At 67.2% G+C, this 114,845-nt stretch carries 97 protein-coding genes and 3 pseudogenes (1 of these 100 running past the window's edge); 30 read left to right on the top strand and 70 right to left on the bottom strand.

The genetic code is table 11. The annotated features are described in order from the left end of the window. On the top strand, window positions 1-961 hold the 3' portion of the coding sequence (locus M1D55_RS01980; RefSeq protein ID WP_456280950.1) for a TauD/TfdA family dioxygenase. 32 nt of this gene lie to the left of the window's left edge; 961 of the gene's 993 nt are visible here — the last part of the coding sequence; the start codon falls outside the window, past its left edge; its stop codon occupies window positions 959-961. A 115-nt stretch (window positions 962-1,076) separates the two neighbouring features. On the opposite strand, the gene M1D55_RS01975 is transcribed toward M1D55_RS01980, so the two are convergent. The 5 genes from M1D55_RS01975 to M1D55_RS01955 all read right to left on the bottom strand — a co-directional run bounded on the left by M1D55_RS01975 (window position 1,077) and on the right by M1D55_RS01955 (window position 8,352). Further along, the gene (locus tag M1D55_RS01975; protein WP_456280949.1) at window positions 1,077-3,158 is read right to left on the bottom strand and encodes a 3-hydroxyacyl-CoA dehydrogenase NAD-binding domain-containing protein; all 2,082 of its coding nucleotides are present in this window, start codon (window positions 3,156-3,158) and stop codon (window positions 1,077-1,079) included. A gap of 109 nt (window positions 3,159-3,267) precedes the next feature. After that, a complete protein-coding gene (locus M1D55_RS01970; RefSeq protein WP_456280948.1) occupies window positions 3,268-5,025 on the bottom strand; it encodes a long-chain-fatty-acid--CoA ligase in 1,758 nt (585 codons plus the stop codon). A 317-nt stretch (window positions 5,026-5,342) separates the two neighbouring features. Next, complete coding sequence (locus M1D55_RS01965) at window positions 5,343-6,692, bottom strand: MFS transporter (protein WP_006577145.1); 1,350 nt, start codon at window positions 6,690-6,692, stop codon at window positions 5,343-5,345. Continuing rightward, window positions 6,689-7,420, bottom strand: a complete 732-nt coding sequence (locus M1D55_RS01960) for an alpha/beta fold hydrolase (protein WP_456280947.1) — start codon at window positions 7,418-7,420, stop codon at window positions 6,689-6,691. Before M1D55_RS01960 ends, M1D55_RS01965 begins: the two co-directional genes overlap by 4 nt. Continuing rightward, window positions 7,417-8,352: an alpha/beta fold hydrolase gene (locus M1D55_RS01955; RefSeq protein WP_456280946.1), complete on the bottom strand. Its 936-nt coding sequence runs from the start codon at window positions 8,350-8,352 to the stop codon at window positions 7,417-7,419. Before M1D55_RS01955 ends, M1D55_RS01960 begins: the two co-directional genes overlap by 4 nt. Window positions 8,353-8,668: 316 nt before the next feature. On the opposite strand from M1D55_RS01955, the gene M1D55_RS01950 reads away from it, so the two are divergent. From M1D55_RS01950 to M1D55_RS01920, 7 genes are all read left to right on the top strand, one after another. Next, window positions 8,669-9,853 (top strand): acyl-CoA dehydrogenase family protein, encoded by a 1,185-nt coding sequence (locus M1D55_RS01950; protein ID WP_151022808.1) that lies wholly within the window; start codon window positions 8,669-8,671, stop codon window positions 9,851-9,853. A 74-nt stretch (window positions 9,854-9,927) separates the two neighbouring features. After that, window positions 9,928-11,082 carry an acyl-CoA dehydrogenase family protein gene (locus tag M1D55_RS01945; protein ID WP_456280945.1) on the top strand — a complete coding sequence of 385 codons (1,155 nt, stop codon included), beginning with the start codon at window positions 9,928-9,930 and terminating at the stop codon, window positions 11,080-11,082. Window positions 11,083-11,394: 312 nt separating this feature from the next. Beyond that, window positions 11,395-12,351 carry an ABC transporter permease gene (locus tag M1D55_RS01940; protein WP_456280944.1) on the top strand — a complete coding sequence of 319 codons (957 nt, stop codon included), beginning with the start codon at window positions 11,395-11,397 and terminating at the stop codon, window positions 12,349-12,351. Next, window positions 12,351-13,304, top strand: coding sequence for an ABC transporter permease (locus M1D55_RS01935; protein WP_456280943.1), 954 nt, complete (start codon window positions 12,351-12,353; stop codon window positions 13,302-13,304). The genes M1D55_RS01940 and M1D55_RS01935 overlap by 1 nt, the downstream gene beginning before the upstream one ends. A gap of 107 nt (window positions 13,305-13,411) precedes the next feature. After that, a complete protein-coding gene (locus M1D55_RS01930; protein ID WP_456280942.1) occupies window positions 13,412-15,130 on the top strand; it encodes an ABC transporter substrate-binding protein in 1,719 nt (572 codons plus the stop codon). 368 nt (window positions 15,131-15,498) lie between these two features. Beyond that, window positions 15,499-16,491 carry an ABC transporter ATP-binding protein gene (locus M1D55_RS01925; RefSeq protein WP_006577154.1) on the top strand — a complete coding sequence of 331 codons (993 nt, stop codon included), beginning with the start codon at window positions 15,499-15,501 and terminating at the stop codon, window positions 16,489-16,491. Window positions 16,492-16,550: 59 nt separating this feature from the next. Continuing rightward, entirely contained in the window at window positions 16,551-17,573 is a 1,023-nt protein-coding gene (locus M1D55_RS01920) for an ABC transporter ATP-binding protein (RefSeq protein ID WP_156526458.1), read from the top strand. A 98-nt stretch (window positions 17,574-17,671) separates the two neighbouring features. Here the strand turns inward: M1D55_RS01920 and M1D55_RS01915 are convergent, their stop codons facing one another. From M1D55_RS01915 to M1D55_RS01905, 3 genes are all read right to left on the bottom strand, one after another. Beyond that, on the bottom strand, window positions 17,672-18,910 hold the full coding sequence (locus tag M1D55_RS01915; RefSeq protein ID WP_456280941.1) for a TetR/AcrR family transcriptional regulator: 1,239 nt from the start codon (window positions 18,908-18,910) through the stop codon (window positions 17,672-17,674). A 303-nt stretch (window positions 18,911-19,213) separates the two neighbouring features. Further along, a complete protein-coding gene (locus M1D55_RS01910; RefSeq protein WP_456280940.1) occupies window positions 19,214-20,776 on the bottom strand; it encodes a class I adenylate-forming enzyme family protein in 1,563 nt (520 codons plus the stop codon). Between the two features lie 182 nt (window positions 20,777-20,958). Further along, on the bottom strand, window positions 20,959-21,891 hold the full coding sequence (locus tag M1D55_RS01905; RefSeq protein ID WP_064574167.1) for a VOC family protein: 933 nt from the start codon (window positions 21,889-21,891) through the stop codon (window positions 20,959-20,961). 95 nt (window positions 21,892-21,986) lie between these two features. On the opposite strand from M1D55_RS01905, the gene M1D55_RS01900 reads away from it, so the two are divergent. Next, window positions 21,987-22,796, top strand: a complete 810-nt coding sequence (locus tag M1D55_RS01900; protein WP_456280939.1) for a TetR/AcrR family transcriptional regulator — start codon at window positions 21,987-21,989, stop codon at window positions 22,794-22,796. Here the strand turns inward: M1D55_RS01900 and M1D55_RS01895 are convergent. From M1D55_RS01895 to cyoA, 7 genes are all read right to left on the bottom strand, one after another. Then, window positions 22,789-23,304, bottom strand: a complete 516-nt coding sequence (locus tag M1D55_RS01895) for a response regulator transcription factor (protein WP_043440636.1) — start codon at window positions 23,302-23,304, stop codon at window positions 22,789-22,791. The genes M1D55_RS01900 and M1D55_RS01895 overlap by 8 nt on opposite strands. A gap of 67 nt (window positions 23,305-23,371) precedes the next feature. Further along, complete coding sequence (locus tag M1D55_RS01890; RefSeq protein ID WP_456280938.1) at window positions 23,372-24,748, bottom strand: ATP-binding protein; 1,377 nt, start codon at window positions 24,746-24,748, stop codon at window positions 23,372-23,374. Between the two features lie 110 nt (window positions 24,749-24,858). After that, entirely contained in the window at window positions 24,859-25,656 is a 798-nt protein-coding gene (locus M1D55_RS01885; protein ID WP_456280937.1) for an SURF1 family protein, read from the bottom strand. Beyond that, window positions 25,653-26,090 (bottom strand): cytochrome o ubiquinol oxidase subunit IV, encoded by a 438-nt coding sequence (cyoD, locus tag M1D55_RS01880; RefSeq protein WP_006577859.1) that lies wholly within the window; start codon window positions 26,088-26,090, stop codon window positions 25,653-25,655. Before cyoD ends, M1D55_RS01885 begins: the two co-directional genes overlap by 4 nt. Continuing rightward, the gene (gene cyoC / locus M1D55_RS01875) at window positions 26,087-26,743 is read right to left on the bottom strand and encodes a cytochrome o ubiquinol oxidase subunit III (protein WP_006577860.1); all 657 of its coding nucleotides are present in this window, start codon (window positions 26,741-26,743) and stop codon (window positions 26,087-26,089) included. The genes cyoD and cyoC overlap by 4 nt, the downstream gene beginning before the upstream one ends. After that, on the bottom strand, window positions 26,736-28,739 hold the full coding sequence (gene cyoB / locus M1D55_RS01870) for a cytochrome o ubiquinol oxidase subunit I (protein ID WP_232205325.1): 2,004 nt from the start codon (window positions 28,737-28,739) through the stop codon (window positions 26,736-26,738). The genes cyoC and cyoB overlap by 8 nt, the downstream gene beginning before the upstream one ends. Beyond that, window positions 28,732-29,889, bottom strand: a complete 1,158-nt coding sequence (gene cyoA, locus M1D55_RS01865) for a ubiquinol oxidase subunit II (RefSeq protein WP_456280936.1) — start codon at window positions 29,887-29,889, stop codon at window positions 28,732-28,734. Before cyoA ends, cyoB begins: the two co-directional genes overlap by 8 nt. A 202-nt stretch (window positions 29,890-30,091) precedes the next feature. Between cyoA and M1D55_RS01860 the strand changes: the two genes are divergently transcribed. Together M1D55_RS01860 and M1D55_RS01855 are read left to right on the top strand one after the other, a co-directional pair. Next, entirely contained in the window at window positions 30,092-31,417 is a 1,326-nt protein-coding gene (locus M1D55_RS01860; protein WP_006576073.1) for an MFS transporter, read from the top strand. Between the two features lie 248 nt (window positions 31,418-31,665). Further along, entirely contained in the window at window positions 31,666-34,233 is a 2,568-nt protein-coding gene (locus tag M1D55_RS01855) for a response regulator (protein WP_456280935.1), read from the top strand. Window positions 34,234-34,296: 63 nt separating this feature from the next. Here the strand turns inward: M1D55_RS01855 and M1D55_RS01850 are convergent, their stop codons facing one another. Then, a complete protein-coding gene (locus M1D55_RS01850; protein ID WP_043442297.1) occupies window positions 34,297-34,545 on the bottom strand; it encodes a hypothetical protein in 249 nt (82 codons plus the stop codon). 254 nt (window positions 34,546-34,799) lie between these two features. Between M1D55_RS01850 and aqpZ the strand changes: the two genes are divergently transcribed. Next, on the top strand, window positions 34,800-35,498 hold the full coding sequence (aqpZ, locus tag M1D55_RS01845) for an aquaporin Z (RefSeq protein WP_006576070.1): 699 nt from the start codon (window positions 34,800-34,802) through the stop codon (window positions 35,496-35,498). A 104-nt stretch (window positions 35,499-35,602) separates the two neighbouring features. Here aqpZ and M1D55_RS01840 read toward each other — a convergent pair whose 3' ends face one another. After that, a complete protein-coding gene (locus tag M1D55_RS01840) occupies window positions 35,603-36,328 on the bottom strand; it encodes a glutathione S-transferase family protein (RefSeq protein ID WP_064574179.1) in 726 nt (241 codons plus the stop codon). A gap of 136 nt (window positions 36,329-36,464) precedes the next feature. Here M1D55_RS01840 and M1D55_RS01835 point away from each other — a divergent pair, with 136 nt between their 5' ends. Next, the gene (locus M1D55_RS01835) at window positions 36,465-37,352 is read left to right on the top strand and encodes a LysR substrate-binding domain-containing protein (protein WP_456280934.1); all 888 of its coding nucleotides are present in this window, start codon (window positions 36,465-36,467) and stop codon (window positions 37,350-37,352) included. 21 nt (window positions 37,353-37,373) lie between these two features. Here the strand turns inward: M1D55_RS01835 and M1D55_RS01830 are convergent, their stop codons facing one another. Beyond that, complete coding sequence (locus M1D55_RS01830; RefSeq protein WP_198753101.1) at window positions 37,374-38,282, bottom strand: LysR family transcriptional regulator; 909 nt, start codon at window positions 38,280-38,282, stop codon at window positions 37,374-37,376. Window positions 38,283-38,403: 121 nt separating this feature from the next. Here M1D55_RS01830 and M1D55_RS01825 point away from each other — a divergent pair, with 121 nt between their 5' ends. From M1D55_RS01825 to M1D55_RS01810, 4 genes are all read left to right on the top strand, one after another. Continuing rightward, window positions 38,404-39,528, top strand: a complete 1,125-nt coding sequence (locus M1D55_RS01825) for a muconate/chloromuconate family cycloisomerase (protein WP_006576066.1) — start codon at window positions 38,404-38,406, stop codon at window positions 39,526-39,528. Window positions 39,529-39,681: 153 nt separating this feature from the next. Further along, entirely contained in the window at window positions 39,682-40,653 is a 972-nt protein-coding gene (locus tag M1D55_RS01820) for a tripartite tricarboxylate transporter substrate binding protein (RefSeq protein ID WP_456280933.1), read from the top strand. Between the two features lie 535 nt (window positions 40,654-41,188). Next, window positions 41,189-42,745, top strand: coding sequence for a methyl-accepting chemotaxis protein (locus M1D55_RS01815; protein ID WP_064574190.1), 1,557 nt, complete (start codon window positions 41,189-41,191; stop codon window positions 42,743-42,745). A 248-nt stretch (window positions 42,746-42,993) separates the two neighbouring features. Beyond that, window positions 42,994-43,506 (top strand): DUF3597 domain-containing protein, encoded by a 513-nt coding sequence (locus M1D55_RS01810; RefSeq protein ID WP_456280932.1) that lies wholly within the window; start codon window positions 42,994-42,996, stop codon window positions 43,504-43,506. Between the two features lie 151 nt (window positions 43,507-43,657). Here M1D55_RS01810 and M1D55_RS01805 read toward each other — a convergent pair whose 3' ends face one another. The 7 genes from M1D55_RS01805 to M1D55_RS01775 all read right to left on the bottom strand — a co-directional run bounded on the left by M1D55_RS01805 (window position 43,658) and on the right by M1D55_RS01775 (window position 51,370). Then, on the bottom strand, window positions 43,658-45,136 hold the full coding sequence (locus M1D55_RS01805) for a M81 family metallopeptidase (protein ID WP_456280931.1): 1,479 nt from the start codon (window positions 45,134-45,136) through the stop codon (window positions 43,658-43,660). A 72-nt stretch (window positions 45,137-45,208) separates the two neighbouring features. Beyond that, window positions 45,209-46,480, bottom strand: coding sequence for a Zn-dependent hydrolase (locus tag M1D55_RS01800; protein ID WP_456281352.1), 1,272 nt, complete (start codon window positions 46,478-46,480; stop codon window positions 45,209-45,211). Window positions 46,481-46,617: 137 nt separating this feature from the next. Continuing rightward, window positions 46,618-47,319: an ABC transporter ATP-binding protein gene (locus M1D55_RS01795; RefSeq protein WP_456281351.1), complete on the bottom strand. Its 702-nt coding sequence runs from the start codon at window positions 47,317-47,319 to the stop codon at window positions 46,618-46,620. Between the two features lie 2 nt (window positions 47,320-47,321). Next, a complete protein-coding gene (locus M1D55_RS01790) occupies window positions 47,322-48,089 on the bottom strand; it encodes an ABC transporter ATP-binding protein (RefSeq protein WP_456280930.1) in 768 nt (255 codons plus the stop codon). Then, window positions 48,086-49,111: a branched-chain amino acid ABC transporter permease gene (locus M1D55_RS01785; RefSeq protein ID WP_456281350.1), complete on the bottom strand. Its 1,026-nt coding sequence runs from the start codon at window positions 49,109-49,111 to the stop codon at window positions 48,086-48,088. Before M1D55_RS01785 ends, M1D55_RS01790 begins: the two co-directional genes overlap by 4 nt. After that, a complete protein-coding gene (locus M1D55_RS01780) occupies window positions 49,111-49,968 on the bottom strand; it encodes a branched-chain amino acid ABC transporter permease (RefSeq protein WP_006579287.1) in 858 nt (285 codons plus the stop codon). The genes M1D55_RS01785 and M1D55_RS01780 overlap by 1 nt, the downstream gene beginning before the upstream one ends. Before the next feature lie 199 nt (window positions 49,969-50,167). After that, window positions 50,168-51,370: an ABC transporter substrate-binding protein gene (locus tag M1D55_RS01775; RefSeq protein ID WP_456280929.1), complete on the bottom strand. Its 1,203-nt coding sequence runs from the start codon at window positions 51,368-51,370 to the stop codon at window positions 50,168-50,170. 343 nt (window positions 51,371-51,713) lie between these two features. Here M1D55_RS01775 and M1D55_RS01770 point away from each other — a divergent pair, with 343 nt between their 5' ends. Then, the gene (locus tag M1D55_RS01770) at window positions 51,714-52,553 is read left to right on the top strand and encodes a FadR/GntR family transcriptional regulator (protein WP_064574201.1); all 840 of its coding nucleotides are present in this window, start codon (window positions 51,714-51,716) and stop codon (window positions 52,551-52,553) included. 78 nt (window positions 52,554-52,631) lie between these two features. Here the strand turns inward: M1D55_RS01770 and M1D55_RS01765 are convergent, their stop codons facing one another. The 3 genes from M1D55_RS01765 to M1D55_RS01755 form a co-directional block, all read right to left on the bottom strand. After that, entirely contained in the window at window positions 52,632-53,201 is a 570-nt protein-coding gene (locus tag M1D55_RS01765) for a MarR family winged helix-turn-helix transcriptional regulator (protein WP_064574203.1), read from the bottom strand. 214 nt (window positions 53,202-53,415) lie between these two features. Continuing rightward, the gene (locus tag M1D55_RS01760) at window positions 53,416-53,685 is read right to left on the bottom strand and encodes an RpnC/YadD family protein (protein ID WP_064574205.1); all 270 of its coding nucleotides are present in this window, start codon (window positions 53,683-53,685) and stop codon (window positions 53,416-53,418) included. A 29-nt stretch (window positions 53,686-53,714) separates the two neighbouring features. Next, on the bottom strand, window positions 53,715-54,680 hold the full coding sequence (locus tag M1D55_RS01755) for an Rpn family recombination-promoting nuclease/putative transposase (RefSeq protein ID WP_456280928.1): 966 nt from the start codon (window positions 54,678-54,680) through the stop codon (window positions 53,715-53,717). A 266-nt stretch (window positions 54,681-54,946) separates the two neighbouring features. Between M1D55_RS01755 and M1D55_RS01750 the strand changes: the two genes are divergently transcribed. Then, the gene (locus tag M1D55_RS01750) at window positions 54,947-55,675 is read left to right on the top strand and encodes an SDR family oxidoreductase (protein ID WP_456280927.1); all 729 of its coding nucleotides are present in this window, start codon (window positions 54,947-54,949) and stop codon (window positions 55,673-55,675) included. A gap of 130 nt (window positions 55,676-55,805) precedes the next feature. Here the strand turns inward: M1D55_RS01750 and M1D55_RS01745 are convergent, their stop codons facing one another. From M1D55_RS01745 to M1D55_RS01735, 3 genes are all read right to left on the bottom strand, one after another. Next, window positions 55,806-56,789 carry an NAD(P)H-dependent flavin oxidoreductase gene (locus M1D55_RS01745; protein WP_456280926.1) on the bottom strand — a complete coding sequence of 328 codons (984 nt, stop codon included), beginning with the start codon at window positions 56,787-56,789 and terminating at the stop codon, window positions 55,806-55,808. A gap of 41 nt (window positions 56,790-56,830) precedes the next feature. Then, on the bottom strand, window positions 56,831-57,448 hold the full coding sequence (locus M1D55_RS01740) for a 2-hydroxychromene-2-carboxylate isomerase (protein WP_006576763.1): 618 nt from the start codon (window positions 57,446-57,448) through the stop codon (window positions 56,831-56,833). Between the two features lie 146 nt (window positions 57,449-57,594). Then, window positions 57,595-58,044 (bottom strand): Lrp/AsnC family transcriptional regulator, encoded by a 450-nt coding sequence (locus M1D55_RS01735; RefSeq protein ID WP_006576762.1) that lies wholly within the window; start codon window positions 58,042-58,044, stop codon window positions 57,595-57,597. Window positions 58,045-58,206: 162 nt separating this feature from the next. Here M1D55_RS01735 and M1D55_RS01730 point away from each other — a divergent pair, with 162 nt between their 5' ends. Together M1D55_RS01730 and nhaA are read left to right on the top strand one after the other, a co-directional pair. Continuing rightward, the gene (locus M1D55_RS01730; RefSeq protein ID WP_043438555.1) at window positions 58,207-59,082 is read left to right on the top strand and encodes a DMT family transporter; all 876 of its coding nucleotides are present in this window, start codon (window positions 58,207-58,209) and stop codon (window positions 59,080-59,082) included. Between the two features lie 279 nt (window positions 59,083-59,361). Next, window positions 59,362-60,600: a Na+/H+ antiporter NhaA gene (nhaA, locus tag M1D55_RS01725; RefSeq protein WP_456280925.1), complete on the top strand. Its 1,239-nt coding sequence runs from the start codon at window positions 59,362-59,364 to the stop codon at window positions 60,598-60,600. A 174-nt stretch (window positions 60,601-60,774) separates the two neighbouring features. Here nhaA and M1D55_RS01720 read toward each other — a convergent pair whose 3' ends face one another. The 3 genes from M1D55_RS01720 to M1D55_RS01710 all read right to left on the bottom strand — a co-directional run bounded on the left by M1D55_RS01720 (window position 60,775) and on the right by M1D55_RS01710 (window position 63,199). Next, window positions 60,775-61,299: a carboxymuconolactone decarboxylase family protein gene (locus tag M1D55_RS01720; protein ID WP_006576759.1), complete on the bottom strand. Its 525-nt coding sequence runs from the start codon at window positions 61,297-61,299 to the stop codon at window positions 60,775-60,777. Between the two features lie 38 nt (window positions 61,300-61,337). Then, entirely contained in the window at window positions 61,338-62,312 is a 975-nt protein-coding gene (locus M1D55_RS01715) for a Bug family tripartite tricarboxylate transporter substrate binding protein (RefSeq protein ID WP_456280924.1), read from the bottom strand. A 92-nt stretch (window positions 62,313-62,404) separates the two neighbouring features. Beyond that, complete coding sequence (locus M1D55_RS01710; protein WP_456280923.1) at window positions 62,405-63,199, bottom strand: SDR family NAD(P)-dependent oxidoreductase; 795 nt, start codon at window positions 63,197-63,199, stop codon at window positions 62,405-62,407. Between the two features lie 117 nt (window positions 63,200-63,316). Between M1D55_RS01710 and M1D55_RS01705 the strand changes: the two genes are divergently transcribed. Continuing rightward, entirely contained in the window at window positions 63,317-64,249 is a 933-nt protein-coding gene (locus M1D55_RS01705) for a LysR family transcriptional regulator (RefSeq protein WP_006576756.1), read from the top strand. Between the two features lie 21 nt (window positions 64,250-64,270). Here the strand turns inward: M1D55_RS01705 and M1D55_RS01700 are convergent, their stop codons facing one another. The 6 genes from M1D55_RS01700 to M1D55_RS01675 all read right to left on the bottom strand — a co-directional run bounded on the left by M1D55_RS01700 (window position 64,271) and on the right by M1D55_RS01675 (window position 69,310). Continuing rightward, window positions 64,271-65,317, bottom strand: coding sequence for an asparaginase (locus M1D55_RS01700; RefSeq protein WP_456280922.1), 1,047 nt, complete (start codon window positions 65,315-65,317; stop codon window positions 64,271-64,273). A 169-nt stretch (window positions 65,318-65,486) separates the two neighbouring features. Then, on the bottom strand, window positions 65,487-66,065 hold the full coding sequence (locus tag M1D55_RS01695) for a thioredoxin family protein (protein WP_456280920.1): 579 nt from the start codon (window positions 66,063-66,065) through the stop codon (window positions 65,487-65,489). Between the two features lie 99 nt (window positions 66,066-66,164). Continuing rightward, window positions 66,165-66,581: an organic hydroperoxide resistance protein gene (locus tag M1D55_RS01690; RefSeq protein ID WP_006576753.1), complete on the bottom strand. Its 417-nt coding sequence runs from the start codon at window positions 66,579-66,581 to the stop codon at window positions 66,165-66,167. A gap of 93 nt (window positions 66,582-66,674) precedes the next feature. After that, complete coding sequence (locus tag M1D55_RS01685; protein ID WP_456280919.1) at window positions 66,675-67,025, bottom strand: hydroxyquinol 1,2-dioxygenase; 351 nt, start codon at window positions 67,023-67,025, stop codon at window positions 66,675-66,677. A gap of 243 nt (window positions 67,026-67,268) precedes the next feature. Next, the gene (locus tag M1D55_RS01680) at window positions 67,269-68,570 is read right to left on the bottom strand and encodes an ATP-binding protein (RefSeq protein WP_006576751.1); all 1,302 of its coding nucleotides are present in this window, start codon (window positions 68,568-68,570) and stop codon (window positions 67,269-67,271) included. After that, window positions 68,567-69,310, bottom strand: a complete 744-nt coding sequence (locus M1D55_RS01675) for a response regulator (RefSeq protein ID WP_006576750.1) — start codon at window positions 69,308-69,310, stop codon at window positions 68,567-68,569. Before M1D55_RS01675 ends, M1D55_RS01680 begins: the two co-directional genes overlap by 4 nt. A gap of 227 nt (window positions 69,311-69,537) precedes the next feature. Between M1D55_RS01675 and M1D55_RS01670 the strand changes: the two are divergent. After that, a pseudogene (locus M1D55_RS01670) lies at window positions 69,538-70,284 on the top strand (cytochrome c biogenesis CcdA family protein); the annotation flags it as partial. 71 nt (window positions 70,285-70,355) lie between these two features. On the opposite strand, the gene M1D55_RS01665 reads toward M1D55_RS01670, so the two are convergent. The 9 genes from M1D55_RS01665 to M1D55_RS01625 all read right to left on the bottom strand — a co-directional run bounded on the left by M1D55_RS01665 (window position 70,356) and on the right by M1D55_RS01625 (window position 80,415). Continuing rightward, complete coding sequence (locus M1D55_RS01665; protein ID WP_456280918.1) at window positions 70,356-71,036, bottom strand: DUF3299 domain-containing protein; 681 nt, start codon at window positions 71,034-71,036, stop codon at window positions 70,356-70,358. A gap of 3 nt (window positions 71,037-71,039) precedes the next feature. Then, entirely contained in the window at window positions 71,040-72,323 is a 1,284-nt protein-coding gene (locus tag M1D55_RS01660; protein ID WP_456280917.1) for an ABC transporter permease, read from the bottom strand. Further along, a complete protein-coding gene (locus M1D55_RS01655) occupies window positions 72,320-73,060 on the bottom strand; it encodes an ABC transporter ATP-binding protein (protein WP_456280916.1) in 741 nt (246 codons plus the stop codon). Before M1D55_RS01655 ends, M1D55_RS01660 begins: the two co-directional genes overlap by 4 nt. A 5-nt stretch (window positions 73,061-73,065) precedes the next feature. Next, window positions 73,066-73,620 carry a DUF2796 domain-containing protein gene (locus tag M1D55_RS01650; protein ID WP_456280915.1) on the bottom strand — a complete coding sequence of 185 codons (555 nt, stop codon included), beginning with the start codon at window positions 73,618-73,620 and terminating at the stop codon, window positions 73,066-73,068. A 135-nt stretch (window positions 73,621-73,755) separates the two neighbouring features. Beyond that, a complete protein-coding gene (locus tag M1D55_RS01645) occupies window positions 73,756-74,847 on the bottom strand; it encodes an alpha-hydroxy acid oxidase (RefSeq protein ID WP_456280914.1) in 1,092 nt (363 codons plus the stop codon). Beyond that, window positions 74,844-75,530 carry a Fe2+-dependent dioxygenase gene (locus M1D55_RS01640; protein WP_006577287.1) on the bottom strand — a complete coding sequence of 229 codons (687 nt, stop codon included), beginning with the start codon at window positions 75,528-75,530 and terminating at the stop codon, window positions 74,844-74,846. Before M1D55_RS01640 ends, M1D55_RS01645 begins: the two co-directional genes overlap by 4 nt. Before the next feature lie 204 nt (window positions 75,531-75,734). Then, the gene (locus M1D55_RS01635; RefSeq protein WP_456280913.1) at window positions 75,735-78,011 is read right to left on the bottom strand and encodes a TonB-dependent receptor; all 2,277 of its coding nucleotides are present in this window, start codon (window positions 78,009-78,011) and stop codon (window positions 75,735-75,737) included. A 284-nt stretch (window positions 78,012-78,295) separates the two neighbouring features. Continuing rightward, window positions 78,296-79,681 carry an ATP-binding protein gene (locus tag M1D55_RS01630; RefSeq protein WP_456280912.1) on the bottom strand — a complete coding sequence of 462 codons (1,386 nt, stop codon included), beginning with the start codon at window positions 79,679-79,681 and terminating at the stop codon, window positions 78,296-78,298. Continuing rightward, entirely contained in the window at window positions 79,678-80,415 is a 738-nt protein-coding gene (locus M1D55_RS01625; RefSeq protein WP_006577291.1) for a response regulator, read from the bottom strand. The genes M1D55_RS01630 and M1D55_RS01625 overlap by 4 nt, the downstream gene beginning before the upstream one ends. A gap of 236 nt (window positions 80,416-80,651) precedes the next feature. Here M1D55_RS01625 and M1D55_RS01620 point away from each other — a divergent pair, with 236 nt between their 5' ends. The 4 genes from M1D55_RS01620 to M1D55_RS01605 all read left to right on the top strand — a co-directional run bounded on the left by M1D55_RS01620 (window position 80,652) and on the right by M1D55_RS01605 (window position 84,687). Beyond that, the gene (locus M1D55_RS01620) at window positions 80,652-81,248 is read left to right on the top strand and encodes a GbsR/MarR family transcriptional regulator (protein WP_023263990.1); all 597 of its coding nucleotides are present in this window, start codon (window positions 80,652-80,654) and stop codon (window positions 81,246-81,248) included. Window positions 81,249-81,254: 6 nt separating this feature from the next. Then, window positions 81,255-82,634 carry a cytochrome ubiquinol oxidase subunit I gene (locus M1D55_RS01615; RefSeq protein WP_456280911.1) on the top strand — a complete coding sequence of 460 codons (1,380 nt, stop codon included), beginning with the start codon at window positions 81,255-81,257 and terminating at the stop codon, window positions 82,632-82,634. Continuing rightward, window positions 82,631-83,653, top strand: coding sequence for a cytochrome d ubiquinol oxidase subunit II (locus tag M1D55_RS01610; RefSeq protein ID WP_064574228.1), 1,023 nt, complete (start codon window positions 82,631-82,633; stop codon window positions 83,651-83,653). Before M1D55_RS01615 ends, M1D55_RS01610 begins: the two co-directional genes overlap by 4 nt. A gap of 86 nt (window positions 83,654-83,739) precedes the next feature. Next, window positions 83,740-84,687 carry an oxygenase MpaB family protein gene (locus tag M1D55_RS01605; protein ID WP_456280910.1) on the top strand — a complete coding sequence of 316 codons (948 nt, stop codon included), beginning with the start codon at window positions 83,740-83,742 and terminating at the stop codon, window positions 84,685-84,687. A gap of 19 nt (window positions 84,688-84,706) precedes the next feature. On the opposite strand, the gene M1D55_RS01600 is transcribed toward M1D55_RS01605, so the two are convergent. The 3 genes from M1D55_RS01600 to M1D55_RS01590 all read right to left on the bottom strand — a co-directional run bounded on the left by M1D55_RS01600 (window position 84,707) and on the right by M1D55_RS01590 (window position 87,756). Further along, window positions 84,707-85,489, bottom strand: coding sequence for an SDR family NAD(P)-dependent oxidoreductase (locus tag M1D55_RS01600; RefSeq protein WP_456280909.1), 783 nt, complete (start codon window positions 85,487-85,489; stop codon window positions 84,707-84,709). 179 nt (window positions 85,490-85,668) lie between these two features. Continuing rightward, window positions 85,669-86,886, bottom strand: a complete 1,218-nt coding sequence (locus M1D55_RS01595) for a PepSY-associated TM helix domain-containing protein (protein WP_456281349.1) — start codon at window positions 86,884-86,886, stop codon at window positions 85,669-85,671. A 69-nt stretch (window positions 86,887-86,955) separates the two neighbouring features. Next, window positions 86,956-87,756: an AraC family transcriptional regulator gene (locus tag M1D55_RS01590; RefSeq protein WP_456280908.1), complete on the bottom strand. Its 801-nt coding sequence runs from the start codon at window positions 87,754-87,756 to the stop codon at window positions 86,956-86,958. 67 nt (window positions 87,757-87,823) lie between these two features. On the opposite strand from M1D55_RS01590, the gene M1D55_RS01585 reads away from it, so the two are divergent. After that, on the top strand, window positions 87,824-88,528 hold the full coding sequence (locus M1D55_RS01585; RefSeq protein ID WP_082928350.1) for a class I SAM-dependent methyltransferase: 705 nt from the start codon (window positions 87,824-87,826) through the stop codon (window positions 88,526-88,528). Between the two features lie 27 nt (window positions 88,529-88,555). Here the strand turns inward: M1D55_RS01585 and M1D55_RS01580 are convergent. From M1D55_RS01580 to M1D55_RS01515, 14 genes and pseudogenes are all read right to left on the bottom strand, one after another. Further along, a pseudogene (locus tag M1D55_RS01580) lies at window positions 88,556-89,539 on the bottom strand (Bug family tripartite tricarboxylate transporter substrate binding protein); the annotation flags it as partial. A gap of 223 nt (window positions 89,540-89,762) precedes the next feature. Further along, window positions 89,763-91,268, bottom strand: a complete 1,506-nt coding sequence (locus M1D55_RS01575; protein ID WP_456280907.1) for an aldehyde dehydrogenase — start codon at window positions 91,266-91,268, stop codon at window positions 89,763-89,765. Next, window positions 91,265-92,185 (bottom strand): DMT family transporter, encoded by a 921-nt coding sequence (locus tag M1D55_RS01570; protein ID WP_232205367.1) that lies wholly within the window; start codon window positions 92,183-92,185, stop codon window positions 91,265-91,267. Before M1D55_RS01570 ends, M1D55_RS01575 begins: the two co-directional genes overlap by 4 nt. After that, entirely contained in the window at window positions 92,182-93,438 is a 1,257-nt protein-coding gene (locus tag M1D55_RS01565; protein ID WP_064574239.1) for a Zn-dependent hydrolase, read from the bottom strand. Before M1D55_RS01565 ends, M1D55_RS01570 begins: the two co-directional genes overlap by 4 nt. A gap of 24 nt (window positions 93,439-93,462) precedes the next feature. After that, a complete protein-coding gene (locus tag M1D55_RS01560; RefSeq protein WP_064574240.1) occupies window positions 93,463-94,533 on the bottom strand; it encodes a histone deacetylase family protein in 1,071 nt (356 codons plus the stop codon). A 57-nt stretch (window positions 94,534-94,590) separates the two neighbouring features. After that, on the bottom strand, window positions 94,591-96,333 hold the full coding sequence (locus M1D55_RS01555) for a thiamine pyrophosphate-binding protein (protein ID WP_456280906.1): 1,743 nt from the start codon (window positions 96,331-96,333) through the stop codon (window positions 94,591-94,593). After that, window positions 96,330-96,668 carry a cupin domain-containing protein gene (locus M1D55_RS01550; protein ID WP_023264271.1) on the bottom strand — a complete coding sequence of 113 codons (339 nt, stop codon included), beginning with the start codon at window positions 96,666-96,668 and terminating at the stop codon, window positions 96,330-96,332. Before M1D55_RS01550 ends, M1D55_RS01555 begins: the two co-directional genes overlap by 4 nt. Before the next feature lie 73 nt (window positions 96,669-96,741). Then, a complete protein-coding gene (gene gabD / locus M1D55_RS01545) occupies window positions 96,742-98,199 on the bottom strand; it encodes an NADP-dependent succinate-semialdehyde dehydrogenase (RefSeq protein ID WP_456280905.1) in 1,458 nt (485 codons plus the stop codon). Window positions 98,200-98,233: 34 nt separating this feature from the next. Further along, on the bottom strand, window positions 98,234-99,496 hold the full coding sequence (locus tag M1D55_RS01540) for a 4-aminobutyrate--2-oxoglutarate transaminase (RefSeq protein WP_456280904.1): 1,263 nt from the start codon (window positions 99,494-99,496) through the stop codon (window positions 98,234-98,236). A gap of 79 nt (window positions 99,497-99,575) precedes the next feature. Beyond that, complete coding sequence (locus tag M1D55_RS01535) at window positions 99,576-101,240, bottom strand: ABC transporter ATP-binding protein (protein WP_456280903.1); 1,665 nt, start codon at window positions 101,238-101,240, stop codon at window positions 99,576-99,578. Between the two features lie 11 nt (window positions 101,241-101,251). Beyond that, window positions 101,252-102,091: an ABC transporter permease gene (locus M1D55_RS01530; RefSeq protein WP_006577170.1), complete on the bottom strand. Its 840-nt coding sequence runs from the start codon at window positions 102,089-102,091 to the stop codon at window positions 101,252-101,254. Then, complete coding sequence (locus M1D55_RS01525) at window positions 102,088-103,092, bottom strand: ABC transporter permease (protein WP_006577171.1); 1,005 nt, start codon at window positions 103,090-103,092, stop codon at window positions 102,088-102,090. Before M1D55_RS01525 ends, M1D55_RS01530 begins: the two co-directional genes overlap by 4 nt. Window positions 103,093-103,180: 88 nt before the next feature. After that, window positions 103,181-104,785, bottom strand: coding sequence for an ABC transporter substrate-binding protein (locus tag M1D55_RS01520; protein WP_006577172.1), 1,605 nt, complete (start codon window positions 104,783-104,785; stop codon window positions 103,181-103,183). A gap of 144 nt (window positions 104,786-104,929) precedes the next feature. Then, complete coding sequence (locus tag M1D55_RS01515) at window positions 104,930-106,249, bottom strand: ArgE/DapE family deacylase (protein WP_456280902.1); 1,320 nt, start codon at window positions 106,247-106,249, stop codon at window positions 104,930-104,932. Window positions 106,250-106,384: 135 nt separating this feature from the next. Between M1D55_RS01515 and pdxR the strand changes: the two genes are divergently transcribed. Further along, window positions 106,385-107,980, top strand: a complete 1,596-nt coding sequence (gene pdxR, locus M1D55_RS01510) for a MocR-like pyridoxine biosynthesis transcription factor PdxR (RefSeq protein WP_197498303.1) — start codon at window positions 106,385-106,387, stop codon at window positions 107,978-107,980. 61 nt (window positions 107,981-108,041) lie between these two features. Next, window positions 108,042-109,484, top strand: a complete 1,443-nt coding sequence (locus M1D55_RS01505) for an FAD-binding oxidoreductase (protein WP_456280901.1) — start codon at window positions 108,042-108,044, stop codon at window positions 109,482-109,484. 56 nt (window positions 109,485-109,540) lie between these two features. Here the strand turns inward: M1D55_RS01505 and M1D55_RS01500 are convergent, their stop codons facing one another. From M1D55_RS01500 to M1D55_RS01485, 4 genes and pseudogenes are all read right to left on the bottom strand, one after another. Further along, window positions 109,541-111,025, bottom strand: a complete 1,485-nt coding sequence (locus M1D55_RS01500; RefSeq protein WP_456280900.1) for an MDR family MFS transporter — start codon at window positions 111,023-111,025, stop codon at window positions 109,541-109,543. A gap of 281 nt (window positions 111,026-111,306) precedes the next feature. Further along, window positions 111,307-111,501 (bottom strand): annotated as a pseudogene (locus tag M1D55_RS01495) (nucleotidyl transferase AbiEii/AbiGii toxin family protein); the annotation flags it as partial. Beyond that, window positions 111,498-111,992, bottom strand: a complete 495-nt coding sequence (locus M1D55_RS01490) for a helix-turn-helix transcriptional regulator (protein ID WP_006577177.1) — start codon at window positions 111,990-111,992, stop codon at window positions 111,498-111,500. The gene M1D55_RS01490 and the pseudogene M1D55_RS01495, both read right to left, overlap by 4 nt. A gap of 113 nt (window positions 111,993-112,105) precedes the next feature. Then, the gene (locus M1D55_RS01485; protein ID WP_456280899.1) at window positions 112,106-113,947 is read right to left on the bottom strand and encodes a methyl-accepting chemotaxis protein; all 1,842 of its coding nucleotides are present in this window, start codon (window positions 113,945-113,947) and stop codon (window positions 112,106-112,108) included. Window positions 113,948-114,845 lie beyond the last annotated feature (898 nt).

The raw sequence follows: 114,845 nt of genomic DNA, 5'->3' as shown, positions 1-114,845 counted from the left end.
GCTGACCGCCGCGTCTTCGCCGCGCGCGGCGGCGTTGCCCTTCACGATCGAGGCCGCCAGCGCGGGCGAACCGCTGATCGAAGCGCTGCCCCGTCTGCGCGCGGACATCGACGCGCACCTGCGCACCACCGGCGGCGTGCTGTTCCGCTCGTTCGCCGTCGGCGGCGCCGAGGGATTTCGGGCCTTTGCCGCCGCCTTCGGCCATCCGCTGCTGAGCTACGAGTTCGGTTCCACGCCGCGCAGCAAGGTGACTGGCGGCGTCTATACCTCGACCGAATACCCGGCGCACCAATCGATTCCGTTGCACAACGAACAGGCCTATACGCGCGAATGGCCGATGAAGATCTGGTTCTATTGCGAACGCGCGGCACCGCAGGGCGGCGAAACGCCGATTGCCGACAGCCGCGCGATCTACCGCGCGGTCGATGCCGGCACACGGGAACGCTTTGCCACGCGCGGGCTTTGCTATGTACGCAACTTCGGCAACGGCATGGATGTGCCCTGGCAGCAGGTGTTCAACACCGAGGAGCGGACCGAGGTCGAGGCGTACTGCGCGCGACATGGCATCGTCTGTGAATGGAAGGACGACGGCGAACTGCGCACGCGGCAGCGGGTACAGGGCATCGCCCATCATCCGCATACCGGCGATCCGGTGTGGTTCAACCAGGCCCATCTGTTCCATCTGTCGGCGCTGGCGCCCGAGATGCGCGAGGTGCTGCTCGATACCGTCGGCGAAGAGGACCTGCCGCGCAACGTCTACTACGGCGACGGCACGCCGATTCCCGATGCCGAGCTGGACGCGGTCCGCGCGGTGCTGGACGCGCACAAGATCGTGTTCCCGTGGCGGGAGGGCGATGTGCTGATGCTGGACAATATGCTGACCGCGCACGCGCGGGAGCCGTTCAGCGGTCCGCGCAAGGTCGTGGTGGCGATGGCGGAGCCGCACGGCGCGCCGGCGTAGCAATGTCGGGGCGCACCGCCAAGTCTCGTCATTCCCGCGAATGCGGGAATCCAGCGTCGTTCTGTCGTTCAAAGCCACTGGGTCCCCGCTTTCGCGGGGACGACGAGCAAGTGCCCTACTTCAGGTCGCCGAACGTGCGCCCCTGTGCCACCAGCTCCTCCAGCAGCCTGGCTGGCTTGAAGTCGGGACCGAAGCTCTCCTCGTAGCGCCGCAGCATCTCCAGCACCTTGTCCAGCCCGATCGTGTCCGCGTAGAACATCGGACCGCCGCGGTAGACCGGCCAGCCATAGCCGTTGACCCAGATCACGTCGATGTCCGACGCGCGGATCGCCTTGCCCTCCTCCAGGATCTTCGCGCCCTCGTTGATCATCGGGTAAATGCAGCGCTCCAGGATCTCCTGCTCCGAGACCACACGGCTGGTCCGGCCCTGCTTCGCCGCGAAGTCGCGGATCACCTGTTCGACCACCGGCGACGGTTTGGCGTTGCGCTTCTCGTCGTAGTCGTAGTAACCGGCACCGGTCTTCTGGCCGCGCCGGTCCATTTCGCAGAGGATTTCGCGCAGCGTCGAGCTGCTCGATTTCTCCCGGATCCAGCCGAGGTCGAGGCCGGCCAGGTCGCTCATCGCGAACGGTCCCATCGGAAAGCCGAATTCGTACAGCGCGCGGTCGACGTCCCACGGCAGCGCGCCTTCCAGCACGAGTTTCTGCGCCTCGCGCTGGCGTTGCGCCAGCATCCGGTTGCCGACGAAGCCCGGGCAGACGCCGACCAGCGCGGCGATCTTGCCGATCTTGCGGGCCAGTTCCATCGACGTGCGGATCACCGGCTTGGCGGTCTTGGCGCCGCGCACGACTTCCAGCAGCTTCATCACATTGGCCGGCGAGAAGAAATGCAGGCCGATGACCGCCTCCGGCCGCGACGTGGCGGCGGCGATCTCGTCGACGTCCAGCGCCGAGGTATTGGTCGCGAGGATTGCGCCGGGCTTGGCGATGCGGTCGAGCCGGCCGAACACCTCCTTCTTGACGTCCATGTTCTCGAACACGGCCTCGATCACCAGATCGGCGTCGGCCAGCATTTCCATCTCCAGCGTCGGCGTCAGCAGCGCCATGCGGCGCTCGATGTCGGTGGCGGTGATGCGGCCCTTCCTGGCCGTGTTCTCATAGTTGGTCCGGATCGTGCGGACGCCGCGGTCCAGCGCCTGCTGCGAGGTCTCGACGATGGTGACCGGATAGCCGGCGTTCAGGAAGTTCATCGCGATGCCGCCGCCCATCGTGCCGGCACCGATGATGCCGACTTGCTTGACCGGCAGCAGCGGCGTATCGGCGCCGATATCGGGCAATTGCCAGACCTGGCGCGAGGCGAAGAAGTAGTAGCGCTGCGCCGCCGACTGCGTGCCGTTCAGCAGCTCGACGAACATCGCGCGTTCGCGCTTGAGTCCCTCGTCGAACGGCAGTTCGACCGCCGCTTCGATGCAGCGGATGTTGTATTCGGGCGCATCGAAGCCGCGAAAACGGCGGGCGTTGGCCCGGCGGAATTCAGCGAAGATCTCCGGCTTGCCGCGCGCCGCGGCGATCTTGTCGTCAAGGTCGCGCACCTTGCGCAGCGGCCGCCCTTCCGCCACCACCTGGCGGGCGAATGCGATGGCGTCGGCGCGCAGGCTGGCGTCATCAGTCAGCAGATCGACCAGGCCCATCTCGGCCGCGGCCGGCGCGGGTACATGGGTGCCCGAGGTGACCATCTCCAGCGCCTTCTCGACGCCGACGATGCGCGGCAGCCGCTGGGTGCCGCCAGCGCCCGGCAGCAGGCCGAGATTGACCTCGGGCAGGCCGCATTTGGCGGAACGCGCGGCGACACGATAGTGGCAGACCAGCGCGACTTCCAGCCCGCCGCCGAGCGCGGTGCCGTGAATGGCCGCGATCACCGGCTTGGGCGCATCCTCGATCGCGGCCTGCACCTCGGGCAGCGCCGGGCCGGTCGGCGGCTTGCCGAACTCGGTGATGTCGGCGCCGGCGATGAACGTCTTGCCGGCGCAGGTCAGCACGATGGCCTTGACCGCGTCGTCGGCGACGGCCTGCTGGACCCCCGCCAGGATGCCCGCGCGGACATTGGCCGACAGCGCGTTGACCGGCGGCGAGTCGATCGTCAGCACGGCGATGCCGGCGTCCACGGTAAGGTCGGTGACCGGATTGATGGTCGTCATCGATGTGTCTCCATTGGAATTGGATTGAAATCGGAATTGGATTCAGGACCGGCCTCGGGCCTCGGATCGGATTGGGCACGGGATAAATGCCGCGCGGCCCACGGCCAACTCAGCCCGCACGATCGCTGACATCGAGCGCGATCGCCAGGAAGCGGTCCAGCTCGTCGCGGATGCGCTTCTTGTTGTATTTGCCGACGCTGGTCTTCGGGATGTCCCGCGTGATCGCCACCAGCTTGGGCAGCATCCATTTGGTGATGCGGCCGGTATCGACGCCATGGGTCTTCAGGAAGTCGATCACCGCATATTCGTCGGCCTCGAAGCCGGTGCGCACGCTGACCAGCGCCATCGGCCGTTCGCCCCAGACCGGGTCGGGCACGCCGACCACCGTCGCCTCCTGCACGAAGTCGGCCATCGCGATCAGGTTCTCGAGCAGCACGGTCGGCACCATCTCGGCGCCGCTGCGGATCACGTCCTTGATGCGGTCGGCGATCGTGATATAGCCGTGCGCGTCGACCTTGGCCAGGTCGCCGGTATGCAGCCAGCCGCCCCGCCACAACTCGGCGCTTTTCTCCGGATCGCGGAAGTAGCGCTCGGTGGTCCACGGCGCGCGCACCACGATTTCGCCGACGGTCTGGTCGTCTTTGGGCACCGGCCGGCCGTCGTCGTCGACCACCTCGACATCGACGCCAAGGATCGGCAAACCGGCCTTGACGAGCAGCGCATCGGTCTGCTCCCGGTCCAGGTCGACCAGGTCCTTCTTGATGAAGGAGGCGACGATGGTCGGCGCGGTTTCCGTCATGCCGTAGCCCGAACTCATCCGGAACGACGGGATCAGCGCTTCGAGCTTCTTCTTCAGGCCCAGCGGCAGCGCGCCGCCGCCGACGTTGACGCGCACCAGGCTGCTCAGGTCGTATTTGTGCAGGTCCGGGTATTCGAGCAGCATCGCCGCAATGGTGGCGACGATGCCGACCGAGGTCACCTTCTCGCGCTCGACCAGCTCACAGAACCCCTGCACGGTGAAGGTGCCATGCAGCACGATCTTCTGCGCGCTGTAGACCGCGATGAACGGCGCGCCCCAGGCATGGATATGGAACATCGGCGTGTTCAGCAGCGGCACCGCGGACTCGCCGAGCCGCACGCCCAGGCCGTCCTCGATATCGATTGACGGCGTGTTGGCGATCGCGATCTGCGCCATCACGTGCACCGTCATCAGATACAGCTGGCGGTGCGTGAAGGTCGCGCCCTTGGGTTGCCCGGTGGTGCCGGTGGTGTAGCACAGCGTTGCGTTGACGTCCTCGTGCAGCGCCGGCCAGTCGAACTGCTCCGGCTGCCTTGCCAACAGATCCTCGTAGTGGACCAGGTTCGCGATGCGCGTGTCGGGCAGGCCGGGCTTGTCCGACAGATAGACGAAACGCTGCACCACGTCCTTGATATGGTCGTAAATGCCTTCGACCAGCGGCAGCAGCGTGTCGTCGAAGAACAGCACGCGGTCCTGCGCATGGCGGATCGTGTAGACGATGTGCTCCGGCGACAGGCGGACGTTGACCGGGTGCAGCGTCGCGCCGACGCCCGGTACGCCGAAGTACAGTTCCAGGTGGCGATGGGTGTTCAGCGCCATGGTGGCGATGCGGTCGCCGGGTTCGCCCGGTGTGCCGGCCACCACGCCCAGCTCCGACGACAGCGCGTTGGCCAGCCGGCAGACGCGCCGATACCACTGGTCCCAGGTAAAGCGGAAATACTCGCCGCTGATGTGATTGCGGTAGACGACACCGATCTGGTCGGGATACATCCGCACGGGCCGCCGCATGATCGTGGTCAACAGCAGCGGATAGTGGGTGCTGAACTCGGGATAGGTTCTCGCTTCCATCTCGTCTCCTGGATCGTGGTTCTTGTCCTTTGTCCTTCTTGTCCGGCTCCCCTCTCCCGCAAGCCGGAGAGGAAGCAACCCGCGGCGCACGCATGCTGCGGCGCGCCGATGGATCGATCGCTATCTTTCTCCCCTCTCCCGCAAGCGGGAGAGGGGTCGGGGGAGAGGGCATACGGCGTTCGCCATGGCATGCATCGGTGGCATGACAGCCGCCCTTTTCCCTCTCCCCCAGCCCCTCTCCCACAAGCGGGAGAGGGGAGCAAACACTCGCGCAAGCGTCAACGTGGGCGTCGGCGTTCTCGCATCGCAGCCGCCCGTCAAGACGTCATCGGATCGCCCTGGTTCGGCGGCAACGGGCCGGGCCGCCGTCGCGGATCTTTCATCGCCAGAGCCATCGCGAACGCCAGGCACTTGACCGCGATGGCCAGTGCGAACACCAGCCAGAAGCGGACGCCCTGGGCCAGCATGCCGCCGAGCACCGGGCCGATCGCCATCATCGCGTAGGTGCCGGTACCCGCGACGGCCAGCAGCATCGGCCGGTCCTTGCGCGCGCCGAATTCCATCACCAGGTTGTCGGCGGAAATAAAGAAGCCGCCGAAGCCCGCGCCGAGCCCGCAGAAGGCCAGCACGAACCAGCCCAGCGAGCCGCAGCCCAGCAACAGCGCGGTCGCGGCGATCCATAACGCGATGCTCGCGAGGAACACGAGCCGATAGCCATGGCGGTCGGCCAGCCGGCCCCACAGCAGATTGCTCGCGGTCTGCGCAAGCAGATAGGCCAGGCTCAGATAACCGAGCGTGGCACCGGACAGGTCGATATGCTGGCCCGCATAGATCGCATAGAACGGCATCGCCATCATGCCCAGCGCCACCAGCGCGCGGGCGACGAAGAAGCGAACGAAGTCGGGCTGCGCCCGCAGCAGCGCCGGCACTTCCCGGATGCGGCGCCGGAAGCCAACCGGCAGGCGCACATCCTGCAACGCGGGCTCGCGCATGCCGGCCAGTGCCGAAATGCCGAGGCTGGTCAGCACGAAGGCGGCCAGGAAGGTCGCGGCATAGCCGTTGCCCAGCACGTCGTGACCGACCAGATAGCGTCCGCCAAGCCAGGCCACCGCCGCCGCGGTCAGCCCGCCGAAGAAGTTGCGCAGCGCGCTGAGGCCGCCGCGGCGATGCAGCGGAATGATCTTCGAGGTCAGGTATTGAAAGGCGACGTTCTGCACGCCGTTGAGCAGGCCGAACAGCAGCAGGAAGACCGCGGCGGCCGTCAGTGCCGCCGCGCCCGACAGCCACAGCGCCGACAATGCGAGCCCCAGCACTTGCAGCCGCACCAGCCAGCCGACCCGGTACAGCATCGGCATCACCTGCTGCCGATGCTCGATCAGCGTCGCGCCCCACAGCGACGACGCGGCCATGCCGGCGTACTGGGCCGACAACACCAGCCCGACGGTCAGCTTGGAGCCGGACAGCAGATACAGATAGGCCGGCACGAAGGTCGGCGCGGTGACCAGCCGGAAGCCCGTCATGCCGAGCATGCCGTGCGCCAGGAACGCCATCGCGTTGCGGCGGTAATGCCGCGACACATGGTCCAGATAGCCACGCTCGCCGTCGTCGTCCGCATCGGCGTCGTCCACATCGGTGGACTCGCGGGCCGGCGACAGTGCGGAGCTCATGCCGACTCCGGCCCCGAACGCATGCCGGGCGCCGGCATCGCCGCGTACTGCCGCAGGGCCTGCTCCAGCGCAACCGGCTCCAGCGACAGCAGCTCCATCACCGCGGAGAGCCACGGCGGACGCTCGCAGCAGCAGACCGAGATCGGCGTGTCGAGGTCGGAATGCTGCGACGCCAGCATCGCGAAGCTCGACGCATAGCTGGGCGGACGGACGTCATTGGCGAGCTCGGCGATCGCAAAGGGATCGGGCGGCGCCAGCTGGCTCAGGTCCGGCACGGGGATATAGGGGCTGCGCGCCGCGCTGCCGCCGCCGGACAGTCCGGGCCCGTCGCGGACGATGGCGCCACGTACCTCGCCGGGACGCGCGCCTGCCAGCAGCAGCGCGACATAACCGCCGATGCCGCGTCCGGAAAGCGTGCACGGGCCCAGGTGCGCCAACGCGATGTCGGCGTCGGCCATCAGGAACTCGCAGCTGTAGCCGCCGCCGCGCGGCAGGTCCGATTCACCGTGGCCGGTGAAGTCGAGCGCATGGACGTGGCCGGGCCAGCTTGAATACTCGGCCGGCAGCGTGGCCGGCGAGCGCTCGCCCAGGCCGTGCAGCAACAGCAGCGGATGACCGTCGCCATCCTTGAGCCGATGCAGCGCGAGCCGCAGACGATGGTGACGCAGATATTGGCGCGGCGATTGGCGCGGCGATTGGCGCTGGGACGAGGTCAAGGACATGGTCATGCCCCGAAGAACTGCACGATGCGGCGCGCCGTTTCCTGCGGCCGTTCGATATGGATGAAATGGCCGACGTCCTGCATCCGATGGACTTCCGTGCTGGCGGGGAAGAACGGCATCAGGTCGTCGGCGGTCGCGTCCCAGCCCATCGGCTCCTTCTCGGAGCCGAAGATCGCCAGCATCGGAATCGGAAAGCCCGGCAGCCTGTCGGTCATCCAGCGCACACGCATCGGTCCGAAGCCGCCCACGCCGATCGCGGGGTCCAGCTTCCAGCGCCAGCCCTGTTCGTCGCGGCGTGCGCCGTGCGAGGCGATGTAGCACAGCCACTCGTGGCTCAGGCGCGGGTTCATCCTGGCGCGGCGCTGCGCCAGTTCCTCCAGCGTGCCGGGACGCCGCTCGAGCTCGCCGCTGCGCCGCCGCGCATCGAGCCAGCGGGTAATGACGGGCCCGGTCAGCGAGGACTTGCGTTCGCGTACCGCGCTGTCGGCATGCGGGCTGCGGAACGGCAGGCCGTCGATCGCGGCGAAACGGGTGAACCGGTGCGGCAGCGCCTGAATCGCCTGCACCAGCAGCGAGCCGCCCTTGCTGTGGCCGACCGCCAGGCACGGCTCCCGCGTGATCGAGTCCGCCACCGCCAGCATGTCGCGCACGTCGGCAACCCAGTTGTACAGATCGGCGTGATCGGAATCGCCATGGCCGCGATGGTCGTACGACACCACGCGGTATCCCGCATCGGCCAGCAGCGGCGCAAACGCATCGAAGGTCCGGGCGAAGTCGAGCGCGCCATGGACCAGCAGCAGCGGCGTGGCATCCGGCTCGCCCCATTCGTAGACGGCGAGCCGCAAACCGCTGGCATCGACCCAGCGCTGGCGGTCAGGCGCACGCGCGCCCGGGAAGGTCCACACCGCATCGTCCGTCGAAGGCTCGCTGGTCTGCATGTCTCCACCTTGGGCCGAGCTGGGCGTCAGCTGGCGCCGCCGGCCTGTTTCGTGATGTTGGTATGTTTCTGGCGATGCTAGCACAAGGCCGTCACTCCGCCATATTGCCTTTTTATCCGCACCGTGTGCGGCATAGCCGGTATGCGCCGTTTGCATGGCCGATACCGTTTTCGTAAATGGCGTATTGACGATGTCCGGCGCACGCTTGTATAACGGCCCTGCACGCCCTTGATCGCCGCATTCGGCATCACGCGGCGCACGGTTCGAGCAAGAGACGACGGCCCGCAGAGGCCGCCCACCGCGACAGGAGACCACCGTGGAAGACCTGGAGACGTTCCGGCAGCAGACGCACGCCTGGCTGCAGGACAATTGCCCGCCCGAGATGCGGCAGCCGGTGCAGGACGACGAGGACATCTGCTGGGGCGGACGCAAGTTCCGCTTCCGCTCCGAGGCGCAGCGCCAGTGGCTCGAACGGATGGCCGAGCGCGGCTGGACCGTGCCCGAATGGCCGCGCGAATACGGTGGCGGCGGCCTGAGCCGCGAACAGGCCAAGATCCTACGCGAGGAAATGCAGCGGCTCGGCTGCCGCGTGCCGCTGCAGAGCTTCGGCATCTCGATGCTGGGGCCGGCCCTGCTGAAGTACGGGAGCGAGGCGCAGAAGCGCGAGCACCTGCCGAAGATCGCGCGCGGCGAGATCCGCTGGTGCCAGGGCTATTCCGAGCCGAACGCCGGCTCCGATCTGGCGGCGCTGCAGACGCGCGCCGAGGACCGTGGCGACCACTTCGTCGTCAACGGCCAGAAGATCTGGACCTCGTATGCCGACAAGGCCGACTGGATCTTCTGCCTGGTGCGCACCGACTTCTCCGCGCAGAAGCACACCGGCATCAGCTTCCTGCTGTTCGACATGGAGACGCCCGGGGTGACGACACGGCCGATCGTGCTGATCTCCGGCAAGTCGCCGTTCTGCGAGACCTTCTTCGACGATGTCGTGGTGCCGCGCGACCAGTTGGTCGGTGAGCTGAACGGCGGCTGGGAGATCGCCAAGTATCTGCTGACCCATGAGCGCGACATGATTAGCGCGATCGGCAGCCGCGGCTTCCGGCAGCCGCTGGGACGCCATGCCGCCAAGGCGATCGGCACCGATGCGGCCGGCCGGCTCGACGAGCCGATGCTGCGCGCGCAACTGGCCCGCTTCGAGATCGACGAGGCCGCGTTCGGCTTCGCGGGCGAACGGGTGCGCGACCTCGCCAGGCAAGGCGAGGGGATTGCCGCGTTTTCCTCGGTGTTGAAGTACTACGGCGCCGAGCTGAACAAGCGGCGCTACGAACTGCTGATGTCGATCGGCGGCAGCGACGCGCTCGAATGGGAAAGCGAACGCAGCCAGCAGGGCGCCACCGCGCGCGCCTGGCTGCGCACCAAGGCCAACTCGATCGAAGGCGGCACCAGCGAGGTCCAGCTGAACATCGTCGCCAAGCGGATCCTCGGCCTGCCCGGGGCCTGACGGCCCTTCCCTCCCTTCACCGTGCCGGGACCGCGCGTACGCGCGGCCCGGCGGCTACCTTCGCGGACATCGACATGGCCATCGTACTGAACGACACCCAGGACATGCTGCGCGACAGCGCGCTGACCTTCCTGCGCGAGAACGCACCGATCTCGGCGCTGCGCGCGATGCGCGACAGCGGCGACCCGACCGGCTTCTCGCGCGAGCTGTGGCAACGCTTTGCCGATCTCGGCCTCGCCGGCGTGCTCGTGCCCGAGGCGTACGGCGGCAGCGGGCTCGGCGTGGTGGAAGCGGGCGTCATCATGGAGGCGATCGGCCGCACGCTGGCGCCGTCGCCCTTCCTCTCCACCTCGGTGCTCGGCGCCTCGCTGCTGACCCACTTCGGCACCGACGCACAACGCGACGCGCTGCTGCCCGCGATCGCGGCCGGCCGGCACCTGACCGCGCTGGCGCTCGACGAAGCCGGCAAGCATCGGCCGTTCCGTCTGTCCACCCGCGCAACGCCCGAAGCCGGCGGCTATCGACTCGACGGCAGCAAGCAGCTGGTCGTCGACGGCCACGTGGCGGACACGCTGATCGTGGCGGCGCGCACCGCCGATCCCCAGGCGGGACACAGCGAGGACACGCACGGCATCACGCTGCTGCTGGTACCTCGCACCAGTGCTGGCGTGCGAATCGAACGGGTGGTATTGGCCGACGCCACGCAGGCCGCGCGCATCGTCTTCGAAGGGGTGCAGGTGCCCGCCGATGCGGTACTCGGCGGCGTCGATGGCGGTGGTGCGATCCTCGAGCGCGCGCTCGACATCGGCCGCGCGGTGCTGTCGTCCGAGCTGCTGGGCACCGCGGACGAGGCCTTCGCCCGCACGCTGGCCTATCTGAAGGAGCGCCGACAGTTCGGCAAGATCATCGGCGAATTCCAGGCGCTGCAGCATCGCGCCGCCCATCTGTTCACCGAGCTCGAGCTGACGCGCGCCATCGTGCTGCGCTGCCAGCAACGGCTGGACGAGTCGGTGCCGGACGGTCCCGAGGCGCTGGTATCGGCCGCCAAGGCCAAGGCGGGCGAGACCGCGACGCTCGCGGTGCAGGAAGGCGTGCAGATGCACGGCGGCATCGGCATGACCGACGAGTTCGAGATCGGCTTCTTCATGAAGCGGGCGCGCACCGCGCAGGAGTGGCTGGGCGACGCCAACTTCCACGCCGATCGCTGGGCACGGCTGCGTGGCTACTAGCCGGTACCAGGGAGACAGCTTGGGCCGCACGGCGGCCCGCCCCCGGGAAATTCACTAGACCAACGGGCGTGCCTTCGGGTTGTCATCGCTTCGAACGATGAGTATGCTGGGATCGCGATCGGCGCAAGGCTGATCGCTGCATTGCCCCGCACAAAAACTGCATTCCGCGTGCCGAAATACCGCCACAGGCAATGACCTGTAGGCGGAAACAGGAGACAGCATGGCCGGAGCATCAGCAGAAATCGTGTTGCCGGTATCCCCGCCGGCGCTGGCGCCCGCGGCAAGCGGTGCCATCCGTCGCGCGAGGCGGCCATGAGCGCCTACCTGATGCGCCGGCTGCTGGCGCTGCTGCCCACGCTGCTGTTTGCCAGCATCATCGTGTTCTCGATCGTGCGGCTGGTGCCGGGCGACGTGGTCGACCTGATGCTGAGCCAGAACGACATCAGCGCCGATGTGCGCAGCCGCGAGGAACTGATGCAGCTGCTGGGCCTCGATCGGCCGATGTGGCAGCAATACCTGCACTGGGTCGGCAACATCGTGCTGCACGGCGACCTTGGCGTGTCGCTGTGGCAGGGCGAGCCGGTGCTGAAGATGGTAATGGCGCGCATCCCGGTGACGCTGTCGCTCGGCGTCATCGCGCTGGTGGTGGCGCTGTCGGTGGCGCTGCCGATCGGGGTGCTGTCGGCGATCCGGCAGGACAGCGCAGCCGACTACGTGGCGCGCTCGTTCTCGATCCTGATGCTGGCGGTGCCGAGCTTCTGGCTGGGCACGATGGTGATGGTGTTTCCGTCGGTCTGGTGGGGCTGGTCGCCGGAGGTCCGCTACGTGCCGTTCCACGAGAACCCGCTGCAGCACCTGCAGCAGATGCTGGTGCCGGCGATCGTGCTCGGCATGGCGCTGTCGGCGATCACGATGCGGATGACGCGCACGATGATGCTCGAGGTGCTGCGCCAGGACTATATCCGTACCGCCTGGGCCAAGGGACTGAACGAGCGGATGGTGATCCTGCGGCATGCACTGCGCAACGCGCTGATTCCGGTAGTCACGCTGGTGGGCCTGCAGGCGCCGCTGCTGATCGGCGGCGCGGTGATCATCGAGCAGATCTTCGCGCTGCCCGGCATGGGCCTGCTGCTGCTCGACGCGGTGCATCAGCGCGACTATCCGGTGATCACCGGCGTGTTCCTGGTGGTCGGCGTCGCGGTGATGCTGATCAATCTGCTGGTGGACCTGAGCTACGGATTGTTCGATCCGAAAGTGAGGCATCGCTGATGGCACGTTCCGTGACTCCCCTGCCCTCCGTCGCACCGTCCGCTGCCGACGCGGCCGTGGCAGCGGCAACGACAACGGCGGCAACGTCGAGCGCCACCCGCCACTGGCCCGGCTTCGGCCTGCTGCGCCGCCTGTTCCGCGACAAGCCGCTGGGTGCGGCGGGCGCGGTGATCTGCGCGATCTTCCTGTTCTGCGGCGTCTTCGCCGACGTGCTGGCGCCCTACGGCGTGAACGAGATCAACATGCTGCATCGGCTGCAGCCGCCGTCGTGGGCGCATCCGTTCGGCACCGACAATCTGGGCCGCGACATGCTGTCGCGCTGCCTGTACGGCGCGCAGCTGTCGGTAGTGATCGGGCTGTCGGCCGCGACGCTGGCCACCGCGGTATCGGTGCTGCTCGGCATCCTGACCGGCTATCTCGGCGGCAAGTTCGATCTGGTGGTGCAGCGCTTCGTCGATGCATGGATGAGCTTTCCCGATCTGGTGATCCTGATCGTCGTGGTGTCGGTGCTCGGCCCGGGCAGCTGGCAGATCGTGGTGACGCTGGGCCTGCTGCTCGGCATCGGCGGCTCGCGCATCGTGCGCAGTGCCGTGGTGTCGGTGCGCGAGAACATGTATGTGCACGCCGCGCAGTCGATGGGCGCGTCGACGCCGCGCATCCTGTGGCGCCACATCCTGCCGAACGTGCTGCCGCCAGTGATCGTGCTGTTCACCACGCGCGTCGGCACCGCGATCCTCGCCGAGTCCGGCCTGTCCTTCCTGGGCCTGGGCGTGCCGCCGCCGGCGCCGACCTGGGGCGGCATGCTGTCCGGCGACGGCCGCACCTTCATGTTCCAGGGCCCGTGGCTCGCGCTGGCGCCCGGCGCCTGCCTGACCGTGGTGGTCTACGCGATCAACGTCTACGGCGACGCGCTGCGCGACCTGCTCGATCCGCGCATGCGGGGCACGCGGTAGCGGCATCGCCCGGCCATGCGCCGGGCGGCAGTACAGCCTCCGGTAGTGCGGCACGCGGCAGCACGGCACGGACCCATCCCATACAAGAACAGAGACAGGAGACAGCGATGATCGACAACGACAAGGCGGTTCGCCGCCCGGCAAAACGGGGAGCGGCAATCGCCGCCGCTGTCGGGCTGGCCCTGGGGACCGGCAGCGCCCTCGCGCAGCCCGAGGCGCCGAAGTACGGCGGCACCGTGGAGATCGGCTCGGTCTATCCGACCATCTCGGCCCTGTCGTGGGATCTGGCCGACTGGAACTGGAAGCAGAACTACGACACCGGCCAGGTCTACGAGCAGCTGTTCGTCGCCGACCTGAGCAAGTCCAAGCGCAACGGCGGCAAGTACGCGTTCCAGGCCGATGCCTGGCTGCCGGAGGACGCGATCCGCGGCGAGCTGGCCGAGTCGTGGAAATGGACCGATCCGCTGACGCTCGAGGTCAAGCTGCGCAAGGGCGTCAAGTTCCCGGCCAAACCGGGCGTGATGGAAGAGCGCGAGCTGGTCGCCGAGGACGTGGTGTTCAGCTACGGCCGGCAGGAGGCCAGCGCCAAGAAGATTCCGACCTATTTCGATCACCTGAGCAAGGTCGAGGCGCTCGACAAGCACACGGTGCTGTTCCGCTTCAAGGAATTCAACGCCGAGTGGGACTACCGCTTCGGCTGGGGCTACTACTCGGGGATCATGCCCAAGGAGGTTGCTACTGCCGGCGCCGCCAACTGGAAGAACGTCAACGGCACCGGCCCGTTCACGCTGACCCAGTTCGTGCAGGGCAACGCCAGCACCTACACGAAGAACCCGCAGTACTGGGACAGCGAGCGCATCGGCAACAAGGACTACAAGCTGCCCTTCGTCGACAAGGTGGTGCTGCGCACGATCAAGGACGAAGCCACGCGCAACACGATGCTGCGCACCGGCAAGATCGACATCATGGAGGGGTTGCGCTGGACCGCGGTCGACGAGCTCAAGCGCAGCGCCCCGCAGCTGCAGTGGTCGCGCTGGCTGTCGTACACCGGCCAGTATCTGGCGATGCGCGTCGATACCAAGCCGTTCAACGACATCCGGGTCCGGCGCGCGCTGAACATGGCGGTCAACAAGCAAGAGATCGTCAAGCAGTACTACGGCGGCAATGCGGAGCTGTTCGCCTATCCGCAGCATCCCGACTACGGCGGCTACTACGAGCCCCTGAGCGCGATGCCGGACAACGTCAAGGAGCTGTTCACCTACAACCCCGACAAGGCGCGCAAGCTGCTCGCCGAGGCCGGCTATCCGAAGGGATTTACCTTCAAGGTGCAGGTCTGCGCCTGCAGCCCGGACCATATGGAGCTGCTGCCGCTGATCGCCGCCTATCTCGAACAGGTAGGCGTGCGCATCCAGATCCAGCCGATGGAGTACGGCGCCTTCCTGTCGGCGATGACGACCAAGACCAATGCGCCCGGCTACATGATGAACAACGGCCATACCAATCCGACCACGACGATCCGCAAGAGCTTCGTCAGCGGCCAAGTGTGGAACGCCTCGCAATGGAACGACCCGAAGTTCGACAAGAAGGTCGAGGAGGCCTTCGAGCTGCGCGACGTTGGCAAGCGGCAGGAGGCGCTGCGCGCGCTGACGCGCGAGATCGTCGCGCAGGCCCCGTATATCTGGCTGCCGACGCAGTACGTCTATACGGCCTGGTGGCCGTGGGTCAAGAACTACGGCGGCGAGCTGCGCGCCGGCGCGGTGAGGCCCGGACCGATCTACGCGCGGCTTTGGATCGACCAGGAGATGAAGAAGAAGATGGGCTTTTGACGGCCCATGATTGTCGCCCCCCGCGCAGGCGGGGGCCCAGCGGCTTGATGGACTCGTTGAAGTCACTGGGTCCCCGCATTCGCGGGGACGACGGGACAGAGGAGCAGAACATCCCTGTCGCCCCCGCGAAAGCGGGGGCCCAGCGGCTTGATGAGCTCGTTGAAGTCACTGGGTCCCCGCATTCGCGGGGACGACGGGACAGAGGAGCAGAACATCCCTGTCGCCCCCGCGAAAGCGGGGGCCCAGCGGCTTGATGAGCTCGTTGAAGTCACTGGGTCCCCGCATTCGCTGGGACAACGGAGTTGCGAATCGTTCCTGTGGCCTCAAGCAGACAGGAACGACATGGATGCCATACCAGGAGGAAGCCAATGACGCAGCCGATCCTGCAGGTCCGCAATCTGACCACCCGCTTTCGTACCGATCGCGGCGTGGTGACCGCGGTCGATCAGGTCTCCTTCGACGTGGCGCCCGGGGAGACGCTCGCCATCGTCGGCGAATCGGGTTCCGGCAAGAGCGTGACCGCGCTGTCGATCCTCGGCCTGATCCCGCGCCCGCCCGGTTCGATCGACGGCGGCGAGATCCTGTTCGACGGCCAGGACCTGCTGAAGCTCGATGCCGACGCGATGCGCGCCATCCGCGGCAATCGCATCGCGATGATCTTCCAGGAGCCGATGTCGTCGATGAACCCGGCGCTGACGATCGGCAAGCAGATCGCCGAGCCGATCCAGCTGCATCAGAAGCTGCCGTGGAAGACCGCGCTGGGCATGGCCGCCGAGCTGCTCGGCCAGGTGCAGATTCCCGAGCCGGCCAGCCGCCTGAACGCCTATCCGCACCAGTTCTCGGGCGGCATGCGGCAGCGCGCGATGATCGCGATGGCGCTGGCCTGCAAGCCGCAGCTGATCATCGCCGACGAGCCGACCACCGCGCTCGACGTCACGGTACAGGCGCAGATCCTCGATCTGCTGAAGGATCTGGCGCAGAGGCTGGGCACCGCGCTGATCCTGATCACGCATGACCTCGGCGTGGTGGCGCGCTACGCCGATCGCGTCGCGGTGATGTATGGCGGCCGCCTGGTCGAGATGGCCTCGGCCGACGAGCTGTACCGCGACCCGCGCCATCCCTACACGCGCGGGCTGATGGCCTGCGTGCCGCGGCTCGATGGCGACACCAGCCAGGCGCTGGTGCCGATCGAGGGCCAGCCGCCGGACCTGACCGCGCTCGGTCCCGGCTGCGCCTTTCAACCGCGCTGCGCGCTGGCCCAGGCGCAATGCCGCGTCACGCGCCCGATGCTGAAGACCACCGCCGATGGCCGCGGGCTTTCCATTCATCTGAATGCCTGCCATCTGCAGGAGACGCCATGACCGCCACCGCCGCGCTCGATACGCCCGCCATCAACGATGCCGCCTTCGCTGCCGATGGCATGCCGCTGGCCGTGCCAACCCCGGCGCCCCGCCCTCGCACCATCGGCCGCGAGATCCTGCGGGTGCAAGACCTGAAGGTGCATTTCCCCGTCATGCGCGGCGTGGTGCTCAAGCGCCAGGTCGGCTCGGTCAAGGCGGTCGACGGCGTGTCGTTCACGCTGCGACAGGGCGAGACCTTGGGCCTGGTTGGCGAGAGCGGCTGCGGCAAGTCGACCACCGGACTGGCGATCCTGAAGATGCTGGCGGCCAGCGGCGGACGCATCGACTACGACGGCACCGATCTCGCGCAGATGACGCGCGCCCAGGAGAAGCACTTCCGCCGCAGCGTGCAGATGGTCTACCAGGATCCGTTCGGTTCGTTGAACCCTCGCATGAAGGTGCGCGATATCGTGGCCGAGCCGCTGGAGATCCATGGCATGGCCGGCGATCGCGCGGCCACGCGGGCGCGTGTGGGCGAGCTGCTGGAGATGGTGGGACTGCTGCCCTATATGGCGGACCGCTATCCGCACGAGTTCTCCGGTGGGCAGCGCCAGCGCATCGGCATCGCGCGTGCGCTGGCCCTCAAGCCCGGCGTGATCGTCTGCGACGAACCGGTATCGGCGCTGGACGTCTCGATCCAGGCGCAGGTGGTCAACGTCTTCATGGACCTGCAGCGGCGGCTCGGGCTGTCGTATCTGTTCATCGCGCACGATCTGGCCGTGGTACGCCATATCAGCGACCGCATCGCGGTGATGTACCTGGGCCGCATCGTCGAGATCGCCGATCGGGATGCGCTCTATGCGCAGCCGCGCCATCCGTACACGCAGGCGCTGCTGTCGGCGGTGCCGGTGGCGAACGTCGAGGCCGAGCGCCAGCGCAAGCGGATCGTGCTGCGCGGCGAAGTCCCCAGCCCGATGCATCCGCCATCGGGCTGCCGCTTCCATACGCGTTGCCCGGTGGCGATGGAGCGCTGCAAGTCACAGGAGCCGGCGCTGCGCGACAGCGGCGACGGGCAGATGGTGGCCTGCCATCTTTACGAATAAGCGGTACGAATCAGCGAGTACGAATCAGCGATACGAATCAGCGATACGAGTGGCAGTACGACTGGACGATACTGCCGTGCCGACCACGCCGAACGCCGCTACGCCGGCGACAGGATTCCCATCAGCAGCGGCCGCACGAACAGATCGGCCGCGTTGTCCGCCGAGGCATCGCGCACCCAGCGGCGCAGCTCGACCGCGGCGTTGATCATGCCGTTGATCTGCAGCGCCGCGATCGATTGGTCGAGCGGCCGGATCGAGCCGTCCTGCATGCCCTGCACCAGGAATCGCACGAAGCGCGCCGACAGCCGGTTCATCGTCAGCATCTTCTCCTTGCGCATTTCCTCGGGCAAGGCGCCATAGATCGTCAGCCGCAGCAGCGGTCCCTGGCTGGAGAACTGGTAGTGGACCAGCGCGCGCGTGACCGCGCACAGCTTGTCCCAGCCGGTACCGGGCCCGTTCTCGACCAGCGTCTGCGTGCTGCGTATCACGTCGAACATCCGGTCGAAGCAGGCGGCGATCAGGTCGTCCTTGTTTTCGTTGTGGTGATAGAACGAACCCTTGGTCAGATTGAGCCGGGCCGAGATACGGTCGGCAGAGGCGCCGCGATAGCCCTGCTCGTTCAGCAGGTCGGTGGCGGCACGCAGGAAGGCCTGCTGCGTGGTCTCCGGCTGGTCGAGGCAAGGCAGTAGCGCGGCCGTATCGACCGTCTCCTGCCAGCGCGCCGCGCGCGAGCCAATGCCATGCAGCAGCAGGTCGATCACCGACTCGGCGACCTTCGGATAGTCCTCGGGTTCGTAGCGCTCGATCCAGACCATCGCGCCCGTTGCCAGCGACAGCAGCAGGTGGGCACGCGCGCTCAGCACGCTGCGCTCGGCCGCGTCGGCCGGCGTGCGCTCGCGCAGCAGCTGGCGGATGCGGCGGAACATGTCGTTGTACGCGCTGAACGCGACCTCGGCATGGCTGTCGGGCAGCGTGCGTATCTCGCGAAAGCTCATCAGCTCCGGACGCTCGCCGATGGCCGTCAGCGCGAGCCGCGCGAAGAACAGCCGGATGAATGCCGCGACCCGCTCGCCAGGGGTGGCCTGCGCGCTGGCCTGCGCCGCGATGCCGACCATCTCGTCGATGGTCCGCAGCAGGCAGGCGACCACCAGGTCTTCCTTCTTGCGGTAGTAGTAGGTAATGCTGTTGGTGCTCAGGCCGACGTCCTGCGCAACATCCGACAGCGTGGTGCCCCGCACGCCCTTGCGGTTGAAGCGCATCGCGGCCGCATCGAGAATGGTCTCGCGCTTCTCGACATAGCGGCGCGTCGGGCGGGCTTCGACAGGGTCCTTGAGCATGGAGGAGTGCGTGGGCGGTCGATCGGTCGGCGGATTATAGCGGGCGGGCAGTGGGCTCATGGGGCGATGAAGACCACCCCCTCTCCCCGGCCCTCTCCCCCTGAGGGGGAGAGGGTGAACACAGTGCGCAAGCCATCGTAGTACCGGCGGTTTACTCGCCTCTCCCGCTCGCGGGGGAGGGGGCTGGGGGAGAGGGAGAATACCGTTCGGGAACGGGTGTGAGACCGTCGGTTTTTTCCCCTCTCCCGCTTGCGGGAGAGGGGCCGGGGGAGAGGGCAACCGCGCTCCCACGCACGACAGCGCTCAATCGAGCGCCCTGCCTCCACGAAACCCATCGCGCAGTTCGCGCTTGAGCACCTTGCCGATCGCGCTGCGCGGCAGCTGCGCGCACAGTTCCAGCGCGGCGAGACGCTGCGTCTTGCCGACCTGCGCGTTGACCCATTCACGCAGCGCCTCGGCTTCGACGGCCGCACCCTCGCGCAACACCGCGAAGGCCACCGGCGTCTCGCCCCAGCTTTGCGACGGCACGCCGACCACCGCGCATTCGACCACGTCGGCATGCTGCTGCAGCACCGCTTCGAGGTCGCTCGGATAGATATTGAAGCCGCCGCTGATGATCATGTCCTTCTTGCGGTCCATCAGCGTCAGGAAACCGTCCTCGTCGAAGCGGCCGACGTCGCCCGTCCGGATGAAGCGCTTGCCGGTCGCGTCGTACCACTCCGCGGCGGCCGTCTTGTCGGGCTGCTTGTGATAGCCCGCCATGATCGTGTTCGAATGCCCCACGACCTCGCCGATCTGGCCCACCGGCACCTCGCTGCCCTCGTCGTCGATCAGCCGGATGTCGTGCCCTTCCATCGGCTTGCCGACCGTATGCAGCTTGTCCGGGAATTCGTGCGCGGCCAGCACGCAGCTGCCGCCGCCTTCGGTCATGCCGTAGTACTCGACCAGTCCGCCCGGCCAGCGGCGCAGGATATCCGCCTTCAGCGCGGCGGACAGCGGCGCGCTGGTCGAGAACTTCATCCGGAACGACGACAGGTCGTAGCGATCGAAATCGTCGCGCGCCAGCAGCCGCTGGTATTGCACCGGCACCAGCATCGCGTGGGTGACGCGATGCCGCTGAGCAAGTTCGAGATAGCGCTGCGCGTCGAATTTCGGCATCAGCACCACGGTGCCGCCGAGCGCCAGCGTCGGGATGAAGCTGACCAGCGTGGTGTTCGAATACAGCGGCGTGGCGATCAGCGTCACCGCATCGGGTCCGTAGCCACCAGTCTCGTTGACGCGGCGGATCTGGTTCCAGCGCAGCGCGTGGTCGTGCACGATGCCCTTGGGCGCGCCGGTGGTGCCGGACGAATAGATGATGTTGAAGACCTGGCCGTCTCGCAGCGGCGTCTCGCGCGGCCGGCTGCCGGCCGGCGCCAGCCAGTCGGCGAAGGCCCTGCCGGTCTGCGCGTCCCCCAGCCCGATCCGCGGCACCGTGGCCTCGATGCCTGCTCCCTGCAATGCGCCAAGCACTGGGGCGTCGACGAACAGCAGCTTCGCATCGGAGTCGGCGATCATGCCGGCCAGCGCCTGCGGCGTCGACGACGGTGCCAGCGGCGCGATGGCGACGCCGGCACGCAGCCCGCCGAGGAACACCGCCGCGTACTCGCTCGACGCGGCGGCGCAGATCGCCAGCGCATCGCCCGGCTGCAAGCCATCGCGCTGCAACGCCGCCGCGACGCGGTCGACCAGCGCGTCGAACTCGCGATACGACAGGCTAGCGCAGTCGTCGATGACGGCGGGATGCTCGGGACGGGTGTTGGCGTGAATGCGAACGCAGTCGGCAAGATTGCCGAGCGGCTGGTCCAGCAGGGACGCGATCTGCATGGTGGGATGTCTCCTTGCGATTGGTGCGGCGGCGCGTACCAGTGCGCGCGGACCGACTCATTTTTCTAAAATCACCGCTGCCATTGTATTCGCGATGCCGCATCGGCGTTTACGTACCGATGGAGCCCTGCCTTCGTCATACCGGAAGTTTCAATCGGAGAGCCACGCCTCGGTGCCGCGCCTCAGGCTGCCGGCCTGGATCGCCGGATCATCGCGGCTGCCATCCGCAACCGCAATTGCAGGCGCGGCTTGTGCCCCCAGCTGCTGGTCATCGTCGCCGACACTGGCCGCCAGCCGCGCGGCTCGATCTCCTTGCTGCCGGCGCCGATCTCGAAATCGAAGCCGGACGGCGTGCGGCCATAGAAAGAGAAGGTGCCGTCGGGATCGGGATGCTGCCCCAGCCCGAGGCTCAGCGGGACCTTCAGCCTCGCGGCGCGTTCGAAGGCGGCGCCGACATCGGCCAGTTCCCGTGTCTGCAACATGAAATGGTGCAGACGCTTTTTCCACGGCAGGTCGAAGATCGCCACGGAATGGTGCCGCCGATTGCAATGCAGGAACACGCCGCCCAACGTGATCGGTCCGATTTGCGTGGCCAGCCGTTCGCTGACGCCAAAACCGAGCCCGTCGACATAGAAGCGCACCATCGCGACAGGATCGCGGCTCACCAGCACGGCATGGCCAAGGCCCAGCTCGCCGGTGCAAAAGCCGCCGGATACCAGCTTCGAACCAAAGGGCCTGGCCGCGGACTGGGGGCCGGTATGCAGTTCCACCGCATTGCCGGCCGGGTCGATCACGCGACACAGCCGCTGGACGCGCCGCGCCCGCGCCAGCGCGGCCAGGTCCCCCTCGACCGCATGGCCGGCACGTTCCAGGCGCTGCAGCAGCGCGTCGAGCACCGCGTCGCTGGCGCACTCCAGTCCCAGCGCGGCGAGATCGTCCGCGTCGCCCGGCCGCACCACCAGCCGCTGCGCCGCCTCGTCCAGCTGAAAGCCGAGGCTGCCGTCGGTATTGGCCAGCGGCGCCGGCAAACCCAGCATGCCTTCACAAAACTGCGCCCACCGGTTGGGCTTGCGCACCTCGAACACCAGATATCCCAGCTTGATTGCGGCCTGCATCGTCGTCTCGCTCCAATCGCGGTAGAATCACATTGGTAATTCAAATTTATATGGACCATCTAAAAATGGATGGCATGCGAAATATAGCAGCCGGCATGGCATTGTCAATGCCGCCATTGCCGGCCGAGTTGCACGACACGCTGACGGTATCGGCGACGCCCCTTCCCAAGCGGGAACGGACGCGGCGGCAGTTGCTCGCCGCCGCGATTCAGGTGATCTCGACGCGGGGTATCGGCGCGGCGACGATCCAGGAGATCGCCGGCGTCGCGGGCATGACGCCGGCCACCGTCTACAACCACTTCGAATCGCGCAGCCAGATCATCGAGGCGATCGCCTTGTGGGTCGGTCAGACGCTGTGCCAGCGGATATCCGACAGCTACGCGCATATCGCCGCGGGCGCGGAACGGATGGCGATCGGCAACCGCCGCTACTTGTGGCTGGCGCAGCAAAGTCCGCAGTGGGCGCTGGTCCTGCTCGACGTGGTGTCGGCCTCCCCGGCGCTGATCCGGCAGATCAGCAGCGACGCGCTGGCCGATCTGCGGCTAGGCGTCAAGCAGGGCAGTTTCCGCATCGCCAGCGAGGCGGCGGCGATGGACATGATCAGCGGGACGATCACGCAGGCAATGCGCAGCGTGGCGCATGGGCTCACGCCGGCCGGTCACGATCGGGCCGTGGCAGCGACCGTGCTGTGCGGATTGGGAATGGAGATCGGCGAGGCCCGGGAAGTGGCGTCCCGGCCGTTGCCGGAATTCCGGCCGTTGGACAGCGGCAAGGCAGGCGCCATCGCGGACGCCACGGCCCGCACGACGGCGCGCACCGTCGGCACCGCGGCGAAAGCGACCGCGCGCGGCCGTGCCGGCACGCCGGCCAAGGCGACGCGTTCGCAAGGTGGCCGGACTACTTGATCCGCTGCTTCTCCAGCTTGCGCGCCAGCGTGCGGCGATGCATGCCGAGCCGGCGCGCCGCTTCGGAGATATTGAAGCCGGTCGCGGCCAGCGTCTCGTGGATGTGCTCCCACTCGAGCGTCTTGATCGAGGTGGGGCGGCCGGTGACCTCGACGTCCACGTCGCCGGTGGCGCGCTCGAAGGCAGCCTCGATGTCGTCGGTGGTCGAAGGCTTGGCCAGATAGTGGCAGGCGCCGAGCTTGACCGCCTCGACCGCGGTAGCGATGCTCGCGTAGCCGGTCAGCACGACGATCAGCATGTCGGCATCGTGCGCGTGCAGCGCCTGCACGCAGGCCAAGCCTGAAGCCTCGCCCTTCAACTTCAGGTCCACCACCGCATAGCCCGGCGAATGTTCCTTCAGCAGTTCGTTCATCCCTTCGAGGCTGGTTGCATGCAGGACCTGATAGCCGCGCCTCTCGAACGAGCGGCGCAGCGTGCGGGCGAAGGCGGCGTCGTCCTCGACGATCATCAGCACGCGGCCGGCTTCGGGTTCGGCCAAGGGCTGTGGGTCGGCCGCCGCGGGGTCGCGCTCGGGATCATTGGGCAGCATCTTCGGCCTCCTCTTCCAGCGTGATTGCCGCCAGCGGCAGCTTCATCGTCACCATCGCGCCGCCCTGCGGACGGTTGTGCGCGGCGACGCTGCCGCCCAGCGTGCGGGCGACATTGACGACCAGGAACAGCCCCAGTCCGCCGCCCGGCCGGCCCTTGCTCGACTGGTACGGCTTGCCCAGGCGCTCGAGCATCTGCGGCGCGAAACCGGGGCCCTCGTCGAGCACGGACAGCACCAGCGTATCATCCTCGCGCCGCACGTCGAAGCCGACCCAGCGCGGCGAGGCCTCCAGCGCGTTGTCGAGCACGTTGCAGACCATCTGCTTGATGGCCGAGTCCGACAGGATCGGCAGGTCCTGGCCGAAGCGGTAGTCGTAGGAAAACTCGGCGACCGGCCGGGTCGCGCGCCATTCGGCGACCAGATCGTCGACGAAGCGTCGTACCGTGGTTTCGGTCAGCGCTTCGCCGCGCGCCTCGCCCGCCGACAGCAGGATGCCGCTGACGATCGACTTGCAGCGCTGCACCTGCGTCTGCATCTCGCCGAGTTCCTGCAGCAGTTCCGGGTCCTTCGAGAACGGCTCCATGCGGCGCCAGTCGGACAGGATCACCGCCAGCGTGGCCAGCGGCGTGCCCAGCTCATGCGCGGCGCCCGAGGCCAGCAGGCCCATGCGGACGATGTGCTCCTCCTCGGCGGCGCGCTGGCGCAGATCGGCCAGATGCTCGTCGCGGGCGCGCAGATTGCGCATGATCCGCGTGATGAAGACCACCAGCAGCGCCGCGTTCAACACGAAGCAGATCAGCATGCCCTGGATATAGAGGCTGCCGAGCCCCTGCTCGTGGTCCGGCGGCAGCGCCAGCGGCTTGCCGACCAGCGCCAGGCCGGCGAAGCACGAGGCGGTAACCACCACGATGACCCAGATCGACCACGCCTGCAGCAGCACCGCGCCGAGGATCACCTGCAGCAGATAGAGAAAGACAAAGGGATTGGAGGCCCCGCCGCTCAGGTACAGCAGCGCGGTCAGCGTGCCGATATCGACCAGCAGCGAGACGAACAGCTGGGTCTGCGAGACCTCGGCGACGACGAAGCGCAGCCGCAGCAGGCTCAGCGCGTTGAACGCGATCAGCCCGAGCAGCACCGCCAGCATCTGGTTGACCGGCAGCGGCACATCGAGGCCGAAATGCACGACGCTGATGGTGGCAACCTGCCCCAGCACCGCGATCCAGCGCAGCTCGATCAGCTGCTCCATGTTCTTGCGGGCGGTGGCGTCGAGCGCGCGCTCGCCGCGGCGCGCCGGGGCCGGCGGGCCATTGGGCGCCAGCGTGGCGCCCGCGGGCTTCGGCGGGGAATCGGTGGAAAGAGGCATCGTCAGGGTCGAAGCAGGATGGCGTCGGCGTCTGCCACGTGCCGCAGCGTACCGCCGCGGCGCCGCGGGTCAGTGCATGCCGTGCGAACCGGCATGCCCCGCATTGTCCCTCAATGGCCCCGGCGCAGCCGGAGTTCGTCGCGGCCGACGTACCAGGCGGCGCCCAGCACCATCAGCGCCAGCCCGTACCAGGTCAGCGCATAGACCAGATGGCTGTTGTGGAAGGTCACCACGGTCAGCCCGCCAACCGGCCAGCGGCGCGGCGCGCCCGACGCAGCGGGAGCCTGCTGCGCATCGCCATCGGCATCGATGAAATAAGGCGCGACCCGTTCCAGTCCACGTGCGGCGGCAATCGCCTGCACGTCGCGGGAATACCAGAGGTCGGCGGCCGGATCGTTGCTGCGCAGGAAGCCGCCGCCGGTCTGGGTGATCCGCAGCAGGCCGGTGACCGTGGTCTCCCCGCTCGGCTCGTTGTCGGCGCGGCTCTCGCCTGCGCGGAATTCCTGCGGTACGAAGCCGCGATTGATCAGCACCACGGTGCCGTCGCGCATCCGCATCGGCGTCATCACCCAGAAACCACCGCCTAGCGCGGTGGTGGCCTGCACCAGCGTCTCCCGGTCGTGCAGAAAGGTGCCGGTCACGCGCACATGCCGGTATTCGTCGGCCGCGGCGCTGACCAGGGGCCAGCGCTCGGGCGCCGGCGCGTCGACCGGCGGCGCATGGACGCGCGCCTCGACGCGTTCGATCAGGTCGAACTTCCAGGCGCGGCGTTCGACCTGCCAGGTGCCCAAGGCAAACAGCCCGGCGAAAGCCACTACCGCCAGCAGCGCCAGCACCGCGAGGGTGGCCGGGCTGCGGGGAACGGGCTTGCGATCCGGGCTGTGTTTTACAGGTCGAGGCGAGGTCAAGGCATCGATTTCATGTCGTGCGTCATCGTCGGCATCATATTCGTGTTCATGTGATACATGACCCAAAGCGAGCCGACCAGCGTGATGACAACCAGGATGATCGTGAAGATCAGCGCCAGCATGTTCCAGCCACCTTCCGACTTGGTGTTCATGTGCAGGAAGTAGATCATGTGGACCACGATCTGCACGGCGCCAAAGCCCAGGATCACCAGCGCGGTAGTGCTCTGATTCTCGATGACCTTGCCCATCACCAGCCAGAACGGAATCGCCGTCAGGATCACCGACAGCACGAAGCCGATCACATAGCTCTTGAGGGTGCCATGCGCGGCGCCATCGTCGTGATCGTGGTGATCGTCGTGGCCATGGCCATGATCGCCGTGATGACCGTGGCCCTTGTCGGCCAGATTCGAGAACGAATAGTCTTGGGCGCTCATACCATCACTCCCATCAGATAGACGAAGGTAAACACGCCGATCCAGACCACATCCAGAAAGTGCCAGAACAGCGACAGGCACATCAGCCGGCGCTTGTTGGCCGCGATCAGGCCGTGCTTGTTCAGCTGGAACATCAGCGTGATCAGCCAGATGATGCCGAAGGTCACGTGCAGGCCGTGGGTGCCCACCAGCGTGAAGAACGACGACAGGAACGCGCTGCGCTGCGGCACCGCGCCTTCGTGGATCAGGTGCGAGAACTCGTACAGCTCGAGGCCGACGAAGGCCGCGCCCAGCAGGCCGGTGATGGCCAGCCACACCATCGTGCCCTTCAGCTTGTTGCGCTGCATCTCCAGCATCGCGAAGCCGTAGGTGATCGACGACAGCAGCAGCATCGACGTGTTCAGCGCGACCAGCGGCAGGTCGAACAGGTCGGCGCCCGACGGGCCGGCCGCATAGCTGCGGCCGAGCACGCCGTGCACGGCGAACAGGCAGGCGAAGATGAGGCAGTCGCTCATCAGGTACAGCCAGAAGCCCAGCATCGTCCCGTTCTGCGGATGATGCTCGGTCGGCAGGTAGAAGCGCAGCTCGTTGGAGCCGCCACGGACCGGCGCGCCGCTGGCGCCGGCCGGTTGGGTTGCGATGGTGTCAAGCATGTTGTGCAAGCAGGCGGGTGCGTTCTTCCTCGGTGCGGACGACGTGCTCCGCCGGGATGTAGTAATCACGCTGGTAATTGAAGGTGTGGCCGATCGCGACCGCCAGCAGGGCGACGAACGCGACGGCGGCCGGCAGCCACATGTGCCAGATCAGCGCGAAGCCCAGCACCGTCGACAGGCCGGCGAGGATGATGCCCGCACCGGTGTTCTTCGGCATGTGGATCGGCAGGAAACCCTTCTGCGGACGCTCGTAGCCGCGGTCCTTCATCTGCCACCAGGCGTCGTTGTCGTGCACCACCGGCGTGAACGCGAAGTTGTACGCAGGCGGCGGCGACGAGGTCGACCATTCCAGCGTGCGGCCATCCCACGGATCGCCGGTCACGTCGCGCAGCTGGGCACGGCGCTTGAAGCTGACCGCCAGCTGGATCACGAAGGCGGCGATGCCGATCGCGATCAGGAACGCACCGACGGCGGCGACCTGGAACCAGATCTGCAGCGACGGATCGGTGAAGTGGCTGACGCGGCGGGTCACGCCCATCAGGCCCAGCACGTACAGCGGCATGAACGCGGCATAGAAACCGATCAGCCAGAACCAGAACGAGACCTTGCCCCAGAACTCGTCGAGCTTGAAGCCGAACGCCTTCGGGAACCAGTAGTTGATGCCGGCGAACAGGCCGAACAGCACGCCACCGATGATCACGTTGTGGAAGTGGGCGATCAGGAACAGGCTGTTATGCAGCACGAAGTCGGCGGGCGGCACGGCGAGCAGCACGCCGGTCATGCCACCGATCACGAAGGTGACCATGAAACCCACGGTCCACAGCATCGGCACTTCGAAGCGGATGCGGCCGCGGTACATCGTGAACAGCCAGTTGAAGATCTTCGCCCCGGTCGGGATCGAGATGATCATCGTCGTGATGCCGAAGAACGAGTTGACGCTGGCACCCGAACCCATCGTGAAGAAGTGGTGCAGCCAGACCAGATACGACAGCACCGTGATCACGACCGTCGCGTAGACCATCGACGCATAGCCGAACAGGCGCTTGCGGCAGAAGGTCGACACCACTTCCGAGAAGATACCGAACGCCGGCAGGATCAGGATGTACACCTCGGGGTGGCCCCAGATCCAGATCAGGTTCACGTACATCATCGGGTTGCCACCGAAGTCGTTCGTGAAGAAGTTGGTGCCGACATAGCGGTCCAGCGACAGCAGCGCGAGCACGGCCGTCAGCACCGGGAAGGCGGCGACGATCAGCACGTTGGTGCACAGCGAGGTCCAGGTGAAGACCGGCATCTTCATCATCGTCATGCCCGGGGCGCGCATCTTGACGATGGTCACCAGCAGGTTGACGCCAGAGAGCAATGTGCCGATCCCCGCTATCTGCAAGGCCCAGATGTAGTAATCCACCCCCACGTCCGGACTCTGCAGGATGCCCGACAGCGGCGGATAGGCCAGCCAGCCGGTCTTGGCGAATTCTCCGACGAACAGCGACACCATCACCAGCACGGCGCCGGCGGTGGTCATCCAGAAGCTGAAGTTGTTCAGGAACGGGAAGGCCACGTCGCGCGCGCCGATCTGCAGCGGCACCACGTAGTTCATCAGGCCGGTGACCAGCGGCATCGCCACGAAGAAGATCATGATCACGCCGTGGGCGGTGAAGATCTGGTCGTAGTGATGCGGCGGCAGATAGCCCATGTTGTCGCCGAAGGCGATCGCCTGCTGCAGACGCATCATGATCGCGTCGGCGAAGCCGCGCAGCAGCATCACCAGGCCGAGCACCATGTACATGATGCCGATCTTCTTGTGGTCGATGCTGGTGAACCACTCATGCCACAGGTAGCCCCAGGCGCGGAAGTAGGTCAGCGCGCCGACGAGCGTCAGCCCGCCGAGCACGACCGCCGCGAAGGTGGCGATCAGGATGGGCTCGTGCAGCGGGATCGCCTCCCACGAGAGACGGCCGAAAATGAGCTTGGTGAGGTCGAAACTGTCAAGCATGCTGGTCAACGCCGGCTACAGCGCGTTGTGTAAGAGGAAGCTGGGGAAGCGTCACGGCGGCGGATTCGCCGGCCGGCGCAAAGGTGGACGCGGCCGGGCCGAAGGCACCGGAACCGTCCGGATTGGCGACCGTGCACATGCCGCCGACATAGCTGCGCACCGGCGCATCCTGCAGGCCGAGGCGCGCGCGCGTCGCGGGGTCGAGCGTGGCGACGTTGAAGGCGCCGGGCTTGCCCTGGCCGCCCTGCTCGTCGATCGCCATCATTTCGTTCATGCACATGCGGTTCGCTTCGACGCAGCGATTCAGGATCTTGTCGTACAGACCCTTGTCGACGCTGGCGTAGTAGCGCACCGGTTCGCGTTCGCTCGGCTGCTCCAGCTTCAGGTAGTCCTCGCGGGTCAGCGTCTGGCCGCTGGCCTTGGCCTTGGCGATCCACTGCTCGAAGCCCTGCTCGTCCAGACCATGGAACTTGAAACGCATGCCCGAGAAGCCGGCGCCGCTGTAGTTGGCCGACAGGCCCTCGTATTCGCCCGGCTGGTTGATTACCGCGTGCAGCTTGGTCTCCATGCCCGGCATCGCGTAGATCTGCCCTGCCAGTGCCGGTACGAAGAACGAGTTCATGACCGTCGAAGCGGTGATCTTGAACTGGATCGGACGGTCGACCGGTGCCGCCATTTCATTGACGGTGGCAATGCCATGCTCCGGATAGAAGAACAGCCACTTCCAGTCCAGCGCCACCACTTCCACCGTCAACGGCTTGACGTTGGTCGGCAGCGAGCGCTTGGCGTCGATCCGCTCCAGCGGCCGGTACGGGTCCAGCGCATGGGTGCTGACCCAGGTGATCGCGCCCAGCGCGATGATGATCAGCAGCGGCGCCGACCAGATCACCAGTTCCAGCACCGTGGAATGGTCCCAGTCGGGCGAGTAGGTGGCGTTCTTGTTCGAGGCCCGATACTTCCAGGCGAAGAACAGCGTCAGCGCGATCACCGGGACGATGATCAGCAGCATCAGCGCCGTGGAGATGTATATTAGGTTACGTTGCTGTACCGCAATGTCACCCGAAGGAGACAACAACACAGCATTACAACCTGTCAATAGGGTAATGGCGGGCAGCAAAATCAACCCGCGAATGGTATTAATGAGGGGCATTGCCGGCAGAGGAAATAGCGTAGCCGTCTTGGGGGAGACTGGTACTACGAATGCTTCGGGTGCGACGGGCGCAGCTGTTACAACCGAGGCGGAATGTACTCTATTCGGCAAGCGCGGAGAATTGGACATTTTGTCCCAATGGTCGCGGCGCCTGGCGGGCGCGTCCGTCCGGCGTAGCGCTATCCTGATTTAGCGAGGAAGCATGTCGAGTATCACGCACGATTCGCAAGCGCCTTTCCCTTCACTCAGCTCCAGCGACGATCGACCGCATTCGCCGGTCGCCCCGGGCGAAATCGCCACCGGCGTCGTCATCGGACGGGCCTCCGAGTACTTCGACTTCTTTGTCTACGGCATCGCCTCGGTGCTGGTCTTCCCGTCGGTATTCTTCCCGTTCGTCGGGCGGCTGGAAGGGACGCTGTACGCCTTTACCATCTTCGCGATCGCCTTTTTCGGGCGGCCACTCGGTACCGCGCTGTTCATGGCGATCCAGCGGCGCTGGGGCCGCGGCGTCAAGCTGACCGCCGCGCTGTTCCTGCTGGGCTGCTCGACGGTCGGCATCGCCTTCCTGCCGGGCTATGCCTCGCTCGGCGAGAACGCGATCGTGATGCTGGCGGTGTTCCGCTTCCTGCAGGGCGTGGCCTTCGGCGGCTCCTGGGACGGCCTGCCGTCGCTGCTGGCGCTGAACGCGCCGCCCGACCGCCGTGGCTGGTACGCGATGCTGGGCCAGCTCGGCGCGCCGATCGGCTTCCTGGTCGCCAGCGGGCTGTTCCTGTACCTGCACGCCAACCTGGCGGCCGACGACTTCCTGGCCTGGGGCTGGCGCTATCCGTTCTACGTGGCCTTCGCCATCAACGTGGTCGCGCTGTTCGCCCGGTTGCGCCTGGTGGTGACCGAGGAATACACGCGGCTGCTGGAGGAAGGCGAGCTCGAGCCGATCAGCACGCGCGAGATGGTGCGCGGCCAGGGCTACAACATCTTCATTGGCGCGTTTGCCGCGCTGGCCAGCTATGCCCTGTTCCACCTGGTGACGGTGTTCCCGCTGTCCTGGCTGGCGTTGCAGGCGACCCAGAGCGTCAACAGCGTGCTGAAGGTGCAGATCGCCGGCGCGCTGGTCGGCATCGTTGGCACCATCCTGTCCGGCTGGATCGCCGACCGCATCGGCCGGCGCACCACGCTGGGCCTGCTGGCGACGTTGATCGGCGTGTTCAGCCTGTTCACGCCGATGCTGCTCGGCGGCGAGGAGGCGGGGCAGGACCTGTTCATCCTGATCGGCTTCCTGCTGCTCGGCCTGTCGTATGGCCAGGCTTCGGGCACCGTGACCTCGAACTTCGAGCGGCGCTTCCGCTATACCGGCGCGGCGCTGACCTCGGACTTCGCCTGGCTGTTCGGCGCGGCCTTCGCCCCACTGGTCGCGCTCGGCCTGTCGGTCAAGTTCGGCCTGGTCGCGGTCAGCATCTACCTGCTGTCGGGCGTCGCGTGCACGGTGCTGGCCCTGCGCATCAACCGCGCGCTGGAAACACGCGACTGACGCACGGTTGAACGCCGCGCGTTGAAACCGGCGCGGCGGCTCCAGCCGCCGCGCTTCATCGTTCCGCCCCCGCCGCGACCGGCCGTCCGTGGCGGGGCGCCGCAATCCGCTGCTGCGACATTCCGCCTTCCGCGCCCCTCTCCCTATATATATAGCGGTGGGCCGAAGGACCGCCCTCCCGGGCGCCGGCATTGGCAAACGCCCTCGCCGCCAGCACAATCTCCCTGTCGCCACTCTCGCTTCACACCATGCCATTCCTGGCAGAACATCACGACTGTTCCGGCTGGCACGGCGAAATGGCCGAGCGCATCCGGGCGTTCGACTGGTCCACCACCGAGCTGGGCCCGATCGACCGCTGGCAGCCCAGCCTCGGCGCCGCGGTTCGGCTGCTGCTGGCTTCGCCGGTGCCAATGGTGTTGTTGTGGGGCCGACCGGGCTACATGATCTACAACGATGCCTACGCCGTGTTCGCCGGCGGCCGGCATCCCTATCTGCTCGGCTGTCCGGTCGAACTGGGCTGGCCCGAAGTGGCCGACTTCAACCGGCACGTGATGCAGACCTGCCTGGCCGGCGGCACACTTTCCTTCCGCGACAAGGAACTGGTGCTGCTGCGCAATGGACGTCCCGAGGACGTCTGGATGGACCTGTACTACAGCCCGGTGTCCAACGACGATGGCGCCCCCGCCGGCGTGCTGGCAGTGGTGGTCGAAACCACCGAGCGCGTGCTGACCGAGCGCTGGCGGCAGGAAGCCGAGAGCGCGCTGCAGCAGGCCAACGAACGGCTGCAGCTGGCGCTCAATACCGGCGCGGTGCTCGGTACCTGGGTCTGGGACATCGCCTCCGATACGCTGACCGGCGACGAACGCTTCGCCCGCACCTTCTCGGTCGGACTGGCACAGGCGATCCAGGGCGTGCCCCGCACGATCATCAACGCGGTGATCCACCCGGACGACATCGAGGAACTGGCCAGGCTGACGGATGAAGCGATCCGCACCGGCGCGCCGTTCCGCGCCGAATACCGGATCCGCCGGGCCCACGACAGCTATCTGTGGGTTCAGGCCAACGGCCAGTGCGAGTTCGACTCGCATGGCGAGCCCTACCGCTTCCCCGGCGTGCTGATCGACATCGACGAGCGCAAGCTGGCCGAGCAGGCGCTGCGGCAACTGACCGAAACGCTGGAAAAGCGTGTTGCCGATGCGATCGCCGCGCGCGCGCTTGCCGAGGGCCAGCTGCGGCAGGCGCAGAAGATGGAGGCGATCGGCAACCTGACCGGCGGCATCGCGCACGACTTCAACAACGTGCTGCAGGTCATCAGCGGCAATCTGCAGATGCTCGCCGCCGAGGCCGGCGACAACCCGATCGCGCAGGGCCGCATCGCCACCGCCGCCAACGCGGTGCGGCGCGGCGCCAAGCTGGCCTCGCACCTGCTGGCCTTTGCGCGCCGGCAGCCGCTGTCGCCGGCGGTGATCCACCCCGGCCGGTTGATCGGCGGCATGGCCGAAATCCTGCACCGCGCGCTGGGCGAATCGCTGAAGGTCGAAACGCGGACGCCCGACGATCTGTGGAACGTCAAGGCGGACCGCAACCAGCTCGAGAACGCGCTGCTCAATCTGGCCATCAACGGCCGTGACGCGATGCGCGGCGGCGGCACACTGACGATCTCGGCCGCCAATGTCGTGCTCGACGGCGCGTCATCGCCCGACCCGGATGCCGATACCTGGACCGGCAACACGCCGGAGCGGCCGGAGGGTGATTACGTCGTCTTCCGCGTGGCCGACACCGGCACCGGCATGACCGCCGACGTGCTGGAGCACGCCTTCGAGCCCTTCTTCACGACCAAGGCCGATGGCCACGGTACCGGCCTCGGCCTGAGCATGGTGTTCGGCTTCGTCAAGCAGAGCGGCGGCCATATCGCGATCCAGAGCACAGTCGGCCGCGGCACCACGGTGCAGATGTTCTTCCCCCGCTGCCTCGAGGCCGAAACGCCCGAGACGGCGGAGCAGGAGCCGGCGCCCGTCGGCGGCGGCGAGACCGTCCTGGTGGTCGAAGACGACCCCGATGTGCGGATCACCGCGGTCGAGATGCTGGCGCAGCTCGGCTATCGCGTGCGCATCGCGCCGAACGGCGATGCCGCCTGGTCGCTGATCGACAGCGGCATCGGCATCGACCTGCTGTTCACCGACGTGATCATGCCCGGCGCCATCAAGGGCGGCGAACTGGCGCGGCGCGCGGCGCAGCGGCGGCCACCGATTCCGGTGCTGTTCGCCTCCGGTTATACGCGCGACGAGATCTTCCACCTCGGCAAGCTCGACGACGGCGTGACGCTGCTGAACAAACCCTATCGGCGCGACGATCTGGCGCGGGCGGTGCGGACCGTGCTGGACGCCCATCGGCGCACGAGCGGCCCGGCGCCTGCGCAGTCGCCGCAAGTCCGGCGCGATGGCATGGCCGCCGCCGTATTGCTGGTCGAGGATGACGTCCCCTCGCGCGAGGCGCTGCAAGAGGTGCTGCTGGGCTTCGGGCTCGACTGCGCCGCGGCGGGATCGGCGGAGGAAGCGCTGCTGCTGGCCGATGGCCGGCGCTTCGACGTGCTGCTGACCGATATCACGCTGCCGGGCATGGCCGGCGATGCGCTGGCCGTGGCGCTGCGCGCGCAACAGCCGCATATCGACGTGGTGCTGATGACCGGCTATGGCGCGGGCGCGGACCTGCAGGAGCCGATCGCCGGGGCGCGCGTGCTGGGCAAGCCGATCGATCTATCGACGTTGCGGCGGGAGCTCGGCCCGTGGATGGGGGACATCGAGGCGGTGCAGTAGTCCGGGCGTCATCGTCAGTACCGTCGGTGCCGTCGATATCCTGCATCGACATCCTCCCGCGATCTAGCGCGGCGGCGGCCGCCGCTTGTACCAGGCATAGCCGGGCTCGACATCGGCCGCCCCGGGATGTCCGACGCTATACGGATTCTCCGACACCATCGTCACGAAACCGACCGGCTCACCGGCCCGCTGCCGCGCCCGCAGCGCCTCGCAACGCGCCAGCACCGCGGCGAGCTGGTCCGAGCCGTAGTCCTCGGCATGCGCCGTCGGCACGCCTTCGGCGTCGTAGGTGGTCCAATAGACTTTGTACATCTGTTGTGAATGCAGCGGCGGCGCCATCGTTGCGCCACACCTGTCGCCATCTTGGTCGTCGACAATCGATCTGTCACGTTGCAACGCGTCGAGCGCTACTCAGGCGGCTCCAATTGTGAACGACTGCAAAGAGTGCGCTTTGAGTCATGACATTGCCGTAAGCGGCACCTAGAATCCTCCCGCACGCTGCGACCTGTCGGACGTCGCCCCCGCGTGTCCGTGCGGCGCGCCATATTCAATCGGGAGAAGGAACCATGCACTTCAAGCGCCCCCTTGCCGAAGCCTTCGGCACGTTCTGGCTGGTATTCGGCGGCTGCGGCTCGGCCGTCCTGGCGGCCGCCTTTCCGCACCTGGGCATCGGCTTCGCCGGCGTCTCGCTGGCCTTCGGCCTGACCGTGCTGACGATGGCCTATGCAGTAGGACCGGTATCGGGATGCCATCTGAATCCGGCCGTGACGGTCGGCCTGGCCACCGCGGGTCGCTTCCCGTGGAAGGAAGCACCGGTCTATATCGTGGCGCAGGTGATCGGCGGCGCGCTGGCCGCGCTGGTACTGCTGCAGCTGATGGATGCCAAGCCAGGCTTCGATGTGACCGTCAGCGGCCTGGCCGCCAACGGCTTCGACGCCGGCTCGCCGTCGGGCTTCGGCATGATGCCGGTGTTCGCGACCGAGGTCCTGGCGACCTTCTTCTTCGTGCTGATCATCCTGGGCGCGACCGCAAAACGCGCGCACGGCGCGCTGGCACCGCTCGCGATCGGCCTGTGCCTGACGCTGATCCACCTGGTGACGATTCCGGTGTCGAACACCTCGGTCAATCCGGCCCGCTCGACCGGACCGGCGCTGATGGTGGGCGGCATGGCGCTGCATCAGCTGTGGCTGTTCTGGATCGCGCCGATCGTCGGCGCCATCCTGGCCGGCGTGGTTGGCCGCATCCTGTATAGCGACGACGAATAAGTCGCGACACTCGAGTCGCGACACTCGAGTCCCGACGCTCCAGTCGCGACTCTCGAGCCGCAACACGCGACCGGCAGCGCACGCCGCCGGTCGCCGCGGGATCGTCAGGCGGCCAGGCGCTGCTCGCGCTTGGCGACGATCTCGGCCCAGGCCTGCTCCAGGCCGACATGACCCACGAAGCCGCCGGCCGACTTCGCCTCCCCTTCCGCCTCGATCGTGTTTGCGAAGCGCACCGCCGGATCCTGTTGCAGCTTCCGATAGAGCCGATCCAGGTTCGGATAGTCCGCCCGGTTCACCACGCCGTGATAGTCGGTCCAGCGCGCGATGCCGGCGAAGTAGGCATCGGCCAGCGTGCGCCGGTCGCCCAGCAGCCACGGACGATCGCCGAGCATCGCCTCCAGCTGCGCATGCGCCTTCTTGACCTTGATCGTGCCGAATTCGCGCAGCACCGCCTTGGTGGTGTCGTCGCTGGCGTGCTCGTACAGATGCCACAGCGGCACGAAGGCGTTGAAGAAGGTCGTATTCAGGTAGGCCAGCATCTGGTTGAGCCGGTCGAATTCCGGCGTCCCCTGGGCAAAACCGAGCGAGCCATCGATGCCGCGCGCGCCGATCCAGTTCAGGATCGCCATGCTTTCCGTCACGATTGCCCCGCCATCGGTAGCCAACGCCGGCGTTTCGCCCACCGGGTTGATCCGGCGGAAGGCGTCGCTGGTGACGACCTCCGGCATCTCGATGCGGGATAGCCGATACGGCTGGCCGAGCCATTCGAGCGCGACGATCGAACCGAACGAGCATCCCGACGGCACGCCATAGAAGAGGATGGGGGTCATGTTGTTTCTCCAGTTGAAGGACCCGGGCATCGGGTCGATGGAGAGACTATAGATTTGTGGACATTGAAGCGGTAGTCGGCAAAAATTCAACGCAATGTCCATACGGATGGACTTTATTGCGCCACTGCCGCCCCCCATGCTGAACCTGAACGACCTCTCGCTGTTCGCCGCCGCCGTCGAACATGGCGGCTTCGCCGCGGCCTCGCGCCAGCTCGGCATTCCGAAGTCGACGCTGAGCAAGCGCGTCGCCGAGCTCGAGCAGCGGCTCGGTGCGCGGTTGATCCATCGCAGCTCGCGCAGCTTCACGCTAACCGACGTCGGCCGCGCCTTTCACGAGCACGCCCGCGCGGCGCTGATCGAGGCCGAGGCCGCGCACGACGTGGTGCGCCAGCGCGCCGCGGAACCGAGCGGCACGGTCAGGCTGACCACCTCGGTGCCGGTCGCGCAGCAGACGTTGGCGCCGCGCCTGCCGGAACTGGCCCTCACCTACCCGAAGCTGCATATCCAGCTGGACGTGTCGGACCGCTTCGTCGATGTCGCGCAGGAAGGCTATGACCTCGCGATCCGCAGCCACTTCGCGCCGCTGCCCGACTCCGAGCTCGTGCAGCGGCTGCTGTCGACCGAGCCGATCGTCCTGGTCGCGTCGCCGCGCTATCTCGCCGCGGCCGATCCGCTGCAGACACCGGAGGCGCTGGCCGGCCATGACGGGCTGCTGACGCGGCCGATGGCCACCAGCTGGCGGCTGCATCGCGATGACCGAACCCTGACCGTCACCCCGCGCCCCCGCATGACCGCCAACGAATCGACCGCGCTGCTGGGCGCGGTCACGGCCGGTCTGGGCGTCGCGTGCCTGCCGCTGTCGGTATGCCGCTCGGCCCTGCAAAGCGGCGACATCGTGCGGGTACTGCCCGACTGGACCGCCGGCCACGTGATGACGTCGGTCGTGATGCCGCATCGGCGCGGTCAGCTTCCGGCGGTACGGGCGGTCGTTGAATTCCTGGCCAAGTGTTTTGCCGAGGAATGAACGGTCGGCCAGGCGCTCGTTTCAGCCCGAGACCTCCGCCTGCCTGCGCACCCACGCCACCGCCCTGCCCAGGAACGGCGACGCGTCCCCTGCCCGATAGCTCATGATCACCGGCGACACGAAGCCCGGCGCATCGATCGGACAATAGCGGACGTCGTCCCGGTGCAGCCGCTGGACCGACGATGGCACCAGCGTGATGCCCAGCCCCGCGGCGACCAGGCCGAGCGCGGTCTGCAGCTCGTTGGCTTCCTGCACCACGCGCGGCTGCAGTCCCTGGGCGCGGAACAACGACAGCACGTGGTCCGCATAGCTGGGGCGCGGACGCGCGGGATAGAGGATCAGCCCGCGCCGCGCCAGTTCGGCCGGCGCCATTGGACCATCGCCACCGCCGCCTTCGCGTTCGCCCGGGGCGGCCCGTGTCGGCAACGCCGCCACCAGCGGCTCGGCCATCACCACCTGCTGCACGATGGCGGGGTCGCTCAGCGCCAGCCGGCCGAAGCCCAGGTCGATGCGGCCGGACTTCAGCGCCTCGAGCTGCTGCACCGAGATCATTTCCGTCAGGCCCACCTCGACCTCGCTCTGGTCCGCGCGCAGTTCGCGGATCAGGTCCGGCAGCACGCCATAGAGCACCGACGGCACGAAGCCGATGCCGAACCAGCGCTTCTCGTTGCGGCCGATGCGCCGGGTGCCCTCGATCATCTCGTCAAGCCGCTGCGTCAGCTGCAGCGATTGCTCGAGCAGGAAGCGTCCGGCCTCGGTCAGCCGCAGGCCGCGGCCGACGCGCTCGAACAGCGGCACGCCCAGTTCATCCTCGAACTGGCGGATCTGGCGCGACAGCGGCGGCTGCGCGATATGCAGCAGCGCGGCCGCGCGCGTCACGTTGAGCTCGCGCGCGACGGTCTGGAAATAGCGCAGATGGCGCAGTTCCATGGTGGCCTCCTTGAATCGGGATCCATACCTCACAGGTATGGAATCAGACATCATCGGTCTTGGACAGCGCATTGGTCAAGCCGCATACTGGGCCACGAACCCTCAATCCAATCCCTCAGGTATGGCAACCACCATCACATCCGTCGACGCGATCCTGGTCGACCTGCCCACCATCCGCGCGCATCAGCTGGCCATGGCGACCATGCAGCAGCAGACGCTGGTCATCGTGCGGCTGCGCGCCAGCGACGGCATCGAAGGCATCGGCGAGGCCACCACGATCGGCGGCCTGTCCTATGGCGAGGAAAGTCCCGAAGGCATCAAGCTGACCATTGATACCTATCTGGCGCCCGCACTGATCGGTCAGGACGCCGCCAATATCCATGGCGCGATGGCGCGGCTGAACAAGGTCGCGCGCGGCAACCGCTTTGCCAAGTCGGCGCTGGAAACCGCGCTGCTCGACGCGCAGGGCAAGCGGCTCGGCGTGCCGCTCGCCACGCTGCTCGGCGGTACGGTGCGCGACGCGCTGCCGGTGCTGTGGACGCTGGCCAGCGGCGATACCGCCCGCGATATCGAGGAGGCCGAGCGCCTGCTGGCCGAGCGCCGCCACGACACCTTCAAGCTGAAGATCGGCCGCCGCGCGGTGCGCGACGACGTCGCCCATGTCGCGGCGATCAAGCGCGCGCTGGGTGACCGCGCCCGCGTGACGGTCGACGTCAACCAGGCCTGGAACGAGGCCGACGCGGCCACCGGCGTCGCGATGCTGGAGGCGGCCGGCATCGACCTGATCGAGCAGCCGATCGCACGGGAGAACCGCGTCGGGCTGGCGCGGCTGGCGGCGCGCTTCGTGGTGCCGATCATGGCCGACGAAGCAGTGACCGGGCCGGAGGACGCGATGGAACTGGCGCGCCTGGGCGCGGCCGATGTGTTCGCGCTGAAGATCGCCAAGTCCGGCGGCATCTTCGGCATGCTGCGCACCGCCGCGGTCGGCGATGCGGCCGGCATCGCGCTCTATGGCGGCACCATGCTCGAAGGCAGCGTCGGCACCATCGCCGCGGCGCACGGCTTCTGCACGCTGCCGCAACTGGCCTGGGGCACCGAGCTGTTCGGGCCGCTGCTGCTCAAGGACGACGTGGTGGTCGAACGTCCAGGCTATCGGGACTTCGCGCTGCGGCTGCCCGACGGCCCCGGCCTGGGTCTCGCGCTCGACGAGGACAAGCTCGCGCATTACCGGCGCGATCGCGCATAGCACCGACAACAACGACATGATGGCCACGTAACGGCCGCACCACGCCCGTGTAAGCGCCGCACCACAGCCGCATCACCGCTGGATAACGCCACCGAGATGCGCCGAACGCGCGCCGGGCACCCTGGTTTCGAACTTCACGAAGGAACGGAGACAATGAAGTCGCTCACTCTCGCCACCGTGGTCCTCGGCCTGGCCGCGGCCCTCACCACGCCGGCCGCGCAGGCCGCCTACCCCGAACGTCCGATCCGCTGGATCGTCCCCTTCCCCGCCGCCGGCGCGATGGACAATATCGCCCGCACGCTCGGCGAGGAGATGTCGCAAACGCTGGGGCAATCGATCGTGGTGGAAAACCGCCCCGGGGCCGGCGGCAATATCGGCGCCGAGCTGGTCGCGCGCTCGCCCGCCGACGGCTACACGATGCTGATCGTCGCCAACGGCATAGCGGTCAATCCGGCGCTGTACCGCAAGCTGAGCTACGACCCGATCAAGGATTTCGCGCCGGTCTCGCTGTTGGCCGTGGTGCCGAACGTGTTGGTCGCCAACAAGGCCAAGACCAGCGCCAAGACCGTGCCGGAGGTGATCGCCAGCGCGAAGAGCCAGCCGGGCAAGTACACCTACGCGTCGGCGGGCAACGGCACCTCGATCCATCTGGCTGGCGAACTCTTTACGTCGATGGCAGGCGTCGAGCTGCTGCACGTGCCCTACAAGGGCAGCGGCCCCGCGGTCACCGACCTGCTCGGCGGCCAGGTCGACTACATGTTCGACAGCATCACGTCCGCCAAGCCGCATATCGATGCGGGCAAGCTGACGGCGATCGCGGTGACGACCAGCAAGCGCTCGGCCACGCTGCCCAATGTGCCGACCGTGGCAGAGGCCGGGCTGCCGGGCTACGAGTTGTCGCCATGGTTCGCCGCCTTCGTGCCGGCCGGCACGCCGCCCGCGGTGGTCGAGTCGCTGAACCGCGCGATGGTCGAGGCGCTGCGCAAGCCCGCAGTGCAGAAGCGCCTCGCGGCGATCGGCGCCGAGCCCATCGGCAGCACGCCGGCCGAGCTGAAGCAGCATCTGGCGAAAGAAACCGACAAATGGGGCAAGCTGATCCGCACGCGGGGGATTCGGGCGGATTGAACTGGATTTCCCGTGTGCCCTCTGCCGCCGCAGCGGGCTTCGCTCTCCCCCCGGAGCAGGCCCGCGATCTTCTCCCCTCCCCCCCCCCGGAGCAGGCCCGCGGTCTTCTCCCCTCTCCCGCCATGCGGGAGAGGGGTTCGGGGAGAGGGAAAGGGCGGTGGCGATACGAAGGTGCTCGCTTGCGCGAGTGCCTTGCCCTCTCCCCCACCCCTCTCCCACGCGTGGGAGAGGGGAGCCGATGGCGGGCCGTGGCGTGACGTTCGGCGCTGCCTGCCTCCCAGCCTCTCCCACGGCGTGGGAGAGGGGAGCCGATAGCGGACCGTGATGTTACGTTTGGCGCTGCCTGCTCTCCCCGCATCCCAGCCTCTCCCCTCAAGTTTTTCTACCAACTGCCGTTGTCTGACATCGACCCCCGAAGCAATCGTCAGCGAACGGGCGGCAACACAAGAGCGAAGAGCGAATACGCAGCACGCACGCGGGACGTCCGCGGGCGTGGCGTTGTTCGCCGCGATTCAATGTCCATCAGGTAGAAGAAATGAAAAACTTGGGAATAGGTGCACGCCTTGGCATCGGCTTTGGCGTGGTATTGCTGCTGTCCACGCTGATGACCGGACTTGGCATCCTGCGGTTGCAGCAGGTCGCGGAGCGCACGCATGACATGATGCAGCAGCCGCTGGCCAAGGAACGGCTGGTCAGCGACTGGTACCGCTACATGCATACCAGCGTGCGCCGGACCACCGCGGTGGCCAAGAGCTCCGATCCGACGCTCGGCGCGTTCTTCGCGAACGAGACCAAGAACTCGGTCAAGGCGATTGCCGATCTGCGCGACAAGATCGAGCCGCTGCTGAGCACCGACGCCGAGAAGCAGGCGTTCCAGACCATCCTGCGCGTGCGCGAACCGTACAACGCCTCGCGCGACAAGATCACCAAGCTGAAGCAGGAAGGGTTGACCGACGAGGCCAACACCGTGCTGGAGAAGGAATTCGTGCCGGCCGGCGACGCCTATCTGGGCGAGATCCAGAAGCTGCTCGACATCCAGCGCGCCAGCATCGACGCCACCGCGCGCGACATCAACGCGGTCTACCAGACCGCGCGCAACCGCTTGATCGGACTGGGCGTGCTGGTGCTGGGCATCGGCATCGCGTTCGCGGTCTGGCTGACCCGCGGCATCACCCGTCCGCTGCATCGCGCTGTCAGCATCGCGCGAACCGTCGCCGCCGGCGATCTGAGCGCCCGCATCGACGTCGACAGCAAGGACGAAACCGGTCAGCTGCTGCAGGCGCTGGCCGAGATGAACGGCAACCTGCTGCGCATCGTCAACGAGGTTCGCCTCGGCACCGAGGCCATCGCCACCGGCACCAGCCAGATCGCCGTCGGCAATACCGACCTGTCGCAGCGCACCGAGGAACAGGCCGCGTCGCTGCAGGAGACCGCGTCGAGCATGGAGCAGCTGACCAGCATCGTCCGGCAGAACGCCGACAACGCCAAGCAGGCCAGCCGCCTCGCGGTCGACGCCTCCGACATCGCCGTCAAGGGCGGCGATGTGGTCGGCCAGGTGGTCAACACCATGGACGAGATCCACGGCGCGTCGAAGAAGGTCACCGACATCATCGCGGTGATCGAGAGCATCGCCTTCCAGACCAATATCCTGGCGCTGAACGCCGCGGTGGAAGCCGCGCGCGCCGGCGAACAGGGCCGCGGCTTCGCGGTCGTCGCCGGCGAAGTGCGCAGCCTCGCGCAGCGCAGCGCCACCGCCGCCAAGGAAATCAAGTCGCTGATCGACGATTCGGCCGAGCGCGTCGAGAAGGGTTCGCAGCTGGTGTCGGAGGCCGGTCAGACCATGGAAGAGATCGTCGGCGCGGTCAAGCGCGTCACCGACATCATGGGCGAGATCAGCGCGGCGTCGGCCGAGCAGAGCGCCGGCATCGAGCAGGTGAACCAGGCCGTCACGCAGATGGACACCGTGACGCAGCAGAACGCCGCGCTGGTCGAGCAGGCCGCCGCCGCGGCCGGCTCGCTGGAAGAACAGGCCAAGCGCCTGAAGCAGGCGGTGTCGACGTTCCGCCTCGGTACGGCGCAACTGGCAGCGTGATTCGCCGGAACGACCGATGAAACGGGCCGCGAAATGCGGCCCGTTTTGCTTTGCTGGACTCAATAAAAGCACCAATCCTTGTCAAAAGTACCTGCCTGACGGACATGCCATCCCGGACGCATCGGCTATTGCACCGTGGCGCGGATCCTGCGTGGTTGCGCGGTGCAGCCCGAACACCAGGCTGCATACCGCAGCACATCTCGGCACATCCCAGCACTTGGCAGTACATCGCAACCGGAGGATCTGCAATGAGCATCTTTGGCGAAATCCTGAACAGGCTGCGCGGCAAGGCGCGGCCCGAGCCCTCCACGCAGGCGTCGACGCAGGCCCAGCAGCCGCAGACCGGCACCGCGGGCCAGCCTCAGACCGGCGCTGCCGGGCAGGCGCAGGGCGCTGCGCCGCCGGCCACGGCGCCGGTGACGGCGGGCGTCGGCGGCGGCAATACCACTGCCGGCGCAACGGCCGGCGGCACCGCAACCGGTGCCGCGCAGGCGCCGCTGTCGGAGGTCGACGTCGAGAAGATTCTCGACGACCTCGCACAGCAGAGCGGCCAGAAGCTGAACTGGCGCACGTCGATCGTCGACACGATGAAGGCGCTGGGGCTGGACAGCAGCCTCGAGCATCGCAAGGAGCTTGCGCGCGAGCTGCAATACAACGGCGACATGAACGACTCGGCCGCGATGAACACGTGGCTGCACAAGCGCGTGATGCAGGAACTGGCGCGGAACGGCGGCAAGCTGCCGCCGGAATTGCGGGACTGACGTTTCGCGTGAAAGCGAGGGAGCGCGATCCCCCCTCCTTCTTCTCTCCTCGTCGCCCCCGCGAAGGCCGGGGGTCTAGCGGCTTGCATCAGCAGAGAGCAAAGACCCCTGGTCTCCGCGTTCGCGGGGACGACGGGATACGCTGCGGGCTCTACCGCCAGTTCGTCTGCGGATCGAGCGGATAGACCGGCCGCGCCACGCGCTCGAACGGAAAGCGCTCGTAGCGCGAGCTGGTCACGCCCTCCCCATCGCACTCGACCACGGCACGGGCGATCGGCACGAACACCGGCCGGCAGTACATCCGCGATTTCAGCAGCAGGAAGCGCGCGCGATGCGGATCCACGCCGATATGCGTGAAGATGCCGAGGTCCCAATGCTCCTGCGGCGTCTCGACGATCACGATCTGCGCGGCGCCGATATCGAGCAGCGCGCTGCGTCCCATGCGGATGCGCTGGCCGGTATAGGTCGGGCCGCTGATCACGTATTCGCCGTCGCCGAGCGCGGCCACCTTGCCGGTCAGGGGCTTCGACTGGGGATAGACGCCGAGCTGGGTCAGCGCCACCTTGTCGCCGACCGGCAGCGTCACCGTGGCGCCGACGCCGGCGGCGATCAGCGCGGCCACCGCCTCCGGATCGCAGACCGGCCCGACCGCGATGCCGGTCAAGCCCTGTGCCAGCGCTTCGTGCAGCACGGCCATGTTGTCGCAAGTGCCGCCGGACATGCAGTTGTCGCCGTGGTCGAGCAATAGCACGGGGCCCTCGCCCGGCGCGTCGGCAAGTTCGGCCGCGCGTGCGATCGATTGCGCCAGCGGCTCGCTGTCGTAGACGAAGCCGGCGCGGTCGTCCCAGATCTGCTGGGCAATGCGTTGCGCGACCGCGTCTGCGGCGGCGGCATCGCCGTCGCCGACCACGATCACGCTCAGGCAAGGCGCCGCGATATCGGCCAGGCCGAAGCCGGCCAGCACCGAAACCGCCAGCATGCCTTGCGCTTCCGCCTCCCTGGCGAGCGCCACCGCGCGCTGCATCGCGCCCTGATCGGTGCGGCTGCACAGCGTATGCGTCAGCAGCGGCAGGCGGCGCCAGGCCACCACCGGTTTCGTGCGGCCCGCGATATGGTCGAGCAGCAGCCGGCCCGCGTGCTCGCCGGTCTCGTACATATCCACATGCGGATAGGTCTTGAAGCTGACCGCCACGTCGACGTGGTCGATCAGCTTCTGCGTGATATTGCCGTGCAGGTCCAGCGCGACCGCGATCGGCTTGTCGGGCAGTACCGCGCGCAGGCGTTCGAGCAGGTCGCCCTCGCCGTCGTCGCTGTTCTCGGCCACCATCGCGCCGTGCAGGTCCAGCATCACCGCATCGCAGCCAGGCGCGGCCTCGACGATCGCGTCGCACAGCGCGGTATAGGCCTGCTCCGCGACGCGGCCGCTGGGGTTGGCCCCGGCGATCACCGGCACCACGATCTCGGCGCCGGCCGCTTCGGCCAGCTCGATGAAGGCGCCGGCCGCGGTGCGCGTGCCGCGCGCGGCGCGATAGCCGTCCTCGCCATAGCGCGGGTCGAACGAGGCCAGCGGCGTGGGCACCGGCGAGAAGGTATTGGTCTCGTGATTGAGGCGGGCGATCAGGATTTTCATCGCGTGGGTCCGGGTCGGTGCGGTGTAGGTCGGAGGCCGATGTCGGGCAGCGGAGGCAGCGGGGCAGCGCCCTCAGCGCCGGCGCGCGGCGTCGAGCATCGCGTGCAGCAGCACGTTGGCGCCGGCCTCCAGATGCTCGGGGCGGGCGTCCTCGATCTCGTTATGGCTGATGCCGTCCTTGCACGGCACGAAGATCATCGCAGTCGGTGCGACCCGAGCCAGATAGACGGCATCGTGGCCGGCGCCGCTGACCACTTCCATTGCCGACAGCCCCAGCTGCGTGGCGCCGTCGCGCACGGCCTGCACCAGCCGTGGCTCGAAGGGCTGCGGCGGGAAATAGACCACCTGCCGGACTTCGATGTCGATGCCCGAACGTTCGGACAGCGCAGTGCAGGCCCGATGCAGGGCCGCGTCCATCGCGGAGAGCACGGTGTCGTCGGCGGCGCGCAGGTCCACCGTCATCGTCACGCGGCCCGGGATCACGTTGCGCGAGTCGGGATGGACCGACAGGCAGCCGACCGTGCCGCGCCCGTGCGGCGGATGGTCCAGCGCGATGCGGTTGACGATGCCGACCAGTTCGGACGCGGCCAGCAGCGCGTCGCGCCGAAGCGCCATCGGCGTGGGTCCGGCGTGCGCCTCCATGCCGGTCAGCACCACGTCGTACCAGCGTTGTCCGAGCGCGCCGGTGACCACGCCAATCACCGTGTCGTTCGCCTCGAGCACCGGACCCTGTTCGATATGGGCCTCGAAATAAGCGCCGACGGCGCGGCCGCCGACCGGCTCGGCGCCGGCATAGCCGATCTCGTTCAGCGCGTCGCCGACGCGCACGCCGTCGCGGTCTGTTTGCGCCAGCACATGGTCGAGTGCGAACTCGCCGATGAAGGCCCCCGAGCCCATCATCACCGGCACGAAGCGCGAGCCCTCTTCGTTGGTCCACACCGCGACCTCGAGCGGCGCGTCGGTGACGATGCCGGCGTCGGCCAGCGTGCGCAACACTTCCAGCCCGGCCAGCACGCCAAAGTTGCCGTCGAACTTGCCGCCGGTCGGCTGCGTATCGATATGGCTGCCGGTCATCACCGGCGGCAGCGTGTCGTCGCGTCCGGCCCGGCGCGCGAAGATATTGCCGATCGCATCGACGCGTACCGTGCAGCCGATTGCCTTGGCCTCGGCGACGAAGAAGTCGCGGCCCTGGCGATCGAGATCGGTCAGCGCGAGCCGGCAGACGCCGCCCTTGGACGTCGAACCGATCTGTGCGAGCCGCATCAGTGCGTCCCACAGGCGGGCGCCGTCGATGCGCAGCGCGTCGATATCCGGCGCTGGAACGGCGTTGGCCTGGGGGTGCATGGTGAGGTCAACTGACATGTCGATATTCCGAAGCTAGCTCTTTGTCGTCCCCGCGCAGGCAGGGGCCCAGCGGCTTGAAGTCGCTGGGTCCCCGCCTGCGCGGGGACGACGGAATGGAAACGGTGACGGCGCGATCGTCACGCCGCCAGGCCCACGCCGAGATAGCGGTCCTTGACCGCCTCGTCGGCGATGAATTGCGCATTGGTACCGGTATAGACGACCGCGCCCTGCTCGATGATCACGTGCCGCTCGGCTAACTGCGTGCAGACCTCCAGGTTCTGCTCGACCAGCAGGATCGGCACGCCGGCCGCCTTGATCAACTTCAGCTGCGCAACGATTTCCTCGACGATCACCGGCGCCAGGCCTTCGACCGGCTCGTCGAGCATCAGCAGGCGCGGATGGTTCATCAGCGCGCGGGCAATGGCCAGCATCTGCTGCTCGCCGCCGGAGAGGTTTGCACCGCTGTTGCGGCGCCGCTCGCGCAGCCGCGGGAAGATCCGGTAGACGTCGTCGAGCTGCCATGGGGAATCGCGCCGGGCCCCGAGCTTCAGGTTCTCCTCGACGGTCAGCAGCTTGAAGATGCCGCGATGCTCGGGCACGAAACACAGCCCCTGGGCGGCGATCCGGTGCGGCGGCAGCCCCGCGATATCGTTGCCGCGAAACCGCACGCGGCCGCCGCGTGGCGGCACCACGCCGGCGATCGCCTTCAGCGTGGTCGACTTGCCGGCGCCGTTGCGGCCCAGCAGCGTCACCAGTTCGCCCTCGCCCACCGCGAGCGAGACGCCCTGCAGCACATGGCTCTTGCCGTAGTAGCCATGGATGGCCTGCACATCGAGCATCGTCATCGCTGGCCTCCGGTGATCATGTTGCCGAGATAAGCCGCGCGCACGCGCGGATCGCCCCGCACGGTGTCGGGCGGGCCTTCCATCAGCACCTTGCCCTGTTGCATCACGGTGATGGTGTCGGAAATGTCCATCACGATGTCCATGTTGTGCTCGATCAGCACGACGGTATGGTCCTCGGCCAGCCCGCGGATCAGCCGCTTCATCGCGCCGAGATCGTCCACGCCCATGCCCGAGGTCGGCTCGTCGAGGAAGATCGCGCGCGGCCGCGCGGCCAGCGCCATGCCGACTTCGAGCCGGCGCTGCTGGCCGTGCGACAGCGCACCGGCGACCGCGCCGGCGACGCGGGTCAGCTCGAGCCGCTCGAGCACACGCTCGACCGTCTCCGTACAGGCCAGCTCGCCGACCGGACGGCGCCAGCAGTTCATCGCGCGCCGCGGCTGCGTGCCGAGCGCGGCCAGCCGCAGGTTCTCGCGCACCGGCAGGCTGGGAAACAGGCTGGTGACCTGGAACGAGCGCGCGATGCCGCGCTGCACGCGCTGGTAGTCGGTCTCGCCGGTGACGTCGTGCCCGTCGAAGACGATGCGCCCGCTGGTCACGCTGCGCGTGCCGGTCAGCATATGGAACAGCGTGGTCTTGCCGGCGCCGTTCGGACCGATCACCGAATGCACGGTGCCCGGCATCACGCGAAGATCCACGCCGCCCAGCGCCATGAACTTGCCGTACTGCTTGACCACGCCGGTGGCCTCCAGAATCGGGGCGGTCATGCGCGTTCCTCCCGCGTGGTGACGACTTCCGTGGCGACTCCCGCGGCGGCTTCCGTGTCGGGGCCGATCGCGGCGGGCTCGCGGCGGATGCCGCGCAGCCGCAGCCATATCGTCGTGCCCAGCCCCCACAGGCCGCGCTGCATGAACAGGCTGACCGCGATCAGCAGGAAGCCCAGCAGCATCAGCCAGCGCGGCCACAGTGTCGACAGCCAGTCGGCCAGCAGCACATAGAACGCCGCGCCCAGCACCGACGCAAACACGTTGGCGGTGCCGCCGATCACCGTCATGATCAGGATCATCTCGCTGACGTGGTAGTCGATATTGGCCAGCGGCGCGATGCCGGTCAGCATCGCATGCAGGCCGCCGGCGAGCCCGGTTACCGCGCCGGAGATCACGAAGGCCAGCAGCTTGAACGCCTTGATGTTGTAGCCGACCGCCAGCGCCCGCTCCTCGTTGTCGCGGATTGCCAGCAGCGTGCGGCCGAACACCGAATCGGTGACGCGCAGCACCAGGAAGAACACCACCAGGAACAGCACCGCGACGAAGCCGTAGAACTGCCACGGCGAGGCCAGCGAGACCAGCTCGCGCCCGGCGATCGACAGCGCGGGTCTCGGGATGTCGAGCAGGCCGTTGTCGCCGCCGGTCAGCGACGGCACCGAATAGGCCAGGAAATAGAACATCTGCGAGAACGCCAGCGTCAGCATCACGAAGTAGGTGCCGCGCTGCCGGATCGAGAACCAGCCGACCAGCGCCGCCGCCCCCGCGCCGATGGCGATCGCCAGCGCCAGCGAAATTGGCACCGGCAGCGCGATGCGGGTCAGCGCCAGGCCCAGCGAATAGCTGCCCAGGCCGAAGAAGATGCCCTGGCCGAACGACAGCAGGCCGGTGTAGCCGAGCAGCAGGTTACAGGCCATCACGGCCATCGCGTAGATCAGCACCTCGGTCGCCAGCGTGCCGGAGCGCAGCGTCAACGGCAGCAGCAGGGTGACGGCCAGCGCGAGCCACCAGAATCGATACGCCATCATCCCCTCCCCAGCAGGCCGTGCGGACGCAGCAGCAGCACCGCGGCCATCGCGACATAGATCATCAGCCTGGCGCCCTCGGGCCACAGCGTGCTCATCAGGCTTTGCACCACGCCGACGAGCAGCCCGCCGATCAGCGCGCCGGTGAAGCTGCCCATGCCGCCGACCACCACGACGATGAAGGCGACGCCCAGCGCCTCGACGCCCATGAACGGTTCGGCGCCGCGGATCGGCGCGGCCAGCACGCCTGCGATCGCGGCGGTGGCCGCCCCGAGCGCGAACATCAGGCTGAACAACCGGAACACGTTGATGCCGAGCAGCGACACCATCTCCGTCGACTCGCTGCCGGCACGCACCGCGCTGCCGAGCCGCGTGCCCTCCAGCAGCCACCACAGCGCCACCGCCAGCAGCGCGGTGAACGCGATGACGAACAGCCGGTACTTCGGATAGATGAAGTCGCCCCACATCACCACGCCCTGCAGCGCGTCGGGCGGCGGCACGTCGACGCCGAGCGGCCCCCAGCCGACGATGATCAGCTCCTGCACGGCGAGCGCGAGGCCCACCGTCACCAGGATGTGGAACTCATGGGGCTGGGCATAGACGTGGCGCAGCATCACGCGCTCGACCAGCCAGGCCAGCGCACCGATCACCAGCGGCGCCAGCACCAGCGCGGCCCAGAAGTTCATGCCCAGCTGCAGCGCCTGGAAGCACAGATACGCGCCGAGCGCATAAAAGGCGCCGTGCGCGAAATTGACGAAGCGCAACAGGCCGAAGACGATCGACAGGCCGACGGCCAGCAGGAAATACAGCATGCCGATGCCAATGCCGTTGATGACCTGCAACAGGTAGACGTTCATGAAGCGGTTTTCGCTATGGCTGTCGCGTTGGATAGCGCCCTCTGATCATCGAAGGCGCAGCGTTCTCCCGCTCCCCTTCAGGGGGAGAGGGTTGGCGAGAGGGGGTGGTTTCAACGCGCGGTAGCGTGACGACCGCCCCTTGCCCTCTCCCCCACCCCTCTCCCGCAAGCGGGAGAGGGGAGAAAACCAGCAGGGTTGCTCAGGCCATCTTGCACTGGGTCTGTTCGGGCGGCAGGAAGGCCTTGCCGATGCTGATCACGTCGGCGTAGTCGTCCTTGTCCTTCATCTTGCTCTTGGCCTTGCCCTTGAGCAGGTAGTAGTTCTTCAGCACCTGGTGGTCGGCGGCGCGGATTTCCTCGGGGCCGGTCAGCCCTTCGTACTTGAGCCCCTCCATCGCCGCGATCACGGCCTTCGGGTCGGCGCTGCCGGCCTTGACCATCGCGTCGAGCATCAGCTTGGTACAGATATAGGAACCAGCCAGGCTGTAGTTTGGATTGGACTTGAAGGCCGTCTTGCAGCGCTGCACCAGATCGCGGTTCAGCGGCGTGTCGACGCCGTGCCAGTACTGCGCGCCGAAATAGACGCCGTCGCACAGGTCCGCGCCCAGCGATTCGAACTGCTCGAGCCCGGAGGCCCAGGCCAGCAGGATCGTCGTGTTCTTCTTCATGCCGAAGCTGACCGCCTGGCGCAGCGTGTCGGCCGATTGCGAGCCGAAGTTCAGGATCAGCAGCACGTCGGGCTTGGCAGCGATCGCATTGGTCAGATAGCCGCTGAACTCCTTCTCGTTGAGCGCGTGGTAGCTGTTGCCCACATGCTCGATGCCCTTCTCCTTGAAGATATTCTTTGCCGCCGACAGCAGGCCCTCGCCGAACACGTATTGCGGCGTGATCGTGTACCAGCGCTTCGCCTTGGGCATCGATTCGATCAGCGGCCGCACGGTGCGCTCGATCGCGCCATAGGTCGGCACCGACCAGCGGAAGGTCGCGCGGTTGCAGTCCTTGCCGGTGATCTCGTCGGCGCCGGCGGTGGTGACGAAGACCCCGCCGAACTTCTCGGCCTCCTTGCCCATCGCCAGCGATTCCGACGACAGGATGCCGCCGGCGAAGTAGCGCGCGTTCTTCTGCTGCGCCAGCTCCTGCACCTTGCGCACCGCGGTGGCGGGCTTGCCTTCGGTATCGAGCACGCTGTAGCGCAACGGCTTGCCGAGCACCTTGCCGTATTGCTCGACGATCAGCTTCATGCCAAGGTCGGCGAACTTGCCGTTGGCGGCGAACGGGCCGGACATCGGCACCGGACAACCGAGTTCGATCGCATCGTCGGCGGCCAGCACGGCACCGGCGCGCAGCAGGGAGGCGGGGACGGCGGCCAGCGCGCCGAGTTTGAGCACGTCACGACGATTCAAAGCTCACTCCTTGGATCTGTGGGGTCCATCGAAAGGGAAGGTCCGGCACGCGACAGGATCGCAACAGCGCTACAGCAAGAATCGAACCCGTTTATTCTATTTATACGTATAAACTGGTTGAAGGCATCATAGGAGCCGGTTTGCGCGACTGTCAATGAAGCGCCGGTCAGGGTTTACCTGCGCCCGTGCAGGCGCCGGTCATGCGCGAAGGCGGTGCCCGGTGCACCGCGATGGACCGCGATGGACCGCGATGGACCGCTGCATGGACCACTGCGGCACCGCCGCGACCCGGCAAGGCGCATGCCGCGCCGGCATGGCGATCAAACGAAAGGAAGGACAATCCATGGTGACGTTCCGCGGCGCGAAGGCGCCGGCTCTGGCGATCCGCAAGCAGAAGCGCGCCGACCTGGTGGCGGAGGAACTGAAGCGCCTGATCACCGAGCGCGACCTGAAGCCCGGCGACAAGCTGCCGCAGGAGATCAAGCTGCAGCAGACCTTCGGCGTCAGCAAGAGCACGATCCGCGAAGCGCTGAAGTCGCTGGAGGTGCAAGGGCTGATCAGCGTCAGCACCGGTCCGGCCGGCGGCGGCACCATCGTCGAGGTGCCGCTGGACCGCACCTTCCAGCTGATGCAGAACTATCTGTTCTTCAAGGACGTCGGCATCGCCGACGTGTACACGGTGCGCCGGCTGCTCGAGCCGGAGCTGGCCGCCGGCGCGGTGCCGCACCTGACCGAGGACGATTTCCGCGCGCTCGAGCATACGATCGACCTGTGCGACCCCACCTCGGCCTCGGCGGCCGCGCCGCTGGACCAGCGCCAGGAGGACCTGAGCTTCCACGACATCCTGGCCGCGGCCAATCCGAATCCGATGCTGCGCTTCTGCTGCGAACTGATCAACGAGATGCTGCGGCAGCTGGTGGTGTTCGGCAACGACACGCCCGCCTGCGAGCACGAGAAGTTCGGCGCGTCCAATGTCCGCTTCCACAAGAAGATCGTCGCGGCGGCCCGCGCGCGCGATGCCGAGCAGGTGCGCAAGCTGATGGCCGCGCATATGCAGGACTGCACGCGCCATATCACGCGGATGAACGGCCGCGTGCACGGCCGGCTGGTGCTCGACTCGGAATTGCCGCGCCGTTCGCTGGTGGTGCGGCCGCGCGTTCGCGAGCCAGAGCAGGCCGATTGACGGCGCGGCCCCAGGCGAACATCGTTCGCGCACGGCGACGCAATATCGCGATACCGCGATCGCAGCCTCGGCTTTCTCTCAGTCGGCGACCTTTTTCGACAGGGCGGCGGTCGGGTCCACGCCGGGGCCCATCACGCATTGCGCGTGCAATCTCCGCAGTGCGCAATACAGGGCCTCGCGCTCGCCGGTGTCCAGCAGCCGGAGTACCGCGGCCTGATGGCGACGCGCCAGCGGGATCACCTGATCGTGCAGCGCCATGCCGGCGCGCGTGATGCTGCAAAACAGCTTCTTGCGCGGCGTATTTCCGGCGTTGCGCAGCTTCACCAGCCCCCGCTGTTCCAGAAGGCGCAGCGTGCGGCTGACCAGTGCCTTGTCCGAGGTGGACTGCACTACCAGTTCGGCGAACGGCAATTCCCCCGCATGCGCGAGCAGCGCAAGCAGCCGCCATTCCGGCACGGTCAATCCGAACTGCTCGGCGTAGGGCTGGGTCACGGTCCGCCGCAGTGCATTGACGAGCTGACCCAGCATCGTGGTCAGGAAATCGTCGACCGTCAGGCCGGTTCCCTGTTCATCAAGCGCGGTCCAGGGCGTGCGCGCCTCGCGCGTTCCGGCGGCATCCTGGCCACCGACGTCTGCAGGTGTCTTCATCGTATCGGCGTGGATCCAAGGGGTGAGATGGGCGGCGATTGTCGCACGGGGATCGGGGGGCCAGATTCGATGCGGCGTTCCGCACGCAGCGATTTGGAAGTCGTGCGCCATTCCATAAAGGAGGCGGATTGATATGGGTGAGGGTTCGGCGCCGTCGTTGGGGTCAGGTGGACGGCGCCGCCGAATGCATGCGGGCTGCGTGCAGCCCTTAAAACTACCTGGGAGCGTCTTCGAAGACTTCAGCAAGCGTTCTTGCGTGGACCGCGCGTCTTGCCCAGCCGATCAGCTCTTCTTCATCCCTCGACGAGTTGATCCTGTCGACGACAGACTGCGGTAAGCCCCCGAAACGGCCGGTAAGCGCCCTTTCGAGGACCCAGCTTGCCCCCTCCCGCACTCCTTTCCGCCAGCCCTCCTCCCAGCCCTTCTTCCAGCCCTGCTTTTCGTACTCCCAAGCCCACTCTTTGAAGCGCTTCTCCAACGGCATATTGTTCTCCGGGACGTCTATCTTGAATCTCAGTGATTGATTGGCGTTTCGTCTGCCGGCGATTCGCGGAACACATCGGCCAATGTTTTTGCGTGAAATATGCGCAGGGCCCACCGATTGAGCTCCTTCTCGGTTGCGCCATCAATCTTGGCCGCGACATATTCGGGCAAGGCGCCGAAGCGGTCGGTCAGTTGCCGTTGCAAGCATCCGGCTTCTCCCTTCATCCGCCCCTGTTCAAAGTACTCATGCGCCCACACCTTGAAACTCTGACTTAGCTTCATCTTCATCTCCACAAGATCATTGACTACGGGTACCTCCAACGTGTTGCCGCTGCGCCTGCCGATCAGTCCCGGCAACACGTTGAGGAAGATTCGCTTCAGTCCTTCGTCGCCTTTGACGATGTCCGCGAGCTTGTCGATCAACTCGCCGACCTCCTGCTGGGTTTCCGCCTCTTCCAGCTGCATCAGCACGGCAACCGGATTGCGCATCGCGCGCAGCTGTTCCTTGCCGATGCGTCCGCTGTCCAACAACAGATATTTAAGCTTGGGCAGGTACTCACCGACAAGTCCGGGCACGTCCGGCAGCATCGCCGCGATATCGGTGGGTGCATCCCATGGCCCTTCACCGTTGTACAGGACGATGGGCAGCACCGGCGGGATGCCTCGTCGGGGCTTGACGTACTCCTTGCGGATCAGGCTTTGATAGAGCAGTCCCAGATAGGACATGATGCGCACCGGCATGCCGTGATCGACTGTGCTCTGAAACTCCATCATCAAATAGAGGTACAGCCATTCGTCATCGGCGCGGACCCGCCACACCATGTCGTTGGCCCGCTGTCGCAGATCGTCGGAGACGTAGTGGCCAGGGACGCATTCCAGCGTGCTGAAATCCAGCCCCTGTAACCATCCGTCGGGGATAAAGCCCGAGACAAGATTGCGGACCATCGCGGGCGATGAATACAGCTGCTTGTAGCTGGCGTCTTCGATTTGAACCATGGTTGGAACCGAGGAGTGTCGAGGCCGACAGCATCTTGCGCGCGGGCATTCGATGCTTCACAGAAGGACACGCATTTTGCGTTTCATGCCGCCGTCGGCCGACATTGAGAATCGTCTTAGCGATGGGTGCGCCGTGGCCCATCAGGCCGATCTGGCCGCCAGCAGCCTTCGGCAAAATCGCGGACACTATCCGGCGTTGCAAACACAACTCGATCGGCTTGCCGCCGGAATGGCCGGCGGTGCCAGGCCGCCCCGAAGGAGACACCATGACCCAAAAGAAGGCCATCCTTGTCATCGGTGCCGGCGATGCGACCGGCGGTGCCATTGCGCGGCGCTTCGCCCGCGAAGGCTATATCGCCTGCGTGACCCGGCGCCATGCCGACAAGCTGGCGCCGCTGGTTCAGCAGATCGAAGCCGAGGGCGGCATCGCGCATGCCTTCGGCTCGGACGCGCGCAAGGAAGAGGAAATGACAAGCCTGGTCCAGCGGATCGAGGCCGACATCGCGCCGATCGAGGTGGCGGTGTTCAACATCGGCGCGAACGTCCGCTTCGACGTGCTGGACACGACGGCCCGCGTCTACTTCAAGGTCTGGGAGATGGCCTGCTTCGCGGGCTTCCTGATGGGACGCGAGACGGCCCGCGTGATGGTGCCGCGCGGCCGCGGTTCGATCTTCTTTACAGGAGCGACCGCCAGCCTGCGCGGCCGCGCCGGATTCTCGGCGTTTGCCGGGGCCAAGCACGGCCTGCGCGCGCTGGCGCAATCGATGGCGAAGGAGCTGGGGCCACAGGGCATCCACGTGGCCCACCCGATCATCGACGGCGCCATCGACACCGCCTTTATCCGCGAGAACTTCCCCGAGCGCTATGCGCTGAAGGATCGCGACGGCATCCTGAATCCCGAGCACATCGCCAACGCCTACTGGATGCTGCACCAGCAGCCGCGCGACGCGTGGACGCATGAGCTCGATCTGCGGCCGTGGATCGAGGCCTGGTAATCGGGCTGCCGGGGGGCCTCGGCCCCTACTCAGGGTGTCGGGCTTCCCGCTTCCGGCTACCGGCTGCCGGCTGCCGGCTTTCCAGCTTCCCGCATGAACGAGGCACCGTGCCACGCCCATGCATTGCCCCTCAGCGCCGCGCGTCGAACATCCCGGCCAGCCGCTGGAACGTCAACTGCTCGGCCTCCATGACGATCCGGTCGATCAGCGTCTTGACGCTTGGAATGTCGTGGATCAGGCCGGCGACCATGCCGCAGCTCCACGCGCCCGCCTCGACATCGCCCTCCACCATCACCTTCGGATAGATGCCGGCGACCTGATCGTAGATATCCGCGATCTTCAGGTCGGCGCCCTTCTCGCGCTCGATCTGCAGCAGCCGCTCGACGCCGCCATTGTTCAGCACCCGCTCGGTATTGCGCAGCGCCCGCATGATCAGCCGCGTGTCGAGCTCGCTGGCCTCGACGATCGCCTGCTTGACATTCGCATGCACCGGCGCTTCCTCGGTGGCCAGGAAGCGGGTACCCATATTGATGCCGTCCGCGCCCAGCGCCAGCGCGGCTACCAGGCTGCGGCCGTCCGCCATGCCCCCGGACGCGACGAACGGAATCTTCAGCGTTTCGGCGGCCCGCGGCAGCAGGATCATGTTGGGCACGTCGTCCTCGCCCGGATGGCCGCCGCATTCGAAGCCGTCGACGCTGGCCGCATCGCAGCCGATCTTCTCGGCCTTCAGCGCGTGGCGCACCGACGTGCATTTGTGAATCACCTTGATGCCGGCCGCCTTCAACGCCGGCATGTACTGTTCGGGACTGCGGCCCGCGGTCTCGACGATACGCACGCCCCCTTCGGCGATGGCGGCGATGTATTCCGCGTAGGGCGGCTCGGAGAACGTCGGCAGGAAGGTCAGGTTGACGCCGAACGGCTGGTCCGTCATCTCGCGGCAGCGCGCGATCTCCCTGGCCAGCAGCTCGGGCGTGCGCTGCGTCAGCGCAGTGATGATGCCCAGGCCGCCGGCATTGGAAACGGCCCCCGCCAGATCGGCAAGGCCGACGAAATGCATGCCGCCCTGGATGATCGGATAGCGGATCGCGAACAGTTCAGTGATGCGTGTTTTCATGGGCAGGAAGCCTCCGAACGGGTGGAAAGGCAGGACGCGAATCAGGCGGCGCGCACGCGGATGATTTCCTCTTCGACATCGCGCAGGCTGTCCTTGCCGAAGAAGATCTCGTCGTCGACGAAGAAGGTCGGCGCGCCAAATGCCCCACGCTCGAATGCGCGCTGCGTATTGCCGAGCAGCGTTTCCTTGACGGCCGGCTGATTGATCGCCTCCAGCAGCCGAGACCCATCCAGCCCGGCTTCGTCCAGCACGGACGCGATCACGGCCGGATCGTCCATCTTCAATCCGCGCTCCCACATCGCGCCGAAGACCGCGTCGACATATCGCGCAAAACTGCCATCGTGGCTCGCCGCGATCGCCCCTCGCATGATCTGCAGCGTATTGACCGGAAAGTGGGGATTCATTCGAAACGCGGTCAGGCCGTGCCGCCGGATAAAGCGCTGCATTTCCAGCCGCCCGTATTCCGGCTTGTTCTTGATACCGGCGAACGCCTCCATCGGCGATCGATTGCCGGTCAGCCGAAACAGGCCGCCAAGCAGGATCGGAACGTATTCGAATGTCGCGCCGGTGCGCGCTTCGATGGCCGGAATGACCTTGTGTGCCAGGTAGGCGTTGGGACTGCCGAAATCGAACAGGAACTGCGCGTTGACGGTACGCATCGCATGTCTCCATCTCCGGGTGTGGATGGTTGCCGAACGAGTTCGCCGGCTTGTTCTCCGCCAACAATGTACCGTCGTGCGCCTGTTTGGCAAGGCTTTCCGCGCTTGTTCCACCATGCAGTCCGGGCGGACAAGCCGTGCGGGCATTAGCCGCGGCTCTCTCCGATCGGCGCGCCGCGCTTGGGCACCACCTTGGCCTTGACCACCGACGTATTGGTTTCCGCCATCTGGGCCACGCGATCCAGCAGGCCATCGAGCTCCTCGATCGAACGCACATAAAGGCGCGCAATAAAGCAATCCTCGCCGGTCACCTTGTCGCATTCCCCGATCTCCGGAATATCGGCAATCAGCTTTTGCACGATATGGAGCTTGCCGGGCAGCGGGCGGATACGAACGATGGCCTGCAGCGGATAACCGAGCGCGGCCGGATCGATATCGATGGTGAAGGCGCGAATGACCTTGCGTTCTTCCAGGCGTTTGAGCCGTTCCGAAGTGCTCGGCGAAGACAGCCCGACCCGCGCCGCCAACTCCTTCAGTGAAATCCGGGCGTCCTCCGCCAGCACGGCGAGGATGCGCCGATCGACATCGTCGAGCATTTTTTATTTCCTTAGGGGATCAGGCGATATACCTTCGAAATACAGGAACTGCCGCCATCCCGCCTAACAAACCATATAGAATCGCGGCCCTCGTCATGCGATTCTAAACACCATTCAGCCCTCAGGAGAAAGACGGTGAATTCCCTACGCGGCACTGCCGAAATGACGGCCTCGATGGTGTTGTCCGGCACCATCGGCTGGTTCGTGGTCGAGTCCGGACAGCCGATCCGCGACGTCGTGTTCTGGCGCTGCCTGTTCGGCGCGCTGACGCTGCTGGCGGTCTGCGCCGCGCTGGGCATGCTGCGGCAGCTGACCTGGCGCACGCTGGGCCTGGCGGCACTGGGCGGCGTCGCGATCGTGATGAACTGGCTGCTGCTGTTTGCGGCCTATCCGCGCGCCTCGATTTCGATCGCGACGGCGGTCTACAACACGCAGCCGTTCATGCTGGTGGCATTGGGCGCGCTGCTGTTTTCCGAACGCATCACGCTGACCAAGCTGGCCTGGCTGCTGATCGCCTTCACCGGCGTGCTGATGATCGTGCAGGCAAAGCCCGATCACGGCCATGGCGCCACCGACTATCTGGGCGGTATCGCGCTGGCGCTGGGTGCCGCGTTCTTCTATGCGGTCGCGGCCATCATCACCAAGCGGTTGTCGGGCGTGCCGCCGCATCTGATCGCGCTGATCCAGGCCTGCGTCGGCATGGCGATGCTGGCCCCGTTCGCCAATTTGTCGGACCTGGCGGCCTACGACGGGTCGTGGCCGATGCTGGTGACGATCGGCGTGGTCCATACCGGGCTGGTCTACATCCTGCTGTATGGCGCGATCCAGAAGCTGTCGACCGCGATGACGGCGGCGCTGTCGTTCGTCTATCCCGTGGTCGCGATCGTCGTCGATATGGTGGCCTTCGGCCTGCGCCTCGATTGGGCGCAATGGACCGGTGCCGCGGCGATCCTGATCGCGGCCGCCGGCATGACGCTGGGATGGCGGCTGCCGCTTGCGCGCAAGCACGGCGCCGCCGCCAAGAGCGGATCCGCTTAACGACGTCTCCGCCCTCCTGCCACCCCGTTCCGGTATACTTCGGCCCGGGTGCTCACCCCACGGGGTGGCAGGATTTGCGTCGGTCGGGCCGCCACGCGGCTTTTCCGCGACCGATGCATGCACCACCCTCATCCAGACCATTCCCCTGGTCGACTCTCCGCTCCCACGCGCTGTCACGCAACGCCCCCTTCCGCGCCTCCCGGCAACGGAAGCCGCGGCGCCTGCGCGCGCGCATTTCCATTCGCTTCCATCCCGGTATAGCTCCCCAAGAGAGGTCCCATGGCAATCGTACAAAGACGACTCTCCAATACGTTCCAGCGCTTTTTCGAGTCCGAGAAGGCGGGCGGCATCCTGCTGATCGCCTGCACCGTCGTTTCGCTGATACTGGCCAATTCGCCGGTCGGCGATCAGTACCTCCACCTGTGGCATGTGAAAGTCGCGGGCCTCAGCGTCGAGCACTGGATCAATGATGCGCTGATGGCCATTTTCTTCCTGCTGATTGGCCTCGAACTCGAACGCGAGCTGTACAACGGCGAACTGTCCAGCCTCCGGAATGCCCTGCTGCCCATCGTCGCGGCGGCCGGCGGCATAGCGGTTCCCGCACTGATCCACTTCGGATTCAACGGCGGCACGCCGACGCAGGCCGGCATCGGCATTCCGATGGCGACCGACATCGCGTTCGCGCTCGGCGTGCTGGCGCTGCTCGGCAGCCGCGTGCCGGCCTCGCTGAAGGTCTTCCTGACCGCGCTTGCCGTGATGGACGACCTCGGCGCCATCATCGTGATCGCGCTGTTCTACACGGCCGAACTGGCGTTCGTCTATCTGGCCGGCGCGCTCGCGGTATTCGCCGCGCTGCTGGTGATGAACCGCGTGCTGCGCGTGATGTCGCTGATCCCCTACCTGCTGGGCGGCGTGCTGATGTGGTTCCTGATGCTGAAGTCCGGCGTGCACGCGACGATTGCCGGCGTGCTGCTGGCTTTCGCGATCCCCTTCTCCGCCAGGCAGGACGACGCCGCTTCGCCGTCGCATCGGCTCGAGCACTTGCTGCATCGGCCGGTCGCCTTCGTGATCCTGCCGATCTTCGCACTGGCCAATACCGGCATCGTCATCGGCAGCGACTGGGCGCAGGAGCTGGCGTCGTCGAACAGCCTTGGCATCCTGGCCGGGCTGGTGGTCGGCAAACCGCTGGGCATCACGCTCGTCAGCTTCGTCGCGGTCGCCATCGGTCTCTGCAAGCTGCCGCTCGACCTGCGTTGGCGGCATATCCTTGGCGCGGGCCTGCTCGGCGGCATCGGCTTCACGATGTCGATCTTCATCACCAACCTGGCCTTTACCGATGCGCCGGCCGTGATCAATGCATCGAAGATGGCGATCCTGCTGGCATCGCTGAGCGCGGGTGTGCTGGGCTTTGCCTGGCTAAAGCTGTTCGGCAAGCCGGTGGCGTCCGATGTCGATATGGATACGATGGATTTCGAGGCCGATCCGGTATCGCCTTCGGAGGTTCCCTCGGGGCGCTGACGGCCCGGAGGGGTGGATCCACGCTGCCCTCTCCCCCAACCCTCTCCCGCAAGCGGGAGAGGGAGATTGCGCAGCGAGAGGCGAGTCACTATGGTTGGCCGGAATGCCGGTGATTGGCTCCCCTCTCCCGCTGGCGGGAGAGGGGCCGGGGGAAAGGCCCCCCCGAGCACAACACTACCTCGCGTCGTGCGAATGCACCTGCAGCGCCTCCAGGAAGCGCGACACCATGTTGTACGCGGCAATGGTAGCGGTCAGCTCGACCACATGCCGATGCGAGAAGTGCCGCGCGATCCCGGCAAACACGGCGGGCTCCACGCGGATGTCGCGCGTCATCGCGTCGGTGTAGGCAAGCACCGCGCGCTCGACATCGACGAACAGCGCGCTGTCGCGCCAGTCGGGCAAGGCATCGAGCTGGGCCTGCGTCATGCCTTCCTTCAGCGCGATCGGCGCATGCTGGTCGGCCTCGTACGACGCACCGTTCAGAATCGCCACGCGCATGATCACCATCTCGCGCAGCGCGCCCGGCAGGCTCGACTTCTGTCGGATGGCGGTCAGATAGGTCAGCCAGCCTTCCGCCACGGGCGGCGCGTGCAGCAGCATCTGATAGAGATGCAGCACGCTGCCGCGCTCGGCGGCGATCCGTTCGGCCAGCGGCTGGATGTCGGGAGCCGAAAGATCGGCGTAGGGAATGGCGGCCATGTCTGGGTCCGTAGTGGGGTAAATGGAATCGGCGTGGTCTATTCCGCGACGATCACCTTGCGGCGCACGAGATCGCCCATGGCGCCCGCGTCCTTGTTGACCCGGGCGGCAAAGGCCTCGGGACTGCTGTTGACGATATCGAACGCATTCTCTGCGAATCGCTTCGATACCTCGGGATCTTGCATGACCTTGTGCGTCGCGGCCAGCAGCTTCGCGCGAACGTCGGGCGGCAAGCCCTGCGGCGCGACCAGGCCGATCCAGGTCGGATACTCGAAGCCCGGAATCGCCTCGCTCATCGTCGGCACGTCGGGCAGCATCGCGGAGCGCTTCGGCGAGCTGACCGCCAGCGCGCGGACCTTGCCCGCCTTGATATGCGGCAGCATCACCGACAGGCCGGCGAACGCGTACTGGACATGGCCGCCCAGCAGGTCGGTCAGCAACGGCGCCGCGCCCTTGTACGGGATATGGGTCGTCGCCAGCTGCCTGGCAATGGACAGCTGCGCGCTGTTGACGTGCCCGGCCGACGCCGTGCCCGCGGATCCATACGAGGTATTGGGATTGGCCTTCAGGTAGGCCACCAGCTGATCCAGATTGTTGGCGGGCAACGCGTTGTTGACGACCAGCACCTGCGGCGTCGTGACCAGCAGGCTCAGGTAGTCGAACGACTTGAACGTATCGAAGCGCAGGTTCTTGACCGTGTAGTGATTCACCGCATGCGAATCCAGCGCCAGCATCAGCGTATAGCCATCTGGCTTCGCCCGTGCCAGATCGGCTGCGCCCAGCGAGCCGCTGGCACCGGGCTTGTTCTCGATGACGATCGGCTGGCCCAGCTCCTTGCCCAGCGCGCCGGAAATCGTGCGCGCGGTCTGGTCCACCGCGCCGCCCGGCGCGAACGGCACGATCAGCCGGATCGGCTGGCTCGGATACGCCTGGCTCCAGGCGGGAGCGGCGGGAGAGAGGGCAGCGGCGGCCAGCGCCGCGGCGCCAAGCAGGCGCCGAGAAAGGAATGTCATCGTGGTCTCCTGTCGTTATCGATGGCAAGGCTGGCGGGAGCCTTGCCGCATGCCTGTCGGCATCGAACTGCAATGCAAGCGGCACGCAGCCGCTATCGCGTCGCGGCAACGAGCCCGCCGTCGACGACGATCTCGGTGCCGGTGATATAGCGGCTCTCGTCGGCTGCCAGAAACAGCACCGCGTGCGCGGTGTCCCAGCCATCGCCCATCCGCTGCATGGGAACCTGGCCATGCCGGTGCGCAATGAACGCCTGCGTATCGCCGCCGGCATACTTGGCGGCCAGCCCTTCGATCAACGGGGTATGCATCAGTCCGGGCACCACGCAGTTCAGCCGGATGTTGTCCGGCGCGTGAATCACCGCGGTCGTCCGCGTGAAATGCATCAGGCCCGCCTTGGCCGCGGCATAGGCAACCTGCGGCTTGCCGACATACCGCAGCCCGGCCACCGAGGCGATATTGACGACCGCACCGCCGCCCTGCTGCTTCATGATCGGCAGCACGTGCTTGCACGCCAGGAACGCGCCCTTCAGGTTCACCTGCATCTGCGCATCCCAGACGGCTTCGTCCATGTCGACGGGACCGCCGGGCTGCGACAGGCCAACGTTGTTGACCAGGATATCGATGCGGCCATGGCGCGACAGGCAGGCCCGCACCGCGTCCTCGACCTGCTCCGCGCTGGTGCTGTCGCACGCGACCACATCGGCATCGTGGCCTTCGGCGACGATCAGTTCGCGCGTGCGCACCGCATGGCCCAGATGCAGGTCCGTGCCGAACACCCGCGCCCCCTGCCGCGCCATCAGCATCGCGGTGGCGCGCCCGTTCCCCCACCCTTCGGCGACGGCGCCGCATCCCATGATCAGCGCCACCTTGCCGTTCAGATCCAGCATCTCGTCTCCGTTGTCCAGGTCCGCAAGGAAATCCCGCAATCGCTTGCGCGGCCCATTCTAGGGAGACTACATTTATTGCGGAAATTCCCTTTGTCTATAGATTGATAGACCCAAAGAATGAATATCACACCCCGCCAACTGCGGATCTTCCTGGCACTGGCGCAATCGCTGAATTTCAGCCGCACCGCCGAGCAGTTTTTCGTCACGCAGCCGTCGTTGAGCAAGGCGGTCAAGGAGATGGAGGAGGAACTGGGCATCGCGCTGTTCGAACGATCGACGCGCAGCGTCCGGCTGACGCCGGCCGGCGAGCAGCTGGTGCCGATGGCCCGCCGCATCGTCGGCGAGTTCGATTCCGGCCTGCGGCATCTGCAGAGCCGCGCGGAACAGGAGGCGCAGCGGCTGTCGATCGCGGCGCTGCCATCCCTTGCCAACGTGCTGTTGCCCGGCGTCTGTGCGGCGCTGGAACGGCGCTATCCGCATGCGCAGATCGCGGTGCACGACTGCGCGGATCAGGCCGCGGTACAGCGCGTGATCGACTATCAGGTCGACTTCGCGCTGGCCTCCGCGTCGCCATCCAACCCTGACCTGCTGTTCCGGGAGATCCTGCGCGATCGCTTCGTGCTGCTCGCTCCGGCGCAGTGGCGCAAGCCCTTGCGCAAGCGCATGCATATGGACGAACTCGCCGGCCTGCCGCTCATCAGCATGACCGACCGCAGCACCGCGATGAAATACATGAGCGCCGCGTTCCTGCAGCGCGGCGTGCAGTTCCGCCCGAAGCTCCAGCTGGACCAGATCGGCACCATTGCGGGCTTCGTCAAGGAAGGGCTTGGCATCGCGGTGCTGCCCTATCTCGGCATCATGCCGCTGCTGTCGCTGAAGGGCATGCGGGTGGCGGAGATCGTCGATGGGCCGGTGCGGTCCGTTGGCCTGGTCAGCCGCAAGACGTCGCCGCCGTCGGAAATCGCGGCGCAAGCCATGGTGGAGGTCGGCATCGTCGCCGACCGGCTGAAGCGGCGGTGGCCGGGCTGGATCTGGCCACCGGCCGCATAGCCTCTATCTTCTCGCCAAGCCTTAGCGGCTGAACGCCGCCTGCAGGTCGGCCTGGCTGGTCACGCCTCGCTGCAACAGCAGCATCAGCAGGATGCGCGCCTTGGCCGGCTTCAGATCGTCGGCCATCACCGCGCCGGCGTCGAACGTGGTCTTGCCGCCACCGACGAAGCCGTAGTTCGGCAGAACGCGTCCGTTGTGCACCCGCGTCGAGATCACGACCGGCACCTGCCTGGACAGCGCATATTTGACGGCCTCGAACATCGGCTGATTCATGTTGCCCATGCCCAGCGCCTGCACCACGATGCCCTTGACGCCGCGATCGACGGCGTTGCGCAGCGCAGCGCCATCGGCGCCGCCGTACATCGCGACGATTTCGACCTCGGGCATCTTGTCGGTCTGGATCGGAATATGCTGGCGGCGCGTTGGCGTGCTCGAGTAAATCACCCGATCCGGATAGACCTCGCCGATAAAGCCGAAGTCACCCGAATTGAACGTCTCGACGTTCGCGGTGTGGGTCTTGGTGACGTAGCGGGCGGCATTGATCTGATTGTTCATCGCCAGCATCACGCCCTTGCCCTTCGATTGCTCGTCGACGGCGATGCGCGCGGCGTTCAGCAGATTGCGGGGGCCGTCGAAGTCCGGCGAAGACGCGTTGCGCTGCGCGCCGATCAGCACGACCGGCTTGTCCGAGCGCACCGTCAGGTCGAGCCAGTATGCGGTTTCTTCCAGCGTATCGGTGCCGTGCGACACGATGACCCCGGCGACGTCAGGCCGGTCCAGCGAAGCCTGCACGGCCCGGGTCAGCGCGACCCAGCGCGGCGGGTCCATATAGTCCGACGGCACGTTGGACAGATTATTGACCTGGATGGTGGCGTACTTGCCGATGTCGGGCACCGTGGCCAGCAAGTCGTCGCCCGAGATCGCCGGCACCGGCGCATTCTTGACGGGGTCGATCTTCATCGCGATGGTGCCGCCCGTGGCGATGAACTGCACCACGGGCTTGCCTTGCGCAAAGGCGGTGGCGGATGCAAACAACAGCATGCTGAGCAGGGCGCGGCGTGGCTTCATTCGAAGTCTCCTGTGATGTGATGATCGGAATCCGGCTCGGCCCGTGCGTCGGGACCGGCGGGTTCGCAGGCATTGGGCCACATCCTGGCACCGCGCGCCATCCGGGCGATTCCCCGTATTCCCCATATTTGCCGGGGCGCTGCGCGACGCCCCGGCGCAGACATGGCCCTTATTGCTTGCGCTGCGCCAGCGCATTGCGGATTGCTGCCTCCGTTTCCGCGTACTGCCCCTCGCCGAAATGCTGGTAGACGATCTTGCCTTCCGCATCGACGAGATAGAGCGCGGGCCAGTATCGATTGTGATAGGCCGACCATGTCGCGTAGCCATTGTCCTGCGCGACCGGATAGCGGATATCGAAACGCTTGATCGCGGCCTGCACGTTGGCGGTCGACTTTTCGAACGGAAACTCGGGCGTATGCACGCCGACCACGACCAGCCCCTGGTCCTTGTACTTGTCGTGCCACTGCTTGACGTAGGGCAGCGTGTTGATGCAATTGATGCAGGAATAGGTCCAGAAGTCGACCAGCACGACCTTGCCGCGCAGGCCCTGCATCGACAGCGGCTGTGAGTTCAGCCAGCGGTCGATGCCGACGAATTCGGGGGCTTTGGTTTGGTTCGGGATCGTGAAGCCAAATGCGGAACCAACACCGGAACCAACGCCGGAACCAACGGCGTTGGCGCCATTGCCGATCAAACAGACCGCGGCGATGCCGGCGGCGGCCAATGTGGAAGCGAGAAGCGTGCGCATGATGTCGGACAGGTCGAAATGGATAAGAGGAGGCGGCTTGCGGACCGGGGAAGCGGCCACGCCTGCCGATCGATCGACCGGCAGCGGGCCCTCGCACGCTCAGACCAGCACGGTCTCCACGTGGATGTTTCCGCGCGTTGCCTTCGAGTACGGGCAAATGCCGTGCGCGGTCTCGACCAGGGCCCGCCCCACTTCGCTGTCCACCCCGGGGATATGCACGTGCAGTCGGGCCTGCAGCAGGAAGGCCTGGCCGGCCATCGCCAGGTCGACCTCGGCGTCGACCGACGGGGCGGACGGCAGCGCGACGTTCAGCTTGCTGGCGGCCTTGCCCAGCGCGCCGATGAAGCAGGCCGACCAGCCCGCGGCGAACAGCTGCTCCGGGTTGGTGCCGGCGCCCTTGCTTCCCGGCGGTGACAGCTTGATGTTCAACCGGCCGTCGTCGCTGTGCGCCTCGCCGTCGCGTCCGCCGGTGGTGCGGGTCTTGCCGGTGTACAGCACCTTGTCGATCCGGGCCATCTGGGTTGTTTGGGACGTTTGGGTCATTCGGGTTCCCTCGCTGATTCGATCAATGGGTTGCGTTCGATGATGGTGATTTCGCGGGCCGGGCGGTCAGGCGTAGGCGCCGTCCAGATACGGGTCGGCGCTGCGCGCAGGTTCGGCCGAGACGCCGGTACGGTCCTGTCCGGCCAGCGTACGGGCGCCGTCGCTGTACGGGTCGAACTGGCGGGCACCGTCGCTGTACGGATCGGTCTGGCGCGCGCCGTCGCTGTAGACGCTGCGCGGGTCCTGCGCCGAGCGGGCGCCGCTGCTGTACGGGTCGCGAGCATCGGCCACCGAGCGGGCGCCGTCGGTGTAGGGGTCCCGCGCACCGGGCTGGGCGAAGCTGGCGGCTTGCGCGCCGGCGGCAGCGGCGGCGAGCGACAGGGCAAAAACAAAGCGCTTGGCGAATTGGGCGGTCATGATGGTTTCCTTTGAAAGAGATTGCGTTGCGGGTTGGTATCGCGCGGTCCGGATCGCTTCGTTGTCGTTCAGCGCCGGGCCACGGATGCCATTTAAGGCGACCGACGTATCGCGCCCGTAGCGGGCAAGGGCCGTTTTTGTCTGGGTGCGTATCGCCGCGGACGCGAGATACAAAGGCATACAAAGCGGGCAAAAAAAATCGGCTCCGAGGAGCCGATGTCGCAGGAAGAAGGGACCGTTACGTCAGCCCAGCTTGACTTCGGCCGCCAGGCCGCCCCCCTCCCGATTGCGCAGCGTCAGCGTGCCGCCGATGGCCGCCGTCAGCTCGTGGGCGATCGCCAGGCCCAGGCCGGTACCGCCGGTTTCCCGGCTGCGCGACTGCTCCAGGCGCACGAAGGGCTTGAGCACGGCCTCGAGCTGGTCGTCCGGAATACCGGTGCCGCGATCGAGCACCTCGATCGCCACCGTGTCCCCGTCCCGGCGCACGCTCAGTTCCGCCGACCCACCGAACTTCAGCGCGTTGTCGATCAGGTTGGTCAGCACGCGCCGCAATGCATGCGGCCGCGTGACGATGGCTCCGCCGGCGTTCTGCAGCATCGTGACGGCCTTGCCGGTGTCCTGGTAGTCGTAGGCCAGGCTCTCGACAAAGGAGCCCAGGTCGATCCGCGACGGCTTCTCGCCATCGCCGTGCGCACTGCGGGCGTACGCCAGCCCTTCCTGGACCAGCGTCTGGATCTCGGACAGGTCGTTCAGCATCTTGCGCTTGTCGTCCGAGTCGTCGGCCATTTCGGCACGCAGCTTCATCCGTGTGATCGGCGTCTGCAGATCGTGCGAGATCGCGGCGAGGATCTGCACCCGTTCTTCGACAAAGCGCGCGATGCGGCCCCGCATCGCATTGAATGCGCGCGCGGCGCGGGCCAGTTCGGTGGGGCCGCTCTCGTCGAGCGGCGCCGATTGGGTGTTGGGGTCGAGTGCGTCCGCGGCGTCGCCGAGCGCGACCAGCGGCCGTATGGCCAGCCGCACGGCGAACCAGCAACACAGGATCAGCAACAGCAGCTGCAGGATCAGCACATAGGGCAACCATTGCGCGATCGGTGTCATGCGCGGATGCACGTCGATGGTCAGCGGACTGCCGTCGCTCAGCGTCAGATGGGCCTGCACGCGCTTGCCGTCGCCGGGGATCGATTCCACCCGCACCGGAAAGCGGCCTCCGCTCGCTTCGGTGATCCGTTCGGCGATATCCCTGCCGCGGGCCGTCATCTCGGGCACGCCGGGGAGACCCTCGCCGAGGATGTACTGATAGTTGCCGCGATTGACGCGCGGCAGCCACTGCGGCCGCTCCGCCGCCGGCAGGCGGTCGAGGATGGCAATCGACGTGGCCACGTCGGTCTCCAGCGTGCCAAGCATCACCTGCCGGGCCGACATATACCGCTCGGAGAACAGCACCGCGAACGACAGGCCGTGGGCGACGACCAGGCCGGTCAGCAGGATCAGGAACAGGCGCGATCGCAGCGTGCGCGGCCACGCCCAGCGGGGCGCGTTCACTGCCGGGCCTCGCGGATTTCCACCGGCGAGGCAAAGACATAGCCCTCGCTACGCACGGTCTTGATATAGCTCGGCTCGCGCGCATCGTCGTTCAGGCGCTGGCGCAGGCGGCTGACCAGCAAGTCGATCGAGCGCTCGAACATCTCGGCCTCCCTCCCCTGCGTCAGGTTCAGCAGCTGGTCGCGATTGAGCACGCGCTGCGGGTGGTCGACGAACACGCGCAGCAGCCGGTATTCCGCGCCGCTCAACGCGACGATGGTGCCCTCGGCGTCGATCAGATGGCGCGCGGTGGTATCGAGCTGCCACGTGCCGAAGGCGAGGATCTGCCCTGCCTCGGTGATCTGCAGATTGGGCGGCAGCATGCGGGTACGGCGCAGCACCGCCTTGATACGGGCCAGCAGTTCGCGCGCGGCAAACGGCTTGGCAAGGTAGTCGTCGGCGCCCATTTCAAGGCCGATGATGCGGTCGGTCTCGTCGTCGCGCGCGGTCAGCATCAGCACCGGCGTGGACTTGTGCTTGCCGGCGCGCAGCTCGCGGCACAGCACCAGGCCATCGTCGCCGGGCAACATCACGTCGAGCACGATCAGGTCGACGGTATTGGCGTCCAGGAAGGCGCGCATATGGCGGCCGTCGGGCGCCACCGTCACGCGCAGACCGTTCTTGGTCAGATAGGTCGAGACCAGTTCCCGGATTTCCCGGTCGTCATCGACGATGAGGATATGGTCGACGTGTGCGTCCATTGTTGTCACCGGCAGGTTGAAGGAGAGCGAGCTGTGCGCGCGACAGGCGTACCGCCATGCCTGCCGCCCCGGCATTGTATGGGGACGGCAAATCCGCGTGTATCGCAATGTATCTGGCCGGCGAGACCCCACACTGCGGTACAAACTCGCCGCTCGATGACACATCGCAGCGACGCCGGCCGGGTCTGATCGAGGGCAAGCCAACCCTTTTGTCTGGAGACACGATCATGACCCTGCTGATTCTCGCCTACCTTGGCGGCGCCCTGACCATCCTGAGCCCCTGCATCCTGCCGGTGCTGCCCTTTGTACTGAGCCGGTCCGGACAGCCGTTCCTGCGCGGCACGCTGCCGATGCTCGCCGGCATGGCGCTGACCTTTGCCGCCGTGGTGACGCTGGCCTCCGCCGGCGGTGCCTGGGTCGTTCAGGCCAACGAGTACGGACGCATCGCGGCCCTGGTGCTGCTTGCGGTGTTCGGCCTGTCGCTGCTGCTGCCCCGCCTGGCCGATGCGCTGGCCCGTCCGCTGGTGGCGCTCGGCAACCGCCTGGCCGACGGTAGCGGCAATGGCAATGGCAGCGGCAGCGGCAGGGGTGGTGGTGGCAGCGCCGGCACCATATGGGGCTCGCTGGGCCTTGGCGCCGCCACCGGCATGCTGTGGGCCCCGTGCGCCGGCCCGATCCTTGGACTGGTGCTGACCGGTGCGGCGCTGAACGGCGCGAGCGTGTCGACGTCGCTGGCGTTGCTGGCCTACGCCGCGGGGGCGGCGACCTCGCTGGCGGCTGCGCTGGGCATCGGCGGCCGCGTGCTGTCCGCCATGAAGCGTTCGATGGGCGCGACCGAATGGCTGCGCCGCGCGCTGGGCCTGGCCGTGCTGGGCGGCGTGCTGGCGATCGGTACCGGGGCGGATACGGGGCTGCTCGCCCGCCTGTCGACCAACGGCCCGGCATGGCTCGAACAGGTGCTGGTCGATGCGGTGGGACTGCCGACTCGCGCGCACTAGGGCTTGACCCGGAACCGCGGCGCGCGCATTGGGCGATCAGCGTCGGATCACGGACGCTCGCGCCGCGGCTCCAAATAAGGCTCGACGCGCGCGCCGCGCATCGCATAGCCGCTGTCGCCCATCGCCGTCTCGGCACGCTCGACGCGCAGCACGCCCTCGATCCACACGGTATCCATCGTGCGGGTACCCTGCAGCGGCGCCTTCGCCTGAACGTGGACGACCTGATTGGCGGGCGGCGGCGGCACGTGGATGCAGGCGCCGAAATACGGCACCAGCAGGAATTCGCGGATCGCCTCGCCCTCGCCGCCCAACGAGACGACGAAGCCCGGCAGCCGTACCGGCGAACCATCGAGGGAAGGTTCGACCGGCGCTTCCTGCCAGTATTGTTTGGCCTTCTCCAGCGCTGCCTGCGCCCGGGGATCGCCATCTTCCATCTGTGCCAGGTCCAGGCCCTTCAGCGGCGCGAGCGGATCCCATCCTTTCGGCAGCAGCGCGTCCCATTCGATCTCGCGATAGGTCGTGGGCGCGGGAGCCGTGGGCGGCGTCTCGCGCTCCAGCGTTTCGCCGATCGCGTATTTGCGCCGCGCGGTCGACGACGATCCGGCCGAGTCGCCGCGGCCGCGGATCCACCAGAGCCCCGCCGCGCTCAGGCCCGCCACCCCCAACGCGCCGCCTGCCGCGAGCAGCCACTTGCGGCGCCGCGGATTGCCTGGCGTTTGCCTAGTCATCTTTCATGTCCTCGGATTGAGCCCGTCCGCCAGGCTCAGGCGGTAGGCCCGCCATGCCGGCAGCAGGCTTGCTGCAAACCCGGCCACGACCAGCGCGGCCAGCAGCGGCAATTCCGCGAGGCTGGGCCACGATACCGGCAGCGCCACGCCCAGGCGCGCCTCCAGCCAGCCCGCCAGCAGCGCGCTGCTCAGCGACAGCAGCGCCACGCCCGCGGCGACGCCGGTCAGCATCAGCATCATGCCTTCGATCGCCAGCAAGGCCAGGATATCGCGCGGCCGCGCCCCGGCCGCCCGCAGGATCGCCAGTTCGCGCCGCCGCTCGCCGAGCGCGGCCAGGATCGACGACGCCAGTCCGGCCAGCCCGATCACCGCGACCAGCGCCGACACGGCGCGCAGCGCATTGCCGGCGATATCGACGAGGTCCCACAGCGCGTCGAGCGCCACGCCCGGCAGCACCGCCATCAACGGCTCGCGCGTGTCCTGGGCGATCTCCCGCTGCAGCGCGAAGACGCGCGAGCGCAGCTTCAGGCCGACCAGCACCGCGGTGACGCTGTCGGGCGTCAGATCGAAGCGGCGCAGGTGCTCGGGCGCGATCGACGCGCCGGGCACGCGTGTACCGCCCTGGAAATCGAGATGGATCGCCTGCATCGCCTCCAGGCCGATATGGATGGTGCGATCGACCGGCGTTCCGGTCGGCGCCAGGATACCGACCACGGTAAACGGCTTGTCCCCGTGCTCGAGACGCAGCGCGCCCGGGGCCGCCGCATCGCCATGGGCCAGCACGATTCTGTCTCCGATGCGATAGTCCAGGCGGCGGGCGACCTCGGCGCCGAGCACCGCGTCGAACATGCCATCGATCCTGTCGTCGAAGGGGCGTCCCTGCGCGAGCCGCAGCGCGCGGCCATCGCCATGGCGGAAATTCTCGAAATACCCGGCCGTGGTCGCCAGCACCGGAAAGCCGCGATGCGAATCGCCCAGCGAAAGCGGGATCGTCCATGCGACCTGCGGGTGGGCGGCAAGGCCTTGCACGCTGCCCCAACCGATGTTGTTGGTCGCGCCGCCGAGCCGGAAGACCGCGTACAGCACCAGCTGGATCGGGCTGGTGCGGGCGCCGACGATCAGATCCGTGCCCGACACCGACTGCGCGAAGCTGGCGCGCACCTGATGCCGGACCCGCTCGATGCCGAGCAGCAGCGCCGTCGACAGCGCGATCGCAATCACCATCCACACCAGGTTGAAGCGGCGGTTCCACGCGCTGCGCGCGGCAATCGACATCAGCGCGATCATGCCGGCTCCTCTTCGCGCGCGGCCGGCATCGTGAAGCGCCGGTCGAAGCCGGACGCCAGCCGCTCATCGTGGCTGACCATCACCAGCCCGGCGCCGGACGCGCGGCACTCCCGCTGCAGCAGCGTCATGAACGCGGCCTGCCGGGCGGCATCGAGCGAGGACGTGGGCTCGTCCGCCAGGATCAGTTCGGGCCGCCCCAGCAGCGCGCGCGCCGCGGCGACCCGCTGCTGCTGCCCCACCGACAGCTGCGCCGCGGGGCGTCGCCACAGGCTGGCCGGCATATCGAGCCGTTCCAGCAGCATGCCGGCCGCTTCGACCGCTCCACCGGCCTGCTCGCGGGCGCGCGTCTTGCGGCTCGCGGAGAAGCGGCACGGCAACAGCACGTTGTCGAGCACGGACAGATAGGGCAGCAGATTCAGCTGCTGGAAGATGATGCCGATGTGGTCGGCGCGAAAGCGGTCGCGCCCGGCGGATGGCAGCGTCGTCAGATCGGTACCGGCGATCCGGATCGAGCCCTGACGCGGCGTCACCACGCCGGCCAGCAGCGACAGCAGCGTGGTCTTGCCGCTGCCGCTGGGGCCCGAGACAAACAGATGCTCGCCGCGAGCCAGTTCGAAGGCAGGCAGCGACAGCGCGCCGCCGTCGCGACCGGGCCAGCGAAAGTTGACATTCCTCGCCACGACCAGCGGCTCTTCGTGCGGCACCTGTGCCATCGCCTCCGCCATCGCCTCCGCCATCGCCCTCACCAGCGCAGGCGCGGCTGTGCCGGCGTCAGCGTCGCGCCAGACTGGCGCGTGTCGGTGGCAAGCTGGACGGCAATCCGGCTGACGCCCGGAAACAGGCGGAACACGCGTACGTCGACAGAACGCAACGCCTCGGGCCGGGCGCAGCGGAAGCGGTAGTCCGCATCGAGATCCGCGTGCTGATGCTCGGCCTGCGGCTGGCCGCGCGGCGCTTCTCCCTGGCCGGTCAGGCCGTGGTGCAGCGCGCCGAATTGCACCTGCGCGGCTTCGAGCCGGCAGTCGGCCTCCGGGGAAGGCCGGAACAACGCCGCACCGTCGCGCAGGCCGGCAATGGCCTGACGGACCTTCGCCCGTTCGGCGTCGGTGCGCGGCAGGCGCTCGAAGCCGAATACATTGTCGAGCGGCGATGCGAGCGCGATGGACAGCACCTGGCCTTCCACCGCAACATCGAGCGTCGCTTGCCCATGAACATGCGGCTCGGCGGCCTGCGCCCGACCGGCGATGCAGGCAGCGAAGACGGCGATGGCAAACAGTGGGGAGAGTCGCGAATACATGAGTCGATCGTCCTTCTGCGAAGGCTGCCCGCTCAACGGACAGGATCAAAGACAACACACCGGGCGGCGCGCCGGGATCGGCAAATGATAACTTATTATCAGTAGAGGCCCTGCGCACCGCGCCGGCCGGCACGGCTATCGCGAGCGCGCCAGAACGGACCCATCGATCGCGTCCAACGTGGGGCAGCCGGCCAGCGCCATCGCGATTTCCAGCTCGGTCTGCAGCAGCGTCAGCATATGCGCGACGCCAGGCATGCCGCCCACCGCCAGCGCATGAAGCACCGGTTGCCCGAGCATCACGGCGGTCGCGCCCAGGGCGATCGCCTTGACGATATCCGTTCCGCGCCGGATGCCGCCATCCAGCAAGACCGGCACCCTGCCACCGACTTGCGCCGCGATGGCGGGCAGGCAATCGATCGTCGCCGGTACGGTGTCCAGCGTGCGTCCGCCATGGTTCGAGACGACGATGCCGGCGACCCCGGCGTTCAGGGCCGGCTCGACATCGTTCGGATTGAGCAGGCCCTTGACCAGCACCGGCAGCGACGTCTGACCACACAGCGCCTCGATATCGCGCCATGTCGGCGCGTTCTTCAGCATGCCGCGGAAGACCGGGCTGCCGTGGCTGGCGCTGACCGGCTCGACCGGCGGATAGCCCGCCAGATTGACCGCCCCGACATCGTCCGGCAGCCGGAAGCCCGCGCGCTGCTCGATATTGCGGACGCCGCTGACGGCGGCGTCGATGGTCACGACAATGGCCCTGTATCCGGCCTGCTCGGCGCGGCGCACCAGGTCGGCCGTATCCCGCGGCCGCGGCTGGAGATACAGCTGGAACCACAGCGGCACCGTCGAGGCCCGCGCGATCGCCTCGAGCGTCACGCTGGCCTGCGTGCTGACCGTCATCCACGTGCGCGTCAGCGATGCGGCGTGCACCGTCGCCAGTTCGCCGTCCGGATGCACCAGCCGATGGAAGGCCGTCGGCGCGATCAGGATCGGGTAGTCGAGCGCCTCGCCGAACAGCGTGCGCCGTGCCGAGGCGTGCGACATGTCGACCAGCGCGCTCGGCATCAGCCGCAGCCGCTCGAACGCGGCGCCGTTCTCGCGCTGCGTGATGCCGTCCGCGGCGGCGCCCGCGACATAGGCGCGCACGCCCGGCTCCACCCGTTCGTGGAAGCGGCGCTCGTAATCGCGCAGCGAGACGGTATCCGCGGGGATCTGCCAGCGCGTCACAGCTCGGCCCAGCGACGCAGCAGGTTGTGATAGTGATTGACCAGGGCCAGCACGGCGTCCTTGTCGTCGCCCAGCTGCTTGCGGATCTCGATGATCGCGAGATCGAGCTCGTACAGCATGCGCCGCTGGCCGTCGTCCTTGACCATCGACTGCGCCCAGAAGAACGAGGCCCAGCGCGAGCCCTTGGTCACCGGGGTCACCCTGTGCAACGACGACGCGGGATAGACCACCAGATGGCCGGCCGGCAGCTTGACGGTGTGCGAACCGTAGAGGTCCTGGATCACCAGCTCGCCGCCTTCGTACTCATCGGGATCGGACAGGAACAGCGTGCTGGAGACATCGGCGCGAATGCGCATGCCGCCCGTGCCCGGCACGGTGCGGATCGCGTTGTCCACGTGCGTGCCGAAATTCATCGCGCTGTCGTAGCGATTGAACATCGGCGGCATCACGCGCAGCGGCAGCGCGGCCGAATGATAGGTGGGGTTGCGGCCCAATGCGGTCAACACCAGCTCGCCCAGCTCGCGCGCCTCGGCGCTGTCGACCGGAATCTGCAGGTTGTACTTCGATTGCGCCGCCAGGTCGCCGGCGGTCACGCGCCCGTCGACCCATTGCGAGCGCTCGACGCGTTCGCGGCAGTACCGGATTTCTTCGGGGGTCAGGACGTCGGGGATCTGGACCAGCATGGCAAGGTTGGCGGGAGTGGCGCAAAAAGCGGCGCAAGGAGCGGCGCAAAGGCAGCGGAATTTCGCAATTCTAGCGGCTCCGCTTCGCCAGCCAACACGTCGTTCCCGCGCAGGCGGGGACCCAGTGGCTTTGAAAGACGCTGGGTTCCCGCGTGCGGGGAACGACGTGACGGGTGTTCGGGGGCACCGCCCCTTCGTCTCCGCTTAGAACGTCATGCCGACGTTCAGCAGGAACGTCCTGCGCGAGGTCGGCACCGCACGCACGGCGCCGAACGAGGACTGGTAGTTCAGATGGTCCGTCAGGTTGTAGCCGTTCAGCGAGATCCGGTACTTGCCGACCTTGTACGCGATCATCGCGTCCAGCGAGAAGTTGTCCGGCATCTTGGCCGTGTTCGCCGAATCGGCCCAGTAGCCGGTGGCGTACTGCAGGCCGCCGCCGATGGTCAGCTTGCCCGGCACCGGCAGCAGCGTGTGCGGGATGTCATAGGCGGTCCACAGCGTGACGTTGTGGCGCGATACGCCCGGCGCCGCATTGCCGACGATGGCGCCATTGGTGGCCGAAGTCACCTCGCCGCTCAGGTAGGCATAGGCGACATTGGCGGTCCAGCCGCCGACGATGCGGCCGCTCAAGCCCACCTCGACGCCGCGGATCTTGCGGCCCTCGCCCGAATCAGAGAAGCCGTTGGTGATGTCGCCGGTCACCGGATCGACCGTGTAGGCGTTGGCCTTCTTCGTCTGGAAGATCGCGCCGGTGAGGCCCAGACGCTTGTCGAGGAAGTCCACCTTGGCACCGACCTCGATGGTGTCCGAACGCTCGGGCTCGTTGCCGACGCCGTTCTGCGGCACTTCCGATGCCACGCCGCCGACCGCCACTGCGATATCGGTGCCCACGGGCCGGTAGGTACGCGAGAACGACGTGTAGAACATCGTGTCCCTGGTCGGCTCCCAGATCGCGCTGATCGACGGGCTCAGCTTCTTCGAGTCCGCCTTGCCGCCCAGCGTCGAGGCACTGGTCGAGAACTCGCTCTGGAAGTAGTCCCAGCGCAGGCTGCCGAGCAGCGAGAACTTGTCGTTGAACCAGACGCGGTCGTTGATGAACACGCCGACATTGGTCGCATTGGCGTCGCGCGTGTTGGCGTACGCCACCGTCGCGTTCGGGCTGTTGTCGAAGACCGGATTGACGACGGTCTGGTTGTTGTTGCGGCCGGTCCAGCTGCCCATGCTGCGATGGTCGCGCTGGTAGATCGTATCGAGCCCCACCATCGCCTTGTGGCGCAGGCTGCCGGTCATGAACTCGCCCTTGGCGCTCAGCACGTTCTGGATGCCCCAGCCGCGCTGCAGATAGGTCATGCCGCCGCCGGCGCCGTACGACACGGGAACGTTGCCCCCGGCCAGCAGACGCTGGAGATTGGCATAGCTGACCGCGGCCGGATTGGTCGCCGAGAAGTCGCGCTCGTAGTAGCTGAAGCGGGTGTCGTTGCTGATCGTGATGCCGTTGTCGAGCTTCGTCTTGAAGTTCGACGACACCACGTGCGCGTCGGTCCTGTCGCGGTCGGTATTGCGCACGTACGAGGTCGACGACGAGATGCCCGGCACGCCGTACTCGGTCAGCGGACGGTAGATGCCATCGGCGCCCTGCGCGACCGGCACGCCGAAGTCCGGCGCGCCGGTGCGGCGCAGGTACGAATAGTTCAGGTGCCACTCGGTGCTGGTGCCCAGGCCGGTGCCGAAATCGATCGCCAGGCCGCGGCGATCGTCGCCGACGTGGGCGCGGTCGGCCACGCGGCCGTTCTGGAACATGCCGTTGATGCGCAGCGCCGAGGTGTCGTTCAGGCGGAAGTTGCTGTCGACCGTGGTGCGATAGGTGTCTTCGGTGGCGAAACCCTGGTCGATGCTGGTGCTGGTATGCAGGTTCGCCTTCTTGGTGGTCTGGTTGATCAGGCCACCGACATTGCCCACGCCGAAGCTCTCGCCGGAAGGTCCCTTGATGACCTCGACGCTTTCCGTGTTGAACGCATCGCGCTTGTAGGCGCCGAAATCGCGCAGGCCGTCGACATAGATGTCGCCCTTGGCGGACAGGCCACGGATGCGGAACTGGTCGCCGCTCTGGCCGCCGTTGCCCTCGCCGGTCGAGATCGTGATGCCCGGCACGTTCTTCAGGATCTGCTCGAGCGAGGTGGCGTGCTGCTGCTCGATGACCTCCTGCGGCACCACGTTGATCGTCTTCGGCGTTTCGCGGACCGTGTCCGGCAGCCGTGAAATGCCAAGCGGGGCGTCATTGGTGTTCTGGATCGCGTCGCCGGAGACGGTTACCTGGGGCAGCACGTTGCCGCCCGTGCTGGCGCGTCCGCTCCCCGTGCCCTCGCCGGCGGCTGCCTGGGCATGGGCGGCGAGCGGGATCGTCGAGACAGAGATCACCAGACCCGCGGAAGCGCCTGACACCAGCAGGCGGATGGCGTTCGCTATTTTTCTTTGCTGCACGGAGGACTCCAGAGAAGGACAACGGACCTGACGTGCTGCCGAGCCTTCGCTGGAAACAGGAAGCACCCTCCCCGTCAAAGAGGTGAACACCGCATTTCGACGCTCGCCATGGAACGGCAGGCATCGGCACCCGTCAAAATGCGAATGATTACTATTTGATGTTGCCGGCGTTTGTTGATGTGTGGCGGACTATTGCAACGCGCATTCGTTGACACATTTCGCCACAATCGGGTCCGCGCCAGTCGCGCGGCTCGCGCCCGCCGCCGACGCCTGGACCCCACCGCCTAGTTCGGCAGCTCGATGACGGCCCGCAGGCCGCCCTCCGCCCGGTTGTGCAGCGTGACATCGCCGCCGTGGGCGCGGATGCACGAACGGGCGATCGCCAGCCCAAGACCGAGACCGCCGGTGTCGGCGCTGCGCGCGGCATCAAGGCGCGTGAACGGCTCGAATACCCGTTCGAGATGGTCGGGGTCGATGCCCGGGCCCTTGTCGTCGACTTCGATCCGCAGCCTATGCCGGATCCTGTCGGCCACGACGCGGATGCCCACCTCGCCGTAGCGCGCGGCATTGTCGATGATATTGCTCAGCCCGCGCTTCAGATGGACGGGGCGGCAACGATAGAACAGGCCCGGATCGGGCCGCATGTCGCAGCGCACCTCGCAGCGCACCGCGCGCCCCTGGATCGTCTGCTGATCGACGATTTCCTGGATCAACTCGTCGAGCCTGACGTCCTGGGTCGGCTCCTGCAACGCATCGTCGCGCGCGAACTGCAGCGCGCCCTCGACCATCACGCTCATGTCGTCCAGCGTCTTGACCATCGCGTCGCGCAGCTCGCCGTCGTCGATCAGCTCGGCCCGGATCCGCAGCGAGGTCAGCGGCGTGCGCAGATCGTGTCCGATGGCGGCGAACATCTGCGTCCTCCCGTTGACGAAGCGGGTCAGGCTTTCCTGCATGTCGTTGAACGCCCGGGTGATCTCGCGCACGCCGCTGAGCGCGCCGGGCGCGGGCAGGATGACGCGCTCGCCGCGGCTGACGCGCCTGGACGCCTCGGTCAGCAGCCGCAACGGCCGCATGATCCGACGCCCGAACAACAGCGCGATCAACGCCGTCGGCAGCATGCCGACCAGCAGCGAAAAGCTCAGGACACGGGACCAGTGCGCCGGGACCATCGTCGGCCAGTGCCGGCTGCGCAGCCAGCGTCCATTCGGCAACTGGACCTCGATGTCCAGCGCCAGCGCATGGGTGCCGCTGAACGCGCGCTCCAGCCAGTTGCCGCCGCGTTGGCCGCCCCGCTCCGGTTCGGCCTGCTGCAGGCGCACGTGGATCGGCACGTTATCCGCAAGGTCCAGCTGGCTGCGCAGCCGCTGCGCGATGGCTCGCTCCTGCTCGCCCATCCCGTACGGGTCCGGCAAGGCGTGCGCCGCGAGGCGGAACGTCGAATCGGGCAGGCTGATGTCTTGCAGCAGCGCATCCGCATCGGCAGGCCGGCCGGCCAGCCGGTAGGCGGAAAGGATGCGCGTCTCGATGGTCCGCACCGACAGCGGATGGAGCGTGGCATTGTCCGCGCGCCACCACGACAGCGCGACCACGGCGAACACATGCGCGGCGAGCATCGCCAGCAGCCACAGGGCCACCAGCTGGCCCGACAGGCTGCGCGGGAGCCATTTCATGACGGCAGCACCGAGACCTTGGTCGCCAACAGATAGCCGTCGCCGCGAACGGTCTTCAGCATGCCGGGATGGCGCGGATCGGGTTCCAGTTTCTTGCGCAGGCGGCTGACCTGGCTGTCGATGCTGCGGTCGAACGTCATCGTGCCGGAGCGCTGCGTCATGTCGAGCAGCTGGCTGCGGCTCAGCACGCGGTTGGCGTTCTCGACCAACGCGCGCAGCAGATGAAACTCGGCGGTGCTCAGCGGCACCTCCTCGTCGCGCGGATTGCGCAGCGCCCGCGTCCTGGTATCGAAGGTCCAGCCGCAGAACGTAAAGCGGTATTCCCTGGGCGCCGGCACGTCCGCCGGCTCGCGCGCCTCCGGCACGCGGTTGCGTCGCAGCACGCTGCGGATCCGGGCCACCAGCTCGCGCGGGTCGAAGGGCTTGACCACATAATCCGCCGCGCCGATCTCCAGACCGGCGATGCGGTCCGCCTGCTCGGTCATCGCGGTCAACAGGATCACCGGCGTTCCCACATGCTCGGACACGTAACGGCACAGCGACAGCCCGTCCTCGCCCGGCAGCATGATGTCCAGGATGATCAGGCTGTAGCGGCGCGCTTCCAGGCGCTGGCGCATCGCCTTGCCGTCGGCCACGGCCTCTACATCGAAATCGAAGCGCCTGATGTAAGTCGACAAGGGATCACGAATGTCCTTGTGATCGTCGACGATCAGGATGCTGGGACGGGGGTCCATTGTGCTCACACTGCTATCAATAAACGAGAATCGTTATCGTATTTTACCGTGAGGCGGCCTGGCGGCTCGGCAACGGGCTGCGGCACCCGGCTGCGGCACCCGGCTGCGGCACCCAGCTGCGGCACTCGGTTCGGCAACGAGTGCGACACCCGGTCGCACTCCGGCGTCCTCGCTTGCCCAGCATCACGTTCCGTTTTAAACTTTCAAAAATTACTGAAAATTCAAAACAGACAAACATGCAACTGTCGCCCCTGATCCAGCGCTTCGTCCTTCATTTCGGCGAAATGGGAAGCCGCTGGGGGATCAACCGCACCGTCGGCCAGATCTACGCGCTGCTGTTTACCGCGGCCCGCCCGCTCAATGCCGATGAGATCGCCGAGTCGCTGGGTTTCTCGCGCTCCAACGTCAGCATCGGGCTGAAGGAACTGGAGTCGTGGAACCTGGTACGGCTTTCGCACCAGCCGGGCGACCGGCGCGAGTACTTCTCGGCGCCGGACGATGTCTGGGCCATTTTCCGGACCCTGGCCGAAGAACGCCGCCGCCGGGAGATCGACCCGACTTTGTCAATGTTGCGGGAAGTTCAGCTCGAAACGCCGTCCGATCCCGACGACAAGCATGCCCAGCGGCGCATGCAGGAGATGTACGAGCTGATCCTGCTGGTGACGGGCTGGTTCAACGATATGCAAAAGCTTGATATCGCCACTTTGGAAAAATTAATGCGACTGGGCTCCCGCGTGACTAAGCTGCTGGAAGTGAAGGACAAGCTATCCGGGGCCGTCGGCGGCAAACCCGCCGAAGGCAAGCGCAAGCCGGCTCGCACCAAGAAGGAGTAGTGCCCCATGTTGTCGTCGCTCGACCCGATCCTGCTGGCGCGGATCCAGTTCGCCGCCAATATCACCTTCCACATCCTGTTCCCCACCATCAGCATCGCGCTCGGCTGGGTGCTGCTGTTCTTCAAGCTGCGCTACGGCAAGACCGGCGACGAACGATGGATGGCGGCCTATCGCTTCTGGGTCAAGGTGTTCGCGCTGACCTTCGCGCTGGGTGTGGTCAGCGGCATCACGATGAGCTTCCAGTTCGGCACCAACTGGCCGGGCTATATGGAGACGGTCGGCAATATCGCCGGCCCGCTGCTGGCCTACGAGGTGCTGACCGCGTTCTTCCTGGAGGCGACCTTCCTCGGCATCATGCTGTTCGGCATGCGCCGGGTCAGCAATCGCACTCATACCATCGCCACGCTGCTGGTTGCCGGCGGCACCACGCTGTCGGCGTTCTGGATCCTGGCGCTGAACTCGTGGATGCAGACGCCCGCCGGCTTCGAGATGATCGACGGCAAGGCCCATGTGGTCAGCTGGCTGCAGGTCATCTTCAACCCGTCGTTCCCGTTTCGCCTGACCCATATGCTGATCGCCTCGGGCCTGACGGTGTCGTTCCTGCTGGCGGGCATCTCGGCCTACCGCTGGCTGCGCAACGACCGCTCGCCGGAGGTCCGCTCGACCATGCGCACCGGCGTGATGGTGGCAGCGGTGCTGATCCCGCTGCAGATCATCGTCGGCGACCTGCATGGCCTCAATACGCTGGAACACCAGCCGGCCAAGATCGCGGCGATGGAAGGCATCTGGACCACGGGCACCAGCGTCCCGGCCGTGCTGTTCGGCTGGCCCAATGCGGTGACCCAGAGCACCGACTGGGAAATCTCGATCCCGAAGCTGGCGTCCTTCTACCTGACCCACACCTTCGATGGCGAGGTCAAGGGCATCGACGCGTTCCCCGGCAAGCATCCGCCCGTGGCGCCGGTGTTCTTCGCCTTCCGCATCATGGTCGGCGTCGGCATGCTGATGCTGCTGGTTTCCTGGCTGGCGGCCTGGCAATTCAAGCGCCGCGGCGAGCCGTCCAGGGGCGTGGCCCGCATGCTGCTGGCGATGACCTTCTCGGGCTGGATCGCGCTGGTCGCCGGCTGGTATGTCACCGAGATCGGCCGCCAGCCCTACCTGGTCTACGGCGTGCTGACCACCGCGGAGGCCGCCTCGAAGGTGCCGGCGACGATGGTCGGCTCGACCCTGCTGATGTACCTGTCGCTGTACCTGCTGCTGATCGCGGCCTATATCTCGGTGGTGTTCTATCTGGCCCGCCGCGCCGGCACCGATCCGGCCATCGACGAACCGGAAATCGAAACCCCTCAACCCGTCATCGGCGGCAAGCCATGGAGCGCGCAATGACCGACCTGACCCAACCCGCCGGCTGGATGCCGCTGGTCTTCCTGGCCCTGATGGGGCTGTCGATGCTGATCTACGTGATCCTGGACGGCTACGACCTCGGCGTCGGCGTGCTGCTGCGGCGCGCCGACGATGCCGACAAGGACACGATGATCGCGTCGATCGGACCCTTCTGGGATGCCAACGAAACGTGGCTGGTGCTCGGCGTCGGCCTGCTGCTGACGGCCTTCCCGATGGCGCACGGCGTGATCCTGACCAATCTGTACCTGCCGGTCGCGCTGATGCTGGCCGGGCTGATCCTGCGCGGCGTGGCCTTCGACTTCCGCGTCAAGGCGCGCGCCCACCACAAGCCGTGGTGGAACTGGGCCTTCTACGGCGGCTCGCTGCTGGCCTCGTTCTCGCAGGGCCTGATGCTGGGCCTCTATATCACCGGCTTCGAATACGGCTGGCTCGACCTGCTGTTCGCGGTGGTGGTGGGCCTGTGCCTGGTCGCGGGCTACTGCCTGCTCGGCGCCAGCTGGCTGATCATGAAGACCACCGGCAGCCTGCAGGCGCGGGCCATTTACTGGGCCCGGCGCAGCCTGTGGCTGACCGGCGTGGGCGTGGCCGCCATCTCGGTGGTGACGCCGCTGGTCAGCGAGCGGATCTTCGACAAGTGGTTCTCGCTGCCGAACATCATCCTGCTGGCGCCGATTCCGCTGATCACGATCGCGCTGTTCGTGGTGATCGACCGGCTGCTGCGGCGCATGGGCCCGCTGCAGAGGGCGGGGAACGACCGCCTGGCCTGGGTGCCCTTCGTCGGCACCGCGGTGATCTTCCTGATGGCGTTCAACGGCCTGGCTTACAGCCTGTTCCCCTACCTGGTGGTCGACCAGCTCGACATCTGGCAGGCCGCCAGCGCGCCGGAATCGCTGGCCGTGATCCTGATCGGCGCGGTCATCGTGCTGCCCACCATCCTCGGCTACACGATCTACGCTTATCGCGTGTTCTGGGGCAAGGCCACCGACCTTCGTTACTATTAGGCTGATTCAGGAGGCTGTTTCAGGCTGATTCAGGCCGATCAAGGCGATTTGGCCTTTCACCGAAGGCGGTACGAGATCAGGCAGGCATGAAGGGCAGTGAAGGAAGCAGGCAAGGGCTGAACGCTGCGGCATCGCGCCCGGGCGGTGTGGTCCGCCGGGTGCGCGAACAGGCCGGCGCGCACGTCCGCGCGCTGACCCGCAGCAACTCCGGCCTGACGCTCGACTACGACAATCCCCCGGGCGATCCGGGCCTGTTCGGGCCCGATGCGGTCTGCTGGCGCGTGCATGGCGACTTTCCCGCGATGCTCGCCGGCGGTGTCAGCGCGCTGCTGATGCAGACGATGCACCCGCTGGCGCTGGCCGGGGTCTGGGACCACTCCAGCTTTCGTACCGACATGCAGGGGCGGCTGGGCCGCACCGCACAGTTCATTGCCGGCACCACCTATGGCAACCGCGCCGACGCGATGCGCCTGATCGAACGGGTGCGCCGCATCCACACCGGCGTGACCGGCACCGCGCCCGACGGCCGCCCCTATGCGGCCAGCGATCCCGCCCTGCTGACCTGGGTCCACGTGGCCGAGGTGTCGAGCTTCCTTGCCGCCTACCTGCGCTATGTCCGGCCCCTGTCCGCCGCCGAGCAGGATCGCTACTACGACGAGGTGGCGCTGATCGCCGAACTGCTGGGCGCCACCGAAGTGCCGCGCTCTCGCGACCAGATCGCGGCGTACCTGCAGAAGATGCGCCCGCAATTGCTGGTGACCGAACGCACCCATGAGGTGGTGCGGCTGGTGATGCAGATGCCGGTGGCCAATCCGCTGCTGGTGCCGGCGGTACGCATCATGGCCGATGCCGGCATCGCGCTGCTGCCGGACTGGGTGCGGCGCGAGCTGGGACTGGCCGGCGCCAGCATCAGTGCACTGCGGCGGCCGCTGTCGCTGGCCGGCATGCGCGTGCTGGCGCCGACGCTGCGCTGGTCGCTCGGCGGCGGGCTGGCCGCACGCGCCCGGCGGCGGGCGGCGACCGCTCCCCACTGACGCGCCGCCCCGTGTCGGCTCAAGCGCCCTGTCCCTGATACAGCATCAATGCCCCATCGACGACGATCGTGGTCCCATGGATATAGCGCGCCTGCTCCGATGCCAGGAACAGCGCGACATGGGCGATTTCCTCCGGCTGCGCCGCCCGCTTCATCGGGATCGACTGCACTTGCTGCTCGCGCACCTTCGGATCGTCGACCGCCTGCTGGTTCATCGGCGTCAGCACCATGCCCGGCGCGATATTGTTGACGTTGATGTTCTTCTCGGCCAATTCCAGCGCGAGCGTGGTGGTCAGGTTGCGCAGCCCTCCCTTGGACGCATCGTAGCCGGCGGCCCCGGCACGCGGGATTTCCTGGTGCACGCTGGTGATATTGATGATGGTGCCGTGCCGCCCGCTGCCTTCGAGTCCGCGGATGAACTCGCGGCAGCAATAGAAGGGACCGTACAGATTGGTACGAATCGCCCGGTCCCAATCCTCGTCGGACAGATCCTTGACATGGGTGCCGGTCGCATCGACGCCGGCGCCATTGACCAGGATGGTCGGTAGCCCCAGCTGGTCGCGCGTACTGCGGAACAATTCGGCGACGCTGGCCGGGTCGGCCTGATCCAGGGCCACGACGATCGCCTTGCGGCCGGCGCCTTCCACCTCGCGGCGGGTCTGCTCCGCCCCTTCCCGGTCGGTGTGCCATGTGATGGCGACGTCCGCGCCCTCCCTGGCGAAAGCGATCGCGGTGGCCCGGCCGATGCCCGAATCGGATCCCGTGACGATGGCGATGTCGTTCTGAAAGCGGGGTGTCTGCATGACAGCCTCCATGGGCGAGAAAATCGACACCGCCGCAAGGGTCGTACCGGCGCGGCAACGCCGGGCTCGCCGCCTGAAAGGACGGAACCGCAGCGGACATGCCATCAGGCGCTCGCGGAATTTCCAACCGGCTGCAATCTTTACCGCCAGCAACGGCCGAGAGGGCCGGGACAGTCGCCTCAGCCCGCCGAACGATAGCCCGCCTGTACCGGCCGGCGCGATGCCGCCGCGCGACGCCCGGCCCGCTTGCGCACCCAGATCACCACGCCGGTCACGCACAGCATCGCCACCACCAGCCCCATCAGCGAAATCAGCACGCGCCCCGGCAGGCCGAGGATGCGGCCGGAATGCAGCGGGAATTGCGCCTGCAGGAACAGGTCGCCGGCGCTGCCGGTGCCCGGGATGCTGCCGCCCGCCGGCGCCAGCGTCCTGCCGTCGAAGTACAGCCAGTTGTTGCCCAGGCCGCCGTCGCCATGGTCGTTGCCGGCCTCGAAGAAGCCGACGCCATAGAGGCCGTACGGCGACGAGTAGAAGATGCCGCCGGCCGGTTCTGGCCAGCCGCGGCGCGTCCCTTCAGCCCGCGCCGCGGCGAGCACCTGCTCGCGCGTGACCGCCGGCTCGTGCGGCTGGTCCAGCGGGCGCGGCGTGCGCTTGTCGAATTCGTTGGGACTCAGCGGCGACAGCTTGGCCACCAGCGGCCGCATCACCTGCGTCTCCAGGTTCATCGAGATCGACGTCACGGCCAGCAGCAACAGCAGGCCCCACAACCAGACCGCGCCCGATCGATGCAGGTCGAAGTTCAGCGCATAGCCGCCCTTGCGCCAGCGGAAGGCGAACGACTTGCGCCATGCGGCACGATTCGGGAACGACAGCCACAGCGCGATCAGGCAATCCAGCGCCCACGCCATCGCGATCAGCCCCATGAACCATTTGCCCAGCTCGATGCCCCAGCCGTCGGGAATATGCATCGTGTAGTGAAGCTTGTAGAGGAAGGGCAGCAGGTTTTCGCGTGACAGCGAGATCGCGCCCCACATCCGGCGCGCCTGGATCTCGCCGGTGACCGGGTCGACCGCGATCTGGTTGAAGCCCAGGTCGAAGGGCTTGCCGGTGGCCGGATCGATCCGCCCCTCGACGAACATCGTCAATGCATGGCCCGGCTCGATTTCCAGCGGCGTATAGCTGATGCGCAGCCGCGGATCGGCCTGCTCGATATGGCGCGCCAACTCCAGCGCCGGCATCGGCACGCCTTCGGTGCGCGCCTGGAACAGCTGCGGATTGAGCCATTCGTCGAGCTCGTGATCCCACGAGATGATGGCGCCGGTCAGGCCCGAGATGAACAGGAAGATGGCGGCGGCAAGGCCGAACCAGCGGTGCAGCCGGACGAGAAGAGAGCGCATGGGGGTCAGAGGGGACATGGTTCCTCTGGCATTGACGAATCACGGCGCGGCATCGGAACCGAGCCATGTTCAATCGGCCTGCGCGCTAGCCTTGACGGTGACCGGCGCATACCCGTACTGACGGGAAAAGGCGCGCGAGAACGCAGCGGCACTGCCGAATCCGGCGCGGCTGGCGACCGCCTTGACGCTATGTCCCAGGGCAAGCTGGGCCCGGCCGAAAGCCAGGCGCCACGAAGTCAGGTAATCGGCCGGCGTGGTGCCGACGGTCCGGGCGAACTGTGCAACGAAATGGCTGCGCGACATGCCGGCGATACGGGCCAGATCGTCGGTGCGCCACTGTCGCGCCGGCTCGTCATGCATGGCGACCAGGCACGGATGGAGCCTCGGGTGGGCCAGGCCAGCCAGCAGGCCCGCATTGACGGTGCCCATCGCGATCGCGCGGCGCACCGCGAGCACCACGATGATTTCGCAAAGCCGGTCCTTGACGGTCGGACTGCCGCACCTGCAGTCCTCGACTTCGGCGACGAACAATTCCGCCAGGCCCCGCATCTCTGGCCGCTCGGCCAGCGGGAACACCAGTTCGTCGGGCAAGGCACCGACCAGAGGATTGGTCGCGCCGCCGAAATCCACGGCCGCGGCGGCCAGAACCGCGCCGTCGGTATGGCAAGGCGTTCCGCCCGAGGCACGGAAGACAAGATGCGTGGGAACGCCAATACCGCCGTCCGCATCGTCAGCATCGCCCATGACATACAGCCCGGCGAGCGTCCCACCTCTCCCCGCATCCGCGCCCGCGACAGCCCGCAGGCCGAACGCCCGCAGGAAGGCAGCCAATCGATCATGTTTTGCTTCGCGCACCGGCATTTCGATCATCTCTTTGCCCGAAAGGATGATCGATCTTATGCCAGACTTGGCCGATCGCAATACAGGAACAAGAACGATGACTGCCGACACCGCCGCCAAATTCGATCCCTTGCGCGCTGCCGAATACGACAGACAGAGCCGGATCGCGCTCGCCGGCTACGACGCCTGCCATGAACTGGCCGCCTGCATGCTGACCGCCGCGCTTGGCCCCGGGTCGAGCGCCACCGTGCTGGTCGCGGGCGCCGGCGGTACCGGCAACGAGATCGTGGTCGCCGGCGCGCTCGAGCCGAACTGGCGCTTCGTCGCGGTCGATCCCTCGCAGCCGATGCTGGAGCTCGCGCTGGCCCGAGTCCGCGAGGCCGGCCTGCTGGGGCGTACCGAGCCCGTGCTCGGCGTGGTCGCCGATCTGCCGGCCGAGGTCCGCTTCGACGCCGCGACGCTGATCGGCGTGCTGCACCACCTGCCGGGCGACGAAGCCAAGCAGGCGATTCTTCGCGACATTGCCCAGCGCCTGAAGCCGGGCGCGCCGCTGGTCCTTGCCGGCAACCGCTACGCCTATGCCTCGCGGCCGCTGCTGATGGCCGCGTGGGGGCAGCGCTGGCGCATGAACGGCGCCAGCGAGGAAGAGGTTCGCATCAAGCAAGGCAAGATCCTGCAGGGTGCGGATCCGCCGCAATCTGACGAGGCCGTCGCCACGCTGCTGTCCGACGCTGGCTTCGAGAAGCCCGAGCCGTTCTTCTCGAGCCTGTTCTGGGGAGCCTGGGTGGCCCGACGGGCCTGACTCCGCTGGCGGCAACGCGATGCCTTTCTGCAGCGTCAGCCCCGACTGCCTGACTAGCTTTTCGGTACGCGGGATCTCCGCCTCGACCATCGCACGGAAATCGGCCACGCTGCCGCCGCGCGGCTCGGCGCCCGTCGCGGCCAGCTTGTCGCGGAAGGCAGCGTCCAGCAGATGCCGGTTGATCGAGGCATTGAGCTTGCCCACGATGTCCGCCGGCGTTCCCTTGGGCGCGACGATGCCGTACCACGGCGCGATGTCGTAGCCGGGATAGCCCTGCTCCGCGATGGTCGGCACATCGGGCGCCATCGCCGAGCGTTTGGCGTTCGACACGCCGAGCGCCCTCAGTTTCCCGGCCTTGACGTAGGGCAACCCCGTCATGATGGTGTCGAAGTACATCGACACCTGGCCCGACAGCAGGGCCGGAATCGCTTCGCCCGCGCCCTTGTACGGCACGTGCACGATGTCGATGCCGGCCATCGCCTTGAGCATTTCGCCGGCCATGTGCGAGGTGGTGCCGGCACCGAACGACGCATAGGTCAGCTTGCCCGGATTGGCCTTGGCGTAGGCCACCATTTCGGGCAGCGTCCTGAACGGCAGCGACGGATGCGACAGCAGGATATTCGGCGTATAGGCCACCACCGCCACCTTCTCGAAGGCATCCGGGTCGTAGCTCAACTTCTTGTAGAGAAAACGGTTGGTCACCATCGAGGCGGGTCCCGACATCAGCAGCGTATAGCCGTCGCCCGGCGCGCGGGCCACTGCCTCGCTGCCGATCATCGCGGCGGCGCCGGGCTTGTTTTCGATCACGAAGCTCTGGCCATGTTCTTTGGCCAGGGCCTGGCCAAGCTGGCGCGTGATCAGGTCGGTAGCGGCGCCGGGGTTGAACGGCACCACGATCCTGACCGGCTGACGGGGCCATGCGGAATCGGCATGACTCCACGACGATGCGGCAAGGATGGCAAGCGCGGTGACGGCAAGGCAGGCGCGAAGAAGACGGCAACGTAGTGGCATCGACAGACCTCTTTGAGCGAAGGGAATGCACCCGCTCGGCGGCGGGCGACGCGCAGTTCATCGCAACTGCCGTGCCACGAGAAAGCGCGCGAAATACGCCGAAAACCACGGCGATGTGGACGCATGTCTCCCGCCGGCGCCATCGGCATGACGCCAGTCCCCTCGTTGCACCACGGCGCACCAATCCGGTCGGTTCGGGCTCACCGTCCGGGGGCAAACGCCGCTACACCAGGCTGATCCAGGTCGTCTTCAGATCCGTGTATTTGTCCAGCGCATGCAGCGACTTGTCGCGGCCCGAGCCCGACTGCTTGACGCCGCCGAACGGCACCGTGATATCGCCGTCCATATAGCAGTTGACCCATACCAGCCCCGCCCGCAGCTGCCGCGACACGCGATGCGCGCGTGCCAGGTTGGCCGTCCACAGCCCGGAGCCGAGACCATTGGGCGAGTCGTTGGCCATGCGCAGCGCCTCTTCCTCGGTGTCGAACACGGTGACCGCCAGCACCGGCCCGAAAATTTCCTCGCGCACGATCGACAGCGATTGGGCCGGACACTCGAAGATCGTCGGCTGCAGGAAGTAGCCGCCGGTTTCCGCGCGCACGCGTTGGCCACCCAGTCGCAGCCGCGCGCCTTCGCGCTGGCCCGCGGCGACATACGACATCACGCGGTCGAGCTGGCGCGCATCGACGATCGCGCCCATCGCGGACGACGGGTCCAGCGGATCGCCGGGCTGCATGTTGGCGGCGCAGGCCTCGAGCTTCGTCATGAACGCATCGTAGATGCCGCGCTGCACGTAGAGACGCGAGCCGGCGATGCAGATCTCGCCCTGGTTGTTGAAGATGCCGATCGCCGCGGCCTGCGCCGCGCGGTCCAGGTCCGGGCAGTCGTCGAAGACGATATGCGGCGACTTGCCGCCGCATTCGAGCCAGACCCGCTTCAGGTTCGATTGGCCCGCATATTCCAGGAAGCGCTTGCCGGTAGCTGTCGAGCCGGTGAACGCGATGCAGTCCACGTCGGCATGCCGGCCCAGCGCCTGCCCCGCCTGCGCGCCGAACCCCGGCACCACGTTGAACACGCCGGCCGGAATGCCGGCTTCCTCGGCCAGTGCGGCCAGACGCAGCGCGCTCAGGGGCGACTGCTCGGCAGGCTTGAGCACCACGCTGTTGCCGGCGGCCAGCGCGGGCGCGACCTTCCAGCTTGCCATCAGCAGGGGATAGTTCCACGGCACCACCGCCGCGACCACCCCCAGCGGCTCGCGCGTGATCGTGGCCAGCACGTTGGCATCGGTCGGCGCGATCTCGTCGTAGATCTTGTCGATCGCCTCCGCATACCACGCGTAGGTGCGCGCCGATTCGGGAATGTCGTACAACAGCGTGTCGGCGATCGGCTTGCCCATGTCCAGCGTCTCGAGCAACGCCAGTTCCTCGCGATGCGCATCGATCAGCGCCGCCAGCCGCAGCAGCGTGGCCTTGCGCTCGCGGCGCGGCATGGCCGCCCAGAGGCCCTGCTCGAAGGCCCTGCGGGCCGCGGCGACCGCGCGGTCCACGTCGGCCCCGGCGCATGCCGCCACCTTCGCCAGCACGTTGCCGGTGGCCGGATCGATGCTGTCGAAGGTGGCGCCATCGGCGGCGTCGGTCCATCGGCCGTCGATATAGGCCTGTCCGCGCAGGTTCGGGACGATCGACTGCGCGCGTTGCCGCCAGTAGGCCAGGTCGTGAAGCTCGCTCATGAGGGTTGCCTCGAATCAAGGGAGGAAGGAGAAACCGGTGCCGCGGCGCGCGCGGGCAGCGTCAGCGACAACCCGGCGCCGACGATCAGCGCGATGCCGCCCATGGCAAGCCCGTCGGGCCAGCGGCCGAACCACCAGGCGCTGTAGACCAGCGCCAGCAGCAGATGGCAATAGTTCAGCGGCGCCAGCGTGGAAGCCGGCGCGCGCTGCAGCGCCAGGATCAGCAGCACCTGGGCCAGCGCGCTCATGAAGCCCATGGCGAGGATCGTCAGCCAGTCGACCAGGTCCGGCCACACCGCGGGCAGGAAGAACGGCGCCGGCAAGCCGGTGGCGATCATGCAGATGATCGCCGCGAAGCCGTACTGCACCGTCGCATCGACCTTGCCGGCCATGCGCCGGGTCAGCAGTTGCAGCAGCGCGTAGCCGAGCATGGCCGCCACCATCAGCGCCGTGCCGATCCACGACAACTGGCCGCCGGGGCGCACGATCAACAGCATGCCGGCGAATCCCGTTGCCACCGCCAGCCACTGACGCGCGCCGACGCGCTCGGCCAGCAACCACGGCGACAGCGCCACCACGACCAGCGGCGCCATGAAATAGATCGCGGTCGCTTCGGCGAGCGGCATCCACAGCAGCGCGGTCATGAAGCAGGTACCCATGACCGCCAGCATCAGGCCCCGCAACACCAGCAAGCCGCGATGGGGCGTGCGCCAGAAGCGCAGGCGGCCCGCATTCGCCAGCATCGCGATGGCAACGGTGCAGGTGGCCGCATAACGTACCGCATTGAGGAAGGGCGCAGGATAGCGCCCCACCAGGTGCTTGGCGGTCGCATCGACGGTGGCGAACAACATCACCACGCACAGGAACAGCAGCCCGCCGCGCCACCAGCCGCTTTCGCGGCCCAGGCCGGCGTTCACGCGCCCGCCCGCGCCACCATCGCGCCGAGCAGCACGTTGGCGCCCGCCTCCAGATGCTCGGGCCTGGCGTCCTCGATCTCGTTGTGGCTGATGCCGTCCTTGCACGGCACGAAGATCATCGCCGTCGGCGCGACGCTGGCCATGTAGACCGCGTCATGACCGGCGCCGGTCACGATGTCCTGATGCCGGTAGCCGCGCGCCTCGGCTTCGTTGCGCACGTCGGCGACCAGCTCGGCGGCGAACGGCGTCGGCGGGAAATACTGCACGTCGCGCACATCGACTTCCAGCGGCGTGCCGGCGCTGGCGCCAGGGATGGTGCCGGCGGCCAGCGCTGCGCAGGCCGCGCGAAAGCGCGCATCCATCTCGGCCAGCCGCGCCGCATCCTCGTGGCGCAGGTCCACCGTGAACGTCACGGCGCCGGGAATCACGTTGCGCGAGGCCGGATGGACATTGACCACGCCGACGGTGCCGCGGCCATGCGGCGCGAAATCGTTGGCGATGCGCACCACTTCCTGCATCAGGAAGGTGGCGCCATACAACGCATCGCGCCGCAGCGGCATCGGCGTCGGGCCCGCATGCGCCTCCATGCCGGTCACCGTCACGTCGTACCAGCGCAGGCCCAGCGAGCCGGTCACCACGCCGATCACGTTGTCCGCGGCCTCGAGGATCGGGCCCTGTTCGATATGGGCCTCGAAATAGGCGCCGACCTGACGGCCGCCGACCTCCGCGCTGCCGGCATAGCCGATCGCCCGCAGCTCGTCCTCGACGCGCTTGCCGTCGCGGTCCGTCGCGTCCAGCGCCGTCCGCAGCGGGAAGATGCCGGCGAACACGCCGGAGCCCATCATCACCGGCACGAAGCGCGTGCCTTCCTCATTGGTCCAGATCGCAACCTCGAGCGGCGCCTCGGTCTGGATGCCGCGATCGTTCAGCGTGCGTATCACCTCCAGCCCGGCCAGCACCCCGAAACAGCCGTCGAACTTGCCGCCGGTCGGCTGCGTATCGATATGGCTGCCGGTCATCACCGGCGGCAGCGCGTCATTGCGGCCGGCACGGCGGCCGAAGATATTGCCGACCTTGTCGACCGTCACGGCCAGGCCGGCCTCGCGCATCCAGCCGGTCACGAGGTCGCGCCCCTGACCATCCAGCTCGGTCAGCGCCAGCCGCGCGTTGCCGCCCTTCGGCGTCGCGCCGATGCGCGCCAGCGCCATCAGCGAATCCCACAGGCGCTGGCCGTCGATCTTCAGTGTCGTCATTCTGTTCTCCTCGGGAAGCGGTACTCAGGCCATCGCCGGCGCGAAGCCCGACAGGAAGGCGTCCAGCGCGGGGCCGATGGCCTCGACCTCGTAGCCGCCCTCCTGCACCACGACCGTCGGCACGCCCAGCGCATGGATGCGCTCGCCGATGCCGCGGTAGCCGTCCATGCCGACGGCCAGCACGCTGATGGGATCGTCCACATAGGTATCGAAGCCGAGCGACAGCACCAGTGCCTGCGGCCGGTAGTCGCGCAGCGCGTCGAGCGCGCTGTCGAGCGCGGCCAGGAAGCCGGCGTCGCCGGTGCCGTGCGGCAGCGGGAAGTTCAGGTTGTAGCCATAGCCCGCGCCGTAGCCGCGTTCGTTGGCATAGCCGGTATAGAACGGGTAGTAGCCGGCCGGGTCGGCATGCAGCGAGATCGTCATCACGTCCGAGCGCTGGTAGAAGATCTGCTGCGTGCCGTCGCCGTGATGCGCGTCGACATCGAGCACCGCGACCTTGCCGAAGCGCTTGAGCAGCCCCTGCGCGGCGATCGCGGCGTTGTTGACGTAGCAGAAGCCGCCGGCTCGGTCGCTGTGCGCGTGATGGCCGGAGGGCCGGCACAGCGCGTACGCCATGCCGCCATCGGGCTGTTCGCAGACATAGTCCGCCGCCGCCACCGCGCTGTGTGCCGAGCGCAGGATCGACCGCCAGCTTTGCGGGCCGAGCGGGCAGCTCAGGTCGCCCAGGTAATAGCCCGCCTGCGCGATCACCGAGTCGGTCGGGCAATCGGGCCGGCGGTTCTGGTCGAGCTTGCCGTTGTGGTACGGGGACAGATTGGGCAGCACCTCGATGCCCGGTTCGAAGCCGGGGCGCGCCAGCGCCTGCCAGCGGTCGTAGGCTTCGCACAGGAAATCGAGATAGGCGGCGCTGTGCACCGTTTCCAGCGGCGCGCGGCCGTAGTCCGGCGCGGCCGCCAGATCGATGCCGCGCGCGGCGAGCGCGGCCTGCAGCGCGGCCGCGCGTGCGGGCACGTCGGTCGGCTCGCACAGCCGGCCCGCGCGCATGAACTGGCGGGGCTGATGGAGCAACTGGTCATCCGAGAAGAAAGCACGCATATCGTAGGTGTGGGTTGTCGAGCAGCGGTCGTGGGTGGCGCGCGCGGCGCGACGCGTTCAGGCGGCGGCGTCCGCCTGCCGCGCCAGCGCTGCCGCCCGAATCTGCGACAACGTCATGCCGGGCGCGATGCCGTCGGGGTCGTAGCGCAGTTCGAGAAGCGCGGGCAGACGCTGCGTATTGGCGAATTCGAGCGCCCGCGCAAACGCCGGGCCGAATTCGGCGTCGCTTTGCACCACTTCGCCGTGGCCGCGATAGGCGCGCACCAGCTCGCTGAAATCCGGATTGTCGAAGCCGAGCGCGATGGTGCGGCCGGGGAATTCGCGTTCCTGGTGCGCGCGGATGGTCCCCCACATGCCGTTGTTGAAAACCAGCACGACGATGCCGAGCCGGTATTGCATCGCCACGCCCAGCTCCTGCAGGTTCATCTGGAAGCAGCCGTCGCCGGCGTAGCAGACCACGGTGCGGTCCGGATATTCGAGCTTGGCCGAGATCGCGGCCGGCAGCCCGTACCCCATCGATCCCACGGTCGGCGCGAGGCTGGTGCCGACGCCCTGGAAACGGTGGTAGGCATGCGCAAACAGCGCGTAGTTGCCGGCGCCGGCCGTGATGCAGGCGTCAGGGGGCACGTGGTCGCGCACATGGCAGGCGACGGCATTCAGGTTCAGCGGACCGGGCGCGGATGCCGGCTCCTGCTGCCGCAGGTAGTCGCCGCGCGCCGCACGGGTCTGGCCGGCCCACGCCGGTTCGGCCGCCGGCTCCAGCGTGTCGACGGCCTGCGCGAACGACACGACGTCGGCGACGATCGGCAGCGCGGGCTGGAATACGCGCCCGAGCTCGTTGGCGTCGGGATAGACATGGACCAGCCGCTGGCGCGGCAGCGGACTCTCCACCAGCGTGTAGCCCTCGGTGGTCGCCTCGCCCATCCGCGTGCCGACCGCGATCAGCAGGTCGGCATCGCGAACGCGCGCGCGCAGCGCCTCGCCCATGCCCCAGCCGACATGGCCGGCGAAATTCGGATGATGGTTGTCGAAGCATTCGAGCCGGCGCCAGGCCGCGCCGACCGGCAAGGCGAAGCGCTCGGCGAAGCCTTCGAGCTGGCGCATCGCTTGCGGCGTCCAGCCGGAGCCGCCGACCAGCAGGAACGGCCGCTGCGCCTGCGCCAGCAGCGTGCCCAGCGACGCCACTGCGGCCGGCGTCGGCGCCGCATACGCGCGCTGGTAGCGCGGCAGATCGGCCACCGTGGCCTTGCCCCACAGCGTATCCTCCGGCAGCGCCAGCACCACAGGCCCGGGCCGGCCGCTGGTCGCCACCGCAAAGGCGCGCGCGATGAACTCCGGGATACGGTCGGTGCGGTCGATCTGCGCGACCCACTTTGCCATCTCGCCGAACATGCGGCGATAGTCGATCTCCTGGAACGCCTCCCGCTCGATGAAGTCGTTGCCGACCTGGCCGACGAACAGGATCATCGGCGTCGAGTCCTGATAGGCGGTGTGCACCGCGATGCTGGCATTGGTCGCGCCGGGGCCGCGGGTCACGAAGCAGATGCCCGGCTCGCCGGTCAGCTTGCCGTAGGCCTCGGCCATATAGCCCGCGCCGCTCTCCTGTCGGCAGACCACCGGGTCGATCGCGTCCTGATGGTCGTAGAGCGCGTCGATGCACGGCAGGTAGCTTTCGCCGGGCACCAGGAACACGCGCTTGGCGCCGTGGATGCGCAGTTGCTGCACCAGGATCTGGCCGCCATTGCGCTCGCGCAGCGATTGGCCGTCTACTGCGCGGTTGTGCGTGGATGCTTTGGTCATGGATTGGCTCCGTGCGCTGCCGTGCACGACGGCGATCCCGCGCCCGCCGTCGCCTTGATTTCGATCTCGACGAACACGCATTCGCCGTCGTGCGCGTTGATCACGTTGTGCTCGACGCCCGCGGGCCGCGCGTACGCGCGTCCCGCCACCAGCTGGCTGGTGACCTCGCCCTGCGGCGTCTGCAACAGCAGCGGGCCGGTCGTCATCGGCACCACCACGTAGTCGTAGCCGTGCCGGTGAAAGCCCGTTTCGGCGCCGGGCGCGAAGCGCCATTCGGTAACGATCACGCGCTCGTTGTCGACCTGCACGGTCGGCACTGCCTGGGGTCTGCTCATGTTGGGGCTCGCATTGGGGTTCGGTGGTGCGGCGGCTGTCGGCTATCGGCTATCGGCTATCGGCTGTAGGCTCTCAGCGGTCGATGCCGCCCATGCACAGGTACTTGATCTCGAGATAGTCCTCGATGCCGTATCGCGAACCCTCGCGGCCGAGGCCCGATTGCTTGACCCCGCCGAACGGCGCGACCTCGTTCGAGATCAGGCCGGTGTTGATGCCGACCATGCCGTACTCCAGCGCTTCGGCAACGCGCCAGATCCGGCCGATATCGCGGCTGTAGAAGTACGAGGCCAGGCCAAATTCGGTGTCGTTGGCCATGCCGACCACCTCGTCGTCGGTATGGAAGCGGAACAGCGGCGCCAGCGGGCCGAACGTTTCCTCCTTCGCCACGCGCATCGCCGGTGTCACGTCGGCCAGCACGGTCGGCTCGAAGAAGGTGCCGCCGATCGGATGGCGCTTGCCGCCGGCCAGCACGCGCGCGCCCTTGTCCAGCGCATCGGCAATATGCGATTCGACCTTGGCGACCGCGTCCTCGTTGATCAGCGGCCCCTGCAGCACGCGCGGTTCGACGCCATTGCCGACCTTGAGCTGCGCGACCGCGGCCACCAGCTTGCGGGCGAAGGCGTCATAGACCTTGTCGTGGACGTAGAGCCGGTTCGCGCAGACGCACGTTTGTCCGGCGTTGCGATACTTCGAGGCAATGGCGCCCTCCACCGCCGCGTCGAGGTCCGCGTCGTCGAACACGATGAACGGGGCGTTGCCGCCGAGCTCGAGCGACAGCTTCTTGATGGTGTCGGCGGACTGGCGCATCAGGATGCGGCCGACCTCGGTCGAGCCGGTGAAGGTCAGCTTGCGCACCACCGGATTGGCGGTGAGCTCGCCGCCGATCGCGACCGCGTCGCCGGTCACCACGCTGAACACGCCCGCCGGCACGCCGGCGCGCTCGGCCAGCACCGCGAGGGCCAGCGCCGACAGCGGCGTGTCCTCGGCTGGCTTGAGCACCATCGTGCAGCCGGCCGCCAGCGCAGGGCCGACCTTGCGCGTGATCATCGCCAGCGGGAAATTCCATGGCGTGATGGCCGCGCAGACGCCGACCGGTTCCTTGACCACGACCAGTCGGCGGTCCGCCATTGGCGAGGCCAGCACGTCGCCGCAGACGCGCTTGCCTTCCTCGGCAAACCACTCGAGGAACGAGGCGGCGTAGGCCACCTCGCCCTTGGCCTCGGCCAGCGGCTTGCCCTGCTCGGTGGTCATCAGCAGCGCAAGATCGTCGGCGTGCGCCAGCATCAGCTCATGCCACTTGCGCAGGATCTGGCTGCGCTCGCGCGCGGTACGGCGGCGCCAGTCGATCTGCGCGACGCGTGCGGCCTCGATGGCGCGCCGCGTCTCGGCGGCGCCCATCATCGGCACCTTGCCGATCGGCGCACCGGTGGCGGGATTCGTGACGACAAAGGACTCGCCGCGGTCGGCGTCGATCCAGGCGCCGCCAACCAGGGCCTGCGCACGCAGCAGGCCGGTATCGTTCAATTGCATCAAAGGCTCCGGGAAAATGGGCGGCGGATGTCGATCAGCGGACCAGCACGTCGGCCAGGATGTCCAGCCCCTCGTCCATCACCGCATCCGGGATCGTCAGCGGGAACAGGAAGCGGATCACGTTGCCGTGCACGCCGCAGGACAGCAGCAGAAGCCCCTTCTGCAGCGCGCGGTTCTGCACCTCGCGCGTGAACTCCGCATCGGGGCTGCCGTCGGCCTGCTGGAACTCGACCGCGACCATCGCGCCGAGCCCGCGCACCTGCGCGATCTGCGGCACGCTCGGACGCAGGCTGCGCAGCCGATCCATCAGCCGTTCGCCGAGCGCGGCGCCGCGCGCGATCAGGTTTTCCTCTTCCAGCACCTCGAGCACCGCGAGTGCGGAGGCGACGGCCAGCGGATTGCCGGCATAGGTGCCGCCGAGCCCGCCCGGCGCCGGCGCATCCATGATCTCGGCGCGGCCGCACACCGCCGACAGCGGCATGCCGCCGGCCAGGCTCTTGGCCATCGTGGTGAGATCCGGGGCCACGCCGTAATGCTCCATCGCAAACAGCTTGCCGGTGCGGCCGAAACCGGTCTGCACTTCGTCGGCGATCAGCAGGATGCCGTGCTCGTCGCAGAGCGCGCGCAGCGCCTTGACGAAGGCGGCGGGCGCGACATTGAAGCCGCCCTCGCCCTGCACCGGCTCGAAGATGATGGCGGCCACGCGCTTCGGATCGACGTCCGCCTTGAACAGGACCTGCAGCGCCTTCAGCGAGTCGTCGACCGACACGCCGTGCAGCTCGCACGGATACGGCGCGTGATAGACCTCGCCCGGGAACGGGCCGAAGCCGACCTTGTACGGCACGACCTTGCCGGTCAGCGCCATGCCCATCATCGTGCGGCCGTGAAAGCCGCCCGAGAAAGCGATCACCGCGGGGCGCCCGGTGGCGGCGCGCGCGATCTTGATGGCATTCTCGACCGCCTCGGCACCGGTGGTGAAGAACGCGGTCTTCTTGGCCCACTGGCCCGGCGCGCGCTGGTTGATCTTCTCGGCCAGCTCGATATAGCTGGCATAGGGCACGATCTGGTAAGCGGTATGCGTGAAGCGTTCCAGCTGCTTCTGCACCGCGGCGACCAGGCGCGGGTGCCGATGGCCGGTGTTCAGCACCGCGATGCCGGCCGCGAAGTCGATGAAGCGGCGGCCTTCGACATCCCAGATCTCCGAATTCTCGGCCCGCTCGGCGTAGAAATTGCACATCACACCCACGCCACGGGGCGTGGCGGCATCCTTGCGGCGGACCAGTTCGGCGTTCTTCATCGTGTTCTCCATGGGGCTTCGGGTTGGGCGCACGGACGGCATCCGGAAATAGGGGCTTGCCGGCCGGGCCAATGCGTTGTCAGGCGGCGGCGCGGATCGCCTTCGGATCCCACTCCTTGCCGGGGATCGCCGCGATCAGGCGCTGCGTGTAGTCGTGGCGCGGCGCGTCGAAGATCTGGGCCGGCGGCCCCGACTCGACCACCTTGCCCTTGTGCATCACGATCACGTGGTGGCAGATCTGCGCCGCCACGCGCAGGTCGTGCGTGATGAAGATCAGGCCGATGTCGAGCCGCTTCTGCAGCGCGGCCAGCAGCTCCAGCACCTGCGCCTGCACCGAGACGTCGAGCGCGGACACGGATTCGTCGGCCACCAGCAGCTTCGGCTCGAGCGCCAGCGCGCGGGCAATGCCGATGCGCTGGCGCTGCCCGCCGGAGAACTGGTTCGGATAGCGGTCGAACGCCGAGTCCTCCAACCCGACCAGCTGCAGCAGTTCACGCGCGCGGGCCTCCGCCTGCTGGCGCGGCACGCCATTGGCGATCGGCCCGTCGCTGACGATCCGGCCCACGGTATGGCGCGGATTGAGCGAGGCGAACGGGTCCTGGAAGATCATCTGCACATCCTTGCGCAGCGGGCGGAAGCGTCGTTCGGGCATCCGCGCGATGTCCTGGCCCTGGAACAGCAAGGTGCCGCCGTCGATGTCGGTCAGCCGCAGCAGGCATTTGCCGATGGTCGACTTGCCCGAGCCCGACTCGCCGACGATGCCCAGCGTCTCGCCGCGCCGCACGGTAAAGCTGACGCCGTCGACCGCATGCACCACGCGCTTGCGCGAGAACAGGCCGCCGCCGGACACATAGGTCTTGCGCAAGTCGCGCACGTCCAGCACCGTCTCCGCCGCCTGGCCGTCGGCTTCGCCGCAGCGGCCGTGCGGCACCGCGCCGATCAGCCGGCGCGTATAGGGATGCTGCGGGTGGTTCAGCACCTGCTGTGCGCTGCCCATCTCGACCAGCACGCCCTTCTCCATCACGGCGACCCGGTCGGCAATCTCCGCCACTACGCCGAAGTCGTGGGTCACGAACATCACGCCCATGCCTTTTTCGGCCTGGATCCGCTTGATCAGCGCCAGGATCTGCGCCTGCGTGGTGACGTCGAGCGCGGTGGTTGGCTCGTCCGCGATCAGCAGCGCGGGCTCGAGCGCCAGCGCCATCGCGATCACCACGCGCTGCCGCTGCCCGCCCGACAGCCGGAACGGGTAGCTGTGCACCAGCGTCGCGGGATCGGGCAAGCCGACGAAGTCGAGCAGGTCCAGCACGCGGCGCATGCGCGCCTCGCCGGGATAGGCGTGGTGCACGCGCATGACCTCGGCGATCTGGTCGCCGACCGTCATCACCGGATTGAGCGCGGACAGCGGCTCCTGGAACACCATCGCCATGTCCTTGCCGCGCATCGCCAGCAAGGTGGCTTCGTCCTGCGCGAGCAGGTCCTTGCCGCGGAACAGGATGCGGCCGCTCTGCGGCTTCAGGTACGGCGGCAGCAAACCCATGATGGCGTTGGCGCTCATCGACTTGCCCGAGCCGGATTCGCCGACGATGCAGAGGATCTCGCCGGCGTGCAGGTCGTAGGAAACGTCGCGCACCGCGTAGGGCCGGTCGCTTCCGCTGGGCAAGGCAATGGTCAGGTCGCGGATCGACAGCAGCGGCGCCGCGGCTGACTGGCTATTGGAGTGCGGCATCGATTGAACGGACATGGCTCGCTCCCTCATTCGCCGCGGCGGCGCAGCTGCGGATTCATGGCGTCGTTCAAGCCTTCTCCGATCAGGTTGATGGACAGCACCGTCAGCAGGATCGCCACGCCGGGCCACACGCTCATCCACCAGGCTTCGCGGATCATCGTGCGGGCGGCGCCGATCATGAAGCCCCAGCTCATCATGTTGCGGTCGCCCAGGCCAAGGAAGGACAGCGCCGACTCGGTCAGGATGGCGGTGGCGACCATGAAGGAGGCCGACACGATGATCGGCGACATCGCATTGGGCAGGATCTGCGTGGCGATGATGCGCAGCGGCTTCTGGCCGATGACCACGGCGGCCTGCACGAATTCGCGCTGCTTCAGCGACAGGAATTCGCTGCGCACCAGGCGCGCGACCGGCGGCCAGGACACCACCGAAATGGCGCCGACGATCGAATAGATCGACGGATTGAAGATCGCGACGATCACCACCGCCATCGCCAGCTGCGGAATGGTCTGGAAGAACTCGGTAAAGCGCATCAGCGCGTCGTCGATGCGGCCGCCGCAGTAGCCGGCCACCGCGCCGATCAGGATGCCGAACAGCAGCGCCACCGCGGTGGAGATCACGCCGACCAGCAGCGACACGCGCGCGCCGTACAGCATCCCCGCGGTGATGTCGCGGCCCAGCATGTCGGTGCCGAACGGATAGGCCGGATCGGCGAACGGCTGCACCAGCGGATCGGCCACCATCAGCCACGGCGAATCTTCGTACAGCACCGGAGCGAACAGCGCGAAGGCGATCACGGCGAGCAGCACCAGCGCACCGATCACCGCGCCGTAGTTGCGGCAATAGCGTTGCAGGAAGGCTTTCATGCGGTGGCTCCCTTGCCGCCGACCGAGATGCGCGGATCGATGAAGCGATAGAGCACGTCGGTCAGCAGGTTGAAGAAGACGACGAGGGCCGACGTCACGAAGAAGATGCCCAGCAGCAGCTGGTAGTCGCGCTGCAGCAGCGCGTCGAACATCAGGCGTCCGATGCCGGGCCACGAGAACACCGTCTCGGTCAGCACCGCGCCGCCGGCCATCTGGCCGAGCTGGATGCCGGCGAAGGTGATCACCGGCAGCAGCGCGTTGCGCAGCACGTGCACGCGGATCACCCGGCTGGCCGGCACACCCTTGGCGCGCGCGGTCTTGACGTAGTCCATGCCCATCACCTCCAGCATCGAGGCGCGGGTCAGGCGCACATAGACCGCCATGAAGAAGCAGCCCAGCGAGATCGTCGGCAGGATCATGTGCAACGCCACGTCCTTGACGCGCGCCATGCCGGTGTAGCCTGCACCGATGGTCTCCATGCCGAAGGCCGGCAGCCAGCCCAGCACCACCGAGAACAGGATGATCGCCATCAGCGACAGCCAGAACAGCGGCGTCGCATACAGCAGCAGCGCGCCCGACATCACCGCGCTGTCGATCCAGCGGCGGCGGTTCTCGTAGCGAGTGCGCGCGGCGATCACGCCGAGCAGCACGCCCAGCACGATCGAGAAGACGAAGGCACCGCTCATCAGCAGAAAGGTGGCCGGCAGGCGGTCGAGGATCAGGTCCAGCACCGGCAGATGGTTGCGGTACGAGTAGCCCAGGTCGAGCTGGGCCACGCCCTTCAGATAGATGCCAAGCTGCGTCAGCAGCGGCTTGTCGAGGCCGAACTGCTCGCGCAGCTGGCCGACGAATGCCGCATCGCCGGCGCCGGCCTCGCCCGCCATCACGGTGGCGGGATCGCCGGGCGCCAGGCGGATCAGGAAGAAGTTGATGATGACCACGCCGAGCACGACCACGATGGCCTTGCCAAGACGGGAAATCAGGAAGGAAAGGAAATTCACGGCAGGCTCCACGACTTCGTGGTGGCGGTCACCCTCTCCCCCGCCCCTCTCCCGCAGGCGGGAGAGGGGCGAAGACAGGGCCGGTGGCTCAGTTCTTCTCGATCGAGACGTTGTCGAACGACTCGTTCAGGCCGATCGCCGTGGTCACCAGGTTCTTCACGTTCTTGCGGTAGAGCGTCGGGAACTCCAGCTCGAACAGGTTGGCGTTGGCGACGTCGTTGACCAGGATCCGCTGCACCTCGCTGTAGAGCTTCTGGCGCTCGGCCGGGTCCATGGTCGCGCCCGCCTTGGCCCACAGCTCGTCGGCCTTCGGATTGTTGTAGCCCTGCACGTTGGCGAACGGCGTGCCCTTGACGATATTGCGCGCCACGTACAGCCGCTCCACGCCCAGCGCCGGATCGCCGTACTGGTAGGTGTAGGTGGTGGTCAGGTCGAAATCCCAGTTGCTGACCCGCGCGGCCCAGGTGCCGGCGTCGGCCGATTCGATGCTGACCTTGAAGCCCAGCTGCTCGAGCATCTGCTTGGTGTACTCGTCCAGCCGATCCCAGTTGGCCCCGTACGAGGTCGCCAGGATCTTGATCGGGTACTGGCCGACATTGACGCCCGACTCCTTGATCAGGTCGCGCGCCTTCTTCAGGTTGAAGTCCATGCTCGGCATGTTCTTGTCGAAGAACAGCGTGGTCGACGCGAACGGGCTGACCGCCGGCTTGCCCATGCCGAAGAAGATGTTGTTGACGATCATCTTGCGGTTCAGCGCATGCATCACCGCCTGGCGGACCTTGACGTTGTCGAACGGCGGCTTGCGCTGGTTCATCAGCATGCTGGCCATCGGCGAGAACAGCTCCCAGCCCTTGGTGGTGTATTCCACGTTGGGCAGCGCGCGCAGGCGCTTGACGTCGACGTTGTCGACATCGCCGCCGCGCAGCACCTGTACGTCGCCCTTCTCGAACGCCACCGCGCGGGAGGCCGAATCGGGAATCACGTAGAAGACCAGCTCGTCCAGATATGGCTTGCCCTTCTTCCAGTAGTTCGGGTTCTTGGCCAGCTTGATATAGGCGCCCTTCTTCCACTCCTTGAACATGAAGGGGCCGGTGCCGACCGGTTTCTGGTTGGCCGGGTTGTTGCGGTAGTCGGTGCCCTCGTACAGATGCCTGGGCATCATCGGCATGGTGCCGGTCTCGAACATCGAGATGAACGGCGGGAACGGTTCCTTCAGCTTGATTTCGACCGTGGTGTCGTTGACCGCGCGGATCGACGCCATGTACTTGTTCAGCACGGCACGCGTGCGCACATGGACCTCTCGCAGCAGCTTGTCGATCGAGAACACCACGTCGGCCGAGGTGAACGGCTTGCCGTCGTGCCACTTGACGCCGCTCTGCAGCTCGAAGGTATAGGTCAGGCCGTCGGGCGAGATCTTCCACGACTTGGCCAGCTCGGGCTGCGGCTTCAGATCCGGCGTGTAGGTCAGCAGGCCCTGATAGATCTTGCCGGCGATGTACTGCGTCGGCGCCTGCGAATTGAGGGCGCTGACCAGGATCGGCGGCTCGGGCTGCACGATGCCGGACAGCGTGCCGCCGGTGGTCTGGGCGGCGGCGTTGCCGGCCGGCAGCGCCAGGGGCAACAGGGACAGGCCTGCCGCCGCGATCGCCAGCGAAGCCAGGCGCTGTTGAAAGCGCGTCGTAACTCGTTTCATCGGCTCGTTTCCTTGTCGTTGTGAACAGCGGGTACTGATGGCACCTACGGAGTCGCAAACTGAAGCGCAAACTGAAGCGCAAACTGAGGCACTGCTTTGCATGGATCGCGTCCCGTCACGCCGTGACAGGGCGCATGGCCGGCGTCATGCCCTGGCAATCGGCTCCACACCGCACCAGTCGTGCAGGAACTGCGCCAACGTGGTGGTCACCCGCACCATGCTGTCGAGCGACACGGATTCGTCGATGCCGTGGATGTTGCGGGCGATGGGCCCGTAGCACGTCACCGGGGTATCGAGCATCAGGCGGAAATGGCGCGCATCGGTGGTCGCGGTGGTGGCCTCGCGCTTGACCGGCTCGCCGTGGACCTTGCGATGGGCCTCGGCCAGCGCCTGCATGCTGGGCACGTCGAGATCGAACTCGCAGCCCGGCGCATGAAAGCCCTCGTAGCGGATATTCAGTTCGAGATTGCTCTCCAGCCGCGCGACGGTGGCGCGGATGCGCGCCTCGACGATGGCCTTGGTCTCGTCGATGTCCATATGCGGATAGAAGCCGATGCGCACGCCCAGCGTGCAGGTGCAAGGCACCGACGAATTCCATTCGCCGCCGTGGATCTGCCCGAGGTTGAAGTTGATCGGGTGGGCATGTTCTCGGTACACCGGCGGGCGGTTCTCCGGCCGGTTCCATTCGGCCTCGAGCTCGCGCAGGTCTTCCATCACCGCGACGCCCGCCTCGACCGGATTGACGCCCGAGGTCATGTAGGCCGCGTGGGCCGGCTTTCCGGTCAGTTCGATGAACATCCAGTAGACGCCCACCTGCGCGCTCATCAGCCCCTCGCCGAGCGGCTCGGGAATGATCACGGTATCGAAGGCGGCCAGCTTGCCGGCGCCGACCGCACTGCGCAGCGCCGCCACGGTGGCCAGCGCGCCGTTGCCCGTGTTCTCTTCCTCGAGCACCGCGTTAAAGCCCACCGCACCGGCCGGCTGCACGCCCAGCACGCGCAGCGCCTTGAACGCAGCCAGCGCACAGACGATGCCCGCCTTCATGTCGCCCGAGCCGCGGCCATAGAGCCAGCCGTCCTCGACCACCGGCGTGTACGGCGGATTGCGCCACATCGATTCGGGGCCGGTGGGCACCACGTCGAGATGGCCGTTGAACAATACCGAGCGGCCGCCCTTCGCGGCAGGCCGATGCGTGGCCAGCAGGTTGTAGCGGCCGCCGTCCGGACAGCACGGCGGCGAGAACAGCGGCAGATGCCTGATGGCATCGGCGCGCAGCTCGATGCGCTCCGATGCGAGTCCCAGATCGCGCAAGGCCGCCTCGATGAATTCCGCCGCGGGCTGCTCCTGCCCGGAGGGGCTGGCGGCGGCGACGAAGCCCGACAGCGTCTCGACCATATAGGGCAACAGCGAGCGCACGGCGCCGGCGATGTCGGTGGTACTGAGTTGGCTTGCCGAATCTTGCATGAGGGCTCCTTGGAACACCGGGCTGCGAGGCTCGCCGATGTGAAAACTGCTTGCACCGGCGCGCGATGGGTGGGAAATTAGCGCACAGTTGGCACCATAGATAGGTCCATATTTGCCGCTTTTGCTGGAGCCATTTTGAAAGAGTCCATTCTGTCCGAGCTGCTGCTGCAACGGCTGGAACGGCCGACGGACGGCAGCGCCGACAAGGCCGGTACGCACATGAACCGGCAGGTCTATCAGATCATTCGGCAGGAAATCCTTGCCGGTACGATCCCCGCGGGCTGCAAGCTGCCCGCCTCGCGAATGCTGGCGAAAGAGGTTGGGGTGTCGCGCAACACCGTGCTGTACGCCTACGAGCAGTTGTTGGCCGAGGGCTATGTCACGGCGTCGACCGGAAGTGGCACCTTTGTGTCGCACACATTTCCCGACCATAGTGCATTGCACAAGGTTGGCGCCGCCAATGGCACCATCACCGTGCCCGCAGCGCAGCAAAACCCGAACCGCTTTGCGCTGTCGCGCCGCGGCCAGCATCTGGTGTCGCATGCCGGTGCGTCCGATCGCCAATGGGGTGCGTTCATGGCGGGGGTGCCTGACGTCTCGCTGTTTCCGCGCGCGGTGTGGACGCGGCTACTGAACAAGCATTGGCGCGAGCCGCGTCCCGAACTGCTGACCTATGCGCATAACGGCGGCTATCTGCCGCTGCGCCGCGTCCTCGCGGAGCATCTGCGCCTGGCGCGCGGTGTACGGTGCGATGCCGAACAGATCATCATGACGACCGGCATCCATCAGGCGATCGACCTGATCGCGCGCCTGCTGGCCGACCCCGGCGACAAGGCGTGGATGGAAGACCCGGGCTACTGGGGCACGCGCAGCCTGCTGTCGAACTCGGGCGTGGAGCCGATCCCGGTGCCGGTCGATGGCGAGGGCATCGCGCCGGACGCGGCCACGCTGCAGAATCCGCCGCGCTTCATCTTCGCGACGCCGTCGCATCAGTACCCGCTCGGCACCGTGATGAGCCTGTCGCGCCGGCGCATGCTGCTCGAATACGCGCGCCAGCGTGGCGTCTGGATCGTCGAGGACGACTACGACAGCGAATTCCGCTTCGAGGGCCGCCCGCTCGCTTCGCTGCAAGGGCTCGACGAGCACGATCGCGTGATCTACATGGGCACGTTCTCCAAGACGCTGTTTCCCGGCATCCGCATGGGATTCATGGTGTTGCCCAAACCGCTGGCCCCGCATTTCGCGACAGGGTTGTCCGAGCTGTTCCGCGAAGGCCAGCTGATCCAGCAGGCGGTGCTGGCCGACTTCATCGAGGAGGGGCACTACGCCACCCACATCCGGCGCATGCGCCTGCGCTATGCGCAGCGGCAAAGCCTGCTGCGCGAGGCGATCGCCGAACGCTTCGGCGCTGACTGGCCCACGTCGACGCACGAGGCCGGGCTGCACCTGGTCATGCATCTGCCGCCCGGCGCGGACGATCTCGGCATCAGCATGGCGGCACGCACGCAGGGGCTGAGCGCGCGGCCGCTGTCGCGCTATTACTGCGACGAGACGCAGGCGCGGCAGGGACTGCTGATGGGCTATGCCTGCGTGCCCGAGGAAGAGATCGGGCCGGCGTTCCGCAAGCTCGCCGAGGTCATCGAACCGGCGATGGAGCATCTGGCCCGCAAGCAGGAACCGCGACGCGAGTCGACGGTGAAGATCAACCGCGAGGCGTGGAGCGGCGCCTGATCGCGCCCCGGATTGTCTCGCCCTTTTTCCCTACCCCTCGAACCCGCTACAAGACTCGTTCATGGCAAGCTCCAGCACCCAAACCCGATCCGCGGCGGTGAACCGCGACGCCCTGCTGTCCGAACTGGCCGCCGCGCTCGATGCCGCCGGCCTGCAGACCGGCGATGCCATCGAGACGCGCTTTCGCAAGGACTGGTACGCCCCGCTCGATCCGGTGCCGCCGTTCGCGGTGGCGCGGCCGCGCAATACGGCCGAGGTGTCCGCGGTGCTGGCGATCTGCCATCGCCACCGGCAAGCCGTCGTGCCGCAGGGCGGCCTGACGGGACTGGCCGGCGCCGCGACGCCGGCAGGCGGCGAACTGGTGCTGTCGCTCGAGCGGATGCGCGGTGTCGAGGAGATCGACGGCCAGGCCGGCACGATGACCGTGATGGCCGGCACCACGCTGCAGGCCGCGCAGGAAGCGGCGCGCGCGGCGGACTGGCTGCTGCCGGTGGACCTGGGCGCGCGCGGCAGCTGCCAGATCGGCGGCAATATCGCGACCAACGCCGGCGGCAATCGCGTGATCCGCTACGGCATGATGCGCGATCAGGTGCTGGGACTCGAAGCGGTGCTGGCCGACGGCACCGTGCTGACGTCGCTGAACAAGATGCTGAAGAACAACGCCGGCTACGACCTGCGCCAGCTGTTCATCGGCAGCGAAGGGACGCTCGGCGTGATCACGCGCGCCGTGCTGAAGCTGGCGCCGCTGCCCGCCAGTACGCAGACCGCGCTGTGCGCCTTGTCCCGCTACGAGGACGTCGTGCAACTGCTGCGCCATGCGCAGCGCAAGCTGGCTGGCCGGCTGTCCGCGTTCGAGGTGATGTGGGCCGACTTCTACGAGCTGGTGACGACGCGCGTGTCGGGCGTGCGTGCGCCGCTGCCGGCCGGCCACCCGTTCTACGTGCTGCTCGATCTGCAGGGCGACGACGCCGGCCAGGATGCGCCCGCCTTCGAGTCGATGCTGGAGACCGCAATGGACGCGGGGCTGATCCAGGACGCCGCGGTCGCGACCAGCGACAAGGAGGCGCAGAGCTTCTGGCAGTTACGCGACGCCGTCGCCGAGTTTCCGGTGATGTGGGCGCCCAACGCCGCGTTCGACGTCAGCCTGCCGATCGGCCGCATCGGCGAGTTTGCGCAGGCCTTGCGCGCCGCCGTGCTGGACCGATGGTCCGAGGCCGAGCTGGTGAACTTCGGCCACGTCGGCGACAGCAATCTGCATGTCAGCGTCTATCTGCCCAACGTTGCGCTGCCCGACTTTCCGGAGCACGAGATCAGCGAAGTGGTCTATCGCGTCGTGCAGGAATTCGGCGGCAGCATCTCGGCCGAACATGGCATCGGCACGCACAAGAAGCCGTTCCTCGGATGCTCGCGCACGCCCGAGGAACTGGCGGTCATGCGCCTGCTGAAGCGGACGCTCGACCCGCACCATATCCTGTGCCCGGGCCGGGTCGTCGATCTCGAGTGAATGGTCCGGGGGGCGCGCCTTGTCAAACGACATGGCGCTGCCCGATCCTGCAATCGCTATTCGACGCTCGCCGCGGCCTTCACGGGACTGCCGCGCAGCGTCGCCTCGCGCAGCCGCACGACCAGCAGCGGCGCGAGCAGCGAGACCGCGGCGCTGGCGAGGAACAGCGCACGGAACGAACGCTCCGCGGTCTGCCGCACCGCCGCCGCCTCGGCGCCATCGCCCAGCGACAGCACCTCGCGGAACAGATGCATCAGCACGTCCTCCCCACCGGGCAGCGGGCTGACCGCCATGCCGCTATGGCGCAGCAGCGCGATCAGCACCGTGGTCAGCACCGCGACCCCGACCGCACCGCCGAGCATCCGCGAGAACGCGGTCAGCGCGGTGGCGACACCGACCTGTTGCGGCGGCACCGCGTTCTGCGTCGCCACCAGCGCGCTCGGTAATTGCAGGCCGATCGCCAGGCCCAGCGCCACCATCACGACGCCGGTGAGCACCACGGCGCGCGGGTCCACGAAGGCCAGCGCCGCAATCGCCAGCGGCGCGGCCGCGGCGCCGATCAATTGCAATGGCTTGTAGCGGCCGCTCCATGTCATCAGCCGGCCCGCGATGAACGCCCCGAACGGGATCGCCAGCGTCAGCGGCACCAGCCGCAACGCCGCGCTGTCCGCCTGCGCGCCGCCGACCACCTGGAAACGCAGCGGCAGCAGCACCGACATCGCGATCAACTGGAAGAAGCACAGGAACAGCGTGATGCAGCAGATCGCCACCGTCGGCACGCGCAGCATCGCCAATGGAATCACCGGATCGGCCGCGCGGCGCTCCTGCCAGACGAACAGCAGCAGCGCGGCCACACCACCGCCCAGCAGGCTCAGCGAATCGGCGCGCCAGACATCGTGGCCCTGGCCCAGCCGCGTCAGGAACACCAGCACCCCGGTCAGTCCACCGCCGAACAGCAGCGCGCCCAGATAGTCGATCCGATGCTTGCGGCCGCCGCCGGCCGGCAGATGGCGCAGCGCCCGGCGCACCGTGAACAGCGCCAGCAGGGCCAGCGGCAGGTTGATCCAGAAGATCCAGCGCCACGACAGATAGTGGGCCAGGTAGCCGCCGATCACCGGTCCCGCCATGCTGGCGACCGCCCACACGCCGCTGACATATCCCTGATAGCGGCCGCGCTCGCGCAGCGGCACCACGTCGGCAATCGCCGCCTGCGACACCGAGATCAGCCCCCCGCCGCCGAGCCCCTGCAGGATGCGCGCGACGATCAGCTGCGGCATCGTCTGCGCCAGCGCGCACGCGATCGACGCGAGCAGGAACAGCACGATCGCGAACGACAGCACCGAGCGCCGGCCCAGTACGTCGGACAGCTTGCCGTAGATCGGCGTGGCCACCGTCGACGCGATCAGGTAGGCCGACACGACCCAGGCCATCACATCGAAGCCGTTCAGGCGCAGGGCGATCTCGGGCAAGACCACGGCCACGATCGACTGCTCAAGCGCGCCGAGCAGGATCGCCAGCATCAGGCCGAAGATGACCTGCATCACCGGCACCGGCGGCGACCCGGTCGGCTCGCCGGACTGAACAGGCTTTGGCGGAATGGATGGGGCCGCAGGCGAGGCCGGCGACCCAGCGGAAGCCGCAACGGAAGCAGCCACGCCGGCAAGGCGCAGGCCAGAACGAAGGGGAGCGATCATCGGGCGGGCAAGGAGAAACAACATAGCCGGTGCACGACCGCGCTGGCCGGACCGGCTTTTCTAATGAAGGACAGACGGCTATTGTAGGCGCTTGCTTAAAAGTGTGCCTTTCGGCGCGCTCTTACTCAGCCGAGGTACTGCGGGTCAGGGACGAAGATATCGATGTCCTTCGACATGCGATGGTCGTAACGCAGCATCAATACCGTGCCACCGCCAAACGTCCAGAGCGGCTCGATGCCTCCATGCGTCTTCACTTCCTCCATCAGCGTTAGCGCATGCGGAAATAGGGCCTCCCAAGGGTCGCCGCGGAGTTTCACCGTCATGCCCATAGGCCACCCCGCGTCGCCGTCAGCTCACGCGCCATCCGGCGCAGGTTCTTCCAGATTTCGGTGGGCTTCCGATCGTGGCGCGTGGCCACTTCCGCCACCATCTTCGTCACCAACTGCAGCGGCGCCTCATCCAGGATTTGGGCGACTTGGGGCTGCAGTTCGTCGGGAACTTGTCCGCTGATCAGCGCCTGCTCCAGTGCCATTGGCGTCAGCTCACCGGAATAGCTGGTATTGGCACCCTTCGCCGCCATCCATACCGCCCGCGCGGGGCGACCCCGCTTCTGTTCAGGGTCCGCAACTTCCAACGTCAGCCCCAGAACGTCCAGAAGACGGCCAAGCGTGTCTACGGTGACGTTGACATGGCCGTGCTCGATGCCGTTCAAGGTTTGCCGCGACAGCACCGCCATATCTGCCAATTGCTGCTGGGTCAGGCCCAGTTGGATTCGTTTGCGGCGAATGGCGTTGCCAAGTAGAGCGACGTTCATTTGGCGCCTCCAGTTTTTGTCAATTATAGACGACAAAAAAGGAGCGCCAAATCGCCCTTCCCGGCTCCGGTCGACCACGCAAATTGGGACGCGGTCTACGTCCCAACTACGTTTCAGAAACTCTGCCAGTCATCTGCGCCAGCAGCCGCCGCTCCCGCAGCGGCCAGAGCGGCGGGCCGCACCGGCGTGCCACGGGACTTCGCGCCTGCTGCGGCAGCACCGTCGGCGCGAGAGACCGCCGGTGTCTTGGGAGTGGGTGCGGTCGTGGCCGCACGCAGCGAGGCGGGGCTTGCGGCCGATGCAACCTTGGCACCCGGCGCAGCTTTGGCAATCGGCGCCGCCACGGCGAGCATCGGTTCCCGAGCCGGGTCCGTGGCTCGCGACAACGCCACCGTCGCCTCCTCGACACGGAACTTCGCCGCGTCCTGCACCAGCCCCGCAGCCTGCTGCTGCAGGCTTTCGGCGGCGGCCGCGGCCTGTTCGACCAGCGCGGCGTTCTGCTGGGTCACGCTTTCCATCTGCGCGATCGCGCGGTTGACCTGCTCGATGCCGGTCGACTGCTCCGCGCTGGCGGCGGAGATCTCGCCCATGATGTCGGTCACGCGGCGAACGGCTTCCACGATGCCGTCCATGGTGCCGCCGGCCTGCTCGACCTGGCGGGCGCCGACTTCGACCTGCTCGACCGAGCGGTTGATGAGCTCGCCGATCTCCTTGGCCGCCGCCGCGCTGCGCTGCGCGAGGCTGCGCACCTCGGCCGCCACCACGCTGAAACCGCGCCCCTGTTCGCCGGCGCGCGCGGCCTCGACCGCGGCGTTCAGCGCCAGGATATTGGTCTGGAAGGCAATGCCTTCGATCACGCCGATGATCTCGGCGACCTTGGCCGACGATTGCGAGATGCCCTGCATCGTCTCGACCACGCTGCGCACCGTACGTCCGCCCTCGGCGGCCACCGCCGAGGCGTTGACGGCGAGCTGGTTGGCCTGGCGGGCGTTGTCGGCGTTCTGGCGCACGGTCGAGGTCAGCTGCTCCATCGAGGCGGCGGTCTGCTCCAGCGAGGCGGCCTGCTCCTCGGTCCGTTGCGACAGGTCGGTGTTGCCCTTGGCAATCTCGCGCGTGGCGCCGTCGATCGCGCCCGAGGCGCCCTGGATGCCGCGCACCAGTACCGACAGTTCCGCGAAAGCGCGCTGCATCGCCTTCAGCATCCGGCCCATCTCGTCGTCGCCCTTGGCGCGAATGGCGAATGCCAGATCGCCCTGCGCCAGCGCCTCGGCCGCGGCCAACGCCTGCCGCGCCGGCCCGGCGATCGAGCGGGTGATCGCCACCGCGAGCCCGACGGCCAGCAGCGCGGACACGGCACCAAGCGCCAGCAGCAGATTGCGCGTGAACAGATAGTCGGCCTGGGCCTGCTGCACCGCCTCGGTGGCCATCTTGCGGCCCGAGGCGATCAGCGTGTCCAGGCGCTCGAAGTACGCTGCCTGCGCGGCCGGCAGCGTGACAATCAGACCGGCACGCGCGGCGACGAACTCGCCTGCCTGCAGCTGCGTCAGCAACTGGTCGAGCTGGGCGTTATAGGCGGCGCGATGCTTGCCCAGTTCGTCGAACACCTGCTTGAGGCCGGGATTGTCGGAGGCGGCAATCAGCCTGGAGAGATCGTCGAGCGTGGCGCTCATCTGCTTGCGGCGCTCGTTGACGCGGCCGACGTTCTGCTGGACCACGGCCGGGTCCTCGGTCAGCACCGCGTCGCGCACCATGATGCCGATGGCCTGCGCACCCTCCTTGACGCCGTCCAGTTCCATGACCTTCAGCAGACGCTGCTCGACGGTCGTCCGCATCGAAGCGTTCATATCGCCCAGCGCGATCAGGCCGAAACCCGCCACCACGGCGAGCAACGCCACCATCGCGGCAAAGGCTCCCGCCAGGCGCGCGCCAATGCCGAAATGCTTCCACCCTCCCATACCGCCCCCTCTTCTCTGGTAGTCGACGCCGCGCGCGTGTGCGCGGCGGTGCTTCGCTAACGGCAGGAAGGAACGCTTTCTTGATGGCAGCCGATACGGCGGGGTATCGCTATCGGCGGCAGAGGTCGACTGAGGTCAGCAGAACGAGTGGTGAGCGGGGACCCCATGGCCAAATGGCGAACAAGAGGCAAAAACCCCGTCACCTCCATCGATTGCCCGAGACAGGACGGGTGTCCAATTGACGCCGAGCATCCGGTATTCCGCCCCAGGCGGGCGAAGACGTCCGGCATTGCACAGGACGCGGGCAAAAAAAGAAGCCCACGCGCGGGGTGCTCGTAGGCTTTCCAGGACTGCTAGAGCCGATTGGCTCGCGGCCGACTATAGCGGTGCTTAGATGAGGTGTAAATACAGTTTCCATCAGGGTAAATGCCGATAGTGACACTTACTTTGTTTTACAAATAAAACAAGAAAAGACCGTCGCGATTGCTGCAGAGAAGCGTCGAGGTGAGTACGCACTCGGATGGGAACCCGCTTCGGCTCGCAGTTCGCTTTAAAGGCTGCGCAGATCGAAGCACTTTACGCCGAGAACAGCTGTGGTTATCGGCACATGTATGCAAGCACTTAATTAGAGGTTTACCTCTAGACGCATGTCACGGCTCCTTCGATCCCCGAGTTGTAAAAATTTGTTACCCTCCGGGCCGAAGTATTCCCCTTCTCTTCTGGCGGCACGCCAGTCCGACCGTCGAGGCAACACATCCGCGAACCACAAGCGCCACGGCCGCAAGGACACGCGATGACTTCCCCCGCGCCGGTACCGAGAGCGAATGTTTCATCCCTCGCCAAGATCGGGCTCTCGCCAATACGGATACCGTCGTGCCGCATCCGCGCCGGCTCGTGC

Source organism: Cupriavidus sp. JZ107 (assembly GCF_053903255.1).
Note: the sequence above shows the minus strand (reverse complement) of the source record. Positions and strands in the feature narration are given on the sequence as shown.

Bases quoted from the DNA above. Each gene is read 5' to 3' on its own strand.
- M1D55_RS01560 (WP_064574240.1), bottom strand. From the start codon at position 94,533: ATGCGTGCTTTCTTCTCGGATGACCAGTTGCTCCATCAGCCCCGCCAG.
- M1D55_RS01755 (WP_456280928.1), bottom strand. From the start codon at position 54,680: ATGGTTCAAATCGAAGACGCCAGCTACAAGCAGCTGTATTCATCGCCC.
- M1D55_RS01915 (WP_456280941.1), bottom strand. From the start codon at position 18,910: ATGCTCAAGGACCCTGTCGAAGCCCGCCCGACGCGCCGCTATGTCGAG.
- M1D55_RS01655 (WP_456280916.1), bottom strand. From the start codon at position 73,060: ATGGCGGAGGCGATGGCGGAGGCGATGGCACAGGTGCCGCACGAAGAG.
- M1D55_RS01665 (WP_456280918.1), bottom strand. From the start codon at position 71,036: ATGACTAGGCAAACGCCAGGCAATCCGCGGCGCCGCAAGTGGCTGCTC.
- M1D55_RS01940 (WP_456280944.1), top strand. From the start codon at position 11,395: ATGAGCGCCTACCTGATGCGCCGGCTGCTGGCGCTGCTGCCCACGCTG.
- M1D55_RS01485 (WP_456280899.1), bottom strand. From the start codon at position 113,947: ATGGGAGGGTGGAAGCATTTCGGCATTGGCGCGCGCCTGGCGGGAGCC.
- M1D55_RS01620 (WP_023263990.1), top strand. From the start codon at position 80,652: ATGCAACTGTCGCCCCTGATCCAGCGCTTCGTCCTTCATTTCGGCGAA.
- M1D55_RS01605 (WP_456280910.1), top strand. From the start codon at position 83,740: ATGAAGGGCAGTGAAGGAAGCAGGCAAGGGCTGAACGCTGCGGCATCG.
- M1D55_RS01530 (WP_006577170.1), bottom strand. From the start codon at position 102,091: ATGAAAGCCTTCCTGCAACGCTATTGCCGCAACTACGGCGCGGTGATC.
- M1D55_RS01550 (WP_023264271.1), bottom strand. From the start codon at position 96,668: ATGAGCAGACCCCAGGCAGTGCCGACCGTGCAGGTCGACAACGAGCGC.
- M1D55_RS01905 (WP_064574167.1), bottom strand. From the start codon at position 21,891: ATGCAGGCCGCAATCAAGCTGGGATATCTGGTGTTCGAGGTGCGCAAG.
- M1D55_RS01610 (WP_064574228.1), top strand. From the start codon at position 82,631: ATGACCGACCTGACCCAACCCGCCGGCTGGATGCCGCTGGTCTTCCTG.
- M1D55_RS01595 (WP_456281349.1), bottom strand. From the start codon at position 86,886: ATGCGCTCTCTTCTCGTCCGGCTGCACCGCTGGTTCGGCCTTGCCGCC.
- M1D55_RS01960 (WP_456280947.1), bottom strand. From the start codon at position 7,420: ATGACCATGTCCTTGACCTCGTCCCAGCGCCAATCGCCGCGCCAATCG.
- M1D55_RS01590 (WP_456280908.1), bottom strand. From the start codon at position 87,756: ATGATCGAAATGCCGGTGCGCGAAGCAAAACATGATCGATTGGCTGCC.
- M1D55_RS01750 (WP_456280927.1), top strand. From the start codon at position 54,947: ATGACCCAAAAGAAGGCCATCCTTGTCATCGGTGCCGGCGATGCGACC.
- M1D55_RS01900 (WP_456280939.1), top strand. From the start codon at position 21,987: ATGGCATTGTCAATGCCGCCATTGCCGGCCGAGTTGCACGACACGCTG.
- M1D55_RS01540 (WP_456280904.1), bottom strand. From the start codon at position 99,496: ATGAAGAACGCCGAACTGGTCCGCCGCAAGGATGCCGCCACGCCCCGT.
- M1D55_RS01930 (WP_456280942.1), top strand. From the start codon at position 13,412: ATGATCGACAACGACAAGGCGGTTCGCCGCCCGGCAAAACGGGGAGCG.
- M1D55_RS01675 (WP_006576750.1), bottom strand. From the start codon at position 69,310: ATGGACGCACACGTCGACCATATCCTCATCGTCGATGACGACCGGGAA.
- cyoC (WP_006577860.1), bottom strand. From the start codon at position 26,743: ATGCTTGACACCATCGCAACCCAACCGGCCGGCGCCAGCGGCGCGCCG.
- M1D55_RS01860 (WP_006576073.1), top strand. From the start codon at position 30,092: ATGTCGAGTATCACGCACGATTCGCAAGCGCCTTTCCCTTCACTCAGC.
- cyoA (WP_456280936.1), bottom strand. From the start codon at position 29,889: ATGCCCCTCATTAATACCATTCGCGGGTTGATTTTGCTGCCCGCCATT.
- M1D55_RS01975 (WP_456280949.1), bottom strand. From the start codon at position 3,158: ATGACGACCATCAATCCGGTCACCGACCTTACCGTGGACGCCGGCATC.
- M1D55_RS01770 (WP_064574201.1), top strand. From the start codon at position 51,714: ATGGTGACGTTCCGCGGCGCGAAGGCGCCGGCTCTGGCGATCCGCAAG.
- M1D55_RS01920 (WP_156526458.1), top strand. From the start codon at position 16,551: ATGCCGCTGGCCGTGCCAACCCCGGCGCCCCGCCCTCGCACCATCGGC.
- aqpZ (WP_006576070.1), top strand. From the start codon at position 34,800: ATGCACTTCAAGCGCCCCCTTGCCGAAGCCTTCGGCACGTTCTGGCTG.
- M1D55_RS01490 (WP_006577177.1), bottom strand. From the start codon at position 111,992: ATGAACGTCGCTCTACTTGGCAACGCCATTCGCCGCAAACGAATCCAA.
- M1D55_RS01600 (WP_456280909.1), bottom strand. From the start codon at position 85,489: ATGCAGACACCCCGCTTTCAGAACGACATCGCCATCGTCACGGGATCC.
- M1D55_RS01535 (WP_456280903.1), bottom strand. From the start codon at position 101,240: ATGTCCGTTCAATCGATGCCGCACTCCAATAGCCAGTCAGCCGCGGCG.
- M1D55_RS01970 (WP_456280948.1), bottom strand. From the start codon at position 5,025: ATGGAAGCGAGAACCTATCCCGAGTTCAGCACCCACTATCCGCTGCTG.
- cyoD (WP_006577859.1), bottom strand. From the start codon at position 26,090: ATGAGCGCCCAAGACTATTCGTTCTCGAATCTGGCCGACAAGGGCCAC.
- M1D55_RS01685 (WP_456280919.1), bottom strand. From the start codon at position 67,025: ATGACCGCCCAATTCGCCAAGCGCTTTGTTTTTGCCCTGTCGCTCGCC.
- M1D55_RS01800 (WP_456281352.1), bottom strand. From the start codon at position 46,480: ATGCACCCCCAGGCCAACGCCGTTCCAGCGCCGGATATCGACGCGCTG.
- M1D55_RS01500 (WP_456280900.1), bottom strand. From the start codon at position 111,025: ATGCAGGTCATCTTCGGCCTGATGCTGGCGATCCTGCTCGGCGCGCTT.
- M1D55_RS01700 (WP_456280922.1), bottom strand. From the start codon at position 65,317: ATGAAGCCACGCCGCGCCCTGCTCAGCATGCTGTTGTTTGCATCCGCC.
- M1D55_RS01625 (WP_006577291.1), bottom strand. From the start codon at position 80,415: ATGGACCCCCGTCCCAGCATCCTGATCGTCGACGATCACAAGGACATT.
- M1D55_RS01720 (WP_006576759.1), bottom strand. From the start codon at position 61,299: ATGGCCGCCATTCCCTACGCCGATCTTTCGGCTCCCGACATCCAGCCG.
- M1D55_RS01585 (WP_082928350.1), top strand. From the start codon at position 87,824: ATGACTGCCGACACCGCCGCCAAATTCGATCCCTTGCGCGCTGCCGAA.
- gabD (WP_456280905.1), bottom strand. From the start codon at position 98,199: ATGCAATTGAACGATACCGGCCTGCTGCGTGCGCAGGCCCTGGTTGGC.
- M1D55_RS01780 (WP_006579287.1), bottom strand. From the start codon at position 49,968: ATGAACGTCTACCTGTTGCAGGTCATCAACGGCATTGGCATCGGCATG.
- M1D55_RS01785 (WP_456281350.1), bottom strand. From the start codon at position 49,111: ATGGCGTATCGATTCTGGTGGCTCGCGCTGGCCGTCACCCTGCTGCTG.
- M1D55_RS01520 (WP_006577172.1), bottom strand. From the start codon at position 104,785: ATGAAACGAGTTACGACGCGCTTTCAACAGCGCCTGGCTTCGCTGGCG.
- M1D55_RS01730 (WP_043438555.1), top strand. From the start codon at position 58,207: ATGACGGCCTCGATGGTGTTGTCCGGCACCATCGGCTGGTTCGTGGTC.
- M1D55_RS01650 (WP_456280915.1), bottom strand. From the start codon at position 73,620: ATGTATTCGCGACTCTCCCCACTGTTTGCCATCGCCGTCTTCGCTGCC.
- M1D55_RS01710 (WP_456280923.1), bottom strand. From the start codon at position 63,199: ATGCTGGATCTGAACGGCAAGGTGGCGCTGATCATGGGATGCGGCGCC.
- M1D55_RS01505 (WP_456280901.1), top strand. From the start codon at position 108,042: ATGGCAAGCTCCAGCACCCAAACCCGATCCGCGGCGGTGAACCGCGAC.
- M1D55_RS01760 (WP_064574205.1), bottom strand. From the start codon at position 53,685: ATGCCGTTGGAGAAGCGCTTCAAAGAGTGGGCTTGGGAGTACGAAAAG.
- M1D55_RS01895 (WP_043440636.1), bottom strand. From the start codon at position 23,304: ATGATCGTCGAGGACGACGCCGCCTTCGCCCGCACGCTGCGCCGCTCG.
- M1D55_RS01690 (WP_006576753.1), bottom strand. From the start codon at position 66,581: ATGGCCCGGATCGACAAGGTGCTGTACACCGGCAAGACCCGCACCACC.
- M1D55_RS01630 (WP_456280912.1), bottom strand. From the start codon at position 79,681: ATGAAATGGCTCCCGCGCAGCCTGTCGGGCCAGCTGGTGGCCCTGTGG.
- M1D55_RS01910 (WP_456280940.1), bottom strand. From the start codon at position 20,776: ATGCAGATCGCGTCCCTGCTGGACCAGCCGCTCGGCAATCTTGCCGAC.
- M1D55_RS01810 (WP_456280932.1), top strand. From the start codon at position 42,994: ATGAGCATCTTTGGCGAAATCCTGAACAGGCTGCGCGGCAAGGCGCGG.
- M1D55_RS01840 (WP_064574179.1), bottom strand. From the start codon at position 36,328: ATGACCCCCATCCTCTTCTATGGCGTGCCGTCGGGATGCTCGTTCGGT.
- M1D55_RS01715 (WP_456280924.1), bottom strand. From the start codon at position 62,312: ATGACATTCCTTTCTCGGCGCCTGCTTGGCGCCGCGGCGCTGGCCGCC.
- M1D55_RS01795 (WP_456281351.1), bottom strand. From the start codon at position 47,319: ATGCTCGATGTGCAGGCCATCCATGGCTACTACGGCAAGAGCCATGTG.
- M1D55_RS01660 (WP_456280917.1), bottom strand. From the start codon at position 72,323: ATGATCGCGCTGATGTCGATTGCCGCGCGCAGCGCGTGGAACCGCCGC.
- M1D55_RS01735 (WP_006576762.1), bottom strand. From the start codon at position 58,044: ATGCTCGACGATGTCGATCGGCGCATCCTCGCCGTGCTGGCGGAGGAC.
- M1D55_RS01555 (WP_456280906.1), bottom strand. From the start codon at position 96,333: ATGACCAAAGCATCCACGCACAACCGCGCAGTAGACGGCCAATCGCTG.
- M1D55_RS01855 (WP_456280935.1), top strand. From the start codon at position 31,666: ATGCCATTCCTGGCAGAACATCACGACTGTTCCGGCTGGCACGGCGAA.
- M1D55_RS01925 (WP_006577154.1), top strand. From the start codon at position 15,499: ATGACGCAGCCGATCCTGCAGGTCCGCAATCTGACCACCCGCTTTCGT.
- M1D55_RS01765 (WP_064574203.1), bottom strand. From the start codon at position 53,201: ATGAAGACACCTGCAGACGTCGGTGGCCAGGATGCCGCCGGAACGCGC.
- M1D55_RS01565 (WP_064574239.1), bottom strand. From the start codon at position 93,438: ATGACGACACTGAAGATCGACGGCCAGCGCCTGTGGGATTCGCTGATG.
- M1D55_RS01935 (WP_456280943.1), top strand. From the start codon at position 12,351: ATGGCACGTTCCGTGACTCCCCTGCCCTCCGTCGCACCGTCCGCTGCC.
- M1D55_RS01575 (WP_456280907.1), bottom strand. From the start codon at position 91,268: ATGAGCGAGCTTCACGACCTGGCCTACTGGCGGCAACGCGCGCAGTCG.
- M1D55_RS01615 (WP_456280911.1), top strand. From the start codon at position 81,255: ATGTTGTCGTCGCTCGACCCGATCCTGCTGGCGCGGATCCAGTTCGCC.
- M1D55_RS01790 (WP_456280930.1), bottom strand. From the start codon at position 48,089: ATGACCGCCCCGATTCTGGAGGCCACCGGCGTGGTCAAGCAGTACGGC.
- M1D55_RS01955 (WP_456280946.1), bottom strand. From the start codon at position 8,352: ATGCAGACCAGCGAGCCTTCGACGGACGATGCGGTGTGGACCTTCCCG.
- nhaA (WP_456280925.1), top strand. From the start codon at position 59,362: ATGGCAATCGTACAAAGACGACTCTCCAATACGTTCCAGCGCTTTTTC.
- M1D55_RS01850 (WP_043442297.1), bottom strand. From the start codon at position 34,545: ATGTACAAAGTCTATTGGACCACCTACGACGCCGAAGGCGTGCCGACG.
- M1D55_RS01820 (WP_456280933.1), top strand. From the start codon at position 39,682: ATGAAGTCGCTCACTCTCGCCACCGTGGTCCTCGGCCTGGCCGCGGCC.
- M1D55_RS01745 (WP_456280926.1), bottom strand. From the start codon at position 56,789: ATGAAAACACGCATCACTGAACTGTTCGCGATCCGCTATCCGATCATC.
- M1D55_RS01825 (WP_006576066.1), top strand. From the start codon at position 38,404: ATGGCAACCACCATCACATCCGTCGACGCGATCCTGGTCGACCTGCCC.
- M1D55_RS01835 (WP_456280934.1), top strand. From the start codon at position 36,465: ATGCTGAACCTGAACGACCTCTCGCTGTTCGCCGCCGCCGTCGAACAT.
- M1D55_RS01830 (WP_198753101.1), bottom strand. From the start codon at position 38,282: ATGGAACTGCGCCATCTGCGCTATTTCCAGACCGTCGCGCGCGAGCTC.
- M1D55_RS01695 (WP_456280920.1), bottom strand. From the start codon at position 66,065: ATGCGCACGCTTCTCGCTTCCACATTGGCCGCCGCCGGCATCGCCGCG.
- M1D55_RS01965 (WP_006577145.1), bottom strand. From the start codon at position 6,692: ATGAGCTCCGCACTGTCGCCGGCCCGCGAGTCCACCGATGTGGACGAC.
- M1D55_RS01740 (WP_006576763.1), bottom strand. From the start codon at position 57,448: ATGCGTACCGTCAACGCGCAGTTCCTGTTCGATTTCGGCAGTCCCAAC.
- M1D55_RS01945 (WP_456280945.1), top strand. From the start codon at position 9,928: ATGGCCATCGTACTGAACGACACCCAGGACATGCTGCGCGACAGCGCG.
- M1D55_RS01640 (WP_006577287.1), bottom strand. From the start codon at position 75,530: ATGCTGGTCCAGATCCCCGACGTCCTGACCCCCGAAGAAATCCGGTAC.
- M1D55_RS01515 (WP_456280902.1), bottom strand. From the start codon at position 106,249: ATGCAAGATTCGGCAAGCCAACTCAGTACCACCGACATCGCCGGCGCC.
- M1D55_RS01890 (WP_456280938.1), bottom strand. From the start codon at position 24,748: ATGCCTCTTTCCACCGATTCCCCGCCGAAGCCCGCGGGCGCCACGCTG.
- M1D55_RS01805 (WP_456280931.1), bottom strand. From the start codon at position 45,136: ATGAAAATCCTGATCGCCCGCCTCAATCACGAGACCAATACCTTCTCG.
- M1D55_RS01815 (WP_064574190.1), top strand. From the start codon at position 41,189: ATGAAAAACTTGGGAATAGGTGCACGCCTTGGCATCGGCTTTGGCGTG.
- M1D55_RS01705 (WP_006576756.1), top strand. From the start codon at position 63,317: ATGAATATCACACCCCGCCAACTGCGGATCTTCCTGGCACTGGCGCAA.
- cyoB (WP_232205325.1), bottom strand. From the start codon at position 28,739: ATGCTTGACAGTTTCGACCTCACCAAGCTCATTTTCGGCCGTCTCTCG.